The organism is Flavobacterium sp. CF108, from assembly GCF_900129795.1.
In the GTDB taxonomy this organism is placed as follows: Bacteria; Bacteroidota; Bacteroidia; order Flavobacteriales; family Flavobacteriaceae; genus Flavobacterium.
This window is the reverse complement of record NZ_FQWW01000004.1, coordinates 230417-345759: the sequence shown is the minus strand read 5'-3', so window position 1 is coordinate 345759 and position 115343 is coordinate 230417. Positions and strand designations below refer to the sequence as shown.

Below are 115343 nucleotides of genomic sequence, written 5' to 3'. Positions count from 1 at the left end.
GTTCCAATACAGTACGATTGAGTAGAAAAAGTGTAACTCAATGTTGCCGGTGCTTGATTTATTGTTATTACTGCATTACCAGTCATATTTGAACTACAAGTAGTGGTAGGGTTTGTAGCAACAACTGTATATGTACCCGCTACTGTTTTAAGGCCAAAATTAATTGGTGATCCTGTTGTTCCTGCAATAGCAGTTCCAGAATTGACACCGCCTATTTGCAACTGGTAGTTAACCCCCGTAGTAGAATTAGCCAAACCGACCAAAACTCCTGTGCCGCCAGAACAATATGATCCTCCCCCGGTAACAGCGTAAGCTGTTGGAGCAGCAATTACATTAACATATATAGTAGACGCACCGCTTGAACAACCGCCTGATGTGGTTGCAACAACTGTTGCTTCCTGAATCCCTGAACCAGTAAATGTTATCGTAGGGTTTTTAATATTAGTTGAAGAAAACACCGCTCCTGGAGATGTTGTTGTCCATGCATAAGTTACACCTGAAGCAGTAACGTTATCCACATCCAATTGAACAGGTACACCTGCGCAAGAGGTTAAGGTTTTAAAAACACCTTTAGGAACTGTTGTCGCAACTGGAGCCACTTGAGAAGTTGGAAGTAAAACTATATCATCAATAATAGTCCCAAGGGTCGATGATCCAGATAAGGAGTTATAAAATTCAATCCCTATTAAAGAACTCGTTGGTGTAAAGGTAAAAGTACCTGTTGTAGGAGTACTACTAGTAGCAAACAAAGTTGATGATGAAATAGGAACCGTACCACCGGTAATTTTAATATCTAAATTAGTTGTTGCAGGTGTACCAGCGGTTGGTCTTCGAGCATAAAGAAAACTTACTGTATAAGAAACACCGGGCACAACTGATATATTATTTTGTCTCAGCGATGCCTCTGCATCTAATTCTGCGGTAAAACCAATAGTATTACCAGTAGCAAAATAAGTATTCTCAAGCTGAGTTTCGACATAACTTCCCTTTGTTGTGGCAAATGTCCAATTTGCTGCCAAATTATTTCCTGCTGCACTATTAGTAAAATCACCATTACTAATTAAATTACTCACACAATTCGCAATAACAACCTGATCAGTAGATGTACCGCAACCATTACTTATTGTCCAATTTAATACATACGTCCCCGCAATTGCTCGATTAAATGTGGTTGTTGGATCTGTAAGGCTAACAAATTGACTTGTGGATGTACTTGGACCACTTGCTATTGACCAAGTTCCTGTACCAACAATTGGAGTATTGGCAGCCAATATAAAAGAAGAACTACTAGTTCCTGTTTGGTCTACTCCTGCATTTGATGTTGTTGGAGAAGCAGTTGCTACAGTAAAATTAGATGCACTTGTAGCTGTCCCATTTGTATTGGTAACAGTTACCGGACCTGTAGTACCAGTTCCAATTACAGCGATTATTTGAGTTCCCGTATTAGAAGTTATAGATGAAACTGCAGTACCTCCAATTTTCACGTTTGAAGCAGTTGCTCCAAATAAATTTGTTCCGTTTATCGTTATGTTACCACCTGCACAACCGCTTGTAGAACCTAAACTTGTAATTGTTGGAGGAGTTGATCTTGGTAAACTCATAGCCGACAAAGCAAAACGAAAATCATCCCCATTGGGAGTAATTGAGGATGTTGTAGCTAGCTCTCCTGTTATATTTGAACCAGGTATATTACGGTTTGACACTTGATTTTTCCAAGCAATATTACCGCCACTAGTAGAGGTTCCGGTATTAAAACCGCCACTATTCCAGTTAGCATTAACTGTATAAACGGGTATTGTCGTGCTATTATCATTATATATACTTGATATATAAACTGCTTGTTCGTTAGTATTCACAGCCATTCCAGCACTTAATTGTGCAGCGGCATTCGATCCTGAATTATTAAAACCATTTCCTGATGTATAAGACGCCGGTACCTGATCAACTCCTGCATACACACTATACCAAACCGTCATATTTGCCAATGTTGCACTAGTTACTGCTCCACCAGTTATATTAAGCGCACGAGAAGTAGCATTCATAACTGCATTGTCTTTTAGGTAATACAACCAAGTATGCATACGTCCAGTTGTGCCTCCATTACCCGCAGCCTTAGTTAAGGTAACACCACCATATGAAATAGTTGTCGGATCAACTTGAGTTCCAGAACCTGAACCAGTAAATGTTGTTGCAATGGCTACAACCAGAATACGATTAGAACCTGCAGCAATAGCAAAACTTGTACCTGTACCCGTTAATGATGTTTGATCATATGCCTTGGTCCAAGCTGTTGGCTGAGTTATTTGCCCAGAAACTGAATTTATAAAAATAGAAAATAATAGAATAAAAAGATATTTTATTCTCCCGTCCAAGACCGTTTTAGATCCCGTCAATTTATTTAACATCCAAACTTGAGAATCGTTATCAATTGAAGAAATAGGACTAAAAGGCCTTCCTTTAGAAGAATTAGAAAAATTTAAAAATAAAGAACGAACGAACAAAAGTAGTTTTCGAATCATAGTAGGCGTGGTATTAAATTTGTTTTGGCGTTAAATTCAAATAAAAAATTTCAAATTTCGTTATGAACGAAAGACTTAATTTTGAACTTAAATTCTTATTGATAACTGTTTAAAAAACAGGGCAGTTTAACAAACAGAATTTGTGGACAAAATTATTATAATTCTCCACATAAACAAGATTTTACAAAAAGAGTTTTGAGAAATAGTTAAAAAACATGTAAGAATTTAACGAATAAATGATTATTTTTGGCATTTATAGTTAAAAAGAAAGAAAATACTCATGAACCAAATTTATACACCAAAAGAAGCTTTACAGAAATTAGAACGCTTTTGTGGCTATCAAGAGCGCTGTCATGACGAAGTTGTTTTTAAACTTTACAGCTTAAAAATGACTTCTGATGAGATTGATTCTATTGTTGTTCAGTTAATTGAGAATAACTTTTTGAATGAAACACGTTTTGCCTGCAGTTTCGCAAGAGGCAAACACAGAATCAAAAATTGGGGAAAAATTAGGATTGCAAATGAACTTAAACTGCGAAATATTTCTTCAACAAATATAAATCTCGCCCTCAAGGAAATTTCTGCAGAGGAATATGCAGAAAGTTTTGAAAATTTGTCTGAAAGATCATGGAATAATATTCAAGAAAAAAACATTTTAAAAAAGCGAAAAAAATTTTGTGATTATATGCTTCGTAAAGGTTATGAAAGTAATCTCGTTTATGAAAAAGTTAAAGAATTAGAGCAAGAATAAATCATTCAAAATTGTATTTGAAACAATGAATTTTACTTCTATTTAATTAGCAAATTGTCATCTGGAAATATCTTAAATTCCTTACGGAATAAAAAACAACCTATAGTTGTAAAATATTGCTTTTCTGAGGATTTTTTACAAAACAAGACGTTTTTTCGAATATTATTTCAAAAAGGCACGCTTAAAACATCTAATATTAAAGATTTTTCTTATTTTTAACAAGTCCATTTTATAAGAAATTCCATAAAATCATCATTTTTACTATGCATTTCATCGATTATTCCATCGGTTTATCGATTATATGCCTATTCTAAAAACCGTCATAAAATCAAACGCGTAGATGTATATATCTTTGAGTAGGTGTAATGTATTATGCCAGCATAACAATCTGATAGAAAACATTTAACATGATGAAAACTCTACTTTTATTTTTGTTTTTACCTTTTTTTGGCATTGCACAAACCGTTGATTTAGCTTCTTGGGCTTTAACATCAGATGGCAATATTACAACCAAACAAAGTTATGTTCAGTCTGGTACTTTTACATCAGATCAAAACCCTATAGCGTACGGAAGTACGGGAGCATTAGTTACTGGCTGGAACAATCCTGATTTTGAACATTATAGATATATTGAGGTTTCAATTACACCTACAACAAACAATGTTATCTGGATTTCAAATTTAGTTTTTCAACAAGCCAGTATTCCAAACGGAGGTACACCCGGTCCATCTACTTATATTGCAAAATATTATGTTTCTCAAAACGGAACCGTTCCCGGTACTTATGACTTTTATAATGATGCCAGTAATTTAGTTACAGAAGAATCAATTTCAGGAAATCCTTCAAAGAGCATTAAGATCAACGAATCTTTAAATTCAAATCAAAAATTAATTATTCGCCTTTACACAAAAGGAACAGATTATAATAATATTAAATGGCAGATTTTAGCCAATACATTAAAGTTTACAGGTAAATTAATGGGACCTTTAGCTGGAACTTATACAATTGGAAGTGGTGCAGCAGCTGATTTCAGCACTCTTACATCTGCTATAAATACACTTAACAACGTTGGGGTTTCTGCTGCGGTAACATTTTTGTTGGATAATACAACTTATACCAGAGCTACAAACGAAGTTTTTCCATTAAATATAAATCCTTACTTCAACAATACGTTGTATAAAGTTACTTTTAAGCCAAATACTGGTAAGACAGTTTCTATTGAATCTACAAATTTACCAGCATCAACATCGACACCTGCAGTTTTTAAATTAAACGGTGTTGACAATGTTATTTTTGATGGAAGTAATAATGGGACAGCATCTAAAAACCTAACGATTTACAATAACAACCCAATAAATCCAAAGAAAAGCGTTATATGGATTGCGAGCGAAAATGGAACAAACGGAGCATTAAATAACGAAATTAAAAACTTGATTTTAAGACAAAACTATAGAGATGATGATTTGTCTGTTGGTGTATTTGGAGGAGGAACGAGTTCTGTTGGAAGTGATGCAGAGGCTGCTAATTCAAATAATTTAGTTCAAAATGTAACTTTTACAAAAGTTGGTCAAGCTGTTTATGTAGCCGGAAATGCAACAACTCTTTCAACTGGCTGGAAAGTTCAGAATAATATAATTGGAGGAACAACTGTAGCAGATAAACCATTTTTAGGAGTTTATTTAAATAATGCTAAAGATTATGAGATTTCAGGTAATACAATAAATGGAGTTCAAAAAAACACTAACAGTTACAGTCCAATGCATTCCGGTATAATTATATTAGGAACAAGTAACGGTCAGATTTTCAGCAATACCATCAGAGACGTAAGTAGTGGTGTTTCAAACGGTTATTGTGCAGGAATCTATATTGACAAAGGAATAAATACCATTTACAGTAACACGATAGCAACAATCGCAACAACAGCAAATAATGTTGAAACTAGTGGTATTTCTATAAATGGAGGAACGAATACTATTTATGCTAATGCAATTAGTGCTATATCAGCATCTAAAGATGTAAATGGTATAGCTTTAAACGCAGGGACCAGTCATGTTATTTATGGAAATACACTAAGTGCGATTAGTTCTGTTGATGAAAAAGCAAACGGATTGTATATCAACAATAACACTAATACAGTATATAATAACATAATTAGCGATGTCTACTCTAAAAAAGCGTCATCGAGTATTAATTATAACTCAGGTTCCGGAGGTAAAATTTATTACAATACATTGGTAATGAACTCAGTTTCTGCAGTAACAAATTCGGCTTGTTTAACGATTGCAGCCGGAAGTAGTATCGGAATTAAAAATAATATTTTCTATAATTCGCAAACTACAGGAACACAGTATTTAATAAATTCTAGTACAGATCATACAGCAATAACAGAGTTTAATAATAATAATTATTACTTAGCAAGTACAGGTGCCTTATCAAATAAATTATCATCAGGAACTTATACAACCCTTGCAGCCTGGAAAGCGGTTGCCGCAGCAAAAGAGCAAAGTTCTATTATAGTTGAACCAAAATTTATTTCTACTACTGATTTTCACTTAGTTCAAAATACAACTAACTCGGGGATTCATGAAAAAGGAACACCAATAACTGGTTTTACAACAGATATTGACAACGAAACAAGAAGTACAACGGCTCCAGATATGGGAGCTGATGAAATTATTATTTGCGGGCAGGGAGATCAGACAACATTTGGTGTGGATTCTTGGATAGGTTATGTTTATAAATGGACAAATGCTGCTCCAAATCTTGCCTTTAATGCGGCAGCGGCCAGTGCAACAAATGTTTTTATTGGAAACGTAACTGAACCAGCGATTTTTGATCGTAATATTGGAAATAGTACAGTAAGAGGAGTTGTAACAAACATATGCGGAACTGCTCCTGCAGATAACTATTTTGTTCGTTACAAAATGAGAACAACAACTGCAGCTGGAACTTATAATATTTCAATTGGAAGTGATGATGGAGTAAGATTATATATTGATGGTAATTTAGTTTTAAGCAGATGGAATGATCATAGCTTTATTGTAGACGCAGCTTTATATACGTTAACTGCGGGTTCTCACGAATTTATCTTAGAATATTATGAAAATATAGGTTCAGCGCGTACTGCTTTTTCATACGGTTTAATTAAAGGAGATAACGTTAACTTGCCATACGGAGATAATGTTTGGAATGTTTATGGTTTTACAAAAAACAATTTTGATTTGACTCAAACGGCTTATGCAGGAACATATGTTGATTCAAGTTTAAATATTAACACAACAACTTCATGGGCAGCTGATAGATCACCTTCTTCAGCAACTGCATGGCAAGGTGCACCAATTCCAGTGGATAACTTTACAGTAACTTACAAACGCCAAGGTTTTCCTTGTGGAAATTATCAACTTCAGGTTGTAAACTGCGATGATGATATGAGAATTTATGTTGATGAAGTTCTTGAATATACAGCAGGACAAAATATTGGAGCTCCGGTTTTAGTAAAAACAGGTCAAATTTACAGTTTAAATAAAAACTCAAAAATAGAAGTTCAATTAAGAGAAGATGCAGGAGATGCAAAAATGGCTTTAAATCTTATTGCTATACCAACCATTTATGATGGTTCGTCAACCCCTGCAAGCGGTTCAGCAATAACAGTTTCAGCTAATACAATGTTGAATTCAGATCTTGAAGTTTGTTCTTGTACTATTAGTCCGGGTGTTACATTAACAGTCCCAACAAATAGGACTTTAACGGTACAAGAAACTACAATTGTTGGTGCAGGTGGAAAACTTTTGATTAAAAATGGAGGCTCATTATTACAAAAAAGTACAGACGCAAATGCATATCAAGGAGCTGCAAATTCGTTTGAACTGGAAAGAACCACTGCACCTATTCGTCGTTATGATTTTACTTATTGGTCGACTCCGGTAACAACAACTCCGGGAGTAACGTTGCATGATTTATCACCAACAACACTGGCAGATAAATATTACAGCTATAATCCAACTACTGGATGGACAATAAATTATAACGGAACTTTAGTAATGACTCCGGGACAAGGATATATTGTTAGATCTCCACAGGAATATGATATAAACAGCACCGCAGTTTATCAGGCTTCTTTTAAAGGAGTACCAAATAATGGAAATATCACGGTTACACCAACAGCAACTAAATGGAACTTAATTGGAAACCCTTATCCGTCAGCGATAAGTGCTAATCAATTAATAAATGATACAGGAGTTGGTGCTTTGTACTTCTGGACGCATAATTCACCTCCAAACGGAACAGTAGCTGGTGATGCAAAATACAATTATACTGCTGCAGATTATGCTGTATATAGTTTAACAGGAAGCGTTGTAACAACAAGTGGTGCAGCTGCTCCAACAGGAAATATTGCTGCAGGACAGGGATTTTTCTTTAAAGCAACGACAGGTAACAATATTGTATTTACAAACAATATGAGAATTCCGGGCAATAATACTCAATTCTTTAAAACTTCAGCAAAAGCTGCAGTTGAAACAAACCGTATATGGTTGAATTTTACAAATGCAGAAGGTGCTTTTAAACAAGCTTTGATTGGATATATCGACGGAGCAACAAACAGCTGGGATCAAAGTTATGATGCAGCGACACTTAACGGAAACACGTATGCAGATTTTTACAGTATTAATGATGCTAAAAAATTAACGATTCAGGGTCGTGCAGTACCTTTTGAAGATACTGATGTAATTTCTCTTGGATATAAAACAGCAATTGCCGGAGAATTTACTATATCTATAGATCATGTTGACGGTTTATTTGAAGGTCAAAAGGTATATCTTGAAGATAAAGTAACTAATACAATCCAAGATTTAAAAGCAGGTATTTATACTTTTACTAGCGAAATAGGAACATTTACAGATCGTTTCCAATTACGATATACTAATAAAACTTTAGGAACAGGTGATTTTGAAAATGTAAAAGATGGACTTTTGGTTTCTGTAAAAGATAAAGCAATCAAAGCAACTTCTTCTAAAGAAAACATTAAAGAAGTAAACATATATGATATTACAGGGAAGCTTGTATATAGTAAAAACAAAATAGGAGTAACAGAATTATCAATTTCAAATCTGCAGTCTTCTGATCAGGTTTTACTGGTAAAGGTTACTCTTGAAAATGACTTTACAACAACGAGGAAAATTATTTTCAAATAATTTAAAAAAAAATCCGACAGTGAAAACTGCCGGATTTTTACATGTTATAACATTTATGAAATAAAAAAATGAAGCAAAAAATTCGATTTAAAACTTTTTAAGATAAATCATTTATTAACAGCCAAATAAATCAAAAACACAAAGTATATGCCCCAAAAATTATTTTTGTTTACCCGTTCTTTATTTAAAAAAACACTATTTATATTTTTATTGTTTTCTTTAAAAATGTCAGCTCAATTAACTTCAGTTTCAAGAATCTACACCGATTGGAACGGCTATTGGACTTCGAATTCGACTACAGCAGCCGGCAACCGCCCAGACAGAGAAAACAACTTATTAGCATTCTCTTGGAATGGTACTACCTACTCAACTGGAGTTGATAACACGGTACTTAATTCACATTCTGTAACATATAATGCACAAAAATTTAGAGCTTTAAAAATTCAATCTCTTGGTTCAACATCAAGCTCCTATTTTTTGCAAGGTTCTATGATAGACGGATCAGCAAGTACGGCAACTTTGATTCCTGCTTTAGCTGGTACAACTGCTACAGGTGCAGAACTTGCATCAAGATTAACTGATGGAGTAAGTGGCCTGTCAATTGGTACAGGTGTTGCTAATATAAAAGCCGGAACAGCTGAATTTAAAGTTGGTACCAATAACCTGAATCTTTCAGGTGTTGGTGACGGAATTCCTGATTTAATTGTAACTCAGGTTGCAGACCCAGGAGGAACACCGGATACTTTTAAATTTATTGATGCCTCTGGGAATACAGTCGGAACTGAATTATCTATAAAATTTGATGCTGTAACTGCAATCGGTACATATAGTCTTGATTTATTTAAAATGGATGGAACTATTGGATTTACTGCGGCGTCAACAAGAGACATTAGAATGCTTGCAATTGAAACCAGTCAATTTGGAATAACATCTGCAAACGCTGCACAGGTCGATCGTTTTGTGGTGACTTTTTCAGGTAGTTCAGATTGTGCTTTTATTGCTTTTAATACTAATTCATTAAAAATTGCTGAATTAAGTCTTATAAAAACAGCTTCGATGCCGTCATGTGGAAAAGCTGGAGATGTTATTAATTATAATTTTAATGTAAAAAATACAGGAGAAGTTCCCATTACAGATATTCATGTAACCGATCCAATGCCGGGAATCACTATAACAGGAAATCCAATTGCTAGTTTGGCGGCTGGGGCAACTGCTACATTAACCGGAACATATACTATTACTAGTGCTGATGTAATTGCAGGAAGAGTTGTTAATTCTGCAAAAGTTATAGGTACTGATCCATCGTTAAATGTCGTTGAAGACATTTCGGGACATACCTACACAGATAACATCTCAACATCCATAGATTTATTGTCACCCCCAACTATTGGTACAATAAGTGATGTTTCATGCGCTGCTTTAGGAAGTGTTACTTTAAATAATCTGCCTGCAACAGGAACTTGGACTATAGAAAGAAGTCCGGGATCTGCTACACATACCGGTACGGGAACGAGTACAACAATTTCTTCACTCGCCGCCAATACATATACTTTTAGAGTTACTAATAGTATCGGCTGTAAATCACCATCGAGTCTTGGAGCAACAGTTACAGATCACTCTTCCACAACATGGAACGGAACGGCTTGGTCTAATGGAACTCCAACTGCAACAAAAAGAGCTGTTTTTACTGGAGCGTTTACAATTTCAGCAGATTTAAATGCCTGTTCTTGTACAATAAATAATGGAGTTAACTTGACAGTTCCATCAGGAAGAACCTTAACCATTACAAATGCCTTAACCGTTAATACAGGTGGTTCTTTAACTTTTGATAACAATGCCAGTCTGGTTCAAACCACAAATGCAGTTAACTCAGGGAATATTACTTATAAGAGAAATACCGCACCAGTACGTCGTTATGACTATACCTATTGGTCAACACCAGTTACAGCAACACCTGGTTTAACACTTCATGATGTTTCACCTACAACTTTGGCAGATAAATATCAAAGCTTTAATCCATCAACAGGATGGGTAATTAGTTATAACGGAACATTAGTAATGGTTCCGGGACAAGGATATATCATTAGAGCACCACAGGAATTTGACATCAATACTACAGCTGTTTATCCAGCTTCTTTTACAGGAGTTCCAAACAATGGAGATATTACTTTTACGCCAACAGCAGCAAAATGGAATTTAATAGGAAATCCGTATCCATCAGCTATCAATGCCAATAAATTGATAAATGACACAGGAACAGGAGCTTTATATTTCTGGACACACAATTCACCTCCAAACGGAAGTGTAATTGGAGATGCAAAATACAATTACACAGCGGCAGATTATGCTGTTTATACTTTAACCGGAAGTACTGTAACAACAAGCGGTGCAGCTGCTCCAACAGGAAGTATTGCTGCAGGACAGGCATTTTTCTTTAAAGCCAGCACAGGAAGTAATATCGTATTTACAAACGGTATGAGGATTCCCGGTGATAACACCCAGTTCTTTAAAACTTCCCAAACAGCTGGTGAAACAAACCGTTTGTGGCTGAACTTTACAAATGCCGAAGGTGCTTTTAAACAAGCCTTAATTGGTTATATAGACGGAGCAACAAACAGCTGGGATCAAAATTATGATGCAGCTACCCTTAACGGAAATACTTATGTTGATTTCTACAGTATCAGCGATGCTAAAAAATTAACTGTTCAGGGACGTGCAGTGCCTTTTGAAGATACAGATTTAGTTGCTCTTGGGTACAAAACTGCCGTTGCAGGAGAATTTACAATCGCAATTGACCATACTGATGGATTATTGAACAATCAGGCAGTTTATCTTGAAGATAAAAAAGCAGGAGTTATTTACGACTTGAAAGCCGGAAATTACAAGTTTACTACCGCAATAGGAACTTTTACAGATCGTTTTGTATTACGTTATACGAATAAAACTTTAGGAACTGGTGATTTTGAAAATGTAAAAGACGGACTTTTAGTTTCTGTAAAAGACAAAGTAATCAAAGTAACTTCTTCAAAAGAGAACATCAAAGAAGTTTCTGTTTTTGATATTACAGGAAAACTTTTATACAATAAAAAGAAAGTTGGAACGACAGAATTGTCAATCTCAAATCTAGAGGCTGCAGAGCAGGTTTTACTGGTAAAAGTTACCCTTGAAAACAAAGCCGAAGTAACCAGAAAGATTATCTTTAAATAATAAAAACTTCTTCTAATAAAAAAATCCATTCCGTTTTTCGGAATGGATTTTTTGTTTTTAAAATAATTAGAAAATCACCAAAAGTGGGTATTGCAACATATTGTAAAGTAAATTAATTTCGGTTAATTCTTACAAATACTAATTTACTACTTTACGATTTTGATAAAAAATACTTTTCGCTCACTATTATTTATTTTTTTGCTTTCTGCAAACCTATTTGCTCAACAAGGAAAAGTTGATAACACTTTTAACACAATTGACGACGGTTCAAAAGGAGATGGATTTAATGCGACAGTCCGAACGCTGTTTTTGCAGCCAGATAATAACCTAATTGTTGGAGGTGAATATACAAGTCTACACGGAATTCCTTGTTCTTACTTAACCCGCTTAAAACCTGACGGAACAATAGATGAAAGTTTTGATACAGGAACTGGTTTTAATGGTAAAGTTTATTCTTCTAATGTTCAGCCCGATGGTAAAATACTTGTTGGAGGAAATTTCTCAGCTTATAACGGAAAGAGTGCGGGAGGGCTGATTCGCCTTAATAGCGACGGTTCATATGATTCATCTTTTAGCACAGTGGTTGCAGCTAGCTCAGGAGCAGGAATTATTCATGATATAGATTTACAGCCCGATGGGAAAATTATAATTGTGGGTACTTTTACAAAATATGGTAATACAGCAGTAAACAGGATTGCACGAATGCTGCCAAACGGTTTAATAGACGCATCATTTAAAATAGGTATAGGATCTGCTTTACAGATTTCAAAAGTTAGGGTTTTGCCTAATGGTAAAATTTTAGTTGTAGGCAATTTTACATCCTTTAATGAAGTAGATTCTAATCGAATTATCATGTTAAATTCGGATGGAAGTGTTGATCGAGATTTTAATATCGGGACTGGTTTTGATGGGAATGTAAGCGCTATTGAAGTGCAGCCAGACGGCAAGATACTTTTAGGAGGAAATTTTACATCATACAATGAAATTATTGCTAATAGAATTGTGCGTCTAAACGAGGATGGTACTCGCGATTTTAGTTTTCTTGGATCTGGTTTCAGTAATGGTGTGGTGCAAGTTATCAAAATAGATAGTGTAGGTAATATCATGGCAGGCGGATCTTTCACCGGCCGCTATGATGGAGTAACTGTTAACCATGTTGCTTTTTTAAACTCAGACGGAACTATAAAGCCTGATTTTGACATGGGTACAGGACCGACATCTACTGTTTGGACCCTCGCAAATGACTCAGATGGATCGTGGTTTATTGGAGGAACATTTTCTGTTTTCGACGGACAAAATCAAGGAAGATTGGCGAAAGTTAATTTTGAAGGAGAACAAGATACTGGTTATTTGGCGTCTGGAATTGGTTTTGATAATTCTGTTTTAAAAATAATTCCATTAGAGAATCAAAAAACAATAGTACTAGGAAACTTTACCAAATTCAATAATAATCCAGCTTTTAGGATTGCAAGACTGTTAGAAGACGGATCTTTTGATTCCGATTTTAATACAGGACAAACCGGAGCAAATAACTTAATAAAAGCAGCTATTCTTCAAAAAGACGGTAAAATTATATTGGGTGGAAACTTCACTAAGTATAATGATCAGCTTTATAATAGAATTGTTAGAATTTCTTCAGATGGGTCAATTGATAATTCATTCAATATTGGTTCAGGATTCAATAGCCAAATTTATGCTATGGCATTGCAATCCGATAATAAAATTATTGTAGCTGGAAACTTCGAACGCTACAACGGCAATTCTTCAATAATTAGAATGGTGAGGTTACTACCTGATGGTTCAAATGATCCAACTTTTAATGCAGGTTTTAGTGCCGATGCTATAATAGATGATATTCTGATTCAGCCAGACGGGAAAATTTTGGTTGGAGGAAGATTTACAACATTTAATAAACAGCCATACCAGCATTTTGTTCGATTAAATACAGATGGAAGTATTGATACGAGTTTCAATATTGGAGATGGTTTTGATAAAAATGTATACTCAATAGCATTACAATCAGATGGAAAAATAATTGTTGGCGGATCTTTTTTGATGTATAATAAAAGTTCGCAAAAACGCATTCTTCGTCTAAATTCTAATGGAACTTTAGATACAAGTTTTAATTCCGGAATTGGCTTTAATAAAGGAGATGTTCGCGCAATTTTTGTACAGCCCGATGATCGTATTTTAGTTGGTGGAACCTTTTCGGGAACTTATAAAAATTATGCTTCCTTGCGATTAATAAGGTTGCTAAAAACAGGAGATTTTGATAACACTTTCAATGCATCGGTTAACAACAAAATTTTTGCATTAAGCATTACATCTGATTTTAGGCTTTTAATAGGAGGAAATTTTAATTCAGTTTCAGGATTTTCCAAGCATAGAATTTCTCGGTTAAAACTTTGTCTGGAATCAACAGTTTGGGATGGCCATTCTTGGTCAAACGGCTATCCGTCTGGAGGAAAAGAAGTACTCTTTAAGGAAGATTTTTTGAATTTAAATTCTTCAAATATTTGCAGCTGCAGTATTGAAGCAGGAAAAAGAGTTGCACTTTTAAGTGGAAATACTTTAGGAATTGAATTTTCATATTCAGGATTAGGAACATTAGTTTTAGAAGATTCAGCCAGTTTATACCAATCAGATGACGATATGATAAATTCTGGAATTATGCAGATGAAAAGAAAAACAAATCCCGTTGTAAAATTTGATTATACCTATTGGTCTTCTCCAGTTGATAATCAAAAACTAATTGATCTTTCACCTCATACATTATTTGATAAATATCTGTCATACAATTCTGCATTGCCAGGCTGGAAAATTGAAGAACCGTCCAGCTATATGTCTTTAGGGAAAGGATATATAATAAGATCTCCTCAGGAATTTTCTCAGTTTGAACGATCAGTATACGAAGGAGCTTTTATGGGAGTGCCAAATAATGGAAAGGTTGAAATTGATTTACAAGAAAACAATAGGTTTTATTTAATTGGAAACCCATATCCATCAGCTATTGATGGAGATAGTTTTTTGAGTGGAAACGAATTTAAAACCAAAGGAGCACTTTACTTCTGGACACATAATACCCCAATAACAAATTTAGAATATACATCAGATGACTACGCTGTTTATAATTTAGTTGGCGGAGTGGGTACCAAAGCAATTTCAAATGGAATTAATGAAACAATTCCCGATGGTAAAATAGCTTCTGGGCAAGGATTTTTTGTTAAAAGCAATCAGTTAGGATTTTTGGAATTCAATAATAGCATGCGAATTTCCGGAACAAATAATAAGTTTTTTAAACCTGCAAAAAGAGAAATAGAAACAAAGAAAGAAACAGTTAAACATAGGTTATGGCTGAATCTTAAAAATGATAAAGGAGCTTTTAAACAGATTTTAATTGGATATGTACCAAACGCAACAAATTCTTATGATCTAAATTTTGATGCAGAAACCTTAAATGGAAATCAGTTTGTAGATTTTTATAGTATTAGTGAAAGCAAAAAATTAGTAATTCAGGGACGAGCTTTACCTTTTCAGGATTCTGATGAAATTAATTTAGGATATAAGACGGTAATCGCCGATACTTTTACAATCGCGATAGATCATTCTGATGGCAATTTGCTGGGTCAGGCAATTTATTTAGAAGATAAGCTAATGAATAGTATTTCCAATCTCACCTTAAAAGATTACACCTTTCATAGTGAAATAGGATCTTTTACAGACAGATTCATACTTCATTTTACTGATAAAAATTTAAGTGTTGATGATTTCCGGAATATTAAAAATGAAATTTTGGTTTCATCAAAAGATAAAATAATCAATATAAAATCGAAAAATCAAAAACTAAAAAACGTTCTGCTTTATGATATTACTGGAAAATTACTTTTCGAAAAAAGAAAATTAGACGACTTTGAATTAGTAATATCAAATTTAAGAATTGTTCATCAAATCATGTTAGTGAAAGTAATTTTAGAAGATGATTTTTCAAAGACAAAAAAGATTATTTTCTAAAATAGAATTTTTCCAATGTAGATAATCCGCCAGCATATATATGTAAGGCGGATTTTTATTTTTAAGTAGTTTTTAAAAGTTTAAATACTACTTAATCAGTATTTTGCGTGTATTTGTGTAACCTACACAATTTTTAAATTATCAGGTTAAAAGTGTTAAAGCTTAAATATTTAACATCATCCTTTTGTTTGACTTGTAAAAAAAATCGTATCTTGTTATGGTAGTTATTCGACGAACATAACATAAAAGCCGTTAATATGCACTTTCAAACGCCTTAAACAAAACATAACTTATTTTTTATCTGCCAAATACTATTTAATGCTTGTTTAAATACCACAAAAAGCAACATTTACTAATATTCTTTGCTTTTGGTTTCAAATCATTTTTTGAAGTATTTAAAAATTAAACTAAGCCAGACTTTCTCCGGTTAGCGAATCTTTTTCTTTTAATTAAAAAATAGTGCGATGAAAAAAAAATTACCAATCTTCCTAATCTTACCTCATTTTTTTATTCGTTGTTTTTCTTTAGCCAATGAATACCACGAGAATTTTTTATCAAAAAAAATTAAGCTCTCGCTCTTATTTTCTTTTTTTTGTTTTTCGTTATGGGCACAGCCCCCACATACATTAACATCTAATGGAACTATAGTAGTTCCCGCTGGTGTTACGGTAATGGACGTACAGGCTTGGGGCGGCGGCGGTGCCGGTGGAGGCGCCGGCGGCTCTGGTTTGTTTGAAGGACGAAGCGGAAGTGGAGGTGGAGGAGGTGCCTATGCCCGAAGTAATATCAATGTAACTGCCAGCAATACTTTAAATGTTGTAGTTGCTGGTACAACAGCAGGTACAACAACAAATGGTACTGCTGGCGGGCATTCTACTATTACCGGCTTTGAAACAACAATATATGCTGCAGGTGGAGCAGGAGGTTTGGCTAACAATGCAGGTGGTACACCTGCCGGAGGTGCTGGTGGATCTACAGCAGCTTCTTTTGGTACTACAAAAGCTGCTGGTGAAGCAGGAGGTGCTGGAGGAAATGTTTTAGCTGCACTTTTATTAAGTTCCGGAAAAGGAGGAAATGGAGCAAGTCCAGGAGGAGGGCTCGGAGGAGCATCGGTGCCAAGTTTAGTTCTGGGAACTGCAGTTGGAAACAGTGGTGCTGCCCCAGGAGGAGGAGGGAGTGGTTCAATGAGTTCTGCTCTTGCTGCCGCTCAGCCCGGAGGAGCAGGGGCAAATGGTCAGGTTATAGTAACCTATACTTGCCCTACTTATAGTATTACAGGGATTTCAGCAGTAAATGTTTGCAATGGCATTGAAACTACTTCAGTTGTAACATTGACATCATCTGCCGCGGCTTTACCAACAGGAACCTATACCGTGACATATAGTCGAAGCGTTCCAAGTGCGACAGGACTTACAGCAATAATGACTGTGACTACTGCAGGAACAGGAACATTTACAGCAGCAGGTTTAACCACCGTTGGAACAAGTAATATTACCGTTACTAATTTAACATCCGGAGTTTGTTCTTCAGCAATATCAGCTTCAAACGTTACAACAGTTACAATTTTTGCCCCATCAGCAGGAGGAACAGTTGCAGGCGGAACAACAATTTGTGCTGGTGCAACAAGTGCTGTTTTATCTTTAACAGGACAAACAGGTGCAATTCAAAAATGGCAATATTCAATAGCTCCATTTTCAACCTGGACAGATATTGCGAATACAACAAATAGTTATACTTCGGGACCACTCAGCGAAACAACTCAATTTAGAGCTGTTGTTCAAAATGGAGTTTGTACAGCTGCTAATTCTATAGCTACAACTGTAACGGTAAATCCACTGCCACAAGGAACATTATCAGGAAATGGTCCGTTTTGTGAAACTGGGCCAGGACAGCTTACTTTTACAGCAACGAGTGGAACAGGGCCATATACAGTAGTTTATAAAGAAAACGGAGGGGCAGACCAAACTGCAACGGGTGTTGTAAGCGGAACACCATTTGCTGTTGCTACAACCCCAGTTATCGCAACAACAACTTATACTTTAGTTTCGGTTACCGGAGCAAATACTTGTGCGAGAAGTTCTGGATTTACAGGAGGTTCGGCAACAATTACAATAAACCCACTGCCACAGGGAAGTTTGACAGCAAATGGTCCTTTTTGCACAACTGGTTTAGGGCTGTTAACTTTTACTGAAACAGCAGGAACAGGTCCATATACGGTTGTTTACAAAGAAAACGGAGGAGCAGACTGTACTGCATCAGGAGTTGTAAGCGGAACGCCTTTTGCCGCTTTTACTTCCACAGTTGCAACTACAACAACTTATACATTAGTTTCGGTGACTGGAGCAAATACCTGTGTTCGAAGTTCTGGCTTTACCGGAGGTTCAACAGCAATAACAATAAATCCAATTCCTACACCCACATTTACAACGCAGCCAGCAGCTTCTGTTTGTGTGAATACAGATGTTACGTATACAACTCAAAGCGGGCAATCAAATTATCTTTGGAATGTTCCGGGAGTCCTTAATACCGATTATATTATTACTTCAGGGGATATATCTGCTTTAAGTAATACCGTAACATTACAATGGCTGACAGCTGGAAGTAAAACGGTAACTGTTGGTTATTCTTCAATAGGATGTGCTTCAAATACAAACGCAAGCAATACTACAACGGTAACAAAAACAGAACGAGGAGCTGTACATGGAGGAAATCATATTTGTGCAGGAGACCCAAGTCCATTATTAACCTTGACAGATTACACTGGAACAATTGTAAGATGGGAATATGCAGAATCTATACCTTATGTATGGCAGCCTTTTGCGAATACATCAAATACGTATCAGCCAGGTGTATTAACAACAAGTACAAGCTACAGAGCCGTAGTTAAAAACGGAACTTGCCCGGAAGAATTTGCCATAGAAACAAGAATTGATGTTGAACCAAAACCATCTACACCAATATTGGCAATTATTACGCAGCCAACTTGTGTTAATCCAACGGGAAGTGTACACTTGAGCGGTTTATTAGCATCGCCAAATTGGACAATTACACAAAACGGAACAGTTTTTCAAACCTATACTTCATCAGGAACTAGTTATACAATAACAAATTTAACTCCTGGAAATTATACTTTTACGATACACGATATAAATATTTGCCCTTCTTTACCAACTATTAATCTGGAGATAAAAACTCCAGTTACAAATATTTGGAATGGTACAAGCTGGTCAACAGGAAGTCCGCCAATAGTTACAGATGCAGTTCGGTTTTCGGGCAATTATACTACAGCAGGTGATTTGAGCGGGTGCTCTTGTGTTGTTGATGCAGCTGCTAATGTTACAGTAAGTTCTGGTCATACCTTAACGATTACAAATTCGGTTAACAATAACGGAGGCTTATTGACTTTTGAAAATAATGCTAGTTTAATGCAGGTTAACAATGTCGCAAATACAGGAAATATTATATATAAACGGAATACAGCACCAGTTCGACGATATGATTTTACCTATTGGTCTTCACCAATTGTACGAACACCTGCGTATACATTGCACGACTTGTCACCAAACACTCTAGCAGATAAATATTATAACCATAATGCAATTACCGGATGGATAATAAATTATAACGGAACTATGGAAATGAGTCCGGGGTATGGTTATATTGTTAGAGCACCTCAGAATTTCGATCTGGCTACTCCTTCAGTTTATGATTCATTTTTAGAAGGAGTTCCTAATAATGGTACAATTACAGTTCCTTTATTAGCTGCAGAGAAATCTCATTTACTTGGTAATCCGTACCCTTCAGCGATATATGCAGACCAGTTTATTTTTGATAATTCTGCCAATTTATATGGGACATTATATTTTTGGACTCATAACTCCTTACCAAGCAGCTCTGTTCCCGGTGATGCTCAATACAATTATAATAGTGATGACTATGCTATTTATAATTTAACCGGAAGCACAAATGTTGGAAACCTGACTGGACAAGGAGCAGGAACACCCGGAAATCAAAATCCTCCTTTGGGATATATAGCAGCTGGTCAGGCTTTTTTCGTAAAAGCAAAAACTACCGGAAACGCTGTTTTTACAAATTCAATAAGAGTTCCCGGAAACAACAGCCAGTTTTTTAAAACAGCAGAAAGCAATAAAGAAGCGATTGAAAAACATAGAGTATGGCTTAATATGACAAATACTCAAGGGCTTTTTAAACAACTGTTAGTGGGATATGTAGAAGGAGCAACTAATACCTGGGATAATAATTATGATGGAGTTACTATAAACGGAAATATATATGTAGATTTTTACAGTATTAATGAAGGAAGAAAATTAACGGTACAGGGCCGGGCTATACCTTTTGTAGAGTCAGATGTTGTTCCTTTAGGTTATAGAGCTGGAATTGAAGGTGAATTTTCAATAGGAATAGATCATGCAGATGGTGATTTAGCAAATCATCCTATTTATTTAGAAGATAAATGGAACAATACAACACATAATCTGCAAACAGGTAAATACACTTTTAATACATCAATAGGAACTTTTCTAGACCGTTTTGTTTTGAAGTATGCTTCAACAGGTTTAGGAGTTGATGATTTTGAAAATCAGGGAAATAATCTTTTTGTTTCGGTTAAGAATAAAAATATTAAAGTAAATTCAACACGTGATTTTATAAAAGAAGTTTCTATTTTTGATATTTCAGGAAAATTGATTTACAACAATAAAAAGATTGAAAATACCGAATTACAGATTCCAAATCTGCAGTCAGGAGATCAGGTTTTGATTGTGAAAGTGACTTTAGAAAACGGAAAAACAGCAACCAGAAAAATTACGTTTCATTAAATTTATAAATTGAAAAAAGCCGGCTGTAAAATTAATTTTGCAGCCGGCTTTTTTTATTAAGCACTCTTTCGAAGGTTTTCATGCGTGTTTTGAATTGCTTTTTCGTTTTTATAGTCAATCCATTTCTGACCTTTAAATTTTCGCATCATAATATCAAAATGACGCATAATCAAAACATTGTATGCGGCTTTAGATAAATTCACGATATTTATAGGAAAAGCCCGCAGACTCATTGAAAATCCGGGAGTCAAATATTTCATATAATGCCAGTAACCTTCGGGCATATACAACATTTCTCCATGTTTAAGATTAGTGATGTATCCCTCAGCATTTTTAAGCGCAGGAAATTTTTCATAATCAGGATTATCAAAATCAATATCTTCCCTCGAAATCAAAGCATGCGGAACCTTGTACATATACTTTGACTGGTTTGGTGCAAAAATCATACATTGTTTTTCTCCATGAAAATGAAAATGCAGAATGTTCGAGTAATCAATATCATAATGCATAAATACTCTGGCATTTTCACCGCCAAAAAACAGCATCGGTAATTGCTTAACAAGTTTTAACCCAATATCCGGCCAAAAAAAATCATTTTTCAACAGTGGCACTTGTTTCATTAAGTTGTAAAGAAAAATGCGGTAATTGGTAGGTTTTGATTCTAAAAGATGAATGTAGTCGCTCATTTTCATTGTCATATGAGCTTCATTAAAACCTTCTTCATGGTTTACTGGCCGATCATCATATAAAGGAACCGTAATATCGCCGGCAATATCATTAATATAAGATAATTTCCATTTTTGATAAGCGGGCCAGTCTTCAGTTAGTTCTTCAACAACAACTGGAATTTGTTTTTTTACATATTGGGAAATAAAATCTTCCTTAGAGATTTTTTTAACCCTTTGGATTTGTTTTAACTTCATTTTTATAAATAAAAAAATTGCTTATAACTCTGTGTCATAAGCAATTTAAAAAATTTTATTGAAGTTTTTTAACTCATTTACCTAAATTTTTGATTTGATCGAAGCCTCAACGTTTCTTTCAATTGTATGTCCGGGTCTGGTCCATCTAGGTTTTTCTCCTAAAGAATTAAATTGAGAATCAGCGGCTTCTACAGTTTTTGGCTGCGAAACTTTTATAAAAGGCTTTTGCGGAACCAATCCTAACATTTCAAACATCTTCATGTCTTCATTAACATCAGGGTTTGGAGTAGTCAATAATTTATCTCCGGCAAAAATTGAATTTGCCCCTGCAAAAAAGCACATTGCCTGACCTTCACGAGTCATATTAGTCCTTCCGGCAGATAAACGAACCTGAGTTTCCGGCATTACAATTCTGGTTGTAGCAACCATACGGATCATTTCCCAGATTTCAACCGGTTTTTCTTCTTCCATTGGAGTTCCTTCAACAGCAACTAAAGCATTAATTGGAACAGATTCCGGCTGAGGGTTTAAAGTCGAAAGCGCAACAAGCATTCCGGCTCTGTCTTCAATGCTTTCTCCCATTCCAATGATTCCACCGCTGCAAACCGTAACATTTGTTTTGCGAACATTTTCGATAGTTTGTAAACGGTCTTCAAAACCGCGTGTAGAAATTACATCTTTATAATATTCTTCAGAAGTATCTAAATTATGGTTGTAAGCATATAAACCAGCTTCGGCTAAACGCTGTGCCTGATTTTCTGTAAGCATACCTAAAGTACAGCAAACTTCCATGTCAAGTTTATTGATTGTACGGACCATTTCTAAAACCTGATCAAACTCTTCGCCATCTTTTACATTTCTCCAGGCAGCTCCCATACAAACGCGGGAAGATCCGCTGGATTTAGCTCTTAAGGCTTGAGCCTTTACATGGCTCACTGTCATCAGGTCATTTCCTTCAACTCCGGTATTATACCTCGCAGCTTGTGGGCAATAACCACAATCTTCAGGACATCCACCTGTTTTTATTGATAATAAAGTAGAAACCTGAACGACGTTTGGATCGTGTTTTTGTCTGTGAATTGTTGCGGCTTCATAAAGCAAATCCATTAGTGGTTTATTATAGATTGCTATTATTTCGTCTTTTGTCCAATTGTGTTTTGTTATGCTCATGGATACAATTTTTTTTGAAGTTTTAAAAGTAATTAAATTGTAGTAACCAACAACACTGATTGTTGTAATTGAATATTTGACAAGTCTTTTAAAAAAGAAGCGCTCAAAAATCATAAAATTATAGGTTTTTATGATTTTTGAGCGCTTAAATGGTTGTTTTTATTTTGAATTATTAATCGGCAGCATATTTATTATTCCAATATAACATCATCATTAAGGTAACAATTACCGATGAAGCGAGTCCTTCAAAAAGTAGACAAATACAATAAGTTGGTACAGAAGGATTTCCTCCAAACATAAACGTTTCAGATAATGTCTGTACATAAGCGTCACCGCCTCGGGCATAACTATAAATCAATAATCCAAGAATGCTTAACGCGACGCCAACTACAGAAGTTGCTAATGCAGAAACTGCATTTGATACAAAACTCGTTTCCCCTTCATGAAGATTCATCACCATCGTTCTGTTTACGCCATAAAATATAAAAAATACATTAAACGTGCGCAGGTAAAACAAATCCGCTAAACCCAATACATTCATCAATAAAAAATAAATGCCAATTCCGAGGAATATTAAAAAACCGTTTGTTATTTCTTTAGGTAATTTCATAGTGGTTATTTTTAAAGAAGTTAATAGTAAATGTTTGGAAAACAGAGTCCTATATCAAATTTACTAAAAAAATAACTACGATGGTCTAAAATTGATAAAATGTTATGTGTCAGGAATAATGTCTTGAAATGTGTGAAGTCCTTACAGGACATTTAACAGGTGTGATATGTTTGCTGCCGATATTTAACTCCTAACGGAGTATATCTCGTAGAGATTTTATATCGGTAGAAAAATTATCGTAAGCCATTCCATTTTGTCCCGTAGGGACTATATTTTAATTACTGAAGTGCGGTATTTTTTTTGCTACCGATATTAAACTCCTAACGGAGTATGTCTCGAGAGGTTTATATATTGATAGAAACCAGATTTGTTATGTTTGCTACCGATATTTAACTCCTAACGGAGTATATTTCGAGAGGCTTATATATTGATAGAAACCAGATTTGTTATATTTGCTGCCGATATTTAACTCCTAACGAAAACATATCTCGTAGAGATTTTATATCGGTAGAAAAATTATCGTAAGCCATTTCATTTTGTCCCGTAGGGACTATATATCTAAAAGTAATTATTGAAGTTTGCTTACAAAATTTAAAGAATCTTGTTTGTCCTGATTTAATTGAGCTTTCAGCAAATCAATTGAACCAAACTTTTGTTCTCCGCGAAGATATTGCAATAATGAAACCTCAATTTTTTTGCCGTAAATATCAGCATCAAAGTCAAAAAGGTTTACTTCAATAGTTTGTTTTTGGCCATTTACAGTTGGATTAAAACCGATATTCATCATTCCGAAAATTTCTAAATCATCAATCAAAGCTTTTACAACATAAACGCCATTTTTTGGGATTAATTTGTATTCCTCTTCAATTTGAATATTTGCTGTTGGAAAACCAATTGTTCTTCCTAATTGTTTCCCTTTTACAACTTCACCACTCAAAAAATAGTCGTAGCCCAAATATTCATTGGCTAATTCCATGTTTCCTTCGTCTAAAGCTTTTCTGATTTTAGTAGAACTAACAGAAACATCTTGTATTTCTTCTGCAGAAATTTGTTCCACTTCAAAACCATATTCAGCACCAAAAGCAATTAAATTATCAATATTGGCCGTTCTGTTTCTTCCAAAACGATGATCGTGACCAATAATTATTTTTTGGATATGAAACTGATCAACCAAAATAGTGCTGACAAATTCTTCGGCAGTTAATCTTGAGAAACTTTCGTTAAACGGATGAATCACTAAATTTTCAATTCCGGTTGCTTTTAAAAGTTTTGTTTTTTCAGCAATCGTATTGAGCAGTTTTATTTCTGATTTTTCTTGTAAAACCATTCTCGGGTGCGGAAAAAATGTAAGTACTAAACTTTCGTATTTCCCATTTTCCGTGTTTTGAGTAATTCTTTCCAGAATTTTTTTATGACCAATATGTACGCCATCAAAAGTACCAAGAGTTAAAATTGTTTTCTTGGTCGAATGGAAATCGTTTATAGAATGAAAGAGCTTCAAAACAAATTATTTAAGATGCTGCAAATTTATACTATCTATTTTAAATTTTGTACTAAGCTCAATTGATTTTTTAGGAATATTATACTTCTTTTGTCGAAAAAATCACTGATTCGTCGACTAAAAAACGTTAAATGTCGTTTAGATGTAAGAATTTGATTTAATTCGACTAAATTTGATTTCATAAAAATATCATGTAGCATGAAGAAACAATTACTTTATTTTCTGATTATCTTTTCATTTGTAAAAATTCATGCCCAAAGTGATGATCTGTGGCAAAAGGTTAACTCGGTTTCAATTTCTGGAAAAAAAGCTTCAGTATCTGATTCTGAAAAACTGTATTATAAATTAAATACAGAATCCTTAACGGCAAAATTGGCCAAAACAACTCAAAAATCTTCGTTAAGTTCAAATGCCGAAATTACAATTCCTAATGCAAAAGGAGTTTTAGAAAGATTTCAGGTTTGGGAATCTTCTAATTTTGATCCTGAATTGCAGGTAAAATACCCAGAAATTAGAGCTTATGAAGGAAGCGGTTTAGACGACAAATCGGCAAAAATACATTTTAGTCTTTCGCCAAGAGGAATTCAAACAATGCTTTTTAGAGCTGATAATGCGACTGAGTTTATTGAGCAAAACCCAGATAATAAGACAGAATATGTTTTGTTTTCTTCAAAAGATGCAGCTTCAAAAGCAAAATTAGTATGTAAAACGATAGATGCGGTTATAAATAATAAAGAAGGAAAAACTGCTAAAACAACATCTAATAATAAAGTTTTTAAAACACTTCGTTTAGCATTGTCCTGTACAGCAGAATATACAGCCTATTTTGGCGGTACAAAAGCGCAAGCCTTAGCTGGGATGAATGCAACGTTAACAAGAGTGAATGGAGTTTTAAATAAAGACCTGGCATTGAAACTTGTTTTAATTGCCAATAATGATGCTGTAATTTATACCAATGTTGCGACACAGCCTTATTCTAATGCTTCAGACGGTGCAGATGGTGCATGGAATCAGGAAGTTCAAACTACGTTGACAAATGTTATAGGAAATAGTAATTATGATATTGGACATTTATTCGGAGCTTCTGGCGGAGGAGGAAATGCCGGCTGTATAGGTTGTATTTGTTCAAATCCAACAACGGGTGATCCTTTAGCAAAAGGGAGTGCTTTTACTTCTCCTTCAGACGGAAAACCAGAAGGAGACACTTTTGATATTGATTTTGTAATACATGAATTTGGACATCAATTGGGTGCAAATCATACTTTTTCGTATGACTCAGGTGAAAGAACTTCTGTGAATGTTGAGCCGGGAAGCGGTTCTACAATAATGGGATATGCCGGAGTTACTGGCGATTATGATATACAAAATAATTCGGATGACTACTTTGCTTATGCAAGTATTTTACAGATTCAGAATACGCTTGCAGGAAAAAGCTGTCCGGTTAGCACGAGTTTAACAAATAACCCGCCTGTAATTAGTGCAGGAAGTAATTATACGATCCCAATCAGTACACCATTTATTTTAAAAGGAACCGGTTCAGATCCAGAAGGTGATATTATTACTTACACTTGGGAAGAATATGATAATGCTACTACAACATCTGAAGCAAATAGTATTGCATATCCAACAAAACCAGACGGACCTTTATTTAGATCGTTTGCTCCAACAACTTCTGCAATTCGTTATATGCCAAGTTTTGATTCAGTACTTCAAAATAAATTGACTACAACCTGGGAATCTGTTTCATCTATCGCCAGAACATTAAATTTTACTTTAACAGGTAGAGATAATGCGGCTTTAGGTACAGCACAGACCAATACAAGTGCAATGGCTGTTAATGTGGTTGCAACAGCCGGACCTTTTGCCATAACATCGCATAATGGCGATAATGTGAGCTGGCAGCAAGGAGCAAGTCAAACTATTACCTGGAGCGTTAATAATACTAATAATCTGCAAGGTTCTTCGTTAGTAAATATCAAACTTTCTACAGATGGCGGATTAACTTTTCCAACAACTTTAGCGGCTAATACTGCAAATGATGGTTCAGAAGTTATTGCTCTGCCTGCTAGTATTCCTTCGTCTACAAATTGCAGACTTCTTATTGAGCCGACTGCAAATATTTATTATACTTTAAACAGCAAACCTTTTGCTATTGGGTATACAACAACAACTAGCTGTAACACGTATAGTTTTGGAAATCCTTTTAGTATTCCATATTCAACAAGTTATACAGCAAAAACAGTTAGTGTACCAAGTTCAACAGGAACAATTTCAGATGTAAATGTTTCGGTAAATGTTACGCATGAAAGGTTATCAGATCTTGAAATCCAAATCATAAGTCCGCAGGGGACAACGGTGCGTTTATTTAATAAATCATGCCCAAGTTTAAACTCGACCTTAATTTTTAATTTTGATGATTCCGGAAACGCTTTAGACTGTAGTAAAACAACAGAACAAATCGTTATTCCGGTTGATGAATTACGCGCATTTAATGGTCAGGCACAGGAAGGAACATGGACATTTAGAGTTCGCGATGCTGTTTCAGGAATGTTTGGAACAATAAATTCAGCTTCAGTAAACATCTGTACAAAAACATTTACTTTAGGAACAGATGATTTTGAAACTATTGACTTTGCACTTTATCCAAATCCAAATAAAGGAAGTTTTACAGTTCAATTTGCAAGTGAATCAAATAATGTTCAGGTTTATGTACACGATATTTTAGGAAAAAGTGTTTACACCAAAACTTTCGAAACATCTGGAGACTTTAATCAAAATATCCAGCTTCCAAATGTTTCGGCAGGAATTTATTTAGTAACTGTTATTGATGGAAACAGAAGAACAGTTAAGAAAATAATAGTCAACTAAAATTATTAAATCTCAATATTTTAAATTCCAAATTCCAAGTTTTAATTGGAATTTGGGATTTTTCTTTTTATTGGAATTTTCCCTTTTTAAGAGTTTGCCATCGCCATACAGACAATACTGATTTTTGCTCCGGGAATTTTTAATAATGCTCTGGAACACGCTTCGAGTGTTGCTCCGGTTGTCAATACATCATCGACAATTAAAAAATGTTTGTTATGATTTTCTTCGATTGAAATTACATCAAAGATATTTTCGATATTTTCAGATCTTCCTAAGAGATTCTTTTTTGATTGTGTTTTAGAATATTTCTTTCGATATAAAACCGAACTATTATAAGGGATTTTTAGACCTTCGGCTAAAGCCTTTCCAAAAGTGGTAACCTGATTGTAACCGCGTTCCTTAAATTTTCGTGGGTGTAAAGGAACCGGAATTACGGCATCAAAAGGCGTTTCAAGTTTCAGTTCTTTTAAATCCTCCACATACCAATTTCCTAAAACGGTTCCAATTTCTTCGTGACCTTTATATTTTAGGTTATGAATGAGTTCCTGAACAATTCCTTTTTTGATAAAATAAATAAAGGCAGAAACATGTTGAGTTTCTATTTTTCCATAAAACTTTTTGACGGCTTCGTTATTTGAATCTAAATGATATTGAGTTAAAGGTAGTTCATGACGGCAATTCGTGCATAAAACAGTTTCGTTTGTCATTAAAACGGCACGACAGCCAGAGCAAACTTTAGGGAAAAAGAGATCAATTATAAAATTAAACACAAATAGAAAGAATTTAGTTACAAAATTAATTAAATTTAAACTTCAATCTTTTTTATTTTTCTTTTTTTTATAAGTACTTTTTATATTTTTGCATTACTATGGCAAAACAAGAAGATTTATTTAAGAATGTGGTTTCGCACGCAAAAGAGTACGGATTTATTTTTCCGTCAAGCGAAGTTTACGATGGATTGAGTGCAGTGTATGATTATGCACAAAATGGCGTCGAATTAAAAAAGAATATCCGTGAATATTGGTGGAAATCAATGGTTCAGATGAACGAGAATATTGTCGGCCTTGATGCTGCAATATTGATGCACCCAACAACCTGGAAAGCTTCAGGCCACGTTGATGCCTTCAATGATCCGTTAATTGATAATAAAGATTCTAAAAAAAGATATAGAGCTGACGTTTTAGTAGAAGAGTATGCTGAAAAGATAAATATAAAAGCTCAAAAAGAAATTGAAAAAGCAAAAGCTCGTTTTGGTGATGCTTTTAATGAAGAAGAATTTATTACAACAAATGCACGCGTTGTAGAATATCTTTCAAAATATAAAGAGATTTTATCAAGGCTTGCAAAAGGAATGACTGATGATCTTCAGGATGTAAAAGCTTTAATCGAAGAATTAGAAATTGCTGATCCTGAAACGGGTTCTAAAAACTGGACAGATGTTAAGCAATTCAACTTAATGTTCGGAACTAAACTTGGTGCATCTGCAGAATCTGCAATGGATTTATATTTACGTCCGGAAACAGCACAGGGTATTTTTGTGAACTTTTTAAATGTTCAGAAATCAGGTCGTATGAAAGTTCCTTTTGGAATTGCTCAAACTGGTAAAGCTTTTAGAAATGAAATCGTTGCAAGACAATTCATTTTCCGTATGCGTGAATTCGAACAAATGGAAATGCAGTTTTTCGTGCGTCCGGGAGAAGAAATGCAATGGTACCATCATTGGAAAGAAACACGTTTAAAATGGCATTTATCTTTAGGATTAGGAAAAGAGAATTACCGTTTTCATGATCACGAAAAATTAGCACATTATGCAAATGCAGCGGCAGATATTGAATTTAATTTTCCTTTTGGTTTCAAAGAATTAGAAGGTATTCACTCTCGTACCGATTTTGACTTAAAAGCACACGAACAATATTCAGGAAGAAAACTGCAGTATTTTGATCCTGAACTAAATGAAAACTACGTGCCATACGTAGTAGAAACGTCTGTAGGTCTGGATCGTATGTTTTTAGCGGTTTTTGCAACATCGTTGCAAGAAGAAACTTTAGAAGATGGTTCAACAAGAACAGTACTAAAATTGCCAGCAGTTTTAGCGCCTACAAAAGCAGCGGTATTGCCTTTAGTTAAAAAAGATGGCTTACCGGAAATTTCTAAAAAAATCATCGAAGATTTAAAATGGGATTTCAATGTGGCTTATGATGAGAAAGATGCAGTAGGTCGTCGTTACAGAAGACAAGATGCATTAGGAACACCATTTTGTATTACAGTAGATCATCAAACTCTTGAAGACGAAACAGTAACAATTCGTCATAGAGATACAATGAAACAAGATCGCGTTAAGATATCTGAATTAAGAGGTATTATTGAAAACGAGGTTTCGATGAAAAACTGGTTGATGAAAATGTAATTTTTTTAATTAACATGATATAAATATCCCAAATTCCTCTGTGGAGTTTGGGATTTTTTTAATTTTAAATCCTGCGTTTCAGCGACTATTTTAGCATTTCATCCTTATGTATTAACATAATCGATTAATCTATCAACAATAAAATGTTTAGATAATTGAAATGCTTAAATTTAATTGGGCATTTTCTATACCTAAAAATATTTTTTTTAAAGCATTGAAGAAACGCTGTCAGGAAGTTATGAAAAATCAATAAAAGTTAAAGTTGAAGAAGTATTCGTATATTATTGTTGACAATGACGCTGAAAGTGTTTTGAAAACCAGAATCGTTGCAGAAGGTTTTTCAGAATTAACTTTTATAGCTTCAGCTACGAATTACCATCAGGGGCTTAATTTGGTTTTAGAACATCGTCCGTCCTTTGTGTTTTTAGAAATTGATCCTCAGGATTCACCAAGCCATTTATCACTTTCGTTTATTGGCGAATTATATCGGTATTTATCAATTATTCCAAAAATCATTGTAACCACAACCAAAAAAGATTTGGCTTTTGAAGCCATTCAATACAGCGTTTTTGATTACATCATAAAACCTTTAACTCATATAGATTTGTTAAAAACGCTTTTAAAGTTCGAAAAGACCCTTTTAGAGCCCAAAGAGACCCGATCTATAGAAACCAGACCTGAGATTAGTACTGCCAATGAAATTCCTGTTGTAAAGACAGAAAATATTCCTGTAGTAATTCCGGATCAAAAGACAAATCAAGAACTGAATAAGAATAAACCACTTGTAATTTGTATTAAATCGTACGGTGATCATCGTTATATAAATGCAGATGATATTTGTTATTTTCAAGCCGATAATAATTCGACTGATATCTATTTGAATTCAGGCGATATGGTAACTGCCTTTAAAACGCTGAAACATTTTGAACAGGTTTTAGGCTATCCTTTTATTCGAATTCACAACAGTTACATTATTAATCGCAGCTACATTGCAAGAATTCATAACGGAAACTCAGTTTGTTATATAAAAAACTCCACGAAAAAGATTCCTTTTTCAAAAACCTACAAAGCAAATGTAGACTCAATCATTACAGATTTTTCTAATGATAATTATCTAGAGATCTAGTAATTAGCTGGTTACATAAATTTGATGTCCATTGACTATCAATTGGGTGTGTTTTACCACGAAGCTATTTTTTCGTATAGATTTTTTTGGGTTATGGTGTTAGTTTTACACTCAGGTTCGCTCACAAAAGCAAGCCAAAACCCCAAACAAAAAAATCAAATTAAACACATTAAGAGTTATGAAAAAGACAGCTTTAACATTCGGATTATTTTCTTTAGCATTAGTAGCAACTTCATTTGCAAACCCAACAACTGCTATATCAAATGAAAATTTAAATATTAATTCGCCAATTGATGGATCGACTGGGGGCGGAAGAAAACAAGATACTCGTATGTCAAAAAATGAGTTGGTAATGAAAAATAATGATTTAGGTTTTTCGAATATTAACCAATCTGTAGGTTCAAATAAAAAAGTAGATTAAGTTTGAAATAAAATAACTGCAAAAAAATATTTAAGCTGTCAAATTTTTGGCAGCTTTTTTTGTGTTTATAGTTTTAGTATTTTTGGTAAAATTCAAAACCTATATTGAAAAGATATTACCAAATATTATTGTTTCTTTTTGTGATTTTTCTTGGCTGTAATAAGAAAAATCATCTGGATAAAAATGTCATTTCCCAAGCGGACAGCCTTCCCGTTTATTTATCCCTCGCAAATGATATCAATTTAAGCTATGACTTTAAGCAAAAGTATGCTCAGAAAGCATTTTCAATAATCATTAACGATAAAAATGATTCTCTTAACAGAGCCAGCCTATTTAAAGTAGCGAACCGATATTATAATATGAATGATTTAAAGTCATATAAAACAATATCACAGCTTATTTTAGAACGATCAATAAGCACAAAAGATTCTTCGAGCATTGCAAAGGCTTATACCTATTTAGGAGATTATTATGGTTCACAATTTGTTTCAGACAGCGCTTTTAGATATTATTTTAAAGCACAAAAAATTTATTTACAGATCCATGATAAATATAATTTATCTAAAACATTATTGAGTAAAGCCAGTTTACAATATAATGAAGGAGATTTTTTTGAAAGCGAAATATCTGTTTTTAAAGCGCTTAGTATATTAAAAGAACAAAAAAATGTAAATGACCTGCTTTATGAATGTTATAATCTTCTGGGAATTTTAAACAACGAAAAAGAGGAATATAGTAAAGCGTTAGAGTTTCAAAATAAAGCTCTAAATACTCTTACCGATAAGTCGATACCATTAGACCTGCAGTTAAAAGCTACATCATTTAATAATATAGGCTTTGTTTATATGCGTATGAGAAACTACAAACAGGCCATATCTTATTTTGAAAAAGGACTGCAGGAAAAAAACCTATTTGAGGAAAAGACAATATTATATGCCATGCTGCTGGATAATTTAGCGTATTCTAAATTGAAATTCAGAAGTATGGACAAACTTCCGGATTTGTTTTACAGATCTATGAAAATAAGGGATAGTTTAGGAATAAAAATGGCTAAAATATCCAATCAAATCCATTTATCTGAATATTATGCTTTTAAAAAAGATACTTTTAAAGCTATTACCTTTTCAAAGCAAGCTTTACTTCTTTCGCGTTCTTCAGATAAATTGACGAATACTTTACTGGCACTTAAACAAATTGCAGTTGTCGATCCTAAAAATGCGGCAAAATATTCCCGAGAGTACATCCATCTTAATGATAAAATGCTTAAAGCGGAAAGAAATATGGGAGAAAAATTCTCTCGTATAGAATACGAAACAAATGAAATAAAAGATCAAAACTCAAATTTACAGGAAAAGAATAAAACACTGGTTTATGTTTTTAGTATTTGTACTTTGATGGGCTTGTTCTTTTACGTTTATAAAACACAGCAGGCTAAAAACCGGGAATTACTTTTTAAACAACAGCAGCAAATTGCAAATGAAGACATTTATAATTTGATGATTTCTCAGCAAAATGAAATTGAAACAACCCGAATAAAAGAAAAGAAAAAAGTAGCCCAGGAATTACACGACGGCGTTTTAGGCCGAATGTTTGGTATTCGCATAAGCTTGGATAGTCTGGATAAAATGGATGAAGAACAAGCGGCTGCGAAACGAAAAAAATATTTGGCAGAACTAAAACATATAGAAGAAGATATCAGGGAAATTTCGCATGACCTAAATAGAGAAAAATCTGAATTAATAAATAACTTTGTCGTAATATTAAAAAAACTATTTGAGAGCCAGAGAAATACATATCCGTCAAAATTGATAACATCCTTTGATTCGCATATAAAATGGGGGCTTGTAAACAATATGGTCAAAATTAATTTGTACCGAATTGTTCAGGAAGCACTTCAAAATTGTAATAAATACGCAAAGGCAGATACGATTAAGGTGGAGTTTAAAAGCGAAATTGATCATCTGGTTTTGTCAATTATGGATAACGGAGTTGGATTCAACACCAAACGCACCAAAAATGGTATTGGATTGCATAATATTGAATATCGAGCGGCAGAATGTAAAGGTACCGTTGCCATAAAATCTGCCAAAGGAGAAGGAACACTCTTGGTTGTAAAAGTTCCAATTGATCAAAAAATAAACCTACAGACAAATGACACTTAATTTCAAAGCCCCAAATTCGGAATTAATTCAGCCTAACATTTTAATTGTTGATGATCACCCTTTTATCATCGAAGGGTATAAAAATGCAATAACGCGGTATAATCCAAAAGAATATGAATTTATAATTGCGCAGGCACACGACTGTAAATCGGCTTATGATATATTAGAAGGTGAAAATACGCCTCAGTTTGACATCGCTTTTTTAGATATCAGTATGCCGGCTTACGAAGAAAAAAATCTTTTTTCTGGCGAAGACCTGGCAAAAATAATCCTGAAGAAAATGCCGTACTGCAAGATTGTTTTATTGACAATGTATACAGAACTGCTTAAAATTAAAACCATTATAAGAACAATTAATCCAAACGGATTAATTATTAAAAACGATTTGACTTTTGATGAATTGCTTTTTGCATTTGATAAAGTAATGAAAAGCGAGAAATATTACAGTCAGTCTGTAGTTAAAATGCTTAATCAATCGCCTCACAATTCCATAGAAATTGACGAGTTTGATAAACAGATTTTATTTCACTTATCAAAAGGAACCGAAGTTGAAGAAATGCCGCAATACATTCCTATTTCGATAACCGAAATTGAAAAACGAAGAAGCAGCCTGAAAGAACTACTTAAAATAAGATCAGGTTCTGATGACGATTTAGTAAAAGACGCAAAAAGCAAGGGACTCTTTTAGAATTTTAGATTTTAGAGTGCAGATTTCAGATTAAAAAAATATTGAAAATAAAAAAATCCTAATAGGTTTTAAAGTCTATTAGGATAATTGATATGGATCTCAACTGAGAACTGAAAACCGAGACTGAGAACTATTCACTCAAAGCATCCCAGCCTCGAGCTTTTAAAGCAATTTTAGTATTGGCACGAGTTACTAAATGAACTCCTTCACTTTCATCGGCCATATGTCCAATTATTGAAAAGTTTGGATTTCCTTTAATTTTATCAAAATCATTAATATCAATTGTAAAAAGAAGTTCGTAATCTTCTCCGCCATTAATAGCAACTGTTGTACTGTCGATATTAAACTCTTCGCAAGTCGAAATAAATTGCGGATCTAAAGGCAGTTTATCTTCATATAAGTTACAACCCACTTTTGACTGTTTACACAAATGAATAATCTCTGAAGATAATCCGTCAGAAATGTCAATCATCGAAGTTGGTTTAATTTCAAGAGCATGCAAAAGCGTACGAACATCGGTTCTGGCTTCTGGTTTTAATTGTCTTTCGACCAAATACGTATACGGATCTAAATCTGGCTGACTGTTTGGATTTACCTGAAAAACCTGTTTTTCACGTTCCAAAACCTGTAATCCCATATAAGCAGCGCCAATATCTCCGGTTACAACCAATAAATCAGTTTGTTTTGCACCGTTTCTGTAAACGATTTCATTTTCATCTGCTTCACCAATTGCCGTAATACTGATAATTAGTCCTTTTTGAGATGAGGTTGTATCGCCGCCAATAACATCAACTTTATATTCTTTTGCAGCGTGTGTAATTCCTTCAAACAATTCTTCTAATGCTTCTAAAGGAAAACGATTAGAAACCGCAACAGAAACCGTAATTTGAGTTGGTTTCGCATTCATCGCGCAAATATCAGACAGGTTTACCACAACCGATTTGTAACCCAAATGTTTCAACGGCATATAAGCCAAATCAAAATGTACGCCTTCAATTAGTAAATCTGTAGAAATAACTGCTTTTTTATCCTTAAAATCAAGAACAGCGGCATCGTCGCCAATACTTTTTAAAGTAGATTCTTGTGTAACATCAAAATTTCGGGTTAAGTGGTCAATTAAGCCAAACTCGCCTAATTGTGCTAAACTGGTACGCTGCGGATTTTTATCTTCGATCATTTTTTTTGAGTTCCAAAGTTTGTGAGGGGCAAAGGTACAAAGGTTTTTTTTAAAGATGCTAAGATTCTGAGATTCTAAGTTGTTTTTAAACGCCCTATTTATCCGTAGAGACGCACAGCAGTGCGTCTAAGATCCAGTAACCACAATTTGCTCTCAATACTATTTATTGCTCTCTTTTTCTATAAAATAAATTGGGGTTACGTTGCGTGAGACGCACTGCTGTGCGCCTCTACAATGCGTTTCTACTGTGCATTTCTGAAGCAGGAAAAAAATATTTTAAATTATTTTTTTCCTGCTGACAAACTGTTGTCACCAGCCCATTTTACTTTTGATGTATAGAAATTTAAAAACTTTAAAATCATGAAAACATTAGAAGCACAAGTAATTACATCAGAAGATTTATTGAAACACTGGCAAGGTCATCGTGCACTTACACGTCGTTTAATTGAATTGTTTCCAGAGAAAGATTTCTTCGAATTTTCAATTGGCGGTATGCGTCCTTTTGCAAAACTAGTTGATGAACTTTTAGCAATTGCGGTTCCAGGTTTGAAAGGAATTGTAACTAAAGAAACCGCACCATTCTCAGAAGGAGCAGAAAAACTGATTTTTAAAGCGCAGTATCTTGAAAAATGGGACGAAGCGACAGCAGAAATCAATAAATATTGGGAACAATTGTCTGTTGAAGATTTCAGCGAAACCTTTAATCTTTTTGGACAATATGAGTTTCCTGTTATTCAAAACATCTTGTATTTTATTGATAATGAAGTTCATCACCGTGGGCAGGCTTATGTATATTTAAGAGCTTTAAATATCGAACCACCATTTTTTTGGGAAAGATAATCTGATAAAATTGTAACTTTATTGAATAAATCTAAAAATTAAATGGCTATGAGTTTAAAAAAGATAATGTCCAATTATGCAGATTATAATTTATGGGTAAACCAGCAATTCGTGAATTGGCTTTCGCCGAAATCTGATGAACTGCTTTATGCAGAAGTACCTTCGAGTTTTTCAACTATTGTAAAAACGCTCGACCATATTTGGTCTACAGAAGAATATTGGTTTTCTGTTATTGCTGAAACTGATATGTCAGAAAAGAAACCAGAAACCGAATTGTCTAAAGAAGAAATCTTTGCAGGCTTATTAAATTCATCGACAAAATTGAAACATCTTATCAATTCATTGTCAGAAGAAGATTTAGTTAAAGAAGTTAAAATCGTTAATCCGTGGTTTGAATGCGAACAGCCAATTGCTGATTATTTAATCCAGGTTATTAATCACGGAACGTATCACCGAGGTCAGATTGTAACAATGGGACGAAACATTGGAATTACAGATGCCTCAAATACAGATTATAATTTTTATAATGTTGTAAAACAGAAATAAAATAAAAAACTCCCGAAAGATAATCTCTCGGGAGTTTTTTTATAAAAGCCTTTGTCTGTTAATTTCCAGTAATTCTAAAGTTCGTGTTTTTAAACTTTCCGGTTCTAAGATTGTGGCGTGATCTCCAAACATTAAAAACCAACGCGGAAAACCGCTGTCAATATCGCGGCACATAAACGTCATTTCTATTTTTCCGTCGATTTCTTTTTCAGAAATAAAGCCGTGATATTTTTTCTCGGTTGACAGATATCTTGCAATTTTCTTATCAATTAAGATGCGGACTTTTGTTGTTGGACAAGTTTCTGTTTTAGTCAAATAAGTTTCTAAAGCATCATGTTCGATTGTAAAATCGCAATCTGTTTTTCGAATGCCCTGAATTCTGTCTGTTCTAAACTGACGATAATCTTGTCGTAAATGACAATATCCTAAAAAATACCAATTGTTATTATCGTGAAAAACGCCCACAGGCTCTATGTTTCTTTGTGTAATTGCATCTGTTTCATACGTTTTGTACGAAAGTAAAATTTGTTTCTTTTCGGCAATACCTTCAAAAAGAAGTGCCAAAGTATTTGGCGAATTATCGTTAAACATGGGTTCAGCCGTCTGCATAACAACACGAGATTCTATATTCGAAACCCAGTCTTTATCTGTACTTCGCAAAACCGATTTCAGTTTATACATCGCCGACGCATAATGACTTCCTAAAGAAGGATCGGTAAATTTCTGCATCAGTTTTTCGGCAGCAATAAAACTGCTTACTTCTTCGCGCGTAAACATTACAGGCGGAAGTCGGTAACCTTCCATTAAAGCATAACCAACTCCGGCTTCACTATAAATAGGAACTCCCGAAGCTTCAAGAGTTCGAATATCCCGATAAATAGTTCGCAGACTGCAATCAAAACGATCTGCCAATTCCTGTGCTTTTACAATTTTTTTAGATTGTAATTGGATAAGAATGGCAACAATTCGGTCAAATCGTTTTGGGCTTTCGTCGAGCATTTTTTTTGGAGTTGCTAAGTTTTTTCAGTTGAAAAGATTCAAAGATACGAAGGTTTTGATTTTCTCTTTTATGAAATTTTGAGATATTTTATGTCAAGAAATAGATATAAGAAAATATATTTTCACAACGTATATCTGTAGAGACGCACTGCAGTGCGTCTACGCCATCAAAATCCATATTTTATTCCGTTTGGTTTTTGCTGTTGTCGACATACTTTGCGTAGACGCACTGCAGTGCGTCTCTACAATTCTGTGTGGGCAAATTGGTTGTAATAGAAGAAATATATTTTCACAAAGCATATCCGTAGAGACGCACTGCAGTGCGTCTCTACAATTCTGTGCGGGAAAATCGAACGTGATAGAAATATTTTTCACAAAGTATATCCGTAGAGACGCACAGCAGTGCGTCTACGTCCAGTAAATCGACAAAGAAATGATTCCCTTTACATCTACTCAATCTAAATCCATAACGTAAAAAAATAAAAAACCCGATAACGTAAATTATCGGGTTTAAATCTATATTCTATTCTCTTTATTTTTTCTTCTAAAAAAAAAATTAATCGTTAAGTTTCAATACAGCCATAAACGCCTCTTGCGGAATCTCAACGTTTCCTACCTGACGCATACGTTTTTTACCTTTTTTCTGTTTTTCAAGAAGTTTACGCTTACGCGAAATATCTCCACCGTAACATTTTGCGGTAACGTCTTTACGAAGTGCTTTAATAGTTTCACGAGCAATAATTTTTGCTCCAATTGCAGCCTGAATCGGAATGTCGAATTGCTGTCTTGGAATTAATTCACGTAATTTCTCAGTCATTTTTTTACCGATGTTATACGCGTTATCTTCGTGGATTAATGCAGAAAGCGCATCAACTGTTTGAGCATTTAAAAGAACGTCAAGTTTTACTAATTTCGAAGTTCTCATTCCGATAGGAGAGTAATCAAAAGAAGCATAACCTTTAGAAACTGTTTTTAAACGATCGTAAAAATCGAATACAATTTCGGCCAAAGGCATATCAAAATTCAACTCAACTCTTTCAGTAGTTAAATACGTTTGGTTCGTAATTAAACCGCGTTTTTCAATACATAAACTCATTACGTTTCCAACAAAGTCAGATTTTGTAATAATTGTAGCTTTAATATAAGGTTCTTCAACTCTGTCCAGCTTTGAAGGTTCTGGCAAATCAGAAGGATTGTTTACAATTAATGCTTTTTCAGGCTCTTTTTTAGTATAAGCCAAATACGAAACGTTAGGAACCGTAGTAATTACAGTCATATCGAACTCACGCTCTAAACGTTCCTGAATAATTTCCATGTGAAGCATTCCCAAGAATCCACAACGGAAACCAAATCCCAACGCAGCAGAACTCTCAGGAGTAAATACTAACGAAGCATCGTTTAACTGTAATTTCTCCATTGAAGAACGTAAATCTTCGTAATCTTCTGTATCAACAGGATAAATTCCGGCAAATACCATTGGTTTTACGTCCTCAAAACCAGTAATCATATTTGTTGTCGGAACTTTTGCATCCGTAATTGTATCACCAACTTTTACTTCGCGCGCTTCCTTAATTCCAGAAATCAAATAACCAACATCTCCGGCAGAAACTACACTTTTAGGAACCTGATTTAATTTTAAAGTTCCAATTTCGTCAGCAAAATATTCATTGTCCGTAGCCATGAATTTAATTTTCTGACCTTTTTTAATTTCACCATTTACAACTCTAAAGATTACCTCGATTCCACGAAACGGATTATACACCGAGTCAAAAATCAAAGCCTGTAATGGCTCTTCAGGATTTCCTTTTGGAGCAGGAATTTTTTCGATAATAGCTGCCAAAATATTTTCAACACCAAAGCCTGTTTTTCCAGAAGCGTGAATAATATCTTCTAATTTACATCCTAATAAATCAATAATATCGTCGCTAACTTCTTCCGGATTTGCACTTGGTAAATCAACTTTATTTAAAACCGGAATAATTTCCAAATCGTTCTCTAAAGCCAAATACAAGTTAGAAATAGTCTGCGCCTGAATACTTTGTGCCGCGTCAACAATCAAAAGCGCACCTTCGCAGGCAGCAATCGATCTAGAAACTTCGTATGAAAAGTCAACGTGTCCCGGAGTATCGATTAAGTTTAAGATATATTCTTCACCTTTATATGTATATTCCATTTGTATGGCGTGACTTTTTATGGTAATACCGCGCTCGCGCTCCAAGTCCATGTTGTCAAGCAATTGTGCTTTTTCCTCACGAGCTGTAACAGTTTGAGTAGCGCCCAATAATCGGTCTGCCAGTGTACTTTTACCGTGGTCAATGTGTGCAATAATGCAAAAGTTACGTATCTTCTTCATTTTAATATATCAGTTCTCTAATCGAGTTTAAGTATTTTTTCGGATGCAAATTGCGCTATAACAATTGTTTTAACGTCTCTTATTAAGGGGCAAAGATAGCGCAAAGTTTTGGATTCTGGAATGATGTGTGTCCGATAGTTAAAAGGTGAAATTCAATTTTTTATTTAAAACTCAAAATTAAAACCTTTTTCAGTTAGTTTCTTGTAGATTTCGGCATCAAACTTATAGAGTTTTGCCGCTCTGTGCGATACATCCTGCTGTTTTTCATCGAGTGCGAAAAGTAGTTTCATGTGAAGAATTTTTCGACGGAAATTAGACTTGTCCAATTCAATTCCCAGGATTTCTTCATAAAGATGCATTAATTGCAGTAAAGTAAATTTTTCAGGCAGAAGATTAAAACCAATTGGCGCCTGACGAACGCGGTTTCTAAGCTGAAGTAGGCTAAAATTTAAAATCTCATTATGATCAAAAATCAAATTGGGAACCTCATTTATCTTACACCATTTTGCTTCACGAACTGCTATACTTGCCCTAACATTATAATCTTCTTGATTTACAAGCGTATAATATCCAATAGTTACAATGCGGCGATCGTGAACACGAGCCGGATTTGTAAAAGCTTTTAACTGCTCCAGATAAATATTGTCCAGACTTGTAAGTTCGTATAAAATTCGCTGTGCAGCATCATCGGCACTTTCTTCCCTTTTCAGCCAGCCTCCTAACACTCCCCAGCTTCCTTCACTTTCTCCGCCGGCATGCTGAACTAAAAGTACTTCAAGACTTTCTTTTTTAAAACCAAAAATGACACAATCAATTGAAATTCCGTCAATTGCTGTCGCATTATTTGAAGCAGATTTGCTTTCGGTTATAGAAGTTTTTTTAGAAGATATTGTTGCCATTTTAGCTTTTATGCTTATTTTTTAAAATTCAAAATTGAAACCCTTTTCAGTCAGTTTTTTATAAATGTCTGGATCAAATTTATAAAGTTTAGCAGCACGATGCGAAACGTCTTGTTGTTTTTCATCTAAAGCAACCAATAATTTCATGTGCAGAATTTTTCGACGGAAATTAGATTTATCCATTTCAATCCCCAGAATTTCTTCATAAAGATGCATCAACTGCAGCAAAGTAAATTTTTCCGGTAAAAGATTAAATCCAATAGGCGCCTGACGAACGCGGTTGCGAAGATTTCGGATACTATAAGATAAAATTTCGTTGTGATCGTAAATCAAATCAGGAATACTGTTGATTTTATACCATTTAGCATCAGAAGCTGTAAAACCGGCTTTAATATTATAATCTTCTCTTTTTACAAGAGCATAATAACCAATAGTGATAACACGTCGAAGCGGGAAACGATCTGGGTCTCCAAAGGCTTTTAACTGCTCCAGATAAATATTATCAAGACCTGTAAGTTCGTTCAATAAACGATGTGCCGCATCATCAGTGCTTTCTTTTTTATAAATCCATCCGCCGGGAAGGCCCCATTTCCCTTTGCTAATACCTTCTGCGTGCTGGATTAAAAGTACTTCCAAACTTCCTTCATCAAAACCAAAAACAACGCAGTCAATCGTGATTGCGTTCATTGCATTTTGTTCGTTTTTTGCTACAGAGTCGGCATCTACTTTTTTATCCATGTGCGAAATAAATTTTGACAAATTAAATAAATAAAATGCATAACTGCCTTTTTTGATTACTTAATATTTTTTTAACAAAGCAAAAAATTGATAGTCAGTTGTTTGAAATTATGATGAAAAACCAATTTCAGAACAAAAATATTTTAAACTATTGATTGTCAAAATGCTGCAACATGATTTTTTCAATATTTTTTCTCTCACTTTTAGCTTTGTTCTTGTTAGATTAATAAAAATAAATCCCTATAAATCAGAATTGAAAAAAAATAACCTTAATATTTTGCTAAAATAGAAAAAAAGTTTTACACTTGTAGTCAAATTTACCATAAGATAAGTTCAATATGACTATAAGTTTTAAAAAACTAACTTTTGAATTAGAATGAGAAGGTAAATTATAGAGAAAAAGAACTTACACTTTGATCACAATAAACGTAACTAACTTAATTTAAACCAACTCTTATTTACTATGAAAAGCAAATATTGTATTAAAACAACAATGCTCTCGTTTTGCACGACGCTGTTGTTTAGCTTATTTATGATGCAGTCGGCTTTTGCTCAGGCACAATCCCGATCTGTGAATGGAATTGTAACATCGGCTGTTGACGGAATGGGCGTTCCCGGAGCGTCTGTCTCTGTAGAAGGAACTAAAATTAGCGCCGCAACCGATTTTGATGGAAATTATAAAATAGAAGCAAAAACCGGAGACGTTCTTGTTTTTACTTTTATCGGATTTAAAACACAGAAAGTAACAGTAGGAACTCAAAAAACTATCAATGTTACGATGCAGGAAGAAACTGCAGAACTGAAAGAAATTGTAGTTATCGGTTACGGTACACAAAAGAAAAAGGTAAATACTGCCGCAACTTCATTAGTTTCAGGAAAAGACATTCAGCAGGTAGCAACCTTAGATGTTACAAATGCTTTACAAGGTCAGGCTGCGGGTGTAAATGTTACTTCAACTTCAGGACAGCCGGGAGCGGGAATGGCAGTAAACATTCGTGGAGTTGGAACAGCAGGAAATAATACACCTCTTTATGTAGTGGATGGAGTTGTTGTAGATAACGGAATTGGATATCTTGATCCTTCTTCTATAGAAAGGGTTGACGTTCTAAAAGATGCTTCTGCAGGATCTATCTATGGAGCCAGAGCGGCAAATGGGGTTATTTTGGTAACAACAAAAAAAGGAAAAGATGGTAAAATGAATGTGTCTTTTAATTCTTATACAGGTTTTCAGCAAGTAGCTAAAAAACTGGATTTATTGAATACGCAGGAATATACTACTATCATGAATGAGGCACGTGTAAATTCTGGTTTAACGCCATTGTACACGCAGGCACAAATCGCTGCTTTTCCAAATCATGACTGGCAGGACGATTTGTTTAACGAAGGTGCAATAAAACAAAACCATTCGCTTACTATTAGCGGTGGTGATAAAAAATCTACAATTGCAACCGGATTGTCTTATTACGGACAAGAAGGTATGATTGGCGGTTCAACAAATCAATCACAATATGATCGTATTACATTCAATGTAAACTCAACTTCAGAAGTAATTGAAAATTATTTAAAAATTGGAGAAAACTTCTCTTTTGCCAATATTAAAAGTTCAGGAGTTGCAGATCAGGGAATTTACAGTAACGCAATCAGAAGCTTTTTGAATGCAGCGCCAATTGATTCAGCCTATGATGCAAATGGAGGTTTTGCTCATTCTTCTATTTCAGCAGATATTAGTAATCCGCTAGGATCATTGTATTATAATAACTTCAATGAAACAAAATCAAACCGTTACGTAGGAAACATTTTTGCAGAATTAAAATTCTTTAAAAATTTCACCTACAGAACAAGTTTTGGTGTTGATATGACAGATAGTAATTACCGTTCTTTCAAGCCGGTTTATTCTCTTTCTTCAAATGATAATAATACGGTTTCCAGCGTTACTCAAAACGCAACTAAATCTTTAGGATGGATTTTTGAAAACACGGTTCAATACAAAGGAACTTTAAACGGAGTTCACAATTTTGATGTATTAGTTGGTACTTCTGCCAAAAAAAATACTTCAGATTTCATGGAAGCAACGGGTAAAAACTTAACTTTTGATGATTTTGCTCATGCTTATTTAAGTAATGCTACAGACCAGACATCAAATACAGTAAAAGGAAATCGTAGCGATTACGGAATTCAGTCTTATTTCGGACGTTTATTGTATGATTTCAACAACAGATATTTATTTACAGCAACTTTAAGAAGAGACGGTTCATCAAACTTTGCAGCTTCAAACAGATATGGATATTTCCCATCCGTTTCGGCAGGTTGGAATGTCGATAAAGAGGCTTTCTTTCAAGAAAATAAAGTTTTAAATTCATTGAAAATCAGAGCAAGCTGGGGACAAAATGGTAACGATCAAATTCCTGCTTTTTCTTATATGTCAACTATTAGTTCGTACAATAAAAACTATCATTTTGGGACAGGAACAGAAACATTACAAACAGGTGCAAGCCCGGATCAGCTTTCAAATCCTGACTTAAAATGGGAAACGTCAGAGCAATTAGATCTTGGATTTGATGCTGTTTTGTTTAAAAACTTCTCATTAACATTTGATTACTACGATAAAAAAACAAAAGACTGGCTGGTTTTAGCATCGATTCCAGTTTATGCAGGTGCTACAGCTCCTTATATTAATGGAGGAGATATTCAAAATAAAGGATTTGAAATTGCTTTAGCCTATCATACTAAGTTTAATGAAAATTGGAATTTTGCCGTAAACGCCAATCTTTCACACAATGAAAACAAAGTACTTAGAGTTGCAAACAGCGAAGGTATTATTCACGGAGATCCAAATTTATTATTTCAGGGAACAGATGAGTTGAACCGTGTTGAGGTTGGGCAGCCAATAGGTTATTTCTACGGATTAAAAACAGCTGGAATTTTTCAGAATGCGGCAGAAGTTGCAGCAAGCGCACAACCGGGTGCAGCGCCTGGAGATGTTCGTTTTGTAGATTTAAATGGAGATGGAAAAATCGATGCTAATGATAAAACGAAAGTTGGAGATCCAAACCCTGATTTTACTTATGGTTTTAATTTTGACTTATCATACAAAGCATTTGACTTAACGGTTAATACTTATGGAGTTGCAGGAAACCAAAATGTTTTCGGCATTCACGACCCAACACGCGGTTACACAAACTATACTACAGATGTTTTAAACAGATGGACTACAGAAGGAAGTTCTAACAGAGTTCCAAGAGTTACTTACGGAACAGATTCAAATGGAAATTACACGAAGTTTTCTGATTTATATGTTCAAAATGCTGATTTCTTCAGAATTAAGAATGCAACTTTTGGTTGTGATTTAACAAAACTGACAAACAAATTGAACTTCTTCAGCAAATTCAGATTGTATGTTGCAGCTAATAACCTATTCACTTTTACAAAATATAAAGGAATGGATCCTGAAATTGGATTTGGGAATACTGCAAGAGACAGCAACGGTAACTTAACACAACCGTGGGCGAAAGGAATTGATGTTGGATATTACCCACAGCCACGTACGTACATGATGGGTCTAAATGTTAACTTTTAAATTATGAAAACGATGAAAAAATATATAAAATTATTAGCTGTCTCAAGCTTGTTCGTTTTAGGAGCTTGTTCAGATGATTTTCTAGATACAGAACCTTCTACGACCAAAGTTGAAGAGAATTTTTATAGAACTCCAGCCGATGCCTATTCAGGATTGATTGCTGTTTATGATGTATTACAACGCGAAGCTTACGGCGGACCTTTATTGATAAGTGAACAGGCTTCTGATGATTGTTTTGGAGGATATGGGATTGCCGATGCGCAGACAGATATAGAATGGGATAGATTTTTATTTGTTTCGAATAAAGAAATGAATGCTGATGTATGGAAATATGCCTATTTAGGAATTTACAGAGCCAACATTTTATTAGAAAATCTGGATAGAGTAAACTGGGGATCTGATACAGCTCTAAAAACAAGATACGAAGCAGAAGCTCGTTTTTTAAGAGCGCATTTCCACTTTATGGCAGCTAAAATGTTTGGAGATATTGTACCATTAGATCATACTATTTCGGCAAGCGAATTTTTATTGCCAAGACAACCGGCTGAGTTAACCTACGCTTTGATAGCAAATGATTTAAAATTCGCTTCAGATAATTTAAACAATGATAATTATTCTCAAGCAGGAAATGCAAATTATGGGCGTATTACAAAATGGGCTGCAGAAGCTTATTTAGCAAGAACCTTTTTATTCTACACTGATTATTATAAAAAAACGGACTTAGCAGGAGTTATAACTAAAGCACAAGCCGTTACTTATATTAATGATGTAGTGAATAATAGCGGCCACGGATTGGTTGCTGATTTTGCTAATCTTTGGTTAGCAGCATCTTTCGACAAATTTGCCGGAGAAGACAACACAGAAATGGTTTGGGCTGTTCGTTTTAATGGTTCAGGAAAAGGAGACTGGAATTTAAATGAAGGAAACCGTTTTCAGGTTAATATTGCACCTCGAGGCGGCGCAATTGGTCCTTATGCAACAGGATGGGGCGGTGCAACTGTTACTCCTAAATTGTATAATGCTTACGAACCGGGAGATACCCGCAGAGACGCAACAATCATTGATTATAAAAATGAAAGTTATAAAGGAAACCCTTTAAATTTTGATCCGGTAGCAAGAGAGCAGCGTCAATACACAGGATACTCATGGAAAAAATACTGCCCAATTAACAATGATGCAGGAACAAGTATTGTAGAAGCAAACGGAGGAAATTTCCAAATTGATAACTATCAGGATTTTGCTGTTATTCGTTTTTCGGATGTATTGTTAATGGCTGCCGAATTAAATTTAGAAACTAATAGTGCTTTGGCATTGGCAGATATAAACAGAGTTCGTGACAGAGCGTTTAAAGATACAAATCACAGATTAACAGTGGCTAATTTTAATAAAGCTGCCATCATGAAAGAACGCCAATTAGAATTAGCTCTGGAAGGATTACGTTATTTCGATTTAATCAGACAAGGAGTAGCTGTAGCTAAAGCTGAAATTGACAATACAAATGTTGATTCTCAATTTAATGTAACATTTAGAACAGAAACGCAAGGCTGGTTTCCATTACCGCAATCTCAAATAGTTCTTTCTAACGGTACTATTTCACAAAATCCAGGTTGGTAATTAACTAAAAACAAACTATTATGAAACGTATATTATATATTTTAATAGCTGCAATAACCCTAAGCTCACTACTGTTTTCATGCGAGCCGGTAGAAGATCGCGAGAGTTTGCCAGCAATAACTTTAACACCGTCAACACTTAAGTTTTCGGTAACACAGAATGCTGCAAATAAGAATATAGTAACCTTAAAAAATCAAGATTCTGATGTAATTCCATACTGGAGATATGTAGACGGAAATGGCAATGAATTAGGACATTCTAATAAAGGCGAAGATCAAATTACATTTCCTTTTGCAGGAAAGTATACGGTTTATTTTACCGCTTACACAAGAGGAGGTTCTGTAGATGCAGCCCCGGTAGAAGTAAATGTTGAAGAAAATGACGAAACATATTTCAGCGATCCAAAATGGGCAATGCTGACTAATGGCGTAGCAGGTAAAACTTGGGTTCTGGATTTTATTGATCCGGTTGGCTGGGCAGGTTTAGATTATCCAGCAGCCTCTGGAGACAACTGGAACTGGTTTCCGGATTATGCAAGTAATTCATGGATCATGCCAAGCAAAGACTGGGGAGAAATGTATTTTGATTTGAACGGAGGTTACAATACTACCGTAAAACAAACGGCAATTAGCAGTAATGTGCAGACAACTAAAAAAGGAACTTATAGTTTTGAAATCGCCAATAATAAATTAATTTTTAATGGAGGCGTAGAGATGTTGTATGGTGGAGATTATTATGCAGATTGTGCTATTTGGTACAGTGTAAAAGTGGTTGAACTTAAAGATAATTCATTGCGTCTGGCCGTTATTCGTAACCAAAGCAGAAAAGGTGAAGGCGTTTGTTTAATCGTTTTTCACTACAAGCCTAAACCATAATACATTATAAAAAAGAAAACTACCGGTAGGGGATCGATACAGACACCTATCGGTATGTTTATATTTGTTATACAAACCACAAAAACTACTATCTATGAAAACCACATTTAAATATCTAAGCAGACTTTCAGTTTTGATTTTTTCTGCGATGTTTTTATTAAGCTCCTGCAGTAAAAAAGAAGATGCTTTTTCAAACCGAAAAATCTCTTTTAATGCAGACTGGAGTTTTCATTTAAATGATAGTATAATAGATAAAGATACAATTGGAGCTTCAACCAAATGGAGAACCTTAGATGTTCCGCATGATTGGAGCATTGAAGGAAAATTTGATGAAAAAAGTCCGGCAGGATATGGTGGCGGATCATTAAGCGGAGGCTTAGGGTGGTATAAAAAAACTTTTAAAATCCCATCTGAAGATATAAATAAAACAATATCAATAGCCTTCGATGGCGTTTACAAAAACAGCGAAGTATGGATAAACGGACATTATTTAGGAAAACGTCCAAACGGATATATTGGCTTTCAATATGACCTTTCGCCATACCTAAATTATGGAGAAAAAACCAACGAAATAATTGTAAAGGTTGACAATTCAAAACAACCAAATTCACGATGGTATTCAGGATCAGGAATTTTTAGAAATGTCTGGTTAGAAACTACAGATAAATTGCATGTTGAACATTGGGGAACTTATGTTACAACTCCAAAAGTTACTGCCGAAAAAGCTTCTGTAAATATTGAAACTAGAATTCAGAACGATTATTCAGAATCAAAAAAGTTAACATTAATAACTACCATTTATAAGGAAGATAAAAAAGTTACATCAGGCTCCACTACATATATAACGCTTACTCCAAAAAGCGGCACATTGCTAAATGTAAAAGCAGAAGTAGAATCGCCAGTTTTATGGTCAGTTGAAAAACCAGAATTGTATACAGTTGTTACGGAGATTTCTGTTGATGATAAAATCGTTGATCAATACAAAACCAATTTCGGAATCAGGGATTTTAAGTTTGATTTGAACAAAGGTTTTATTTTAAACGGAAATCAAGTCAAAATAAAAGGAGTCTGCATGCATCACGATTTAGGCCCGTTAGGTTCTGCAATCAACACGCGTGCAATCGAACGTCAGTTAGAAATTCTGAAAGAAATGGGCGTAAACGGAATCAGAACTTCTCATAATCCACCTGCCCCGGAACTTTTAGATTTATGTGATAAAATGGGTTTCATTGTAATGGATGAAGCTTTTGATATGTGGAAACAAAACAAAACCAAATACGATTACGCAAATGATTGGGACAAATGGCATAGAAAAGATTTAGTTGATCAATTGCGCCGTGACCGAAATCACCCAAGTATTTTTATATGGAGTATTGGAAACGAAATTCCGGAACAATGGAATGAAACAGGTGTTGAAATTGCAAAAGAATTGGCAGAAATCGTTCGAATAAATGACAAAACCCGTCCGCTTACAGCAGCAATGAACCCGCCGGTAAATATGAATATTGATGCCGTAACATTACAATTCGAAAAAAAGAATGTTCAGTTTAACGCTATTGCAAAATCTGGTATTTTAGACTTAATCGGATATAATTATGCACATCAAACCTATCAATATCATCAAAAGAATTTCCCTGGAATTCCTTTCATCGCAACCGAAACTACTTCGGCTTTAGAAACTCGCGGTTATTACGATGCCGTTTCTGATTCGATTAAAAAATGGCCGGTAAGATGGGACCTTAAATTTACAGATGGAAATCCGGGTAATACCGTTTCAGCTTACGATCAGGTACAGGCACCTTGGGGCTCAACGCACGAAGCAACCTGGAAAGTGATTAAAAAATACGATTTCCTTTCGGGAATGTATATCTGGACAGGTTTTGATTATATCGGAGAACCAACCCCATATGAATGGCCGTCAGTAAGTTCCTATTTCGGAATTGTAGATTTAGCCGGTTTCCCAAAAGATGTTTATTATATGTACCAAAGTGAATGGACAGACAAAACCGTACTTCACATTTTTCCGCATTGGAACTGGAAAGCCGGACAAACTGTCGACGTTTGGGCCTACTATAATAATGCCGATGAAGTGGAACTTTTCGTAAACGGAAAATCAGTTGGAAAAAGAAGCAAAAAAGGAGATGATTTACACGTAATTTGGGAAGTCCCTTTTCAGCCGGGAACTCTAAAAGTAATTTCTCGTAAAAACGGAAAAGTTGTTTTAGAAAAAGAAATCAAAACAGCCGGAAATCCTTCGCAATTAAAACTAACAGCGGACAGAAGTACTATTAAAGCAGACAAAAATGATTTGTCATTTGTAACCGTAGATATTTTAGATGGTAAAGAAACTTTGGTTCCAAACGCCAATAACGAAATCAACTTTTCATTAACAGGAAACGGAAAAATCGTAGGCGTTTGCAGCGGAGATCCCGTAAGTCACGAATCGTATAAAGGTTCAAAACATACCGCTTTAAATGGAAAATGTTTAGTAATCGTTCAATCTGGAGATAAATCAGGAAGACTGGAACTAACCGCAAAGGCAAACGGATTAAAACCCGCAACAATAGTAATTACAACAGAATAATAATATAACGTCAACGTTCCTGCAAGGTTTTTCAAACCTTGTAGGTATAATGAGATTTTAAATAGAGGAAAAAATATAAACCTACAAGGTTTCGAAAACCTTGCAGGATGAATAAAATGTATAATTAGATTTTAAATAGAAGAAAAAATTAAACCTGGAAGGTTTGAAAAAACCTTCCAGGAGGAACTAACAAATAGAATAAATTAACTAATGAAAAACGCACAACTAACCACTTTGTTTTCAATCTGTATTTTTGGATTGCTGCTTACGCCAAAAGCATCGGCGCAAATCCAAAATGCAGATGTATTAAACGCACCAATTGATATCAGTAAAGATTTTCAGAATTACCTGAACACTTTTTATTTTGCAGATGAATTGGCTTCTTTTGATCCTGCAACCGGAAAAGGAACCATAAAATATCTGAGATACAATTACAAAACACGTCAGGCTTTCAACAATATGATGATGAAACCAGATGTAGAAAAAGCAAACGAATTTCCAACAACAGAATATGAAGAATCTCCTGTTTTACCATTCGAAATTCAGTTTGTTTCAGACAGAACCATCAGAATAAAAACAACTTCAGGTCCGCAATTTCATCCACAAAAAGAATCCTTGATGCTGGTTGACGGTGTTGCGCCAAATCATCCTGAATTATGGAAATATTCTAAAATCGAGGGCGGTCACAGTTATACAAGTAAACACGGAAGAGTTGAAATTTTGACAAAACCGTGGCACGTAAAAATTTACGATGAAAACGGAAAATTGCTGACAAGCACACTTCATGATACCGATTTTAAAAACACCTATACACCAACACTTCCGTTCTCGTACGTTCGCAGAAACAGCGATTATTCAAGAAGTATGGGCGCAGCTTTTAGCTTAGAACCAGACGAAAAAATATTTGGCTGCGGAGAATCTTTCACACAGTTCAATAAACGTGGTCAAAAAGTTGTTTTATGGACAGATGATGCAAACGGAATCCAAAATGAAACGATGTACAAACCAATTCCGTTTTACATGAGCAGCCGCGGCTACGGAGTTTTTATGCATCATTCTACACCAATAACCGTTGACTTTGGAAGATATTTTGGAAGTGCCAACGAAATGTACATTGGCGATGATGAAGCCGATTTGTTTTTCTTCATTGGAGAGCCAAAAGACGTTTTAGATCAATACACCAATTTAACCGGAAAAGCTGCAATGCCGCCGCTTTGGTCATTCGGTTTCTGGATGAGCCGTATTACTTATTTCTCAGAAAAAGAAGGAAGAGAAGTAGCAAAAGATTTACGCAAATACAAAATCCCAACAGATGTTATTCACTTTGATACAGGTTGGTTTGATGTAGATTGGAGAAACAATTATGAGTTTGCAAAAGCTCGTTTTCCTGATGCAACAAAAATGATGTCAGATTTAAAAGAAGATGGTTTTCATGTGTGTTTATGGCAATTACCATATTTCACACCAAAGAATACTTTGTTCCCTGAAATCATGGACAAAAACTTAGCCGTAAGAGACAGAAAAGGAAATCTTCCTTATGAAGATGCTGTTTTAGATTTCTCAAATCCAGAAACAGTAACATGGTATCAGGCAAAATTGAAAAAATTATTTGATGAAGGAGTTTCAGTTTTCAAAGTTGATTTTGGAGAAGCTGCACCGCCAGACGGAATTTACCATTCAGGAAGAACAGGATTTTATGAACACAATTTATACCCATTAAGATATAATAAGGCTGTCGCCGAAATTACACAAAAAGAAAAAGGATACACTTTAATCTGGGCAAGAAGTACATGGGCTGGATCTCAGCGTTATCCTCTACATTGGGGAGGAGATGCCGAAACTTCAAATGGAGCAATGTCGGCAGAATTACGCGGCGGACTTTCATTAGGCTTAAGTGGATTCAGTTTCTGGAGTCATGATGTTGGAGGATTTGCTACAAAATCTCCGGAGAATTTATACAGAAGATGGGCACCATTCGGGATGTTTACTTCACATGTAAGAAGCCACGGCGAACCTCCGCGTGAGCCTTGGTTATACAGCAAAGATTTCCTTGAAGGATTTAGAAAAGCCGATAATATGCGTTACGAATTAATGCCGTATATCTACGCTCAGGCAAAAGAAAGTTCTCAAAAAGGATTGCCAATGATGCGTGCTTTATTTGTAGAATATCCAAACGATCCGGGAGCTTGGTTAGTCGATAATGAATATTTATTCGGATCAAGTATTTTGGTTGCACCGCTTTTTGAAGAAGTAACAGAAAGAGATGTTTATCTTCCGGAAGGAACTTGGATCGATTACCAAACTAAAAAAGTGTATCAATCTGGCTGGCATAAAATTAAAGCTGGCGAAGTGCCAATCGTAGTTTTGGTAAAAGACGGAACAGCATTGCCTCACATTGGTTTAGCACAATCTACAAAAGACATGGATTGGAGTAAATTAACTTTAAAAGTATATGCAAGTGATAAAACAACTTCGGCGACAGCCAAAGTATTTTTGCCAAATGACACTACAGTTCAGGAAATAAAATTGACCAAAAACGGAAACAATTTTGAAGTAACTGCAAACCCATTAAACGGAAAAACCACTTTTAAAACAGAGTGGATAAAATAAAGATAAATGCCACAGATTACACAGATTAAAAGGATTAAAAATTGAGAATTATAAATCTGCAGAATCTGCGTGAAAAAATAAACACAAAGAATTTAAAAAAATCATTTTAATCTGTGTAATCTGCGGCAAAAAATAAACACATAGAAATAATGCAATTATGCCGATTGTGTTTTATCCCGTAGGGATTTTATATCGGTAGAAAAAAATATTTCGCATTATAATTTTGTCCCGTTAGGGACTAAACAAATTTTGAAAAACATATAGTCCCTAACGGGACACTGGAAACGGATTTATCTTTTTTTTCTACCGATATAAAATCTTTACGAGATAAGGTAGATGTGAAAGTCTAATATTCAAATCCAGCTATGTTTGTTTAAACAAGTGAAACGCCTTTTGTAAGTTTAGTAAATCTATGTCTCTATGTGTTTAAAAATCACATACAGCATTAAAAATAAGTTTTTGTTGAGTTTCTAAATCGGGCGAAAGCCCTGCCAACGCCCGATTTATTAAAAATGAATTAAGAAAAATATCATGAAAAATTACCTCATTCTTCCCGCTTTATTACTTTCAGTTTCGATTGGATACAGTCAGAAAAATAAAAATGCGTACGAACTAGTGTCGCCAAACGGGCAAAATAAAATCAAATTTGAGCTTGTAAAAAATGCTCCTAAATATGCCGTTTCACACGGAAAAACCGAAGTAATTACACCATCGGATTTAGGATTTTTACTGAAAGGAAATGAAGATTTCAGTACCAACTTCGAAATCAAAAATGTCAAAAACTCCACTTTTGATGAAACCTGGGAACAAGTTTGGGGAGAAAAGAAAAACATTAGAAACCATTACAATCAGTTATCTGTAGAATTACAGCAAAAAACAGGAAACAAACGTAAATTGGAAATTCAGTTTAGGGCTTTCGATGACGGAGTTGCCTTTCGATATGTATATCCAAAACAAAATGTAAAAGACAGTATTTTCATTATGGATGAAAAAACGACTTTTAATTTAAAAGAAGATGGAAAAGCATGGTGGATTCCGGCCAACAGAGAAAACCGAGACGAATATTTATTTGAAGCCGCGCCGGTTAGTAAACTGGACACCGTTTTAACTCCATTAACTATAGAAAGTAAAAGCGGATTAGCCTTGAGCTTTCATGAAGCAAATCTAATTGATTACGCCAGCACAACTTTGGTAAACAATGTTGGAACACAATTAAAAACCGATCTTGTACCTTGGTCAGACGGCGTAAAAGTTCGTGTAAAAGATACGTTCACTTCATCTTGGAGAACCATTCAAATAGGCGAAAAACCAGCAGATTTAATTATGTCTTATTTGATTTTAAATCTAAACGAACCAAACAAATTAAAAAACACAAACAGCTATTTCAAACCCTATAAATATTTAGGAATTTGGTGGGGAATGCACATTGGAAAATATACTTTTTGGGAAAGCGACAAACAAGGTGCAACCACAAAACACGCCGAAGAATATATGGATTTTACGGCTAAAGAAGGTTTTAATCATTTATTGATCGAAGGCTGGAACAAAGGCTGGACACCGGGTTGGTATGAAAACCGTATGCACATGTTCAGTTTTACTCAAAATGCAGACAATTTTGACTTAGAAAAAGTAGTCGAGTACGGAAAGAAAAAGAATATCGAATTAATCGGATATCACGAAACAGGTTCAAACTTGATTAATTATTTAAAACAAGTTGACGAAGGTTTTGCCTTATACAAAAAACTTGGAATTCATACCGTAAAAATTGGTCATGTAGGTTCTAAATTAAATATGAAACAAATGCATTTTGGGCAATTTGGAGTAAATTATTTCAGATACATTTTAGAAAAGGCGGCACAATATGATTTAGCCGTTTTATACCACGAATCGATAAAAGATACTGGAGAACGTAGAACTTTTCCGAACATGGTTTCGAGAGAAGCAGCGCGCGGACAAGAATACAATGCTTGGAGCGAAGGAAATCCGCCGAATCATTTAAGCATAATTCCGTTTACAAGATTACTTTCTGGACCGATGGATTTTACACCGGGAATTTTTGATGTTGAGGTAAAACAAGGTTATCCGGGAAAAAGAATTCAGGGAACAGTTGGGCAGCAATTGGCGATTTATGTAACGACTTATTCTCCAATTCAAATGCTTGCCGATCTTCCTGAAAACTACGAAGGAAAACCAGCATTGCAATTCTTAAAAGATGTTCCGACAGATTGGGAAGACACAAAAGTATTAAACGGAGAAATTGGTCAATATATCACAACGGCTCGTAAAGACAGAAACAGCGCCGATTGGTTTTTAGGAAGCATCACAAATGAAAATCCAAGAGATCTTGAAATTTCATTATCATTCTTAGATAAAAATGCAACTTACGAAGCACAAATTTATGCCGATGCAGAAGGAACAGATCAAAAACACAATCCTGAAGCAGTAGCAATTTCAAAGAAAACAGTAAAAGCTTCAGATTCGCTAAAATTAAAATTAGGCGGAGCGGGCGGAACAGCAATTAGATTTAAAAAACTGTAATTATGAAAATATTCAAACCCGACAGGTTTTAAAACCCTGTCGGGTTTACTAGCATAACTGTCAAAAATTAATAAACCACAATCAATGAAAAACAAATTTATATACTTCTCGGCAGCGCTGACACTAATGTTTTTTGTTTCATGTAAAAATGAAGCACAGAATTCTGGTTCTGAAGCAGCTCAGAAAGAATATCAGGGAAAAGAAATTGGTTCAGAACATGATGCCGAAATAGATAAATTAATTTCTCAAATGACACTTGAGGAAAAAATCGGAATGCTGCACGGAAACAGCATGTTCGCCAATGCAGGTGTAAAACGTTTAGGAATTCCGGAATTAAAAATGGCCGACGGACCGCTTGGAGTCCGTGAAGAAATTTCACGTGATAATTGGGCTCCGGCTGGATGGACAAACGATTTTGCAACCTATTATCCGGCAGGCGGCGCTTTAGCAGCAACGTGGAATGCAGAAATGGCGCATACTTTTGGAACTAGTTTAGGAGAAGAATTACGCGCAAGAGATAAAGACATGTTACTTTCGCCGGCAATCAATATGGTAAGAACGCCGCTTGGAGGAAGAACTTACGAATACATGTCTGAAGATCCGTTTTTGAATAAAAAAATCGCTGTGCCATTGATTGTTGGTTTACAGGAAAAAGATGTAATGGCTTGTGTAAAACATTATGCCGCAAACAATCAGGAGACGAATCGTGATTATGTCGATGTACAAATTGACGAACGTACACTTCGTGAAATTTATCTTCCGGCTTTTGAAGCTTCAGTAAAAGAAGCAAAAGCATACAGTATAATGGGAGCTTACAATAAATTTAGAGGAGAATATTTATGTGAAAACGATTATATGCTCAATAAAATTCTTCGTGATGAATGGGGATTTAAAGGAATTGTTGTTTCAGATTGGGCTGCGGTGCATTCTACAGCAAAAACGTTGAAAAATGGTTTAGATATTGAAATGGGAACACCAAAACCTTTCAATGAATTTTTCCTTGCTGATAAATTGATTGCTGCGGTTAAATCTGGTGAAGTTTCAGAAAAAGAAATTGATCTGCACGTAAAACGTATTTTGCGAGTTTTATTTCAAGTTAAAGCAATGGGCGGTGGCGAGCGTACAAAAGGAAGCATCGCAACCGAAGCACATTACAAGGATGCCTATAAAATTGCTGCAGAAGCGGTTGTTTTATTGAAAAATGAAAACAATGCATTGCCATTAAAATTAGATGGAGTTAAATCTATCGCCATAATTGGAAATAACGCGACAAAGAAAAACGCTCTTGGCGGATTTGGTGCCGGAGTAAAAACCAAAAGAGAAATTACACCGCTTGAAGGTTTAAAAAACAGACTTCCATCTTCAATAAAAATCAATTATGCCGAAGGATATTTAGAACGTTACGACGAAAAAAATAAAGGAAATTTAGGAAACATAACTTCAAACGGCCCGGTAACAATCGATAAGTTAGATCCGGCAAAAGTTCAGGAAGCAGTTGAAGCAGCAAAAAAATCTGATGTTGCAATCATCTTTGCAGGTTCAAACCGTGATTATGAAACAGAAGCTTCTGACCGTAGAGATTTGCATTTGCCTTTTGGACAAGAAGAATTAATTCAAAAAGTATTAGCTGTAAACCCAAAAACGATTGTTGTTTTTGTTGCAGGCGCGCCTTTTGAAATTGAAAATATCAGCAAAAAAAGCCCAGCCGTAGTTTGGTCTTGGTTTAATGGTTCTGAAGGAGGAAATGCCTTAGCCGATGTATTATTAGGAAAAGTAAATCCGTCAGGAAAACTACCTTGGACAATGCCTAAAGATATTATGGATTCTCCGGCGCACGCCACAAACAGTTTCCCCGGAGGAAAAACAGTAAATTATGCCGAAGGAATTTTGATAGGATACCGTTGGTTTGACACTAAAAATATCGCGCCTTTATATCCTTTTGGTTACGGATTATCATACACTACTTTTGCTTTTGAAAATGCTAAAGCAGATAAAACTGATTATGCTCAAAATGAAACAATTTCTGTTTCTGTTGAAGTAAAAAACACAGGAAAAGTTGATGGAAAAGAAGTCGTTCAATTATATGCTTCAAAATCAAATTCTAAAGTAATCCGTGCAGCTCAGGAACTAAAAGGATTTTCGAAAGTATTAGTTAAAGCCGGATCTTCACAAACCGTTATCATTAAAGTTCCGGTAAAAGAACTGGCTTATTATGATGTTGCTGCCAAAAAATGGACAGTTGAACCAGGAAAATACACTTTAAAAGTGGGGAATTCTTCAAGAGATATTAAAAAAGAAATCGCTATAACAACCAAATAAGATGAAAAACACAATTAAAATTTACTTATTGAGCAGCATTTTATGCTTCTCTTTTTTAAGCCTTTGGGCTTGCAGTTCTGATAAAGAAGAAGAAAAAGCAGTGACAAAAACACTTACAGTAGATACCAATAAAATTGATTTTGTAAGCAAAGGCAGTGAAGCCAGCATAAAGATCAATACAAATGTTACAGCATGGACAATTAGTAATCCAAATTCAAGCTGGATTCAGATAAGTCAGGCAGGAGGAACTTCTGGAACTATTACCGTTAAAATAACAGCTCTGGAAAATACAAGTACAGAAGCAAGAACGGCAACTATTACAATTAACTCAGGTGAAACTTCATCTGTACAAATTGCAGTTACTCAGGCAGGTGCAGCAGTAGTTGCTGGTTTATACCCAAATTATAATACAAACCCAATTGCGGCAGATCAATCCGGAATGTCAAGTACTGCAGTACAATTAGCAGGAAAAATAAAATTAGGCTGGAACATTGGTAATACAATGGAAGCAATTGGCGGAGAAACCGCATGGGGAAATCCAAAAGTTACAAAAGCACTAATTGATGCTGTAAAAGCAAATGGATTTAATGCAATAAGAATTCCTTGTTCATGGAATCAATATGTAGAAAATTCGGCTACAGCCAAAATCAAAACTGAATGGCTTGACAGAGTAAAAGAAGTGGTGCAGTATTGTGTGGATAATGATATGTATGTTCTCGTAAATATTCACTGGGACGGCGGCTGGTTGGAAAATAATATTACCGAAGCTAAAAAAGTAGAAAACAATGCCAAACAAAAAGCATTCTGGGAACAAATCGCAACACATTTGCGTGGATTCGACGAGCATTTGCTTTTTGCAAGTGCGAATGAACCAGCGGTTGAAGATGCTGCGCAAATGGCAGTTTTAACTTCGTATCATCAAACATTTATTAATGCAGTTCGCTCTACCGGTGGAAAAAATGCTTATCGTACTTTAGTGGTTCAGGGGCCAACAACAGATATTGAAAAAACAAACAAATTAATGACTGCTTTGCCAACAGATTCAGCTGCCAACAGAATGATGGTTGAAGTTCATTATTATAGTCCTTGGAATTTTGCAGGTTTAACTAAAGATGAAACCTGGGGAAAAATGTTCTATTACTGGGGAGCAAATTATCACTCAACAACAGATACAGAACGAAATGCAACTTATGGGGAAGAAGCAGATTTAGAGAAAAATTTCAAATTAATGAAAACGCAATTTGTCGATAAAGGAATTCCGGTTTTGTTAGGAGAATTTGGAGCAATCCGCAGAACGACTTTAACCGGAGATGCTTTAACTTTACATTTAGCTTCGAGAGCCTATTATTTAAAAATGGTCGTAAAAACTGCAAAAGCAAATGGATTATTACCTTTTTATTGGGATGAAGGCAGCCTTGGAAATAACGGTTTTGGAATTTTTAAAAGAAGTGATAATACCGTTTTCGACACTCAGGCTTTAACAGCTTTGAAGGAAGGATTACAGTAAAAAAGTTTTTATAAACCATATAAGTGATATAAGATAATTTAAGTTTAGGATTAATTAAAAACTTAATTTTACTTATATCACTTATATGGTTTAAACAATTTTAATTTAGAAGAAATGAAAAAAAATATCTTATTTATTTTTTTGATAATAAATGTTTTAGCTAACGCAAATGTCAAAATGCCTTTGCTGTTTTCTGACGGAATGGTGTTGCAGCGCGACAAAAAAATCCCGGTTTGGGGTTTTGCCGATGCAGATGAAAAAATAGAGGTTCATTTTAACAAACAAATACAAAAAACAACTGCCGATAAAAACGGAAAATGGACTTTAAATCTAAATTCTGAAAAAGCCGGCGGACCTTTCGAATTAATAATTATCGGAAAAAATAAAATTACAATCAAAAATGTTTTGGTTGGTGAAGTATGGATTTGCAGTGGACAATCGAATATGGAATTTCAGGTTTCTAAAACGATAAATGCCGAAAAAGAAATTGCAAATTCTGATTGCCCTATGATTCGTCATTTTGGAGTTGCACAAGATTTAAGCGGAAAACCAAAAGACGATTTAAAAGCCGGAAAATGGGAACAAGCAAATAAAGAAACGGTTGGCAATTTTACAGCAGTTGGATATTATTTCGCCAGAAAATTATATGCTGAATTAAAAATTCCAGTCGGAATTATTAATACTTCTTGGGGCGGAACGAATGTTGAAACATGGACAAGTCGTGAAGCATTTCAAAAAAGCAATGATTTTAAAACCATGATTGCTGATGTTCCAACACTTAATGTAGATTCTATCTCAAAATTGTACGCAAAACATATGAAAGAAAGAATCGAAAAAATTCAGGGAACTCCGGTAAGTACAGATAATGAAAATACTTTTAAGGATTCAGAATTCAACGATTCATCTTGGGGAGAATTAAATACGCCGAGTTTATGGGAAAATCAGTCTTTAGGCGATTTAGACGGCGTGGTTTGGATGCGAAAAACCATTACACTTTCTGCAGAAGATATTAAAAAGAAAGCAACACTTTATCTTTCAAAAATCGACGATGAAGACATTACATATGTAAACGGAATTGAAGTTGGAAGAAATACACAATATGATTTAAAACGTGTTTATGAAATCCCATCAAATATTTTAAAAGAAGGAAAAAATGTTATCGCAGTTAGAATCGTTGACAACAGTGGCGGCGGGGGAATCTACGGCGACGCTGCCGATTTAAAACTAAGTTTAGGCAGTAAAAATATTCCGCTTGACGGGAGATGGAAATTTAAAGTTATTGTTGTAAAAACATCTTTGTCACCAAACAGTTATCCGTCGTTATTATATAATGCCATGGTAAACCCGTTGGTTCCGTATGCAATTGAAGGTGTTTTATGGTATCAGGGCGAGGCGAATGTTTGGAGAGCAAATCAGTATAAAAAGGCATTTCCCTTAATGATTACAGATTGGCGAACAAAATTTAAGCAAGGCGATTTTCCTTTCTATTTTGTTCAATTGTCAACTTTCAATGAGCAAAATGGCAATAGTAAAGTAGGAAGCCGCTGGGCAGAACTTCGCGAAGCACAATCTGAAACGCTAAAATTACCAAATACAGGTATGGCGGTTACGACTGATATCGGAAATGCAAAAGACATTCATCCAACTAACAAACAAGACATTGGTTTACGTTTGGCAGCAGTTGCCTTAAACAATGTTTATGGAAAAAAACAAGTTCATAGCGGACCAACTTATAAATCGCAGGAAATAAAAGGAAATCAAATTATTTTGACTTTTGAGAATATTGGTTCGGGTTTGACTTCTTCAGATAATTCAGAAAACCTAAAAGGATTCGAAATCGCCGGAGCAGACAAAGTTTTTCATTCCGCGAAAGCGATAATAAAAGACAACAAAGTAATTGTATCAAGCAATCAGGTTCAAAATCCCGTTGCCATCCATTACGGTTGGGCAGATGACGATACCGAAATCAATCTTTTTAATAAAGAAAAATTTCCGGCATCACCATTTAGAACTGATAATTGGGAAATGATTACGGCGAATGAAGTTTATAAAGTGAGTAAGTAGTTTTTAGTTCTTAGTGATTAGTAAATAGTAATTAGTCCTTAGTAAGAAGTAATTAGTCCTTAGTAAGAAGTAAAAAGTCTTTTCGAACGGCTTTTTTTGAAACCTGTTAGAATAAAAGATATCATAAAAATGTTCCGTTAGGAACAATTCATCGGTAGCAACGGATGAAATCCGTTGACCCAAAAAATCAACATTACAATAATGTTCCGTAGGAACATCTGAACGGTAATATTTAAAACGCAGCAAAATGAACTCAAACCTCATAAAAACATTTCTCATTTTACTTTTCACATCTTACTACACAAACATTTCAGCGCAGTCGAAACATGTTTTATGGTACGATAAGCCAGCAGATTTCTTTGAAGAAAGTTTAGTTTTAGGAAATGGAAAAATGGGCGCGACAGTTTTTGGAGGCGTAAATTCAGATAAAATTTATTTGAATGATATTACACTTTGGTCGGGAGAACCTGTTCATGCCAATATGAATACCTTTGCCTATCAAAATCTGAAGTCAATTCGAGAGGCTTTAAATAAAGAAGATTATAAACTTGCAGAGGAATTAAATAAAAACTTGCAAGGTAAAAACTCCGAGTCATATGCGCCGCTTGGGACTTTAGAAATAACACATTCAAATAATGGAAAAGCTTCTAATTATTATCGAGAATTGGATATTTCAAATGCCGTTTCAAGAGTGACTTATGAAATTGACGGCGTAAAATATACAAGAGAATATTTCGTTTCGGCGCCTGATCAAATCATGATTATCAAATTAACAAGCAGTCAAAAAGGCGCTTTAAATTTTGAAATTAATCCAAGCAGTTTATTAGCATCAACTTTTGAAGTAAAAAATAATGTTTTGGCAATGAATGGTGTTGCACCGATTCATGAAAATCCTGGATATTTTAAATCGGCATATCTCCCAGCGTTTCCAACAGACGCACAAAAGGCAGAGATGGAAAAAGAAGCTTTAAAAGAAAAAAATATTATAAGAGGCACGAGGTTCGCTTCTTTATTAAAAATTAAAAATACTGACGGAACTGTAACTTCAACCAATAAAACAATAGGAGTAAAAAATGCAACCGAAGCTGTAATTTATGTTTCAATTGCTACTAGTTTTAAAGGTTTTAAAGAAAATCCTTCTATTGATGGAGTTGCAGATGCAATTGCAAAAAAGAATCTAAACAACGCATTTTCAAAATCATTCGATGAAATAAAAAAAGCACATCTTGCTGATTACCAAAAATTCTATAATCGTGTAAATTTAGATTTAGGCAAAACCACGGCACCAGATTTACCAACAGACGAACGTTTATTACGTTATGCTGACGGAAAAGAAGATAAAAACCTCGAAGTTTTGTATTTTAATTACGGTCGATATTTATTGATTAGTTCTTCAAGAACATTGGGTGTTCCGGCAAATTTGCAGGGAATTTGGAATCCGTATTTGAATCCGCCTTGGAGCAGTAATTACACTATGAATATTAATCTGGAGGAAAATTACTGGCTGGCAGAAAACACCAATCTTTCAGAAATGCATTTGCCGCTTTTGAGTTTTATAAAGAATCTTTCGGTAACTGGAAAAGTAACAGCAAAGACTTTTTATGGTGTAAATGAAGGCTGGGCGGCGGCACACAATTCTGATATTTGGGCTATGACAAATCCCGTGGGACAATTCGGAAAAGAAGAACCCATGTGGGCATGCTGGCCAATGGGGGGAGCGTGGCTGAGTACACATATTTGGGAGCATTATATTTTTACTCAAGATGAGGCTTATTTAAAGAAAGAAGGATATGCTTTGATGAAAGGCGCAGCTCAATTTTGTCGCGGCTGGCTGGTGGAAGATAAAAACGGAAATTTGATTACAGGACCGTCTACATCACCAGAAAATCAATATAAACTGGAAAATGGCTTTGTTGGTGCAACTATGTATGGCGGAACGGCTGATTTAGCGATGATTCGTGAATGTTTTGATAAAACGATAAAAGCTTCAAAAATTTTAAATATTGATGCTGATTTCAGAGCGGAATTAGAAGCCGATTTAGCGAAATTACATCCGTATCAAATTGGAAAAAAAGGAAACCTGCAGGAATGGTATTTTGATTGGGAAGATAATGATCCGAAACACCGCCATCAATCGCAGTTATTCGGACTTTTTCCGGGAGATCATATTACGCCATTAAAAACTCCAGATTTAGCCGAAGCTTCGAGAAAAACACTCGAAATAAAAGGCGATGAAACAACGGGCTGGTCAAAAGGATGGAGAATTAATCTTTGGGCAAGACTTTGGGACGGAAACCGTGCTTATAAAATGTTCCGTGAATTACTTCGTTATGTTGATCCCGATGGAAAGAAAACAGAAAAGCCAAGAAGAGGCGGAGGAACGTACCCAAATTTATTCGACGCGCATCCTCCATTTCAAATTGATGGTAATTTTGGAGGAGCCGCTGCAGTTGCCGAAATGTTAGTGCAGTCTGATGAAAACGAAATTAGATTACTTCCGGCTTTACCAGATGCATGGGAACAAGGTTCTGTAAAAGGAATCTGCGCAAGAGGGGGATTTGAAATCGAAATGACTTGGAGTAATAAGAAACCCGAAAAAGTAATTGTTTCTTCAAAAAAAGGAGGAAAAACAACTTTAATTTTCGGAGATAAAAAACAAGATATTACTTTAAAGAAAGGTGAGAAAACAGAAATAAATTTCTAAATATTATTTTGAAAACTATTGTCATCCTGAGCGAAGTCGAAGGCTCGATTAACATAAAAGGGCTTCGACTTCGCTCAGCCTGACAAACAGATGAATTGCCTCCAGTTTTAACTGGAGGTTTTTTAGTTTCAACAACCAAATGGCTTTAGCCTAAATGCATTATTTTGACTAAAGCCTTGTATGTATATCTATTCTCAAACCTCCAGTTAAAACTGGAGGCTATTAATCTCTCTTGAAAAAAACCTTTATAATAGTTTTAAACTTTTATAAAGGTTTTTTCTAATTAATAAATATGATTAAACCCGACAGGTTTTTAAAACCTGTCGGGTTTACTTTGTAAATAATATTATTCTTTTTTAGAAGTATCTTTTCCTTCTTCAGGTTTCTCAGCCTGTTTTTCTTTAAAAGTTTCGTACCATTTTTCAATAGAAGGATAAACAAAAGCCGCGACTTTTTTCACCGGATTATAGAAAATAGATTTATCTAAAGTTTCTTTTTTAGCAAAAGTATTATTGAAATTGATTTTCTCGAATAAAGCAATAAAAATACTTAAGATCAGGATTGTTTTTAAGATTCTGAAAAAGCCTCCGCCTAACTTATTCATCCAGCCCAGCATTGCAAAATCAGCAATTCCGGTTAATATTTTAGCAAGGAAATAAACACCAATTACAACCAGAATAAAAGTTAGTATAAAAGCCGTAATTTGAATATTAGTGGGATTCCACGAAACATGTTTTGAAATCATGCCAGCTATTAAAGAAGAAAATTTAATCGCAAGATAAATCCCTAATAGCAGCGAAATAAAAGAAGCAACTTCTACAAAAAGACCGTTTTTAATTCCTTTATAAAGACTATAAATTAAAAGCGCGGCAACGATAATATCAAAAAAACTCATGGTAAGGTTATGAAATGAATTATATTTCTATTTTTGTAAAAAATACCACAATGAGAAAAAACCTGTTAATCAAAATTTTAGCTGTTATATTATTTACATCTTGTTCAAACGACAACGGAGACAAAGATAATACAGTTGATCCAAAATCAATTCTGATAAAAAAAATAACTGAAACCATTTATTTTTCGAACGATTCTGAAACCCAAACATTAAATTTTTCATACGAAAATAATGTTTTAAAAAGCGTTACTTCGGGTAAAAACAGATCTGAATTTGTATATAATGGAGATAAAATCAGTAAGGTAAATTATTTTAAAAATGATATTGCAAATGGTTCTACAACATTTTATTATGATGGAGATCTTTTAGAATATACTTTATCAGGAGCAAATCAAGATGAGAGAACTGAGTATTGGTATAAAAATGGAATTCTTAATTTGCAAAAATCAGGTTACTTAACAGGTGGAAATTTTGTAGTTCAGGAACAATCAATATATTCTTTTGATCAGAATAAAAATGCGACTGAAATTACAGAGAAATCCTCTTTATTTGGTCCTGAAACAGTTTCTAAAAACAAATATTTTTATGATAATAAAAACAACCCGATGAAATTTATGAATAAATATTATCGACTTGTTTTTGAGACAGAAGGCTTTGACGGAATATCTAATAATAATGTTACTTCAAGAGAGTATTATAGTCCTGTTACAACTGAAACTCCTGTTTATTATAATTTTGAAATAACGTATAATGCTGATGAGTTTCCAGTAGAAATAAAAAAGATCGCAAAATCGAATAATTTTGTGATTTCAAAAACGGTTATTGAATATCAATAAACAAGCAGACTTTCGGTAATATTATTTTAAAATCCTATATTTTTTATTTTTGGTATGATTGAAATTTGAACTGCGTATCTTTGCAGCTCTAATTTAAGACTTCAGATTGCAGATTTTAGATTTTAAATCAGCAATCTAAAATCTAAAATCATAAATAAAAATGTCTAGAGATACACAACTAAAAGAGCGCTGGGAAAAGCTCGTCGATATACTTTCAAATCAATTTTCGCAAGGAGAAGATTTAGATTTGGATGCCATAATTTACCTAATTGGAGTTCAGGAACTTGGAAAAGTGCACCGTGAATTCAAAAAAGATGAAAAATTAAACTTAATGCATATTGCAATCTGCAGACTGCTTGAACCTTATGGGTTTTATGAATTTGATTTTTTTGATGCTGAAGGCTGGCCGCATTACAAAGTAAAAGAACAATTGCCTCCGCTAAAAGCCGGAGAACAATCTGTTTTAATGAAAGAAGCAATTGTAAATTATTTTTTAGAAAGAAAACTTATTGAGTAAATAATTTTAGATTTTAGAGTGTAGATTTTAGATTTTGGATTGAAAATATTAGTAGAGTTTGGAAATACTTCTTGCGTCTAACCCATAACATCTCACTTTTTTACTTAAATTTGTACTCTCAATTATCGAAGGAAAATGATAGATAAGATCAAACAACATATAGAGGAAGCTAAAGCCTTTAATGAGAAAAATAAAGAATCGTTAGAACAATTCCGTATTAAATATTTAGGAAGTAAAGGTTTATTGAAAGAACTTTTTACTGAATTTAAAAATATTCCAAACGATCAGAAAAAAGACTTTGGACAAGTAATAAATACTTTAAAAGCTGTTGCTGAAGAAAAAGTAAGAGTTATTCAGGAAGAACTTGAAAGCAAAGAAGAAACAAAAGGAATTTTTGGCGATTTAACACGTGCTGCAGAACCGGTAATTATTGGTTCTCGTCATCCTATTTCTATCGTAAAAAATCAGATTATAGATATTTTTGCCAATATTGGATTCAACGTTTCTGAAGGTCCGGAAATCGAAGACGACTGGCATAACTTTACTGCATTAAACCTTCCGGAATATCATCCGGCAAGAGATATGCAGGATACATTTTTCATTCAGACCAATCCTGACGTGTTATTGCGTACGCATACATCATCTGTTCAGGTGCGTTATATGGAAAATCATAAACCGCCAATTCGTACTATTTCTCCGGGACGTGTTTTCCGTAATGAAGCTATTTCATCGCGTTCACACTGTATTTTTCATCAGGTTGAAGGATTGTATATTGATAAAGATGTTTCTTTTGCAGATTTGAAACAGACGTTGCTTTATTTTACTAAAGAAATGTTCGGAAAATCTAAAATCCGTCTTCGTCCGTCGTATTTCCCTTTTACAGAGCCAAGTGCTGAAATTGATATTTATTGGGGACTAAAAACTGAAACAGATTACCGTATTACAAAAGGAACGGGCTGGTTAGAAATTGGTGGCTGCGGAATGGTTGATCCAAACGTTTTGAAAAACTGCGATATTAATCCAGACGAATATAACGGTTTTGCTTTTGGAATGGGAGTAGAGCGTATTGCGATGCTTTTATACCAAATTGGCGATATACGTATGTTCTATGAAAATGATGTTCGTTTCTTAGAGCAATTTAAAGCAAATATTTAATTTAAGTCGAAAGTCAAAAGTCGAAAGTCTCAAAGTATGGGACTTTCGACTTTTGACTTTATAACTTTTGACTCATATGAAAAAAGATATAACAATTCCAGAAGTTGAAAATGTGTTTCTTGCTGCGGTGCAGGAATGGAGCGATGATTTTATGGAAAAAGTATGGTACGCTTATCTTGTAAACGACAACGACTTTAATTTAGACAGTGTTATGGTGGTATCAAAAGCATTTGGAACTATTGATGGTGAAATGAAAAAAACATCTGTTTTGCGTCACGCTTTTGTTGAAGTTCCGGCTGTTTCTGTAGTAAAGATTGAAATGATAGAGAAAAGCCTTTTAGTTTTGAATAATGAATTTATGGTAACATTCTTCATTGGGAGTACTTTGTACGATAAGAAATTCATATTCAAATCGAATTTAATTAACGAAAATAATACAGAAGAAGTGCCTATTTTGTTTGTTGAAGGAATAATGGTGAAATAGCATTTCTCCTGCAAGGTTTTTAAAACCTTGTAGGTTTAGAATTTAACACACCTATAATAAATACCTACAAGGTTTTAAAAACCTTGCAGGAAAAGAAAAAGAGTCAAGACGAAATTAAATAAGTCCTGACTCTTTTTTATTCTCAAAGTATAAGTCTATTTTCTATACTCTATATTCTTCAAAAAAAACTAATCCAAAGACTCCGTCAATTTCTTAAATACAGACTTCGCATCTTTTCCATCATATAAAACAGCATAAACAGCGTCTATAATAGGCGTTTTTGCTCCGTAACCCTGATTTAGTTTATAAGCACTTTTTGTTGCGTAATAACCTTCGGCAACCATGCTCATTTCCATCATAGCACTTTTTACTGTATATCCTTTTCCAATCATATTTCCAAACATTCTGTTTCTGGAGAAAACCGAATATCCTGTAACCAATAAATCTCCTAAATAAGCAGAATCATTAATGTTACGTTTCATTTTATGAACTTTACGGATGAATTTTTTCATTTCGCGAATTCCGTTACTCATCATAACTGATTGGAAATTATCTCCATAACCTAAACCATGAGCAATTCCGGCAGCGATCGCATAAATGTTTTTAAGCATTGCAGCATATTCGGTACCAATGATATCATCAGAAATTTTAGCTTTAATGTAATTTCCCGACAGCGATTTTGCAACTGTACGGGCTTTTTCGGGATCTCCGCAGGCAATTGTTAAATACGAAAGCCTTTCAAGAGCAACTTCCTCAGCGTGGCAAGGGCCAGTAATAACACCAATATTATAATATGGAATATCGTATTGAATGTGAAAGTGTTCACCAACGATTAAACTTGTTTCTGGAACAATTCCTTTAATGGCTGAAAAAATGATTTTATCAGCTAATGAAACCGTCATGTTTTTTAATTCGGCATCTAAAAAAGCAGATGGGATCGCAAAAATGATATAATCAGCAAATTCAATTGCTTCGTTTATATTGCTTGTTAATTTAAGTTTGCTGGTGTCAAATTCAACAGAACTTAAATAGTTTGGATTGTGTTTGTATTTTTGGATATGTTCGATTGCAGATTCATTACGCATGTACCAGGCAATTTCTGAAAGATTCACACATAACATCTTTGTAATTGCCGTTGCCCAGCTTCCTCCTCCAATTACTGCAAATTTTAATTTTCCGCTCATTATTTTAATAATTTAAGACAAAAGTACTTAATAATGTAGTAATAATACAAAATCTGATTTAAGAAATTTGATGAATGTCTTTAATTTCAATGGTTTTCAGCATGTTTGGATAAAATAAAAAATATTTTTAACAGGTATGCAATAAAGGATAAAAACGTGCGTTGTAACTAATTGTAAATTAGAATTTAATGAATTTATCAAGAATTGAGTTAGTTAGTTTTGTTTTAGTATTTTGAAAAGGCGTTCCTAAACTTGTTAAGAACGCCTTTTTTAGTTAAATACAAATTCCAATTTTAGAAATTCCAAATTCCAAGTTGTTGATATTATAATGAGATTTATATTTTAAATAAAAAATTCCAAATTCCAATAATTAAGTATGCTATTGGAATTTGGAATTTTTAAATTTTGGAATTTATCTAGTAACTAAGCTCTACAATAGATTTTACTTTATCTAAAGTTACCAATTGATTTTCGCCTAAACCTTTCCAGCCTCTTTCATCGAAACGATTTACGATAAAATCTGCAGTTTTGGTATAATCATCTGTGTATTGAGAAAGTTTTGTGTCCATTCCCATTGTATGGAAAAACTCAACTGTTTTATTGATAGCTTCTTTTGCCACTTCGTCATCAGAACCAGAAAGGTTGAAAATACGTCTTCCGTATTGCGCTAATTTTCCTTTTTTAGTTTCAAACATTACGTTGTATAAACTTGGGCCGATAATTGCCAAAGTTCTCGCATGGTCAATTCCGTAAAGAGCCGTTAATTCGTGACCAATCATATGCGTTGCCCAATCACTTGGAACACCTTTTTGAATTAATCCGTTTAATGCCATTGTACAGCTCCACATAAAGTTCGAAGCCAAAGCATAATCATTTGGATTTTCAACCACTTTTGGACCAACCTCAATTAAAGTCTGCAAAATTCCTTCGGCGATTCTGTCTTGAAGAAAACCTTCGTGCGGATACGTTAAATATTGCTCCATTACGTGCGTGAAAGCATCTACAACACCATTTTGAATTTGTCTTTTTGGTAAAGATTCAATTACTGTTGGATCGCAGATAGAAAATTTTGGAAATAAAGCGCTTCCGCCAAAAGCCAGTTTTTCTTGTGTAGCTTCGATTGTAACCACAGATCCTGAATTCATTTCACTTCCCGTTGCAGGAAGCGTTAAAACAGTTCCAAATGGTACAGCGTTTTCTTTAATCAGAATTCTTTTTTGTAAAATGTCAATTGGATTTCCTTCGAAATTAACGGCTGCCGAAATAAATTTCACACCATCAATTACAGATCCTCCGCCCACGGCAAGGATAAAATTAATTTTCTCTGCTTTGATAACTTCAACAGCTTTCATTAAAGTTTCAAAATGCGGATTTGGTTCAATTCCTCCAAATTCAACAATTTCAAAACCTTTTAAGTTTGCGATTACCTGATCGTAAACACCATTTTTAAAAATACTTCCACCGCCATAAGCCAAAAGGATTTTAGCATCTTTTGGAATTAAAGTCGAAAGTTTTTCAATTTGTCCTTTTCCGAAAATTAAATTTGTCGGATTGTATAATTCAAAGTTTAGCATGATTTTTTTTGAGTTTCTAAGATGCTAAGTTTCTAAGGGGCTAAGTTTTTTTTCAAACTTAATATCTTAGTATTTAGCATCTCTTTAGTTATTTATTCTTTTAATTAAGCTTTAAACGATAAGTTGCTAAAATCTTAGAACCTTAGCAACTTAGTATCTTAGCACCTTAGTTTAATTTTTCTAACAATTTTCCAGCTACTAATTTTGATGATGCCGGATTTTGGCCTGTAATTAAAAGACCATCTTCAACAGCATACGGCTGCCAGTTTGCTCCTTTAGAAAAAATTGCTCCGTTTGATGCTAAAGCATCTTCTAATAAAAACGGAACAACTTTAGTTAATCCAACCGCTTCTTCTTCTGCATTTGTAAATCCGGTAACTTTTTTACCTTTTACTAAATATTCACCTTTTACTTTCACATTTTTTAAAACAGCCGGAGCGTGACATACAAAAGCTATAGGTTTTTTATGTGTATAGAAATCTTCGATTAAAGCAATTGAGTTTTTGTCTTGAACTAAATCCCAAAGCGGACCGTGCCCACCAGGATAAAAAACAGCGTCGTAATCTTTTTGATTAACAGTTGATAGCTTTAGCGTGTTTTTTAATTTTTCCTGTAAAGCTTTATCAGCGTCAAAACGTTTTGTGTCTTCTGTTGCCGATGAAGGATCTGCACTTTTTGGATCAATTGGCGGCTGCCCTCCAAGCGGAGAAGCAATTGTAATTTCAATTCCCTTATCTAATAATTCATAATAAGGAGCAGCAAATTCTTCAGACCAGAATCCTGTCTTTTCTCCGGTATTGCCCAGCTTATCGTTGCTGGTAACAACAAATAATACTTTTTTCATCCCTTTTTTATTTGATTTTTGTGCGACAGCAGAAACACCTGCAGCGGCAAATGCAATTATTGCGAATAATGTTATTTTTTTCATGTGATTAAAATTTTTAACAAATTTACGCGGAAAGTGATATTAGTAAAAATAAAATAAACTATGTTTGCTATAAACAAATTTATATCATGGTTAATCTAGAATGGTACAGAACTTTTAAAGCAGTTTACAAAAACGGCAATTTTTCAGTTGCCGCAAAAGAATTATTTATGAGCCAGCCTGCAGTAAGTCAGCAGATTTCTATGCTCGAGGCTCATGTAGGGAATAAATTGTTTAATCGGAAATCAAAAGGAGTTGAGCCAACCGAATACGCTAAGTTACTGAATAATTTAATTATAGATGCACTCGACAGACTTGAAAGTGTTGAAACAGGTTTTAGAGCTAAAGCTGAAGATGCCAACCGATTAATTTCTGTTGGAGTTTCAAAAAATCTTTTCGATTGTATTGGTAATCTTTTAATTTCTAAGTTTGATTTAATCGATTTTACTTTTGCAGAAAACGACGAACTTTTTGAATTGGTTAATTCGAAAAAACTTGATTTTGCCATTACTACAAAAAGGTTTGATACGTTTGATACTACTTATGAAATTGTTGGAAAAATTAAACTGATAATGGTTGCGCCGACAAGTTTAGACATAACTGAATTCCGCCAAAGATTAAAAGCCGATAATTTTACGGAAATTGAACAATGGCTGAATGCACAAAAATGGTATAGTCATGATGCGCGAATTCCGCACATAAAATTATTCTGGCTGCATGCCTTTAATAAAAAAAGACCATCAATGGTTCCTAATTATATTATTCCTTCAGAATCTGAAATGCTTAAACTTTTGGCTGAAAATGAAGGAATCGCAGTGACCTGGAATTGCAATGCAAGAAATTATATTAAGCAAAATAAGCTGCAATTAGTTTGGAACAGTTTTCATGTTCCTGAGGAATTTGTATATCTGCTGACGCCAAAAAACAATAATTTGAATTCGTTTTTCGAAATTATTTCTAAAGAACTAAAATTGTTTTATGGTAATAGAATGTAAAAACTAACTTCTCTCTTTTATGTTTTTATGGGAAAAAGATTTGTTTTTGTGTCATAACAAATACAAAATCAATGACTTATGTAAAAAATTAAAAGAATTTTTGCAGTTGTTATTATAGCTTTTTTGAGTTTTTCTTGCAGTAAGCATGATGACGAGGAAATAGTAGATTGTTTTGGAGAATCGATTCTTGTAGAATTGAAACATACAGTCGATGCGGGTAATTCAAAGAAAATAAATTATTCAATTCAATATGCCGGAAGTAAGACGATATCTAAAGTAAAGTGGACTTTTGGTGATGGAAGCCCAGCGGTAACCGAAACGGGATTAACGACTTCACATACTTACAGCGCAGCGGGAACTTTTGAAGTTAAGGCAGATGTTACGATTGAAAGCTGTACCGTGAGTCCAAAGAAAGATATTGTGGTTAACTAAAAAATAAACGTTTATACTTATTGAGAGTCAATTTTATAATTTATGCTTGTGCATTAGATTATAAAATTGGCTCTCATTCGTTATATTTGTTTGATATGATTTAGGATTATGGAAAATTTACAAAATATTAGAATTGCTGTCGATGCAATTGTTTTTGGATACAAAAACAATGATTTATATGTGTTATTGATTGAACAACAATTTGGAACTTCAGAAAAATATTGGGCTTTACCAGGCGGTTTGGTTCAAAATTCTGAATCTTTGAGCGATGCCGTTATTCGGGAACTGCACGAAGAAACAAACGTACAGTTGACTTTTATGGAACAATTATACACTTTTGGGGACGATATTTACAGGGACTCCAGAAATCGTGTAATTTCTGTTGCTTATTATGCTTTGGTCGACGCTTCAAATTTAGACATCAAAGCGAGTACCGATGCCGAAAAAGTACAATGGTGCAAAATAGATGAAATTCCGGCTTTGGCTTTTGATCATAATTTAATACTCGAAAAAGCAATTTCCAGATTAAAATCAAAATTAACTTACGAACCAATCGGTTTTGATTTACTTCCCGAAGAATTCTTATTTTCAGATCTTGAAAACCTTTACTGCACTATTTTAGAAAAAGAAATTGACCGGCGAAACTTCAGAAAAAAAATCCTCAGCTATGGTTTTTTAGAAGAAACAGAAAAATTTTCACCAATTAAAACAGGCCGCCCGGCTAAACTTTTTAAGTTTAATAAGTTGAAATATAACGAATTAATCACGAAAGGGTTTCACTTCGAAATAAAGTTTGCGTAATTTTTACACAAAATAAATTGTTTATTTAAAATTTAATTTTACATTTGCGTATAATTAACGCAAACTAAAAACCATGATACTAAATCTCGACCCAAAATTCGCTCCTTTCCAAAATCAGGAAGAAATCAAATTTCAAAGTTTTACATTTTCTGGAGGAGAACCACATATAAAAATTAATCCCGATTTTGACAGCAATCAAAAAATAACAATTACACACAGATTAAACTCTTTCAACGATTTAGGTTTGTTGTGTATTACAGTTGATGCTTTACGCAGAATGGACGTTAAAATCATCGATTTGTTTATTCCGTATTTCCCGGCTGCAAGACAAGATCGTGTTATGATTCCCGGCGAACCATTATCTGTAAAAGTGTATGCTGATATTATAAACGGACTTCAGTTGAACAAAGTTTTTGTTTTTGATGCACATTCTGAAGTTACTCCGGCTTTGGTAAACAATTGTACTGTAATTCCGAACCATACCTTTATTCAGCAGATTTTAAAAATCATTGGTGAAAACGTAAAATTAATTTCTCCAGATGGAGGAGCTTTAAAGAAAATCTACAAAGTTTCTGAATTTTTAGGCGGAATTGATGTGGTAGAATGCAGTAAAAGCCGAGACGTAAAAACAGGTAAATTATCTGGTTTTAAAGTTTATGAAGATGATTTAAATGGAATTGACTGTTTAATTGTAGATGACATTTGCGACGGCGGCGGAACTTTTGTTGGACTTGCCGAAGAATTAAAAAAGAAAAATGCCGGAAAATTATACTTAGCGGTAAGCCACGGAATTTTCAATAAAGGTTTTGAAGTTTTGGATTGCTTTGATAAAATCTTCACCACTAACTCTTTCAAAGATTTTGATGATGAAAGAGTTTTCCAAATCAAATTAGATCAATTAATATGAAATACAATATTCAAGATATAGTTCCAGAAAGTAAGTTTTTATTTTTCTGGGGACATCAGGCTAATAAAGACGGAAAAATTACCAAAACCTGTTTCAGTCAATGGTGGTTAAGTTCTTTTAAAGTTGAAAAAGTGACCTATAAAACAGCCGAACACTGGATGATGGCAAAAAAAGCAGAATTGTTTCAGGATGAAGAAATCTTAGAAAAAATTCTAGCAGCAGATTCTCCAGCCGAAGCCAAAAAGTTAGGGAGAGAAGTTAAAAATTATGATGACAAACTTTGGTTAGAAAACCGATACGAGATTGTAAAGCAAGGAAATTATCATAAGTTCAGTCAGAATCGGGATTTAAAAACATTTTTATTAAATACAAAAGATCGGGTTTTAGTTGAAGCAAGTCCGGTTGATCCCATTTGGGGAATCGGAATGGCAAGTGATCATACAAATGCTTCAAATCCTGAAAAATGGCAGGGATTGAATCTTTTGGGTTTTGCTTTGACGGAAGTTAGGGATGAATTGAAATAGGTTTAAATTATGGAATATCAAAGATGTTCCATAGGAACATTTCATCGGTAGAATAAAATATTGCCCAATTGTATTTACGTTCCGTAGGAACGTTTGATTAAAATAGATATAAAATGAAAGATATTCAATATATAAAAGGAGATGCAACATCGCCGCAAACATTAGGAAACAAAATAATTGTACACGTTTGCAATGATATTGGCGGATGGGGAAAAGGGTTTGTAATGGCAATTTCAAAAAGATGGAAAGAACCAGAAAACCAATATAGAGAATGGTTTAAATCTAAAGATGAATTTGAATTGGGAAAAGTTCAGTTTGTTCAGGTAGAAGAAGATTTATGGGTAGCGAATTTAATTGGTCAGCATAAAATCAATAAAGATGAAAACGGAGGGGCTCCAATTCGATATAATGCTATCAAAAATGGATTAGAAAGTATCTCACTTTTTGCAAAAGAGAATAATGCAAGTATTCACATGCCAAGAATTGGTTGTGGATTAGCAGGTGGAAAATGGGAAATGATTGAACCAATTATTCTCAAAACTCTTTCGAGTAATGATGTTGAAGTCGTTGTATATGACTTTTAAATCATAAAATAATTAAGAATAAAAACACACAATATTAGATTGTGTATTTAAAAAATGAAAATAGAATTAAAAAAATATAACGAGCAAATAAAAGAATGGCCAAAATCAGGTTATCATATAATGGCTCAATACGATGATAAAGAAATAATTGTATATCAGTCGTACAGAAAAGAAATAGGCGAATTTGCCGCAAAGAATCAGTTTTTTGGAGGAGCATTCAGTCTGGAAAGAATGACATGGATTAAACCAAATTTCCTTTGGATGATGTATCGAAACGGTTGGGGAACTAAAGAAGGACAAGAAGTAGTTTTAGCAATTCATCTTAAAATAGGTGCATTTCAAAAATATTTGCAAAATGCAGTTTATTCTACCCACGATTCGTCACTTGGGAAAAGTTATGAAGAATGGCAGACAGAAGTAAAAACATCTTCGGTAAGATTGCAATGGGATCCAGATCATGATCCTTACGGAGGAAAATTAGAAAGAAGAGCAATACAAATTGGTTTAAGAGACGATTTTATTAAATCTTTTACCAAAGAAGATATTCTGTTAATTGAAGATATTTCAGGTTTTGTACAAGAACAATATGAGTTTGTTCAGAAAAAGCAATTGGAAAATCTGTTGATTCCTGCCGAGAAGCCTTTGGTTTTTCAAGATGAGGAATTGAATAAAAAATTAAAAATTTCTGGAAATCATGAATGAACAAACAGCAAAAACAGTAAGTAAATTTCTAAGTTTAGTACTTAGACATTCACCGGAAAAAATCGGATTAAAACTAGATGAAAATGGCTGGGCAGATGTAGAAGAATTAATTTTGAAATGTTCTCAAAAGGGAAATAGGTTAGATAAAGTTCTTTTAGATTATGTTGTAGAAAACAATGATAAAAAACGCTTTGCTTATAACGAAGATGAAACCAAAATCCGTGCAAGTCAGGGACATTCCATTTCAGTTGAATTGAATTTAGCCGAAACAGAACCTTCAGAATATTTATATCACGGAACCGTTGGAAAGTTTATGGAAAACATCCAGAAAGAAGGTTTAAAAAAAATGAGTCGTCAGTATGTACATCTTTCCAAAGACAAAGAAACGGCAATAAAAGTAGGAAGCAGACGCGGAGTCCCTCAAATTTTAACCGTTAGAAGCGGTGAAATGCACAGAGACGGATTTAAATTTTATTTGTCTGAAAATAACGTTTGGCTTACAGATGAAGTCCCGGCAAAGTATATCGAATTCAAATCATGAAAAGAACTTTAGTTTTTGGAGATATTCACGGCGGATTAAAAGCCTTAATTCAGTTATTAGAAAGAATTAATTATTCCCAAAATGATAGATTTATTTTTCTGGGGGATTATGTCGATGGCTGGAGCGAATCAAAACAATTAATTGATTTTCTTATAGATTTATCCCAAAAGCAAGAATGCATTTTTATAAAAGGAAATCATGATGCCTGGTGTCAGGAATGGTTAGAAAAAGATATCATAAACGATATTTGGTTTTTGCACGGAGGAAAATCGACTATAGAAAGTTATGCCGATATTGAGTTTTTAGAAAAAGAAAAGCACAGCCATTTTTTCAATGCTATGAAAGATTACTTTGTAGATGAAAATAATAATTTGTTTATTCACGCTGGTTTTTCATCCATGCACGGACCAGAAAAAGAACATTACAAAACAAACTATTCTTGGGACAGAACACTTTGGGAAATGGCTTTGACAATGGACAAGAGAATCCAGAAAGATTCGCTTTCGTACCCAAAAAGATTATTACTTTATAATGAAATTTATATTGGTCATACACCAACACTTCATTATAATGTTGAAGTGCCAATGCAAGGCTGTAATGTGTGGAATATTGATACCGGAGTAGGTTTTTATGGAAAATTAACTTGTATTGATGTTGAAACAAAGGAGTTTTGGCAGAGTGATGTTGTACAAACGTTTTATCCAGCTGAAAAAGGAAGAAATAAATAGCCATGAAGAAAATTTATAAAGCACCAGAAGAAATTCCTTTGCAAATTGATTTAAAAACCGTTTTCTTAGCAGGTTCTATAGAGATGGATAAAGCTATTAACTGGCAGAAAAGATGTGAAGAATTGCTGCAAGATCAATTCGTTATTTTTAATCCAAGAAGAAACGAGTGGGACAGCAGCTGGTCGCAAACCATAGAAAATATTCATTTTAAAGAACAGGTAAGCTGGGAACTTCAGGCCCTTGAAAGAGCAGATATTATTATCATGTATTTTGCAGGAGATACAATGTCACCAATATCATTACTGGAGTTTGGACTTTATGCACAATCGCATAAAATGAAAGTAGTTGTCGAAGAAAATTTCTGGCGTAAAGGAAATATTGATATTGTATGCGAAAGATATTCGGTAGAACAATTTAAAACTTTAGAAGAGTTAATTCAAAATTTATTAAATTAAAATATATGAACCCATTATTATTAACCGACGGTTACAAAGTTGACCACAGAAGACAATACCCAGATAATACCACTTTAGTTTATTCTAACTGGACGCCTCGTAAATCAAGAATTGAAGATCTTGATGAAGTTGTGTTTTTTGGATTGCAGTATTTCATCAAAAAATATATCATTCACGATTTTGAACAATATTTCTTCAAACAGCCAAAAGAAGAAGTAGTTAAGAAATATTCTAGAAGAATCAATAACTATTTAGGCGAAAACCAAGTTGGAACAAAACATATCGAAGATTTACATGATTTAGGATATATTCCGATGGTTTTTAAAGCTTTGCCAGAAGGGGCAAGTGTTCCATTGCGAGTTCCAATGTTTACTATGTACAATACAATTCCGGAATTTTTCTGGCTTACGAATTATTTCGAAACATTACTTTCAGCAGTAATCTGGCTTCCTTGTAACTCTGCAACAATTGCAAAAGAATATAGAAAAGTATTGGATAAATATGCAGATGAAACTTCTTCTGTTCCTGAATTTGTAGATTGGCAGGCGCACGATTTCTCTATGCGCGGAATGGGCGGAATCGAAGCAGCAGTAACTTCTGCAGCCGGACATTTATTAAGTTTTACAGGATCAGATACAATTCCGGCAATTGATTTTTTAGAAGAATATTACAAAGCCAATTCTGATTCAGAATTAGTTGCAGGCTCAGTAGCCGCTACAGAACATTCTGTAATGTGTATGGGAACTACCGAAGGCGAATATGAAACTTTCAAAAGATTAATTACAGAAGTGTATCCAAAAGGAATTGTTTCTATCGTTTCTGATACTTGGGATTTATGGAAGGTTTTAACCGATTATTTACCGCGTTTAAGAGAAGATATTGTTTCTAGAGAAGGCAAAGTAGTAATTCGTCCAGATAGTGGTGATCCGGTTGATATTATCTGCGGAAATCCAAACGGAAAAACAGAACAGGAAAAGAAAGGTGTTGTCGAATTGCTTTGGGATGTTTTTGGCGGATCTGTAAACAACAAAGGATTTAAAGAATTGGTTCCTCAAATTGGAGCAATTTATGGCGACAGTATTACCGTAGCAAGAGCGACACAAATTTGCGAAAGATTAAAAGAAAAAGGATTTGCATCTACAAACGTAGTTTTAGGAATTGGTTCTTTTACGTATCAATATAACACAAGAGATACTTTCGGATTTGCAATGAAAGCAACTTACGGAGAAGTAAAAGGCGAGGGAAGAGCCATCTTCAAAGATCCGATTACAGATGACGGAACTAAAAAATCGGCTAAAGGATTGATGAAAATTGATTTAATCGACGGGAAGTATCATTTAACTGATAATGTTTCTTGGGAAGAAGAAAAACAAGGCGAATTGAAAGAGGTTTTCAGAGATGGAAAACTTTTAGTTGATCAATCGCTAAGTGAGATTCGAAACCGAGTAAAAACTGAAGTTAACGTTGAAGCATAAAAACAAGAAAGCCTGAATGTAAGTTCAGGTTTTTTTTATTGTGTTCTATTTGTCATTGCGAGGAACGAAGCAATCTCACTGCAATAGACTAATTGACGTAGCAAGCGAGATTGCTTCGTTCCTCGCAATGACAGTATTATTTCTTATAAAAATTATTATGATCAATATATTCCCAAACTTTTGGCGGCAGCAAAGGCTGAATATTTTTGCCTTCTTTAATGCTGTTTCGAATAAAAGTCGAAGAGATTTCTACAATTGGCGCATCGATTACATGAATTTTTGGGTGCGATTTTAATTCTGTATTTTCAGGTTCATCAGAAATTCTCGGATAAACATAAATATCATGATTTTCAAGAATTACCTCGTAGTTTCTCCATTTATGAAACGTTTTCAAGTTGTCTTCTCCCATAATTAAAGAGAATTCATGATTTGGATGTTTTTCCTGTAAATGAGCTAAAGTAATTACGGTATAATTCGGCTGCGGTAATTTAAACTCAATATCCGAAGGTTTGATTTTCGGATAATCCTCAGTTGCCAGATAAACCATTTGTAAACGATGATGATCATCAAGCAAAGTTGCTTTCTTTTTTAACGGATTATGAGGCGTAACGACCATCCAAATCTGATCTAAATCTGCAAACTCGGCCATATGATTGGCAATGATCAAATGACCAATATGAATAGGATTGTATGTTCCGAAATAAAGACCTATTTTCATTTTTTAGAGTTTCTCAGAGATTCGCTAAGATAACACAAAGATTCGCAAAGTTTAATTAGAACTCTGCGAATCTCTGTGATTTTTTCTTTGTGAATCTCTGCGGAATAAAATTACTTAGAGACAAAATCTTTAACCAATTGATGCGCTTCTTCTAAAGCAACTGGTAAATCATAGTTTTTGATAATCACGTCAAATTGTGGCGCAGTGGCTAATTCTACAGACGCTTTTGCAATACGCATATTGATTTTATCGTCGCTTTCTGTAGAACGCTCTTTTAAGCGGCGTTTAAGTTCGTCCACACTTGGCGGTTTTACAAAAACAGCTAAAGTTTGTTCCGGAAATTTATGTTTAATACGTAAACCACCTGCAACATCAATGTCAAAAATTACATTTTTCCCTAAAGCCCAGATTCTTTCAATTTCAGATTTTAAAGTACCGTAAAAGTTATCGCGGTAAACTTCTTCCCATTCCAGAAAATCTTCAGCTTTAATATGTTTTTTGAATTCTTCTAACGAAATAAAATAATAATCTTTTCCGTGGACTTCTTCTCCGCGCGGGTCACGTGAAGCTGCAGAGATCGAAAATTCAAGATTTAAATCTTCTTGACCTAATAAGTGTTTTACGATAGTTGTTTTTCCTGATCCAGAAGGTGCCGAAAAAACAATTAATTTTCCTTTGTTCATTATGTATGCTTTAGGCTTTAGGCAATATGCTTTAAGCTTTTATTTATGCTTTAAGCTTTAGGCAGTACGCTTTAAGCTTTTAGTTTGATGTTTTTATTTTGCTTTAGCCTAATGCTTAAAGCTTATTGCTTACAGCAATTACAAAACATTCAAAACCTGTTCTTTAATTTTCTCCAATTCATCCTTCATCATCACAACCAATTTCTGCATTTGTGCATGATTTGATTTTGAACCCATTGTATTAATTTCACGACCCATTTCTTGGGTAATAAAACCTAATTTTCGACCATTTGCTTCGCTTCCTCCTAAGGTTTCGATGAAATAATCTAAATGATTCGTTAAACGAACTTTTTCTTCTGTAATATCTAATTTTTCAAGATAATAGATCAATTCCTGTTCAAAGCGATTTTCATCAACATTAACCTGTAATTCTGAAATTGCTGTCTGCAAACGATCTTTAATAGCCTGAACGCGTTCCGGATCAAGAGCTAAAGCATCATTCATATATTGGCGGATGTTTCCAATTCGAAGATTAAATTCTTTTTCAAGAGATTCACCTTCGTCTTTTCTAAAACTTAAAATGTTTTGTAAAGCCTCGTCAATAATAACCTGAATTTGCTCCCAGTCATTTTCATCGATTTCTTCACGTTCTGTTTTTAATGTGTCTGGCATACGAACTGCCATTTTCATTAATTCCGTTTCATCAGCATCAGCATAAACCTCTCTCAATTGTGCTATATAATTTTTCACAACAGGCACATTTACTTTTGTCGAAGTTTGCTCTGCAGTACTTTCAATGTAAATTGCAAAATCAATTTTTCCCCTTTCAAGTCTTGTTGAGATTTGGGTTCTTAAACCTAATTCCATTTCACGGTAAACCGACGGCATTCTTACGTTTAAATCTAAACCTTTACTGTTTAAGGATTTTACTTCGACTGTGATTTTTTTTGTAGGCAATTGCAAAGAAGCTTTGCCAAACCCTGTCATAGATTGTATCATATAATTGAGTATAAAGGCGCAAAGATAAATAAAAGTTTGCAGTGTTATGATGTAAAATGCTATTCTGTAAGGGATATCAGTATTTAAAGTTTTTTGGCCACGAATTTCACTAATTTCCACAAATTAATTTCACAGTTTGTAGACTTAATAAGCTTAAATGAAATTCGTGGAAATTCGTGAAATTCGCGGCAGAAAAAAAACTAGCTCAAAGCCTGAATAACTTCAGCTACATTTTTCTGACTGTTGCCAATGTAAATTTTGCCATCAATAATAAAAACCGGACGGCTTAAAAAAGTATAATGCTCCAGAATATATTTTTTAAAATCAGCTTCGGTCAGCGATTTGTTTTTTAAATCCATTGATTTGTATAACTGTGCTTTTCTGCTGAATAAAGCTTCGTAACTTCCTGAAAGTTTATACATTTCTTCTAATTCTGCTTCGGTAATTGGGTCTTGTTTGATATCATGAAAAACCAAATTGTTTTTAGGAAGACTTTTAATGATTTTACGGCAAGTGTCGCAAGAGGCTAAATAATATATTTTGTTCATGTTTTTTCGAATTTGTTAGAGTGCAAAGAAAATTCATTTGAAACTTAAAATTGTCTAATTTTAGAAAAAAAAATAAAATTATGAGTTCAGTTTTTGAAACACAAAAGACTATTAGGGAAATCCTTGTAAAAATTTTAGACCATCATTCATTGGAACAATTAAATAAAATCCCGGACGGATTTAAAAATAATTTGATTTGGAACATCGGACATTGTATCGCTTCGCAGCAAATTTTAGTCTATAAATTATCAGGTCTGCCTTTGCAGGTTTCGGATGAACTTATTGCCAAATATTCAAAAGGAACAAAACCGGAAGCAGATGTTTCGCAGGAAGAAGTGAATGAAATTAGAGATTTGCTTACCAAAACTTTACTTCAAACAGAAAAGGATTATAATGATAATGTTTTTAAAAATTATAATCAATACACAACCAGTATGGGTTTTGATCTCAAAAATGTTCAGGACGCATTAGATTTTGTGAGTTATCACGAAGGAATTCATACCGGAATCATAATGGGTATTAAGAAATTTATCTAAAAAAGAAAATCCCGTTCTGAAATTTCAGAACGGGATTTTTTTATTCTATTATTCTTTCGATAGTTACTTTCATAGCTCCGGCACCTTTGTGCTTTGTGATTTCCATAAAAGCTCGTTTTGAAAGATCTATTTCACGGGTTTTTACAAATGGGCCACGATCCGTTATTTTTACAATTACAAATTTTCCGTTTGCTTCATTCGTTACTTTAACTCTTGTACCAAAAGGAAGTTTTTTGTGTGCGGCGGTGTATTTGTTGTTGTTAAATCTGCTGCCGTCAGCTGTTTTTCTACCATTAAAACGGTCTGCATAGTAGGAAGCATGTGCCGTTTTTTTGTATAGTTTTAATTTTAAACCGTTGTCTGTAAATACAGAATCAGTTGGGATTGCAATAATGTTTGGTCTGGCATTTTTTACAGTGTCCTGAGGGGTTTTCGGCTCAATTACTGGCTTTGTTTGACTTATTACGTAGGTAAAACAACTCAAAAAAGTTATTGCAAATGCGGTAAGTATAAAGTTTTTTTTACTCATGGTTTATTTTTTTTCAGACTTGGGGAGTTTGTACAAATAATATGCCGAGATAAAAAAAGCCCTTTTTTGGAGGGCTTTAATTGGTATTTTCTAGAACCAAAGGTTCCACGGAATTCTACTTAAAATAAGGATTAATCCTAATCCGTAATAAATAGCAAAGGTTTTGTGTTTAGCTTCACTATTAATTAGTTTTTTATGCTTTGACCATCCAATAGTTATTAAAACTATAGCAATTAAATTAATAAGCGGATGTTCTAATGATGTTAATCTTAATGCGGCATTAGACATTTGGCCAAAAGAATCTTTTCCTAATGGAGATACAAAATAAAGGATTAATCCAATCAATAATTGAGTATGCGTTCCAATTAAGGCAAATAAAGATATTTTGCGGTCTTTTGCTGTAAATTCTTTTTTCGAAGTCAAGCCAATAACAGCGTTTATTACTGCAAACAATAAAAGCAGTAACGCTAGATATGCCCAGCCAGAGTGTAGTTGTTTTAGAAAAGGGTACATAAACTGTGTTTTTTTGTTACAAACAAATATAGCAAAATTGGTCAAAAAAAAGCGGCATTAAACTTAAAAGTCAATGCCGCTTTAGATATTTATTTAGATTCTAAATATTAGAAATCGTAACGTAGTGCAAAGTTCCAAGTTCTTCCAAAACCGAAGTAGACTTGGTTTGTAGTAGCAATACCTTTGTATGTTGGAACAGTAGGAACATCAGCTGCAAATATATTTGTTTTAGCTTCAGCAATGTAAGTGTAATCAAAAACGTTGTTAACGTTTAATCTGAAACCTACTGAGTTGTCTTTGTTTTTACCAACTAACCATTTGTAAGATAATCCAGCGTCAGCTGTACCATAAGAAGGTAATTGTAATGACCCTCTGTTAGTTGCAGAAGTAAAGTTTCCTGGAGAAATTGCAGCATATAACTTATCATTGTAGAAATAGTTTGCATCAACAGTAAAACGAGGTAGGATTTCGTAAATTGCTCCTAACGCTGCAGTTGTTTGAGCAGCATCTCCAACTCTTACACCGTCAAGGTATAATGTTATAGGAGTTCCTCCGCCAATAGGATTGTTTCCTGAATCGTAACGGTTACTTGTACTTGTTCCGTCATATTTCCAATCTCCAATAGAAAACATTCCAGTAAGAGTAAGTTTGTCAATAATTTTTGCAGTAGCGTCAAACTCGATACCTGAGTGAATTTCTGTAATTCCAGCGAAATCAAAGTAACCTCCAGGGTTGTCAGCAGCTCCGTCATTTTGTCTTTGGTATCTGTCTTTCCATGAAGTACGGTAAAAGTTTAAGTTTGCAGTAAACATTTGTGTACGTAAACCATAACCAGCTTCAATACCGAAGATTTTCTCATTTGTTAAGTTACCATTTACTAATGAAGCGTTGTTTGGGTAAACAGCATTAAAGAATGGCTGTTTTGAATAGTATCCTGAATTAACAAATACATTATGGTGCTCGTTGATGTTGTAGTTAATACCACCTTTTACGTTACCACCTAAGATGTTCTCGTAATCTGTACTTGCTAACGGAGTTCCAGCCGCATATTTGAAATAATCAACTCTTTTGAAACCTTGTTGAGAAAGCGCACCTTGAACAAATGCAGTAAATTTATCAGTAGAATACTCTAATTGAGTAAATCCACCATACCATCTTACATCACCATCATTGTTGAAGTTGATTTTTTCTTCTTTGTCAGTATCTTTAAATACGTTCCAAGCGGCGTATGTAGAATACGTACCGTATAAAGTTCTATTTGGGTTGTTAACATCAAAATTATCGATATATGCATCTGCTCCTAAAAGGTTATTTACGTTTTGGTAGTGAAGACCTTTGTATCCTCTTACGTCAACTCCTAAATCCCAAGTTAATTGATCAGAGAATTTTTTGTTGAAATTAATAATAGCTCCATACCAGTTGTGTGAGTTAACAGAAGATATTTGAGAAATACCAGAAGTATTGTTGAAAACATATGGAGAAGTTGCTGTTCCTGATCCAGTTCTTCCTGTATTAGAACTATTCTGGAATTGACCAGTTGTACCATTTGTTGCACGAACATTATCTGTATTGTTGAATCTGATAACTTGTTGCCCTGTATTCCAACGAACGATTTTATCATAATCAACTAAACCATCTGCTGTTCTAAATGTAGCACTAGTATAATTATTGTTTCCAGCACCACCTGCTCCTCTAGATCCTCCTCCACGTCCGAAAGAAACGTAAGCAACAGTTGATAATTTTGAAGTTTCATTGATTTGGAAATCATAGTTTAATGAAACAACTGGTTTGTGGTAGTAGTTTCTTACCATGTTAAATTCTTGTCCATCTTTATAACCCCAATCAGAGTTATATTTAATGTTTGGATCAGTAGCTGTACCATATTGTTGGTATTGAGCTATAGTAATAAATGTAGATCTTTGATCGTGCCATTGTGGAGCACCAGTAACCGTAAATTGGAAATCGTGCTTGTTATTTTTTGTAGTATAACCAAGAGCTATATAGTAGTTATCTCCGTTAAATTTAGTTCCATCAACGTATCCATCACCTTGTGTGTGGCTATATAAAACAGAAGCAGAGAATCCGCTGTCTAATTTTCCTGTATTGTAAGAAACGTTAGATTTGAAGAAATTATCGTTACCAAAAGAAGTACCAACAGTACCGCCTTGTTTCAAATCTGAAGCTTTGGTTACGTAGTTCATAGTACCCCCAACAGAAGCAATAGCTAATTTTGAAGATCCTAAACCTCTTTGTACTTGAATGAAAGAAGTAACGTCAGATAAACCTGCCCAGTTACTCCAGTATACAGCTCCGTTTTCCATATCGTTAACTGGCATACCGTTTACCATTACGGCAACGTTATTTTGGCTAAATCCACGAACTGTAATTCTTGAATCTCCAAAACCACCACCAGATTTAGTTACGTAAACAGATGGAGTGCTTTTTAACATTTCAGGAATCTCTTGATTTCCTAATTTCGCCTGAATTTCAGCGGCTTTAATTGTAGAAACTGCAACAGGTGTTTTTCTGTCTTTCGCAATATCTACAGTAGTACTTTTGACAACAATTTCTGATAATTCGTTAGAATTTGAAGCTAAAACGATTGTTCCTAAATTTGTAGAACCATTTACTGTAAATTTTACAGTTTGGCTTTGATAACCTAAGTAAGAGATAACGATTTCTCCTGTACTTGTTGCAGATTCGATACTAAATTTACCATCAAAATCTGTTGAAGTGGCAGCGCTAGATCCTTTGATCAAAACGTTAGCCCCTGGTAATGAACCAGTACCATCTGTAACAGTACCAGTAATTTTTCCTTGAGAAAATACGGTTGAAACTATCATAAAAAATAGTCCAGTAAGTAACCAATTTTTCATTTTCTTCATTTGTTCTTGAGTTTATTGTTTTTGGCAAAATTATAACAATTAAATCAGATAATGTTATCAAAATGTTAAGAAAAATAAGTTTTACGGTTTGTGCTGCACATTAAAATGAAATTTTCTTTTTTCTTTAAATAAAACAACCTTTTGTTGAATTTAAATACCTGTATTTTGTTAAAATAATAATATTTCAAGTGGTGCTGTAGCGCTATACTTGCAATTATTCGCAAAAAACAGACCATATAGGGTTTATTTATACGAAAAAACGCCTTAATTTTTACAAATCAAAGCGTTACAAATTGTTAGGAAAAATGCTCTTAATTATTCTTATTTATTCTTCAAAAAGTGGTTTAGCAAAAATGAAGTTGAGCTATCGTGATTTTTAACAGTTTTAGAGTTAATCTCTTCTAAAATTGAATTTGCTAATTGTTTTCCCAATTCAACTCCCCATTGATCAAAACTAAAAATGTTCCAGATAACGCCCTGAACAAAAATCTTGTGTTCATATAAAGCAATCAATGAACCTAAAGATTTAGGGGTTAATTTTTGAATCAAGATTGTATTGGTTGGTTTGTTTCCGGTGAAAACTTTAAATGGTCGTAAATAAGAAGCTTTGTCTGCAGATAAACCTTGTTTATCAAATTCAGCCTGAACTTGTGCTTCGGTTTTACCATTTAATAAAGCTTCGGTCTGAGCAAAAAAGTTTGACATCAATTTGTTATGGTGATCTTCGTTTCCGTAAAGTGGTTTTACAAATCCAATAAAATCTGTTGGGATTATTTTTGTTCCCTGATGAATTAATTGGAAGAATGCGTGTTGCGAATTTGTTCCCGGCTCTCCCCAAATAATTGTTCCAGTTTGGTAATTAACCGGTTTTCCGTCGCGGCCAACACTTTTTCCGTTACTTTCCATAGTTGCCTGCTGCAAATACGGAGCTAATTTTGATAAATATTGTGTGTAAGGAATCAAAGCTTCACTTTCGGCACCAAAGAAATTGTTATACCAAACGCTTAATAATGCTAAAATTACTGGAATGTTTTGGTCAAATTCTGCCGATTTAAAATGCTCATCTGTTTCATTTGCTCCTACTAATAATTGGTTGTAATTATCAAAACCAATTGCCAAGGCTATGCTTAAACCAACAGCACTCCATAAAGAAAATCTTCCTCCAACCCAGTCCCACATTGGGAAAACGTTGTCTGGATTAATTCCAAATTCAGTTACTTTTTGAATGTTAGTTGAAACCGCCACAAAATGTTTTGCAACATCTTCCTGAGAAGCTGATTTCAAGAACCATTCTCTAATAGTTTCAGAATTTGATAAAGTTTCCTGAGTTGTAAAAGTTTTAGAAACAATTAAAAATAAAGTTGTTTCAGGATTCAGTTTTTTAATAATCTCGTTTACATGGTCACCATCAACATTCGAAACGAAATGTGTGTTCAGGTGATTTTTGTAAAATTGTAAAGCTTCAACCGCCATAACCGGACCAAGGTCAGAACCACCAATTCCAATATTTACAATATCTGTAAAAGCTTTTCCTGTAAAACCTTTTCTTTCTCCCGAAATAACTTCGTTTGTAAAGTTTTTGATTTTATTTTTTACTTCATAAACTTCTGGAATTACGTTTTCTCCATCAACTTTAATAACTGCCGATTCCGGAGCACGCAAAGCGGTATGTAAAACGGCTCTGTTTTCAGTTTGATTGATTAATTCTCCTCCAAAATATTGAGAGATTGCATCTTTTAATCCAATTGAATTTGCTAATTCTAATAAAAGAGAAAGCGTTTCTGGCGTAATATTGTTTTTAGAATAATCAACTAAAAAATCATTCCATTGTAAGTTGAATTTTTCAGCACGAGCATTATCCTGCTGAAATAATTCTTGTATCGTAGTTTCGTGAATTGCGTTATAGTGGTTTTGCAGATTTTTCCACGCTTCAGTCCCGGTTGGGTTTGTTGTGTTTAAAGCCATTTTTATTTTATTATTGAGATTGTTTTTTTTAGAAACACAAAAATACTGAAATAACTTTTAAAAGGGTAACGCTTCATGATTATATAACAATTAGTTGCGAAAACGTTTTATGAATCTGCATCATAATTTTTTCCAGACCACTTCTGCCGTGACTAATTTTCCTCCTTGCGTTGTATTGGTTACAACATATTTAAGTTCGTTATTTATCAAAGTATAAGATCGCTTTTGAGTCGTTCCTTCCCAGTTTGGAAACGAAGCGGTTTTTATTTTGAAAGTAATAATGTTATTGGCTTCGTCAATTTCATATTCTCCAAAGTGCGAATTACTTCCTTGTACAATTGCCGCATTTTCTTCGGGAGTACATTTGTTTTTATCGCCCGAAATTATTTTAGACCTTTCATTTTTATATATCTGAATGGCATAATTTCCTTTTTCATCAAAAAATAAAGCACCTCTAGGATTTACATCATACGGAAGGGTTTTTGTTCCGTCAGAATTTTTGTTTTCAACCGAAACCAAAGTCCACGAACCTAAAAAGTCAGATTTCGTTTTTTGCGCAAAAGCCGAATTTAAAATGAATAGTAATAATAGGAAAGTTGTGTTTTTCATCTTTAAAATTTTAATAGTTTACTTTAATAATTTCTCCATTTATATTTTCTTTAATACTTTTTGTATAAGCATTTATTAAATCTTCTGCCGGAATGTCTGAAACCTTTGCCGGACTTATTGCATTTATTCTAATTCCTCTTTTTAATTCCAGCGAAGCCGAAAGCACAAAACTGTTAATTCCGCCATTTACAATTGCTTTACTAATATTATTCTTCACTGGTTTATCGCCCATTTTTCCCGAAGTCAATATAAATGATCCGTTATCGTTTAAATATTTTTGCCCAATTAAAACCAGATTTATCTGCCCAAGCAATTTGTTTTTAATACCAATATTTAATTTTTCTTCGTCAAGCGAATGCAAATCTCCTGTATAACAATCGCCGGCAACACAAATACACGAATCAATATTTTTGACTTCGCCGAATAATTTTTCTATCGATTTTGAATTTGATAAATCGATTTTAAAATCACCGCTGTTTCTTCCTGCTGAAATAATTTCATGATTCTTTGCCAGAGCCGGATTTAGTATTTTGCCAATTGTCCCGTTTGCTCCAATTAAAAGTATTCTCATTTTTTATAGATTTTAATTTGTTATCTGAAACAAAATTAAGAGGTTAGCTTTCGTCTAAAATTGTACTAATTGGTACTAAAATTGTATTTTAGCCTAATGACAAACAAGAATTTATATCTTCCTTTTGAAGTTGATTTTAAAGAATTGGAACAGTTCCCGAAAACTATTCGGAAAAACAATTTCTTTGAATTGATTTATGTGGTTGACGGAACGGGAATTCAGGTTATTAATGATAATAAATTCCAATATCGAAAGGGAAATCTGTTTCTTGTAACGCCGCAAGATGTTCATTCGTTTGAAATTACAACACAAACAAAATTCTTTTTTCTTCGGTTTAATGAATATTATATCAAGGCAAATTCTCAAAACGGACAAAGTGAAACTGTTTTGCGAATGGAATATATTCTTCAAAATGCAAGTCATCGTCCCGGCTGTATTCTAAAAAACACAATTGATAAACCTTTAATTGCTTCGCTGATTGAAAGTATAATTCAGGAACTAAATAATCAGCAGATTTATCATCAAAAAATTATTGAACAAATTGTAAATACTATAATTACAATTGTAGCGAGAAATATTGCTTTAAAACTTCCGAAGAATATTAAAGAAACTACGGGAGAAATGGTTTTGGAAATACTGCATTATATTCAGGAAAACATTTACGATCCCAAACAATTAAAAGCAGAAAGAGTAAGCGAGCATTTTAATATTTCGCTGAATTATTTAGGGAAATATTTTAAGAAACAAACTGGTGAAACGCTACAGGAATATATTGTAAACTATAAATTAAGATTGATTGAAGCCAGACTTTTAAACAGCGATATGCGTATTAACGAAATTGCCGACGAATTAAATTTTTCCGACGAAAGTCATTTGAATAAAGTTTTTAGAAAACATAAAGGAATGAATCCTACGGAGTTTAGAAAGAAGTTTTGTAAATGATTCGATTGGTTTTAATTACCAAATCTTCCACCAAGGTTTTTTATTAACTTCAATAGTTTTCTTTTCGATATTGATTTCGATTCTTTTTGGGGATTCAACTTTAATCTTCGAATCATCAAAAAATAATTCTCCGTTATCATTCATTCCGAGAGGGGATTTTGTTCTTTCTTTCCAGCTTTCGGTTTGTAATTCCGGGATTAAAGCTAAATGAATTTTAGATTCAAATTTTTTTCTTGCTTTTTCTATAATCTCATCTTCCAGATTTGACGATGAATTTTTTAAAAGCAAAATGGAATTGTCTGGAATGTTTAACAAAAAAACTTGTGTTTTGTTACCGATTTTCTGAATATCCAGTACTTTAAAATAAGCAATCGTGTCTAATAGAAAATGGCCAATTTTTGCCGAGTCTGGATTGAATTTCGATAAATCTTTGGCATGAGCGCTGGCAATTAAATATCTGAAATTGCCTGAAAGTCCGCCGCCAATAGAAGTCATATCTGTAAAACCTTTTTCCTGAATTATTTGCCCAATTTTATAATTTGAAATTAAATTCTCAGGTAAATCAGTATCTCTGTAATATAGTTTTAAGCCTGAAAAAGTATCATTGTAAATTGTTTTAAGACGTGAATTTTTCATTCGGCTTTTAATTTACAAATTCCCAATACTATCTAACTCTCTTTTCAAAGGTTCGATTTGTTTAAAGAAGCGTGTTTTATCATTTCCGGTTAAAGATTCTCCGGTTGGTAAGTTCAATCGAAGCGCATCTACCTGAACACCATTTTTCCAGAAACGGTAACAAACGTGAGGACCGGAAGCTAAACCTGTACTTCCAACTAAACCAATTGTTTGCCCTTGTGTAACGCGTTGTCCGCGGCGAACCAGAATTCTGGACATGTGTAAATATTGAGTAGAGTAAGTTCCGTTGTGTTTTACTTTGACAAAGTTTCCGTTTCCTGCCGTATATCCTGTTGCTTCAACAACTCCAGATGCAGTTGTTGAAATTGGCGTTCCGGTTGGAGCCGCATAATCAGTTCCTTTGTGCGCTTTCCAGGTATGCTGAACAGGATGAAACCTATTCATAGTAAATCTAGAAGTGATTCGGCTGAATTTAATTGGCGTTTTTAAGAAAAAGTTTTTCAACGTTTTTCCTTCATCATCATAATATTCGATTTTTCCGGAAAGAGTATCTTTTTCGAAAGGGAATGCATAAACAATTTTTCCTTTATATTCAAAAAAAGCAGCTTCAAGATCTTCAACACCATCGTAGGTTTTTCCGTTTATAAAACGTTCTGTAAAAATTAAACCGTAACGATCTCCTTTTTTAAGTTTGAAGAAGTCAATTGACCAAGAAAATACTTTTGTAATTCTGCTTGCAAGTGCAGTTTCTACATCTTCATCTCCTAAAGTTTCGGATAATGAAGTTTTTAAAACGCCGCCAATAATTTTTCTTTTTAAAGTAACCGGTTTTATTTTTTTATAGGCTTTTGCAATGCTGTCTCTTAAATCGATAACATAATAAGTTAAAGCATCTGGCTGATAAATAAAAACCTGAAGATTATTTGTTTTGTTTTTTGAGCGAAGTAATGTAAAAGGTTTGTTGTAACGAATAGTTCTTACGTCAAAAGTATCTTTGATTTGTTCGACAATGTCATATATTTTTTTGTCGCCAATGTTTTGACTCTGAATGATAGACCCAAAAGAATCTCCTTTGGAAATCGTATCGTTAACAACATTAAAATCAGCGTAATTAAAACCAAACTCTACTTTTTTGGTTTTTGGTTTTGTAATTTTAATTTCAACTTTTTCTTCTGTTTTAGTACACGAAAATATTGAAAATAATACTATTATAATTACGAATGCTTTTTTCAAACTCTTAATTTTTTTGCAGGAAATTAAAGTAGATCTTCATTTCCCCAATTGGACAATTCTTCTTCGGTCCACAATTTAGGAAAAAAGATGCGTCTTTGGTATTTTGGATGCATATATTTTTGCCAGTCACTTCCACCGGTTGCTTCGCCGTTACCTTTTCCGCTTTCTAAGATGTATTTTCTTGCAGTATTAAGGTGCTGCATAACCCAGGTAATGTTCACCGTTTTGTCGTAATGACGCATTGCGTGAATTAATTCTTGGTTTTGCTGGTCTTCGATAGGTAGTTGTGTGAATTTCTGCCAAATGTTTTTAGTCTTAAACGTAGACATTTGTCTCAAAAACTGAACTTTATATTTGTTTTCGAATTCCTGAAGTAAATATGATTTTTCGCCAGTATGATAATCTTTTCCGGCTGCTTGCCAGTAAAGGTGTTCAAAAGTAGTTTCTAGATCCGTATTTTCGTCAAAGTTAGCTTTGTATCTGCGATCAGTTAGATTGATAACATCTGTAGAAGCAAATTCAATTAATCTGTATTGAGCACTTTGAAATCCGCTTGCAGGAGTAAGTGTATTTCTGAATTTCATGTATTGATCGACTTCCATTCCGTTTTCCATAATACTGAACGAATTTGTCAGCATATCAAAATAGCGGGTAATTCTGGAAAGTCTTTCGCTGAAAAAATCAACCTGAATATTTTGTGTATCTGCGATTTGATCGATTTCCCACAAAATCATTTTAAAAATCAGTTCATTAACTTGATGGTACATAATAAATACCATTTCGTCAGGAAGTGTTGTGCGTTGTATTTGTAAATTTAAAAGAGCGTCTGTTTGAATGTAGTCCCAATATGTAATTGGTTTTGACCAAAGTAATCCTTCTAACTGAACATCAGTTTTTTGGTTTATTGCTTGAAATTTAAGGTCAATTTCTTTTAAAATTGATTCTGAATGATCAGTAGGGTTCATTATTTTTTAACTTTAAACGGATTTTTCAATCCTTTATATTCATCAAGATCTGCTTTTAGAGATCCAACAGCCAAATCCGCTTTAATTCTAATCGGAACTTTGTTGTCATCATCTGTAATCCAGAGCGTTAAACTTTCTTTTTCTTTAAAAACTCTTCCTGTTTGTACAAGTGGTTTAAAAACCATTGTAGAAACTGTCCCAAATTTAGTTGTAATATCTTGACGGCCTACATATTTTAACTTAAATTTTGTGATTTCATCATCAAAAAACATATCAATTGTAATCGATTCGCCAGATTTTAATTTATCAATATTTGGATGGTTTCTTAAGAAGTAAAAAGACGATACGATATCTTGCACATTATCAGTAATTACAATCGTTTTTTCGGTCTTTCGTTTGTAATCTTTTACCAGAACTCTATTCTCACTTTGGTCAAAAAAACCTTCCTGATTTTTAGTGTAACCACCTTCGTCAATTTTTCTGACAAAGCGATAAGGATTTCCATTTTCCTTGTCAAAATAACTTTCGTATAAATCTTCAACTTTGAAGAAAAATTTTGACATTCCGGTTGTATATCCTTTACCAACAGCGTGATGAACTTTTTTATTATTTATAGTGGCATCTTTAACTTCAAGAGTTGCATAACCGGCGTTTACGATTCCATAATGAATTCTAAATTTGAAATACTCCCCAGTATCAAAAGCATTTTCTTTTTGGGTATCGAAAGCTAAAGTAGAGAGGATGAATATAGCGAGAATGAACTTTTTCATAGTACAATTTTTACATTTCATTATAAAGGTAGATAAATGCAAATTCTATTCCAAATGTACCAAAACAAAAAAACTCAGTCAAGGATGACTGAGTTTTTATGCTATTAACTAACCAAAAAACTATAAATTATGAAATTTATATCAATTCAGAAGGAAACCACCCCTTCTTGATTTGCGAGTGCAAAGATATACAGAAAGTTCAAAAAAGAAATAGCAAAAGGCAAGTTTAACATAACATTTGCATAAAAACCAACGTTTTACAGAGAATTTTTCTGCATAATGCAAAAATAATGCGTTTTTATAATGTACCTCTCAATTCCTGTTCTCTCTCAATCGACTCAAAAAGGGCTTTAAAGTTACCTGCACCAAATCCTTTTGCACCCATTCTTTGAATAATTTCGAAAAAAAGCGTCGGTCTGTCCTGAACCGGCTTAGTAAATATTTGTAAAAGGTAACCATCTTCATCGGCATCGACCATGATAGCTAATTTTTCAATTTCGTTAATATCTTCTTTCATCATATCCATATGAACCCCTAATCTTTCAGGAATTGCTTGATAATAGGTATGTGGAGGGGCTGATAAAAATTCAACACCGCGTGCTCTCAATTGTGATACTGTTTTAATAATATCATCTGTAGCAATAGCGATATGCTGAATTCCAGGTCCGCCGTAAAAATCTAAATATTCTTCAATCTGCGATTTTTTCTTTCCTTCTGCTGGTTCGTTGATTGGGAATTTAATTCTTCCGTTTCCGTTTGACATTACTTTACTCATTAATGCAGAATATTCTGTAGTAATTTGTTTGTCATCAAAAGAAAGGAAATTTACAAATCCCATTACGTCTTCGTAAAATTTTACCCAAGTATTCATTTCATTCCAACCCACATTTCCAACCATGTGATCAATATATTTTAATCCTGTTGGTTCTGGATTGTAATCTGATTTCCATTCTTTATATCCAGGTAAGAAAACACCGTTGTAGTTTTTTCTTTCGACAAAAATGTGAACTGTTTCTCCATAAGTGTAAATTCCCGAACGAATAACTTGACCAAATTCATCTTCCTCAACAGTTGGTTCCATGAAAGAACGTGCGCCGCGTTTCATAGTTTCTTCGTAAGATTTTGCAGCATCTTCAACCCAAAGTGCTGCAACTTTTACACCGTCACCATGTTTTTTTAAGTGTTCGTTAATTGGAGAATCTGCTGTTAATGGAGTAGTTAAAACAATTCTGATTTTGTCTTGTTTCAAAACATACGATGCTCTGTCTTTTACTCCGGTTTCTAACCCAGCGTAAGCTAATGACTGATATCCGAAAGCAGTTTTATAATAATGTGCAGATTGTTTTGCATTGCCTACATAAAACTCTACATAATCTGTTCCTAATAACGGAAGGAAATCTTGTGCTCCTTCAAAGATTTTTTCTAATCCGTATTCTACTGATTTTACTTCTTTTGACATGATGTTTATTTGTTTAATCGGTTAATCGTTTAATTGATTTTTCCGAAATGTTGTTTTTAGATTGTTTTTTTTATCGCAAAGAGCGCAAAGATTTTTTATTACTGAGATTTTAAAAATTGCAAAGAACGCAAAGCTTTGTGATCTTGTCTAACTAAAAACGCCATTAAAATTTTTGTGAACTTTGCGAAAAATCCTTTGCGAACTTTGCGTTAGAAATGCGTTACAAAACTAAAACTATTCAGTCCAGGATTTATAATATTGTCCATCATCAAGATCCATAGCTTCTTCCGTAACCATAAGTGGTCTGAAAGTATCAACCATAACAGCTAATTCCTGAGTTTCTTTATGACCAATACTGCGTTCCATTGCACCTGGCGCTGGACCGTGCGGAATTCCTTTTGGATGTAAAGTGATATGGCCCTGCTCAATATTATTACGACTCATAAAATCACCATCTACATAATACAGAACTTCGTCAGAATCTATATTGCTGTGATTGTATGGCGCCGGAATGGCTTTTGGGTGATAATCGTAAAGTCTAGGGCAGAATGAACAAACGACAAAAGTGGCCGTTTCAAAAGTTTGGTGTACCGGAGGCGGTTGGTGAACGCGTCCCGTTATAGGTTCAAAATTGTGAATCGAGAATCCGTATGGGAAATTATATCCGTCCCAGCCCACAACATCAAAAGGATGCGTAGCATAAACCACTTCGTGAATCATGCCTTCTTTTTTAATTTTAATTAAAAAATCACCTTTTTCGTCGTGTGTTTCCAATTCACTTGGCAAAATAAAATCACGCTCACAAAACGGAGAATGTTCTAAATGCTGACCAGATTGGTTTTTATATCGTTTTGGAGTATAAAATGGAGAATACGATTCTACATAAAATAGTCTGTTTTCTTCTGTTTCGAATTCGATTTGGTAAATAATGCCACGGGGAATAATTAAATAATCGCCATATTCAAACGGAATATTTCCTAACATGGTTCTTAATTTTCCTTTTCCTTTATGGATGAAAAGCATTTCATCGGCATCGGCATTTTTGTAGAAATAATTTCGAAGCGATTCTTTTGGAGCGGCCAAACCAATAATACAGTCTTTATTGACTAACATGGCTTTTCGGCTGTCAAGAAAATCATTTTCCGGTTTTAATTCAAAACCTTTAAAAAGAAGCGACTTTATGTTTTTTCCGATTGCAATTTTTGGTTCAACCGAATAAGAGTTTAAAATTTCTTTAACCTGCGTTGGTCTGTGAACATGATAAGACAGAGACGAATGTCCGTGAAAACCTTCTGTTCCAAATAACTGTTCGTAGTAAAATCCGCCGTTTGGTTTTTCGAATTGGGTGTGTCTTTTTTGAGGGAAATCCCCAAGTTTATGATATAGAGGCATGGCTTTTTCAATTAGATAATTTGTAAATTAGATAATTCGAAAATTTGAATTGCATAGTAAATAATCAGTTCAATTTTTTCAATTGACTAATTATCTCAATTCGATAGAGGCGTTACTCAGGATTTCTCTTGATAAGAAATTGAAGATACTCTAATAAACCTGTCCAATTTGTTTTCATTATGACAAATGTCGTAATTTTTATTGATCAAAATTACATATTATATTATTTATAACATAAAATATTTCTAAAAAATCAGGATTAAAACATAAATCCGATACTGAACCAAGTAAAGCTTTTTGACATTTCCGGAGACCAGGATTGTTTAACTTCGATTGGGCCAATAATAGTTTCCAATCCATAACCTACAGCATAACCAGAATATTTAGGCATTGAAATCCAATCGACTGTAGTAAAAATATCATTGCCAAGATTGGCAAAATTTGCCGAAAAATTCACGTGGTTCTTTTTAAAAATTTCATAATCTAAAGTAATATCCGTTTTTATAAAGCTATTTCCGGCAATACTTAAAAAATCATAACCATAAAAATAATTGAAATTATTGATCTTGTTATATCCAAAACCGCCTAATATAAAATCGAAAAAAGGAACGCTGTCGCTGCCTATATTAAATCCGGCATCTGCTCCAATTTTAACCGTAGCTTTTTTGAATACCGTTTTGGCAAAAGCAACTTCTGCCTTTGCAATTGAGAACGGCGTAAATTTATTCGTATAATCTGAAGAGGCCAGATACGTTTGAAGATCTGTAGAAAAATACAATCCGGAGCGCGGGAAATTTTTGCTGTCAAATGAGTCGTATTTTAGATAAGCAAACGCACTAATGTAACTGCTTTTATCAATTATATTTTCTGTATTTGAAAGTGTTGGCGAATTTATTTTCAGGTATTTATATTCTAAACCTCCGCCCATTAAAAACTTTTGTACAAAAATGGTTTGAAAATACGCCTGATTACTCAAATCTAAGAAATCAACATTGATCAAATTAATATTTGGGTTTTCTGCAACCAGTCCGCTCAAACTTGTTGTTACATTTCGGTTAAACTGATTTAATCTAGAGCGGAAACCAAAGCTGATATTAAAACCATTTTCGACATAATAGTTTAAATCATATCTAAAATTATCTCCCAAAATAATGTCCAGCGAAGTAACATCATTTTTTAAAAATGTCTTTTTGTGAGTAAGATTCAATAAAACAGCACTTTTGTAAAGTCCGTCATAGTGAAGACCAAGCTTTAAAAAAGTCTGCGTTGGATTTTCTTTTAATACCAAATCTAAATCATCCTGATTGCCGTCTGGCTGTAAACAATACGAAATCGTACTAAAGTTTTGAGTCGCATTCAAATTGTTTATTCCGGTTTTCAAATCATCATATGTAATAGTGCTTCCTGGTTTAAAACGAAGTTTACCACGAATGTATTCTTTGGTATAATTATCTAATTGGTCGCTGTTTATTTTCTTGATTTCAAGAGTATCTGAAGCGATTTTTAATTTCGGTTTTTTATAAAAGTTGTCTTCGTTTACTAACGATTTAATTTTTTCGTAAACAGCAAAAGCAGCTTCTTCCCCTTTTCTGATAATTTCTTCCCCTCTGTCAAATGAAATTACACCAAAATCACGAATGTCCGGTTTTATGTAAACATCGGTATCCTTTATTTTGCTTTTCATTTTCTCTATAGATTGCAAATTGGTAATCTGAACCAAAATTCTGGTAGCGTTTTTTAAGTTTTTTCGCTTCATTAAATCGTCCTGAACATCAACACCAATAATAATATCGGCACCAAGGTTACGAACTTCTTTAATAGGATAATTGTTTACCACGCCGCCATCGACCAATAAATTTCCGTCGATTTCTACCGGAGTAAATAGGGAAGGGAAAGCGGCACTCGCCATCATGGCCTGAACCAGATTTCCTTTATTTAAAAGTACTTCTTCACCAGTTTCAATATTGGTTCCAATACATAAAAACGGAGTTGGCAATTTATTGAAATCACGAACATGGCGAACGTTTCTCGTTAAACTGCTCAACAAATTATAATTGTACATTCCTTTTGAAAGTGCTTCGGGAATGCCCACTCTGAAATTACTAAACGGTAAAACGATCGCATATAATTCGTCATTTTTTTTACCATAAAAGTTTTTTGAGGAACGCGGAATATAATCGTTTATTAATTCGTCGAAATTGGTTCTTTTGAAAATTGAATCAATTTGCGAAGCATTATAGCCAGAAGCATATAATCCACCAATTACAGAACCCATACTGGTTCCTCCAATATAATCGATTTTGATTCCGGCTTCTTCTAAAACTTTTAAAACACCAATATGTGCAAAACCTTTGGCACCGCCGCCGCTTAAAACCAAACCAATTTTAGGTCTTTTTACGCTGTCTTGTTTTACTTCTTGCGAAAATGAATTTTCAGGAAGAAATAAAAAGAAAAAAAATAACAATGCCGCACCCCAAATGGTTCCGATAGTTCTCGGAACAGGAGAAAATCCTATTGATTGGGTCTTTGAAATTAACAGCTTGCTTAGGCGCATAAAAAATAAGTAATTGGTTTTGTAAAAGTCGGCAATTTTTTCGGCTTTATACTAGATTTATCTTAATATGATTGTGTTTTTGAAAGTATTAATTTTTTGTTTTTATCGTATTTCCAAACATCCGAATGATTTCTTGCACCGCCCCTGCAGCTTGAGGTAAGCGTCTTTTTGATTTTATCAATTTTTACATCACAAAACATATCGCATTTAGGACTAAAGTTTGACGGAAAATTTAAACTGTCAAATTGTTTTGTCTTCGGATTAAAAATAAAAATCTCATAAATTGTATACACTCCCATACCATCATCCGTATGAAAAGAAGCAAAATCTGTAAACCCGTCAAAATTAAAATCATTTACTTCTAACCTGGATTGTTTTCCTGTTATTGAAGCTTCGAGATTGTTTATGACTTGAACTTGCCCTGTTTTAGAATTTTTTATTTTTAATGTTTCAAAATCATCTTCAAAACTTACTTTAAATTCACTTTTATCTTTTTGTATAACCGAAACTTCATTTTGGCTATATGAAATAGAAAAAACGAATAGTAAACAAATATGTAAAAAGAGCTTTTTCAAAATGAATTAATTTTCTTTTGGATGATAAAATTCGACAATTTTTTTGGCTTTTGATACACCGACAATATCAGATATATCTTTTTCAGAGGCTAATTTCAATCTCTTAACACTCTTGAAATGTTGTATTAACGTGAGCATTGTTTTTTCGCCAATTCCCGGAATACTTTCTACCGAAGAATTAAGTGCTGCTTTGCTTCGTTTGTCACGGTGAAATGTAATTCCGAATCGGTGCGCTTCGTTTCGTAACTGCTGAATTACTTTTAAAGTTTCTGATTTTTTATCGAGATATAACGGAATCGAATCGCCCGGATAAAAAAGTTCTTCAAGACGTTTCGCAATTCCAATAATTGCAATTTTACCACGTAAACCTAATTCATCAATACTTTTTAAAGCTGCAGACAATTGTCCTTTTCCTCCGTCAATAATTATTAATTGTGGTAAAGGTTCATTTTCATCTAATAATCTTTTGTAACGTCGGTATACGATTTCGGTCATCGAAGCAAAATCGTCAGGGCCTTCAACCGTTTTTACATTAAAATGTCGGTAATCTTTTTTGCTGGCTTTTCCGTCTTTAAAAACGACACAGGCCGCAACAGGATTTGTTCCCTGAATATTTGAGTTATCAAAACATTCAATATGTCGAGGCTCAACCGGAAGACGTAAATCTTTCTGCATCTGCGCCATAATTCTATTAACATGACGATCAGGATCTACAATTTGTAATTGTTTCAATTGTTCAATTCGGTAGAATTTTGCATTTCGAATCGATAAATCCAGAATCTGTTTTTTATCACCAAGCTGCGGAACGGTTACTTTTATTTTTTCGCCCAAATCAATTTCAAACGGAACAATAATTTCTTTTGATAATAATTGAAAACGTTCCCTAAGTTCGATAATCGCCAGTTCTAATAATTCTTCGTCGCTTTCGTCTAGTTTTTTCTTGATTTCTAAAGTGTGCGAACGAATAATCGAACCGTGAGAAATTTGTAAAAAGTTGATATAAGCCGCGCTTTCATCTGAAACAATCGAAAAAACATCAACATTCGTAATCTTAGGGTTTACAATCGTTGATCTTGATTGGTAATTCTCCAGAACGTCTATTTTTTCTTTGATTTTTTGTGCTTCTTCAAACTGTAAATTCTGCGCATATTGATTCATTAAACGCTTAAAATCTTTCAAGCTTTCTTTAAAATTTCCTTTTAGGATTTCGCGAATCGCATCGATTTGTCTTTGATAATCTTCCAGAGATTCTAAACCTTCGCACGGACCTTTGCAATTGCCAATATGATATTCCAGACAAACTTTAAATTTTCCTGAATCGATATTCGATTTGCTTAAGTCGTAATTGCACGTTCTTAATGGATACAGTTCTTTAATTAAATCGAGAATGGTATGAACCATTTTGAAATTAGTGTAAGGACCAAAATATTCAGACCCGTCTTTGACCATTCTTCGGGTTAAAAATATTCTCGAAAAAGGTTCTTTTTTAATGCAAATCCAGGGATAACTTTTATCATCGCGCAGTAAAACATTATATCTTGGCTGTAATGTTTTGATTAAATTGTTTTCTAATAAAAGCGCATCGGTTTCTGTGGGAACTACAATGTGTTTTATAGTCACGATTTTTCGAACCAAGACATTTGTTTTGGCCGTATCATGAATTTTATTGAAATAGGAGGAAACCCTTTTTTTTAAATTTTTGGCTTTGCCTACATATAAAATTTTCCCGTCTTTATCGTAATATTGATACACACCGGGATTGTCCGGCAAGGTGAGAATTTGTAGATCTAAGGACGGTTTTGACATTCTGTTTTGTTTCTGAAGATAGGTGAAAAGCGATTTCAAAAACCATTCTGGTTCTTGAAAAAAGCTTAACAGTGATTTAGTTTCAAATTTACGAAATCAAAAGAATAATTTCTATATTTAGCTTTTATAATTCCACATGAAAAATAGTAAGCCCCTTGTTATTTTTGGTGAATCAATTTTGCCGGGAGAACACAAAACTATAAACGTCGAAATAGCGCGATTACATACTACAACAAAACTTAATATTCCTGTAATTGTCCGTCGTTCCAAGCATGAAGGCCCGGTTGTTTTATTTTCGGCAGGAATTCACGGCGATGAAATTAACGGGGTAGAAGTGGTTCGACAAATCATCAGCAAAAAAATAAACCGTCCGGAAAGAGGAACTATAATTTGTATTCCCATTATCAATATGTACGGTTTTGTGAATAAATCTCGTGAGTTTCCTGATGGAAGAGATTTAAACCGCGTTTTTCCGGGAAGTAAAAAAGGTTCTTTAGCAAGCCGATTTGCCTATCATATCGTAGAGCAGATTTTGCCCATTATTGATTTTGCCGTCGATTTTCATGCCGGAGGTGCAAGCCGATTTAATGCTCCGCAAATTAGAATCACAGAAAATAATCCGGAATTAAAAGTTCTTGCCGATGTTTTTAATGCGCCGTTTACTTTATATTCTAAAAATATTGGTGGTTCTTTTAGAAATACCTGCGAAAAAGCCAATGTAAAAATGCTGCTTTTTGAAGGTGGAAAATCACTCGATATAAATGATGCTATTGCCAATGAAGGAATTATGGGCGTGAAGCGTTTATTGTATTATTTGAATATGCTCGACCCAAAACATGTTGTTGAGGAAGCCGAAGAACCTTCGATTTATATTAAATATTCAGTTTGGCTTCGTGCAAAATGCTCCGGTTTGCTTCATGATTATAACATGGTGGGAAGATTTGTAACCAAAGGAACTATCTTAGCGATTATTACAGATCCGTTTGGAAAGTTTGAGCAAAAAGTAAAAGCACCTCACGACGGATTTGTAATTAATGCCAATCATTCGCCAATTGTTTACGAAGGCGATGCGATTTATCATATATCTAAAAATTCTCCTGTAAATGTCGACGAGTAAAAAAGAATTAAGACTTGAGTATAAAAATCTCCGAAAAAAACTTTCTGAAAGTGATATCGAAGAAAAAAGTCTGGCTATAGCCAATAATTTAATTCAGCTGCCAATTTGGGATAAAACGTATTATCATGTTTTTTTGCCAATTGTGGAACAAAAAGAAATTGATACGGAGTTTATCCTGCATTTACTTTCGGGAAAAGATAAAGAAATCGTGATCTCAAAAAGCGATTTTGAAACCAGAGAAATGTCTCATTTTTTATTGACGGATAATACCAAAATCAAAAAAAATGAATATAATATTCCTGAACCCGTAAACGGACTTCCGGTTCCGACGCAAAATATCGAGGTTGTTTTTGTACCGCTTTTGGTTTTTGATGTTTTTGGAAATCGTATTGGTTACGGAAAAGGTTTTTACGATAAATTTCTTACTGGTTGTAAACCCGAAACCATAAAAGTTGGTCTTTCATTCTTTGAATCCGTAAATCAAATCGATGACGTTTTTGAATCTGATATAAAATTAGATTATTGTGTTACACCTGAGAAGGTTTATAATTTCCATTAAATTTTCCAATATATATTTCACAATCAAAATCGACCCGGCATGTTGTAGAGACGCGCAGCAGTGCGTCTACGCAACGTTTGTCGATATGCTGGACGTAGACGCACTGCTGTGCGTCTCTACGATATGCAGGGGTGGATAATCTGTTGTGCTATAAATAAGAATATCAATCAACCACAAACAAACTTAAATTTTCTTATATCACTTACATGGTGAAATTCTGCCAAAAAGAAAATCCCAAACTCAAATTGTTATGTTGGAATTTGGGATTTTTTATTTGAATTTTTATGCGATTTATCCTGTAGAGGCTCACAGTTTGCGTAGCGTTTGTCGATATGCTGGACGTAGACGCACTGCTGTGCGTCTCTACGATTTTGATTGTGGAAATATTCTTGTGTAAAAAAATATTTAGAATCATTTCTATGTAATCTATATCCATCCCAGCATATTGTAGAGACGCACAGCAGTGCGTCTACGCAACGTTGATCGACAAATATTTTGATTGTGGAAATATTCTTGTGTAAAAAAATATTTAGAATCGTTTCTATGTAATCTATATCCATCCCAGCATATTGTAGAGACGCGCAGCAGTGCGTCTACGCAACGTTGATCGACAAATATTTTGATTGTGGAAATATTCTTGTGTAAAAAAATATTTAGAATCGTTTCTATGTAATCTATATCCATCCCAGCATATTGTAGAGACGCGCAGCAGTGCGTCTACGCAACGTTGATCGACAAATATTTTGATTGTGGAAATATTCTTGTGTAAAAAAATATTTAGAATCGTTTCTATGTAATCTATATCCATCCCAGCATATTGTAGAGACGCACAGCAGTGCGTCTTACGCAAAGTTTGTCGACAAAGAATTTTAAAATGTGAAATTCCAACAAAAGAAAATCCCAAATTCCAATTGTAATCTTGGAATTTGGGATTTTTATATTTTAAATAGTTGAAATTTTTATTTTACTTCTTTAATTGTTGAGGCATCAATCCAGCCTTCAGTTCCGTCTGTTAATTCGATTTTTTTCCATTTTCCAACTGTTTCCATAACATAAACTTTTGCACCTTCATGAAGCAGAATAATAGCTGAACCCGCTTTTTGCGGTTCGCTTCTAACTTCGCTTAATTCAGCAAAAACAATTGCCGGACGATCGTTGTCAAAATGATCTTTTTCAGACATTCCTGCAAAAACACTTAAAATCAAAGCGACCAAAAGAATAAACATTCCAATGAAATAAATTCTTTTTGTAATCGTAAGCTGTGAAAAATAATAACCAATAAAACTCAACAAAAACACAAAACCAATAGCAACAGAAATCTTAGCCCATTGATTATAATCAAAAATGCCTGTAAAGTTCTGGATTAGTTTTGCAAAACCAACTTTTGGAACTTCTTTGATTTCATCAATTGTTAGTTTTTTTGCAAATTTTAAGTTGTTTAAAGTCTCAGGATCGTTTGGTTTTAATACCAAAGCTTTTTCATAATTGTAAATAGAAGGTGCAACTTTATTCAGTTTATAATAACTGTTTGCCAAGTTAAAATATAACTCTGCCGACTGCTGTTTGTTTTCTTTAATAATATCTTCATAAACCTGAACAGCTTCCTGATATTCTCCCTTTTGGTACAAAACGTTTCCTTTTTCAAAGCTGCTTTGAGCAAAGAAAACCTGTGAGATTAGTAAAAAGAGATATAATATATTTTTCATTATTAATTTTTTAAAACCTGTCGGGTTTGAATTTAAGTTAAAAATTAAACGATCTGTTTTTCTAATTCTGAAATAATCAAAACAGCTTTGTCATAATCCTGCTGAATCGAAGCGCTTGATGCCGGAGCATAACGAGCAAATTCACAGTTTTCGGTCAGATTAATGAAATTCTGAACCGTTTCAGGATTTGAATTTCTTGATAAAAGCAGTTCCTGAATATTGTCTTTACTCATTTCTGAAGTTTCAATATGCAGTTTTGCTTTTAAGAAATTGTGCATTGCTTTTTCAAGAGCAATATAAAACGCCTCTTTGTTGTTAAGCTGTTTTTTCGCCTGCGATAAATATTTCTTCGCAAGTTTATTGTTCATTCTAATTCTGTTTCCGGTTACATCACTGTCAATTGCTTCTTTTTTCTTCTTAACCAAAATTATAATTGGAATAATGGCAAAAGGGAAAAACAATAAAGCATAATACAAATCTGAACCGTAAAAATCATCTTTAGCAACTGCTGCTAAAGTCGTTTTTAACTTAATATATTTGAATTGTTCTGTTTTAGTAATTACATTTTTAGACGCTGTCGAAGGATTTGCTTCAGCTAAAGTTGGGCCATCTAAAACATCCACCATAATTTCAGTAGAAGTAATTGTTTTATACGAACCTGTACTCAAATCAAAATAAGAGAACGTCATTGGTTTGATCGCATATTTTCCTTTGTACTGCGGAATAATAGTGTATTTATCTGAAATTTTTCCAGACATTCCAGATAATGAAGTGGTTACTTTTTCATCGTGAACCGGATCATACATTTCTAATGCATTTGGTACAACAGGTTTTGGAAGCGTAAACAATTTCATATTTCCTGTTCCGGAAGCACTCACAAGCAAATCTAAACCTTCACCGCTTTTCAGCGTTGTTCTTGATGGTACAACTTTAAAACTAAAGTTACCAACTGCTCCGGTAAAGCCTTCTGGTTTACCAGATTCAGGAAGTGGTCTTACACTTATAGTTCTGGCTCCAGTTGTTACCACTTTATTATCTTCAGCAATAATCATCTGGCCAAACATATCGCGGCGATTTGTTGGCAATTGCACGCCAATATCTAATGAGAATGGTTCAATTGTTAATCTTCCTGATTTTTGCGGATATAAAATGGCTTTCTTCAATACAACATAGTGACATCTTTGCCCTTGGTAACTTCCTTCTTCCATCACCAATTGTTTGACATCAATGTTTTGATTCCAGAAATCATTGTATTTTGGTTTAGCAATTTCTCTAAACCCGGTAACACCAATCTCATTAAAATATAGTTTGTAAACAACCGTTATAGGTTCATTTACATAAGGAGTTGTTTTAGAAACCTCTGCAACTAATTGTAATAATTCATTTCCAGAGCCTCCGCCTTGTTGTCTAGGATCATTTGGATCTCTTTCCTGTGCAACAGCATTAGTAACGGTAACTTTTATTGGAGCTGTTTTATAAACCTGTCCATTATATTCTATTGCGGCCTGTTTGATAATAACAGTTCCTTTTTTCTCAGGCTGTAAAATATAAGAGTATATTTTTTGAAAAGAGCTTCGACCGTTTACCCAAGACTGGCTTATCTGCTGGCTTGGTCCGGCTACAAGTTTAAATCCTTCAAATGCAGGCTGGTCAAAATTATCGCCATCGACATTCATGATAAAGTCAATGCGGAGTCTTTCGTTAAGTCCAAGCGTATTTTTGCTTACTCTGGCTTCAAATTGAACTTGAGCCATAAGCCCTTGAAAAGTGAGCAGTAATAGAATTAAATATCTTTTCATTTAACCGTTTAGTCGTTTATTTGTTTAACCGTTTAATCGTTTAACTATGTATTTGTTTTAAAAATGGAATCAATTAAACAAATAAACGGTTAAACGACTAAAATTATTTTACCAGTCTTTTTCTGGTTTTTTAGGATTTGCTTTTATTTTTTGTGCGTTTACTTTATCTTGGATTTTCTTTTCTTCGTTGTTTACAGCATCTAATAAATTCTGAACACGTTCTTTTGAAATCCCTCCAGGCTGTGGTTTCGGTTCTCCTTTGTTGTCAGACTTGTCGTCTTTCTTCGGATCATTTTTACCGTCATTTTTATCTTTGTCCTTATCGCCTTTGTCGTCTTTTTTATCCTTGTCCTTATCTTGGTTTTTATCCTTGTTCTTGTCTTTATCTTTATTTTTATCCTTGTCTTTGTCCTTATCCTTATTTTTGTCTTTGTTTTTATCGTTTTTAGGAGGATTTTCTTTTAGCTTTTGTTTAGCATACGCATAATTGTAACGCGTCTCTTCGTCAGTAGGATCGTTTCGCAAAGCTTCTTTATACGCTTCAACAGCCTGCGTATAATCTTTCTCTTTCATAAAAACGTTACCAAGATTATGAAAAGCTTTGTGTTTTTCAGGTCTTGTTTTGGCAATCTTTATGGCATTCGCGTAAGCATATTTTGCTTCAGAAGCCTGATTTTGTCTGTAAATTGAGTTTCCTAAATTGTAAGAGCCAGCTGCGCGTTTTGAAAATTTTGATGCCGAAATTCTGTAATTAGCTTCAGCATCAGTAAATTTATTCTGCTTATATTCTTCATTGGCATCAGGCAATGTCTTGTCTTTTTCCTGAGCAGAAACTGCAAAAGGAAGCGTTAGTAAAATATAAAGAAGTAAATTTTTCATTCTAATTTTTTTATTTTTTGTTCCGAATTTCGAGCGGAATCTTTATTTCTTTTCGTTGAATAAATTCAACTCTTTAATCCAGTTTGTTTTTCTTTCTAAAAGGAAAATGTCTACAAATAACAGCAAGAGTCCAAAACCAATAAACCATTGAAACTGCGATTGAAAATCGGCCATTTGTGTCGATTCAAATTCAGTTTTCTGAATATTGTTTAAAGCATTTTTAATGTATTCTAAAACCTCTTTGGTATTTCCGCCATACACATAACCGCCTTTTGTAGCTTTTGCAATAGTTTTTAATCCTTCCTGATTCAGTTTTGTAATAACAGTTTGTCCGTTTTGATCTTTTTGATAACTTTTAACGATGCCATTTTCTCTTAACGGGATTGTTCCTCCCCTTTCAGTTCCAACACCAATCGTAATGATTTTTATTCCAAGTTTATTGGCTTCTTCTGCCGCCGCCGAAGCGCCTTCAGAATGATCTTCACCATCAGAAATTAAGATTATAAGTTTACTTGTTTTGCTTTTTTCATCAAAATATTTAGCTGATAATCGAATCGCTTCATCAAGAGAAGTTCCTTGCGATGAAACCATATCAGGATTCATGCTTTGAAGGAACATTTTTGCAACACTATAATCAGACGTAATTGGTAATACCGGAAAAGCACTTCCAGCATACGCCACAATACCAATTCGGTCACTTCCTAATGAGTTTATAATCTGCGAAACTAACTGTTTACTTTTCTCTAAACGACTTGGCGCCACATCTTCGGCAAGCATACTTTTAGATACGTCGACAGCAAAAACGATATCAATTCCTTCACGTTTTACCGTTTCCATTTTTGTTCCAATTTTCGGATTTACTAAACCGATAATTAAACACACCAATGCCAAAAGCAAAACCGATAATTTTAATACTGGTTTAAAAACAGATCTGTCCGGACTCAGTTTTTTTACCATGTCTATATCTCCAAATTCACGTTGTTTTTTTCTTTTCCAATACATATTGAAAAAGAAAACACAAACCACAATTGGGAGTAATAGTAAGAGATATAAATATTTTTTTTCGTCTAATTCCATAAATATTTTAAAATTCCAAAAATCTAAATTCCAAATTCCAATTTCTGTTGTTTGTCTAAAAAGCTGATTTTAAAATTCCAAATTCCAATTTGTTATTTGGAATTTTATTATTGGAATTTTTTGATTTTTCAAATCAAATAAAGCTTCTGTAAACTGTATTTCTTAAACCAACTTCAAGTAGTAATAAAAACGCTGCGAGTAAAACAAAAACTCTGTATTTTTCATCGTAATCGTAGAATTTTAATTCCTGTATTTCTGTTGTTTCTAATTTATTAATTGCACTGTATATTTCAGCTAATCTATCGTTGCTTGTTGCTCTAAAGTACGTTCCGTCTGTTTTGCGGGCAATATTTTTCATTAACTGCTCATCAATTTCAACTTTCTGCATTTTGAATAAAAAACCGCCGTTTGGTGCATAAGCGTATGGAGATTCTGCCATTCCGTTTGTACCAAGACCAATTGTATATACTTTTATTCCGTATTGTTTTGCAATGTCAGCAGCCGTTTCAGGTTCAATAAATCCGGCATTATTAACACCGTCTGTCATTAAAATAACTACTCGGCTTTTTGCTTTACTGTCTTTAAGACGGTTTACTGCCGTTGCTAAACCCATTCCAATTCCGGTACCATCTTGTAAAACCGTATCATATTTAATTCCTTTTATAGCTTCCAGAATAATTGGTTTGTCGCTTGTAACAGGTGTTTTTGTATAAGCTTCAGATGCGTATAAAACTAAACCAACCCTGTCATTTGGTCTTTCTTCAACGAAATCAGCAGCAACTCTTTTTAAAGCTTCCATACGGTTTGGCTTTAAATCTTTTGCGAGCATACTTCCAGAAACGTCAATTGCTATTACAATATCAATTCCTTTTGTTGTTTTAGTCTGATTGCTAATGTCGACTGTTCTTGGTCTTGCTAAAGCAATAATCAGCGAACTTAAAGCAATAATCCTGAAAACATATAAACAAGGTTTTAATTTGGTCAATAGCGATTCGCTGTTTTTGAAACCTGCTGTCGAACTCATTTTTAATGTAGCCGACTGCTGATTTCTTTTCCAAAAAAACCAGCCAATAGCGATTGGAATTAATAGAAATAACCAAAAGAATTCCGGATTTAAAAAAGTGATCTGATTATTCATTAGTTACTTGCTTTTTTAAGTTCAACAGAATTTAAAATTCGGGTTGTGATGTCGTTTGCATACGTATCGCCTTCTTCATGGAAAATGATGATTTGCTGTAATCCCTGATCTTGTTTAAATAGCAGGATTTCATAATAACCCTTTACACTCGTTTTATTTGCTGGATTTAAAACAGTCATTGTTCCATAACCTTTTATACCCTGAATACCTTGATTGGTTTGAAAATCTTCTTGCTTAACGATGATGTTTTGACCGCCTTGAAGCTCGATTACTTTTAAAGCGCCTTCTAAAGCTTTAGATAAATCGATATCAGCAGGAGTTTTAAATTTAGCGGTTGAAACTGCCACATAAAAATTGTCAATCATACTTCCGTATGCAAAAAGCTGCATTTCCTTAATCAACGCCATTGTTTCTTTTGGAAGTGCTTTTAGTACATCCATTCGTTTTAAAACTTTTGGAGTTTCAATGATAACGCCTGGATTTCCGTATTCACTTTTTACCCATTCTCCTTCTAATAATTCTTTAGTAGGATGCCCGATAATATTGTCTTTTACATAAGTAAAACCTTTTGTTGCAATAAAGAAAGTTATAGTGGCTAATAATAAAAACACAACAGAACCAACCGTAATGGCAATTCGTTTGTTTCTTTGTTTTTTTAATTGAAGCTGAATTTGTTTTTGCTTTTGCGCTTCGTTTAGCAATTGATCTTCTTCTTCAGCCGGAACTTCTGTCGGGATTGCATTGTCAAGCGTTAAAATTACTTTCTGAATTTTATTTCTATCATCCGTAATTTCAAATTCAAGCGGTTTAGATTTTGCAAATTTTACTAAATCGGCCTGACGTAAAACGCGTTCCAGATTTTCAACAGTTTCTGGCGTTAAGGTCATTTTCTTCTTGGTCGAAGCTGTTCTAATCGCCTCAATTAATTCAGAAGTTGTGCTTTCCATTGCAGGAATATGAATTGCTTCTTCAATATAATTACGCGCAATATCGGTCAGTTCACTATAGTATTCTTTAATTTCTCCTTTTTGAACAAGTTCTTTTGACTCCAAATTGTTTAGTAAACTAGTCGCTTTTTCAATAGGTGTTTTATAAACTTCTTCTTCGATTTTCTTTTTCTGATGTTTTTTAACATACCAATAAATTCCTGCGCCAATTGCTAAAATAATAACTAAAGTCAAGATATATTTCCACCAATCGCCAGTAACGCTCTCTGCAGCGGTAACATCTTTAATGTCATACATTTTTTGCTGTAAAGTATCCACTTTTACATTAGCAACTTCTACACGAATAGAATCTGAGAAATAAGGTTTTTTATCAATTAAAATTTGAACACTCGGAATTACATATCTTCCTGAATCAAATTGTGTTAATCCATATTTTTTGATTAATTCGTACGTATCGTTTTTCTTAACGGTATCAACCGGATACGATTGAATAACTTCTAAAGGACCAAATCTTTTTAGTTTAGGGAAAACAACTTTTGAATTAGCATTTACAACCGTTTTCAGCGTCAGTTTAAATTCGGCGCCAATTTTATTTTTGGTGGTATCAATGCTGGTTTCGACTTGTTTTTGAGCAAAAACAGCCGTAGAAAGCAAAAATAAAAATATGTAAAACTTTAATTTCATTTGATTTGTGATTTCAGATTTTAGTCTAAAATGAATACTTAAAATTGGAACACGAATGACACAGATTTAAGCGGATTTTTTTATTTGAATATTTAGAGCAGATAAAAATTCTAAAATCTAATATCTGCAATCTAAAATTATATTTATCGTGACTTGAAATATCCAAGCAATTTGGTGACATAATTTTCGTCGACTCTTGTGTTTACAACACCGGCTCCGGATTTACTAAAAATATCTTTGAAATAATTTACGCGTTCCTGATAATGTTTTTCGTAATTCATTCTCACTGTTTTTGAGCCTGTATTTACCAATTGAATTTTTCCCGTTTCGGCGTCAAGCATGGTTACCATTCCTAAATTTGGGATTTTTTCTTCACGGATATCATATACGCGAACACCTGTAATATCGTGTTTTTTAGAAGCGATTTTTAAAGTCTGCTCGTAATCCTGAGACATGAAATCAGAAATTACGAAAACGATCGCTTTCTTTTTCTGTGTTCCCGATAAAAATTTTAAGGCTTGTGAGATATCTGTTTTGTGGCTTTTTGGTTCAAATTCGATTAATTCACGAATAATTCGCAAAACGTGTGAACGGCCTTTTTTTGGCGGAATGTATAATTCGACATTATCAGAAAATAAGATTAATCCAATCTTGTCATTATTTTGTGTAGCCGAAAAAGCCATCGTTGCAGCAATTTCTGTTACGATGTCTTTTTTAAACTGACTTTTTGAACCAAAACCTTCAGAACCCGAAATATCAACCATTAAAACCATGGTTAATTCTCTTTCTTCTTCAAAAACTTTTACGTGGGCTTCGTTGTAGCGTGCGGTTACATTCCAATCGATGTTACGAATATCATCGCCATATTGGTATTGGCGCACCTCGCTGAAAGTCATCCCGCGCCCTTTAAATGAAGAATGGTATTCTCCCGAAAAGATATGATTGCTCAGTCTTTTGGTTTTGATTTCTATTTTCCGTACTTTTTTTAAAAGCTCTTTTGTATCCATTTTTCGGATTGCAGATTTTAGATATTAGATTTTAGATTATTTTTAGACTGCAGATTTAAATCTAAATTCTGCAATCTAAAATCTAAAATTTTTTTAAGGTACTTCAATCTCGTTTACGATTTTGTTGATAATGTCTACAGAAGTAATGTTTTCGGCTTCAGCCTCATATGTGATTCCAACTCTGTGACGTAATACATCATGCACAACAGCACGAACATCTTCTGGAATTACATAACCACGACGTTTGATGAAAGCGTAACATTTAGCAGCGTTTGCTAAGTTGATACTTCCACGTGGAGATGCTCCAAAACTGATAAGTGGTTTTAAGTCGGCTAATTTGTATTTTTCTGGGTAACGAGTAGCAAAAATGATATCCAGAATATATTTTTCGATTTTTTCATCCATATAAACTTCACGAACTGCTTCTTGCGCACGTAAAATTTGTTCTACAGAAACTACAGCATTTACTTTTTCGTAGCTTCCTTTTAAGTTTTGACGAATTACAAAACGTTCTTCATCAATTTTTGGATAATCAATTACGGTTTTCAACATGAAACGGTCAACTTGTGCTTCAGGAAGCTGGTATGTTCCTTCTTGTTCAACAGGGTTTTGAGTTGCCAAAACTAAAAACGGACGATCTAACTTGAAAGTGGTATCGCCAATTGTAACTTGTTTTTCCTGCATCGCCTCTAAAAGCGCAGACTGAACCTTTGCCGGAGCACGGTTAATCTCATCGGCAAGTACGAAGTTGGCAAAAATTGGCCCTTTTTTAATAGAGAATTCGTTTGCTTTAATGTTGTAAATCATGGTTCCGATAACATCGGCAGGAAGTAAATCCGGCGTAAACTGGATACGGCTGAAAGAACCCTGAACCGCTTGTGACAACGTATTAATGGCCAAAGTTTTTGCTAAACCAGGAACTCCTTCAAGTAAAATATGCCCCTGACCCAAAAGACCAATTAACAGACGCTCGACCATATGTTTCTGGCCCACAATAACTTTGTTCATTTCCATTGTAAGAAGGTCTATAAAAGCACTTTCTTTCTCAATTTTTTCATTTATCGCTCTAATGTCTAAAGTCGTTGTATTTTCTTCCATATAAATATTTTTAAAACCTTGATTTTTACGCCTAATTTTTGAGAGTGCAAATTGAATATTTTTTAAGAAGTAAGATGTTAAAGAATGGTTAAAACTTCGACCAATCACCTAATTTTAAGGACGAATTGTGAATCTATTTTTATATTTTTAAGAACTTTGGTGATTATGTTTTACAAAAGCATATTTATTAGCAAAAATAACTCAATATAACCATGAGCAAAACAGCATTATCGCCTATAATTTCGGGCACTATGAATTGGGGTGTTTGGGATAAAAACCTTTCACCAAAAGAAATGGAAAACATGATACAAATTTGTATCGAAAACAAAATCACAACTTTTGATCACGCCGATATTTACGGAGATTATACCACCGAAGCCGATTTTGGTAAA

85 protein-coding genes (2 of these 85 running past the window's edge) are annotated in these 115343 nt (G+C 34.1%); 43 read left to right on the top strand and 42 right to left on the bottom strand.

What is annotated here, in order from left to right:
- Positions 1-2519: the 5' portion of a T9SS sorting signal type C domain-containing protein gene (locus tag BUE10_RS13175; RefSeq protein WP_073485752.1), read on the bottom strand. The gene continues 2107 nt to the left of window position 1, outside the view; the window shows 2519 of its 4626 coding nt (coding positions 1-2519); the start codon lies at positions 2517-2519; the stop codon falls past the left edge of the window.
- Positions 2520-2799: 280 nt separating this feature from the next.
- Between BUE10_RS13175 and BUE10_RS13170 the strand changes: the two genes are divergently transcribed.
- The 5 genes from BUE10_RS13170 (at position 2800) to BUE10_RS23645 (ending at position 20518) form a co-directional block, all read left to right on the top strand.
- Positions 2800-3270, top strand: coding sequence for a regulatory protein RecX (locus tag BUE10_RS13170; protein WP_073485750.1), 471 nt, complete (start codon positions 2800-2802; stop codon positions 3268-3270).
- 407 nt (positions 3271-3677) lie between these two features.
- A complete protein-coding gene (locus tag BUE10_RS13165; protein ID WP_083598083.1) occupies positions 3678-8462 on the top strand; it encodes a T9SS sorting signal type C domain-containing protein in 4785 nt (1594 codons plus the stop codon).
- Between the two features lie 225 nt (positions 8463-8687).
- Positions 8688-11669, top strand: coding sequence for a DUF7507 domain-containing protein (locus BUE10_RS23650; protein ID WP_159439061.1), 2982 nt, complete (start codon positions 8688-8690; stop codon positions 11667-11669).
- 198 nt (positions 11670-11867) lie between these two features.
- Positions 11868-15680, top strand: coding sequence for a T9SS sorting signal type C domain-containing protein (locus tag BUE10_RS13150; protein ID WP_234984744.1), 3813 nt, complete (start codon positions 11868-11870; stop codon positions 15678-15680).
- A 464-nt stretch (positions 15681-16144) separates the two neighbouring features.
- Positions 16145-20518, top strand: coding sequence for a T9SS sorting signal type C domain-containing protein (locus tag BUE10_RS23645; protein ID WP_083598079.1), 4374 nt, complete (start codon positions 16145-16147; stop codon positions 20516-20518).
- Between the two features lie 56 nt (positions 20519-20574).
- On the opposite strand, the gene BUE10_RS13140 is transcribed toward BUE10_RS23645, so the two are convergent.
- The 4 genes from BUE10_RS13140 to BUE10_RS13125 all read right to left on the bottom strand — a co-directional run bounded on the left by BUE10_RS13140 (position 20575) and on the right by BUE10_RS13125 (position 24722).
- Complete coding sequence (locus BUE10_RS13140; protein ID WP_073485744.1) at positions 20575-21441, bottom strand: cupin-like domain-containing protein; 867 nt, start codon at positions 21439-21441, stop codon at positions 20575-20577.
- Positions 21442-21522: 81 nt separating this feature from the next.
- Positions 21523-22611 (bottom strand): biotin synthase BioB, encoded by a 1089-nt coding sequence (gene bioB / locus BUE10_RS13135; RefSeq protein ID WP_073486131.1) that lies wholly within the window; start codon positions 22609-22611, stop codon positions 21523-21525.
- 172 nt (positions 22612-22783) lie between these two features.
- Positions 22784-23221 carry a hypothetical protein gene (locus tag BUE10_RS13130; RefSeq protein WP_073485742.1) on the bottom strand — a complete coding sequence of 146 codons (438 nt, stop codon included), beginning with the start codon at positions 23219-23221 and terminating at the stop codon, positions 22784-22786.
- A gap of 568 nt (positions 23222-23789) precedes the next feature.
- Positions 23790-24722: a bifunctional riboflavin kinase/FAD synthetase gene (locus BUE10_RS13125; RefSeq protein ID WP_073485740.1), complete on the bottom strand. Its 933-nt coding sequence runs from the start codon at positions 24720-24722 to the stop codon at positions 23790-23792.
- Positions 24723-24920: 198 nt separating this feature from the next.
- Here BUE10_RS13125 and BUE10_RS13120 point away from each other — a divergent pair, with 198 nt between their 5' ends.
- Positions 24921-27590, top strand: coding sequence for a zinc-dependent metalloprotease (locus tag BUE10_RS13120; RefSeq protein WP_073485738.1), 2670 nt, complete (start codon positions 24921-24923; stop codon positions 27588-27590).
- Between the two features lie 86 nt (positions 27591-27676).
- Here BUE10_RS13120 and BUE10_RS13115 read toward each other — a convergent pair whose 3' ends face one another.
- Complete coding sequence (locus BUE10_RS13115; RefSeq protein ID WP_073485736.1) at positions 27677-28297, bottom strand: ComF family protein; 621 nt, start codon at positions 28295-28297, stop codon at positions 27677-27679.
- 161 nt (positions 28298-28458) lie between these two features.
- Here BUE10_RS13115 and BUE10_RS13110 point away from each other — a divergent pair, with 161 nt between their 5' ends.
- From BUE10_RS13110 to BUE10_RS13090, 5 genes are all read left to right on the top strand, one after another.
- Entirely contained in the window at positions 28459-29997 is a 1539-nt protein-coding gene (locus BUE10_RS13110; RefSeq protein ID WP_073485734.1) for a glycine--tRNA ligase, read from the top strand.
- 262 nt (positions 29998-30259) lie between these two features.
- On the top strand, positions 30260-31123 hold the full coding sequence (locus BUE10_RS13105) for a LytR/AlgR family response regulator transcription factor (protein WP_073485732.1): 864 nt from the start codon (positions 30260-30262) through the stop codon (positions 31121-31123).
- Positions 31124-31301: 178 nt separating this feature from the next.
- Positions 31302-31544, top strand: coding sequence for a hypothetical protein (locus BUE10_RS13100; protein WP_073485730.1), 243 nt, complete (start codon positions 31302-31304; stop codon positions 31542-31544).
- A 104-nt stretch (positions 31545-31648) separates the two neighbouring features.
- On the top strand, positions 31649-33706 hold the full coding sequence (locus tag BUE10_RS13095) for a tetratricopeptide repeat-containing sensor histidine kinase (RefSeq protein WP_073485728.1): 2058 nt from the start codon (positions 31649-31651) through the stop codon (positions 33704-33706).
- A complete protein-coding gene (locus tag BUE10_RS13090; RefSeq protein ID WP_073485726.1) occupies positions 33696-34394 on the top strand; it encodes a response regulator in 699 nt (232 codons plus the stop codon). The genes BUE10_RS13095 and BUE10_RS13090 overlap by 11 nt, the downstream gene beginning before the upstream one ends.
- Before the next feature lie 130 nt (positions 34395-34524).
- On the opposite strand, the gene thiL is transcribed toward BUE10_RS13090, so the two are convergent.
- Positions 34525-35571 (bottom strand): thiamine-phosphate kinase, encoded by a 1047-nt coding sequence (thiL, locus tag BUE10_RS13085; protein WP_073485724.1) that lies wholly within the window; start codon positions 35569-35571, stop codon positions 34525-34527.
- Between the two features lie 360 nt (positions 35572-35931).
- Here thiL and BUE10_RS13080 point away from each other — a divergent pair, with 360 nt between their 5' ends.
- Positions 35932-36411: a DinB family protein gene (locus BUE10_RS13080; protein WP_073485722.1), complete on the top strand. Its 480-nt coding sequence runs from the start codon at positions 35932-35934 to the stop codon at positions 36409-36411.
- Between the two features lie 48 nt (positions 36412-36459).
- Positions 36460-36957 (top strand): DinB family protein, encoded by a 498-nt coding sequence (locus BUE10_RS13075; RefSeq protein WP_073486129.1) that lies wholly within the window; start codon positions 36460-36462, stop codon positions 36955-36957.
- A gap of 39 nt (positions 36958-36996) precedes the next feature.
- On the opposite strand, the gene BUE10_RS13070 is transcribed toward BUE10_RS13075, so the two are convergent.
- From BUE10_RS13070 to BUE10_RS13055, 4 genes are all read right to left on the bottom strand, one after another.
- Positions 36997-37956, bottom strand: a complete 960-nt coding sequence (locus BUE10_RS13070) for a helix-turn-helix transcriptional regulator (RefSeq protein ID WP_073485721.1) — start codon at positions 37954-37956, stop codon at positions 36997-36999.
- A gap of 556 nt (positions 37957-38512) precedes the next feature.
- Positions 38513-40309 (bottom strand): translation elongation factor 4, encoded by a 1797-nt coding sequence (gene lepA, locus BUE10_RS13065; RefSeq protein WP_073485719.1) that lies wholly within the window; start codon positions 40307-40309, stop codon positions 38513-38515.
- A gap of 164 nt (positions 40310-40473) precedes the next feature.
- Complete coding sequence (locus BUE10_RS13060) at positions 40474-41208, bottom strand: NUDIX hydrolase (protein WP_073485717.1); 735 nt, start codon at positions 41206-41208, stop codon at positions 40474-40476.
- A 21-nt stretch (positions 41209-41229) separates the two neighbouring features.
- Positions 41230-41946 carry an NUDIX hydrolase gene (locus tag BUE10_RS13055; protein ID WP_073485715.1) on the bottom strand — a complete coding sequence of 239 codons (717 nt, stop codon included), beginning with the start codon at positions 41944-41946 and terminating at the stop codon, positions 41230-41232.
- A gap of 463 nt (positions 41947-42409) precedes the next feature.
- Here BUE10_RS13055 and BUE10_RS13050 point away from each other — a divergent pair, with 463 nt between their 5' ends.
- The 10 genes from BUE10_RS13050 (at position 42410) to BUE10_RS13005 (ending at position 64338) form a co-directional block, all read left to right on the top strand.
- Entirely contained in the window at positions 42410-45523 is a 3114-nt protein-coding gene (locus BUE10_RS13050) for a SusC/RagA family TonB-linked outer membrane protein (protein WP_073485713.1), read from the top strand.
- A gap of 12 nt (positions 45524-45535) precedes the next feature.
- Positions 45536-47137 (top strand): RagB/SusD family nutrient uptake outer membrane protein, encoded by a 1602-nt coding sequence (locus BUE10_RS13045; protein ID WP_073486127.1) that lies wholly within the window; start codon positions 45536-45538, stop codon positions 47135-47137.
- 20 nt (positions 47138-47157) lie between these two features.
- Positions 47158-48012, top strand: a complete 855-nt coding sequence (locus tag BUE10_RS13040) for a hypothetical protein (RefSeq protein ID WP_073485711.1) — start codon at positions 47158-47160, stop codon at positions 48010-48012.
- Between the two features lie 94 nt (positions 48013-48106).
- Entirely contained in the window at positions 48107-50596 is a 2490-nt protein-coding gene (gene galB / locus BUE10_RS13035) for a beta-galactosidase GalB (protein WP_073485709.1), read from the top strand.
- A 210-nt stretch (positions 50597-50806) separates the two neighbouring features.
- A complete protein-coding gene (locus tag BUE10_RS13030; RefSeq protein WP_073485707.1) occupies positions 50807-53206 on the top strand; it encodes a glycoside hydrolase family 31 protein in 2400 nt (799 codons plus the stop codon).
- A 531-nt stretch (positions 53207-53737) separates the two neighbouring features.
- A complete protein-coding gene (locus BUE10_RS13025) occupies positions 53738-55744 on the top strand; it encodes a glycoside hydrolase family 97 protein (RefSeq protein WP_073485705.1) in 2007 nt (668 codons plus the stop codon).
- 84 nt (positions 55745-55828) lie between these two features.
- Complete coding sequence (locus BUE10_RS13020) at positions 55829-58063, top strand: glycoside hydrolase family 3 C-terminal domain-containing protein (RefSeq protein ID WP_083598077.1); 2235 nt, start codon at positions 55829-55831, stop codon at positions 58061-58063.
- 1 nt (position 58064) lies between these two features.
- Positions 58065-59570, top strand: a complete 1506-nt coding sequence (locus BUE10_RS13015) for a cellulase family glycosylhydrolase (RefSeq protein ID WP_073485701.1) — start codon at positions 58065-58067, stop codon at positions 59568-59570.
- 114 nt (positions 59571-59684) lie between these two features.
- Positions 59685-61634, top strand: coding sequence for a sialate O-acetylesterase (locus tag BUE10_RS13010; RefSeq protein WP_073485699.1), 1950 nt, complete (start codon positions 59685-59687; stop codon positions 61632-61634).
- Positions 61635-61881: 247 nt separating this feature from the next.
- Positions 61882-64338: a glycoside hydrolase family 95 protein gene (locus BUE10_RS13005; protein ID WP_073485697.1), complete on the top strand. Its 2457-nt coding sequence runs from the start codon at positions 61882-61884 to the stop codon at positions 64336-64338.
- Between the two features lie 346 nt (positions 64339-64684).
- Here the strand turns inward: BUE10_RS13005 and BUE10_RS13000 are convergent, their stop codons facing one another.
- Positions 64685-65233, bottom strand: coding sequence for a CvpA family protein (locus BUE10_RS13000; RefSeq protein ID WP_073485695.1), 549 nt, complete (start codon positions 65231-65233; stop codon positions 64685-64687).
- A 50-nt stretch (positions 65234-65283) separates the two neighbouring features.
- Between BUE10_RS13000 and BUE10_RS12995 the strand changes: the two genes are divergently transcribed.
- From BUE10_RS12995 to BUE10_RS12980, 4 genes are all read left to right on the top strand, one after another.
- Positions 65284-66069, top strand: coding sequence for a hypothetical protein (locus BUE10_RS12995; RefSeq protein WP_073485693.1), 786 nt, complete (start codon positions 65284-65286; stop codon positions 66067-66069).
- 160 nt (positions 66070-66229) lie between these two features.
- A complete protein-coding gene (locus BUE10_RS12990) occupies positions 66230-66586 on the top strand; it encodes a hypothetical protein (protein WP_073485692.1) in 357 nt (118 codons plus the stop codon).
- Between the two features lie 135 nt (positions 66587-66721).
- Entirely contained in the window at positions 66722-67741 is a 1020-nt protein-coding gene (gene pheS / locus BUE10_RS12985) for a phenylalanine--tRNA ligase subunit alpha (protein ID WP_053473415.1), read from the top strand.
- 76 nt (positions 67742-67817) lie between these two features.
- On the top strand, positions 67818-68225 hold the full coding sequence (locus BUE10_RS12980; RefSeq protein ID WP_073485690.1) for a hypothetical protein: 408 nt from the start codon (positions 67818-67820) through the stop codon (positions 68223-68225).
- Positions 68226-68413: 188 nt separating this feature from the next.
- Here the strand turns inward: BUE10_RS12980 and BUE10_RS12975 are convergent, their stop codons facing one another.
- From BUE10_RS12975 to BUE10_RS12965, 3 genes are all read right to left on the bottom strand, one after another.
- Entirely contained in the window at positions 68414-69409 is a 996-nt protein-coding gene (locus tag BUE10_RS12975; protein ID WP_073485688.1) for an NAD(P)H-dependent glycerol-3-phosphate dehydrogenase, read from the bottom strand.
- 416 nt (positions 69410-69825) lie between these two features.
- Entirely contained in the window at positions 69826-70983 is a 1158-nt protein-coding gene (locus BUE10_RS12970; protein WP_073485687.1) for an iron-containing alcohol dehydrogenase, read from the bottom strand.
- A gap of 166 nt (positions 70984-71149) precedes the next feature.
- Positions 71150-71911 carry a type 1 glutamine amidotransferase domain-containing protein gene (locus BUE10_RS12965; protein WP_073485685.1) on the bottom strand — a complete coding sequence of 254 codons (762 nt, stop codon included), beginning with the start codon at positions 71909-71911 and terminating at the stop codon, positions 71150-71152.
- Between the two features lie 86 nt (positions 71912-71997).
- Here BUE10_RS12965 and BUE10_RS12960 point away from each other — a divergent pair, with 86 nt between their 5' ends.
- The 11 genes from BUE10_RS12960 (at position 71998) to BUE10_RS12910 (ending at position 80052) form a co-directional block, all read left to right on the top strand.
- Positions 71998-72903: a LysR family transcriptional regulator gene (locus BUE10_RS12960; protein WP_056208856.1), complete on the top strand. Its 906-nt coding sequence runs from the start codon at positions 71998-72000 to the stop codon at positions 72901-72903.
- Between the two features lie 123 nt (positions 72904-73026).
- Complete coding sequence (locus BUE10_RS12955) at positions 73027-73335, top strand: PKD domain-containing protein (protein ID WP_073485683.1); 309 nt, start codon at positions 73027-73029, stop codon at positions 73333-73335.
- A 108-nt stretch (positions 73336-73443) separates the two neighbouring features.
- On the top strand, positions 73444-74136 hold the full coding sequence (locus tag BUE10_RS12950; protein WP_073485682.1) for an NUDIX hydrolase: 693 nt from the start codon (positions 73444-73446) through the stop codon (positions 74134-74136).
- A 73-nt stretch (positions 74137-74209) separates the two neighbouring features.
- A complete protein-coding gene (gene prs / locus BUE10_RS12945) occupies positions 74210-75043 on the top strand; it encodes a ribose-phosphate diphosphokinase (RefSeq protein WP_073485680.1) in 834 nt (277 codons plus the stop codon).
- Entirely contained in the window at positions 75040-75567 is a 528-nt protein-coding gene (locus BUE10_RS12940) for an NADAR family protein (RefSeq protein WP_073485678.1), read from the top strand. The genes prs and BUE10_RS12940 overlap by 4 nt, the downstream gene beginning before the upstream one ends.
- 113 nt (positions 75568-75680) lie before the next feature.
- Complete coding sequence (locus tag BUE10_RS12935; protein WP_073485676.1) at positions 75681-76151, top strand: macro domain-containing protein; 471 nt, start codon at positions 75681-75683, stop codon at positions 76149-76151.
- A gap of 54 nt (positions 76152-76205) precedes the next feature.
- On the top strand, positions 76206-76853 hold the full coding sequence (locus BUE10_RS12930; protein ID WP_073485675.1) for a DUF4291 domain-containing protein: 648 nt from the start codon (positions 76206-76208) through the stop codon (positions 76851-76853).
- Positions 76846-77394, top strand: a complete 549-nt coding sequence (locus tag BUE10_RS12925) for an RNA 2'-phosphotransferase (protein WP_073485673.1) — start codon at positions 76846-76848, stop codon at positions 77392-77394. The genes BUE10_RS12930 and BUE10_RS12925 overlap by 8 nt, the downstream gene beginning before the upstream one ends.
- Positions 77391-78122: a metallophosphoesterase family protein gene (locus BUE10_RS12920; protein WP_073485672.1), complete on the top strand. Its 732-nt coding sequence runs from the start codon at positions 77391-77393 to the stop codon at positions 78120-78122. Before BUE10_RS12925 ends, BUE10_RS12920 begins: the two co-directional genes overlap by 4 nt.
- Before the next feature lie 2 nt (positions 78123-78124).
- Complete coding sequence (locus BUE10_RS12915) at positions 78125-78577, top strand: nucleoside 2-deoxyribosyltransferase domain-containing protein (protein WP_073485670.1); 453 nt, start codon at positions 78125-78127, stop codon at positions 78575-78577.
- Positions 78578-78582: 5 nt separating this feature from the next.
- The gene (locus BUE10_RS12910; protein WP_073485668.1) at positions 78583-80052 is read left to right on the top strand and encodes a nicotinate phosphoribosyltransferase; all 1470 of its coding nucleotides are present in this window, start codon (positions 78583-78585) and stop codon (positions 80050-80052) included.
- Between the two features lie 136 nt (positions 80053-80188).
- Here BUE10_RS12910 and nadD read toward each other — a convergent pair whose 3' ends face one another.
- The 4 genes from nadD to BUE10_RS12890 all read right to left on the bottom strand — a co-directional run bounded on the left by nadD (position 80189) and on the right by BUE10_RS12890 (position 83000).
- Entirely contained in the window at positions 80189-80770 is a 582-nt protein-coding gene (gene nadD / locus BUE10_RS12905) for a nicotinate (nicotinamide) nucleotide adenylyltransferase (protein WP_073485667.1), read from the bottom strand.
- A 110-nt stretch (positions 80771-80880) separates the two neighbouring features.
- Entirely contained in the window at positions 80881-81453 is a 573-nt protein-coding gene (gmk, locus tag BUE10_RS12900; RefSeq protein ID WP_056208811.1) for a guanylate kinase, read from the bottom strand.
- Positions 81454-81591: 138 nt separating this feature from the next.
- Positions 81592-82452, bottom strand: coding sequence for a YicC/YloC family endoribonuclease (locus BUE10_RS12895; RefSeq protein WP_073485665.1), 861 nt, complete (start codon positions 82450-82452; stop codon positions 81592-81594).
- A 200-nt stretch (positions 82453-82652) separates the two neighbouring features.
- Positions 82653-83000, bottom strand: coding sequence for an arsenate reductase family protein (locus BUE10_RS12890; RefSeq protein ID WP_053473396.1), 348 nt, complete (start codon positions 82998-83000; stop codon positions 82653-82655).
- Between the two features lie 80 nt (positions 83001-83080).
- Here BUE10_RS12890 and BUE10_RS12885 point away from each other — a divergent pair, with 80 nt between their 5' ends.
- Entirely contained in the window at positions 83081-83536 is a 456-nt protein-coding gene (locus tag BUE10_RS12885; RefSeq protein WP_073486125.1) for a DinB family protein, read from the top strand.
- Positions 83537-83576: 40 nt separating this feature from the next.
- On the opposite strand, the gene BUE10_RS12880 is transcribed toward BUE10_RS12885, so the two are convergent.
- The 6 genes from BUE10_RS12880 to BUE10_RS12855 form a co-directional block, all read right to left on the bottom strand.
- Positions 83577-84065, bottom strand: coding sequence for a septal ring lytic transglycosylase RlpA family protein (locus tag BUE10_RS12880; RefSeq protein ID WP_056208801.1), 489 nt, complete (start codon positions 84063-84065; stop codon positions 83577-83579).
- 90 nt (positions 84066-84155) lie between these two features.
- On the bottom strand, positions 84156-84578 hold the full coding sequence (locus BUE10_RS12875; protein WP_073485663.1) for a hypothetical protein: 423 nt from the start codon (positions 84576-84578) through the stop codon (positions 84156-84158).
- Between the two features lie 107 nt (positions 84579-84685).
- Positions 84686-87463, bottom strand: a complete 2778-nt coding sequence (locus tag BUE10_RS12870) for a TonB-dependent receptor (protein ID WP_073485661.1) — start codon at positions 87461-87463, stop codon at positions 84686-84688.
- A 321-nt stretch (positions 87464-87784) separates the two neighbouring features.
- Positions 87785-89428 carry a glucose-6-phosphate isomerase gene (gene pgi / locus BUE10_RS12865; RefSeq protein ID WP_073485659.1) on the bottom strand — a complete coding sequence of 548 codons (1644 nt, stop codon included), beginning with the start codon at positions 89426-89428 and terminating at the stop codon, positions 87785-87787.
- Positions 89429-89548: 120 nt separating this feature from the next.
- Positions 89549-90037 carry a lipocalin-like domain-containing protein gene (locus BUE10_RS12860; protein ID WP_073485657.1) on the bottom strand — a complete coding sequence of 163 codons (489 nt, stop codon included), beginning with the start codon at positions 90035-90037 and terminating at the stop codon, positions 89549-89551.
- A gap of 10 nt (positions 90038-90047) precedes the next feature.
- Positions 90048-90608 carry a short chain dehydrogenase gene (locus BUE10_RS12855; protein WP_073485656.1) on the bottom strand — a complete coding sequence of 187 codons (561 nt, stop codon included), beginning with the start codon at positions 90606-90608 and terminating at the stop codon, positions 90048-90050.
- Between the two features lie 96 nt (positions 90609-90704).
- Between BUE10_RS12855 and BUE10_RS12850 the strand changes: the two genes are divergently transcribed.
- A complete protein-coding gene (locus BUE10_RS12850) occupies positions 90705-91550 on the top strand; it encodes an AraC family transcriptional regulator (protein WP_073485654.1) in 846 nt (281 codons plus the stop codon).
- A 15-nt stretch (positions 91551-91565) separates the two neighbouring features.
- Here BUE10_RS12850 and BUE10_RS12845 read toward each other — a convergent pair whose 3' ends face one another.
- The 9 genes from BUE10_RS12845 to uvrC form a co-directional block, all read right to left on the bottom strand.
- The gene (locus BUE10_RS12845; protein WP_073485652.1) at positions 91566-92186 is read right to left on the bottom strand and encodes a hypothetical protein; all 621 of its coding nucleotides are present in this window, start codon (positions 92184-92186) and stop codon (positions 91566-91568) included.
- Positions 92187-92198: 12 nt separating this feature from the next.
- Entirely contained in the window at positions 92199-93419 is a 1221-nt protein-coding gene (locus BUE10_RS12840) for a M23 family metallopeptidase (protein WP_073485650.1), read from the bottom strand.
- Positions 93420-93442: 23 nt separating this feature from the next.
- Positions 93443-94384 (bottom strand): tryptophan 2,3-dioxygenase family protein, encoded by a 942-nt coding sequence (locus tag BUE10_RS12835; RefSeq protein WP_053473384.1) that lies wholly within the window; start codon positions 94382-94384, stop codon positions 93443-93445.
- Positions 94384-95154: a DUF3108 domain-containing protein gene (locus tag BUE10_RS12830; RefSeq protein ID WP_073485648.1), complete on the bottom strand. Its 771-nt coding sequence runs from the start codon at positions 95152-95154 to the stop codon at positions 94384-94386. The genes BUE10_RS12835 and BUE10_RS12830 overlap by 1 nt, the downstream gene beginning before the upstream one ends.
- Positions 95155-95452: 298 nt before the next feature.
- Complete coding sequence (hppD, locus tag BUE10_RS12825) at positions 95453-96613, bottom strand: 4-hydroxyphenylpyruvate dioxygenase (protein ID WP_073485646.1); 1161 nt, start codon at positions 96611-96613, stop codon at positions 95453-95455.
- A gap of 234 nt (positions 96614-96847) precedes the next feature.
- A complete protein-coding gene (locus BUE10_RS12820; RefSeq protein ID WP_073485645.1) occupies positions 96848-98005 on the bottom strand; it encodes a homogentisate 1,2-dioxygenase in 1158 nt (385 codons plus the stop codon).
- A gap of 259 nt (positions 98006-98264) precedes the next feature.
- The gene (locus tag BUE10_RS12815) at positions 98265-100559 is read right to left on the bottom strand and encodes a patatin-like phospholipase family protein (protein ID WP_073485643.1); all 2295 of its coding nucleotides are present in this window, start codon (positions 100557-100559) and stop codon (positions 98265-98267) included.
- 62 nt (positions 100560-100621) lie between these two features.
- Positions 100622-101134, bottom strand: a complete 513-nt coding sequence (locus tag BUE10_RS12810) for an XAC2610-related protein (RefSeq protein ID WP_073485641.1) — start codon at positions 101132-101134, stop codon at positions 100622-100624.
- 6 nt (positions 101135-101140) lie between these two features.
- A complete protein-coding gene (uvrC, locus tag BUE10_RS12805) occupies positions 101141-102940 on the bottom strand; it encodes an excinuclease ABC subunit UvrC (protein WP_073485639.1) in 1800 nt (599 codons plus the stop codon).
- Positions 102941-103076: 136 nt separating this feature from the next.
- On the opposite strand from uvrC, the gene BUE10_RS12800 reads away from it, so the two are divergent.
- Both BUE10_RS12800 and BUE10_RS12795 read left to right on the top strand, forming a co-directional pair.
- A complete protein-coding gene (locus tag BUE10_RS12800) occupies positions 103077-104057 on the top strand; it encodes a succinylglutamate desuccinylase/aspartoacylase family protein (protein WP_073485637.1) in 981 nt (326 codons plus the stop codon).
- Complete coding sequence (locus tag BUE10_RS12795) at positions 104044-104616, top strand: 5-formyltetrahydrofolate cyclo-ligase (RefSeq protein WP_073485635.1); 573 nt, start codon at positions 104044-104046, stop codon at positions 104614-104616. The genes BUE10_RS12800 and BUE10_RS12795 overlap by 14 nt, the downstream gene beginning before the upstream one ends.
- Positions 104617-105575: 959 nt before the next feature.
- Here BUE10_RS12795 and BUE10_RS12790 read toward each other — a convergent pair.
- The 8 genes from BUE10_RS12790 to BUE10_RS12755 all read right to left on the bottom strand — a co-directional run bounded on the left by BUE10_RS12790 (position 105576) and on the right by BUE10_RS12755 (position 114951).
- The gene (locus BUE10_RS12790) at positions 105576-106322 is read right to left on the bottom strand and encodes a tetratricopeptide repeat protein (protein WP_073485633.1); all 747 of its coding nucleotides are present in this window, start codon (positions 106320-106322) and stop codon (positions 105576-105578) included.
- Between the two features lie 44 nt (positions 106323-106366).
- On the bottom strand, positions 106367-108121 hold the full coding sequence (locus BUE10_RS12785) for a BatD family protein (protein WP_073485631.1): 1755 nt from the start codon (positions 108119-108121) through the stop codon (positions 106367-106369).
- 108 nt (positions 108122-108229) lie between these two features.
- The gene (locus tag BUE10_RS12780; protein ID WP_073485629.1) at positions 108230-109000 is read right to left on the bottom strand and encodes a tetratricopeptide repeat protein; all 771 of its coding nucleotides are present in this window, start codon (positions 108998-109000) and stop codon (positions 108230-108232) included.
- Between the two features lie 42 nt (positions 109001-109042).
- A complete protein-coding gene (locus tag BUE10_RS12775) occupies positions 109043-110077 on the bottom strand; it encodes a VWA domain-containing protein (RefSeq protein WP_073485627.1) in 1035 nt (344 codons plus the stop codon).
- A 133-nt stretch (positions 110078-110210) separates the two neighbouring features.
- Positions 110211-111215, bottom strand: coding sequence for a vWA domain-containing protein (locus BUE10_RS12770; RefSeq protein ID WP_073485626.1), 1005 nt, complete (start codon positions 111213-111215; stop codon positions 110211-110213).
- Positions 111215-112846, bottom strand: coding sequence for a hypothetical protein (locus tag BUE10_RS12765; RefSeq protein ID WP_073485624.1), 1632 nt, complete (start codon positions 112844-112846; stop codon positions 111215-111217). Before BUE10_RS12765 ends, BUE10_RS12770 begins: the two co-directional genes overlap by 1 nt.
- 143 nt (positions 112847-112989) lie before the next feature.
- Positions 112990-113853 carry a DUF58 domain-containing protein gene (locus BUE10_RS12760; RefSeq protein WP_073485623.1) on the bottom strand — a complete coding sequence of 288 codons (864 nt, stop codon included), beginning with the start codon at positions 113851-113853 and terminating at the stop codon, positions 112990-112992.
- 93 nt (positions 113854-113946) lie between these two features.
- On the bottom strand, positions 113947-114951 hold the full coding sequence (locus BUE10_RS12755) for an AAA family ATPase (RefSeq protein WP_073485621.1): 1005 nt from the start codon (positions 114949-114951) through the stop codon (positions 113947-113949).
- A gap of 212 nt (positions 114952-115163) precedes the next feature.
- Here BUE10_RS12755 and BUE10_RS12750 point away from each other — a divergent pair, with 212 nt between their 5' ends.
- Positions 115164-115343: the 5' end (the start) of an aldo/keto reductase gene (locus BUE10_RS12750; RefSeq protein ID WP_073485619.1), read on the top strand. It continues 693 nt past the right edge of the window; the window shows 180 of its 873 coding nt (coding positions 1-180); the start codon lies at positions 115164-115166; the stop codon falls past the right edge of the window.

What these genes read in the sequence shown, in the direction of transcription:
- BUE10_RS12960 (WP_056208856.1), top strand. Translation starts at nt 71,998, where the DNA reads ATGGTTAATCTAGAATGGTACAGAACTTTTAAAGCAGTTTACAAAAAC.
- BUE10_RS12760 (WP_073485623.1), bottom strand. Translation starts at nt 113,853, where the DNA reads ATGGATACAAAAGAGCTTTTAAAAAAAGTACGGAAAATAGAAATCAAA.
- BUE10_RS12755 (WP_073485621.1), bottom strand. Translation starts at nt 114,951, where the DNA reads ATGGAAGAAAATACAACGACTTTAGACATTAGAGCGATAAATGAAAAA.
- BUE10_RS12935 (WP_073485676.1), top strand. Translation starts at nt 75,681, where the DNA reads ATGAAAGATATTCAATATATAAAAGGAGATGCAACATCGCCGCAAACA.
- BUE10_RS12800 (WP_073485637.1), top strand. Translation starts at nt 103,077, where the DNA reads ATGAAAAATAGTAAGCCCCTTGTTATTTTTGGTGAATCAATTTTGCCG.
- BUE10_RS13005 (WP_073485697.1), top strand. Translation starts at nt 61,882, where the DNA reads ATGAACTCAAACCTCATAAAAACATTTCTCATTTTACTTTTCACATCT.
- lepA (WP_073485719.1), bottom strand. Translation starts at nt 40,309, where the DNA reads ATGAAGAAGATACGTAACTTTTGCATTATTGCACACATTGACCACGGT.
- BUE10_RS13025 (WP_073485705.1), top strand. Translation starts at nt 53,738, where the DNA reads ATGAAAAATTACCTCATTCTTCCCGCTTTATTACTTTCAGTTTCGATT.
- BUE10_RS13120 (WP_073485738.1), top strand. Translation starts at nt 24,921, where the DNA reads ATGAAGAAACAATTACTTTATTTTCTGATTATCTTTTCATTTGTAAAA.
- nadD (WP_073485667.1), bottom strand. Translation starts at nt 80,770, where the DNA reads ATGAAAATAGGTCTTTATTTCGGAACATACAATCCTATTCATATTGGT.
- BUE10_RS13045 (WP_073486127.1), top strand. Translation starts at nt 45,536, where the DNA reads ATGAAAAAATATATAAAATTATTAGCTGTCTCAAGCTTGTTCGTTTTA.
- BUE10_RS12885 (WP_073486125.1), top strand. Translation starts at nt 83,081, where the DNA reads ATGAGTTCAGTTTTTGAAACACAAAAGACTATTAGGGAAATCCTTGTA.
- BUE10_RS12910 (WP_073485668.1), top strand. Translation starts at nt 78,583, where the DNA reads ATGAACCCATTATTATTAACCGACGGTTACAAAGTTGACCACAGAAGA.
- BUE10_RS12795 (WP_073485635.1), top strand. Translation starts at nt 104,044, where the DNA reads ATGTCGACGAGTAAAAAAGAATTAAGACTTGAGTATAAAAATCTCCGA.
- BUE10_RS12890 (WP_053473396.1), bottom strand. Translation starts at nt 83,000, where the DNA reads ATGAACAAAATATATTATTTAGCCTCTTGCGACACTTGCCGTAAAATC.
- BUE10_RS12980 (WP_073485690.1), top strand. Translation starts at nt 67,818, where the DNA reads ATGAAAAAAGATATAACAATTCCAGAAGTTGAAAATGTGTTTCTTGCT.
- BUE10_RS13060 (WP_073485717.1), bottom strand. Translation starts at nt 41,208, where the DNA reads ATGGCAACAATATCTTCTAAAAAAACTTCTATAACCGAAAGCAAATCT.
- BUE10_RS12785 (WP_073485631.1), bottom strand. Translation starts at nt 108,121, where the DNA reads ATGAAAAGATATTTAATTCTATTACTGCTCACTTTTCAAGGGCTTATG.
- bioB (WP_073486131.1), bottom strand. Translation starts at nt 22,611, where the DNA reads ATGAGCATAACAAAACACAATTGGACAAAAGACGAAATAATAGCAATC.
- BUE10_RS13015 (WP_073485701.1), top strand. Translation starts at nt 58,065, where the DNA reads ATGAAAAACACAATTAAAATTTACTTATTGAGCAGCATTTTATGCTTC.
- BUE10_RS12875 (WP_073485663.1), bottom strand. Translation starts at nt 84,578, where the DNA reads ATGTACCCTTTTCTAAAACAACTACACTCTGGCTGGGCATATCTAGCG.
- BUE10_RS12850 (WP_073485654.1), top strand. Translation starts at nt 90,705, where the DNA reads ATGACAAACAAGAATTTATATCTTCCTTTTGAAGTTGATTTTAAAGAA.
- BUE10_RS12880 (WP_056208801.1), bottom strand. Translation starts at nt 84,065, where the DNA reads ATGAGTAAAAAAAACTTTATACTTACCGCATTTGCAATAACTTTTTTG.
- BUE10_RS13130 (WP_073485742.1), bottom strand. Translation starts at nt 23,221, where the DNA reads ATGAAATTACCTAAAGAAATAACAAACGGTTTTTTAATATTCCTCGGA.
- BUE10_RS12965 (WP_073485685.1), bottom strand. Translation starts at nt 71,911, where the DNA reads ATGAAAAAAATAACATTATTCGCAATAATTGCATTTGCCGCTGCAGGT.
- BUE10_RS12870 (WP_073485661.1), bottom strand. Translation starts at nt 87,463, where the DNA reads ATGAAGAAAATGAAAAATTGGTTACTTACTGGACTATTTTTTATGATA.
- prs (WP_073485680.1), top strand. Translation starts at nt 74,210, where the DNA reads ATGATACTAAATCTCGACCCAAAATTCGCTCCTTTCCAAAATCAGGAA.
- BUE10_RS13115 (WP_073485736.1), bottom strand. Translation starts at nt 28,297, where the DNA reads ATGACAAACGAAACTGTTTTATGCACGAATTGCCGTCATGAACTACCT.
- BUE10_RS12830 (WP_073485648.1), bottom strand. Translation starts at nt 95,154, where the DNA reads ATGAAAAAGTTCATTCTCGCTATATTCATCCTCTCTACTTTAGCTTTC.
- BUE10_RS12920 (WP_073485672.1), top strand. Translation starts at nt 77,391, where the DNA reads ATGAAAAGAACTTTAGTTTTTGGAGATATTCACGGCGGATTAAAAGCC.
- BUE10_RS23650 (WP_159439061.1), top strand. Translation starts at nt 8,688, where the DNA reads ATGTCAGCTCAATTAACTTCAGTTTCAAGAATCTACACCGATTGGAAC.
- pheS (WP_053473415.1), top strand. Translation starts at nt 66,722, where the DNA reads ATGATAGATAAGATCAAACAACATATAGAGGAAGCTAAAGCCTTTAAT.
- BUE10_RS13055 (WP_073485715.1), bottom strand. Translation starts at nt 41,946, where the DNA reads ATGGATAAAAAAGTAGATGCCGACTCTGTAGCAAAAAACGAACAAAAT.
- pgi (WP_073485659.1), bottom strand. Translation starts at nt 89,428, where the DNA reads ATGGCTTTAAACACAACAAACCCAACCGGGACTGAAGCGTGGAAAAAT.
- BUE10_RS13165 (WP_083598083.1), top strand. Translation starts at nt 3,678, where the DNA reads ATGATGAAAACTCTACTTTTATTTTTGTTTTTACCTTTTTTTGGCATT.
- BUE10_RS12990 (WP_073485692.1), top strand. Translation starts at nt 66,230, where the DNA reads ATGTCTAGAGATACACAACTAAAAGAGCGCTGGGAAAAGCTCGTCGAT.
- BUE10_RS12975 (WP_073485688.1), bottom strand. Translation starts at nt 69,409, where the DNA reads ATGAGCGGAAAATTAAAATTTGCAGTAATTGGAGGAGGAAGCTGGGCA.
- BUE10_RS13140 (WP_073485744.1), bottom strand. Translation starts at nt 21,441, where the DNA reads ATGAAGTTAAAACAAATCCAAAGGGTTAAAAAAATCTCTAAGGAAGAT.
- BUE10_RS12930 (WP_073485675.1), top strand. Translation starts at nt 76,206, where the DNA reads ATGAAAATAGAATTAAAAAAATATAACGAGCAAATAAAAGAATGGCCA.
- BUE10_RS12820 (WP_073485645.1), bottom strand. Translation starts at nt 98,005, where the DNA reads ATGCCTCTATATCATAAACTTGGGGATTTCCCTCAAAAAAGACACACC.
- BUE10_RS12835 (WP_053473384.1), bottom strand. Translation starts at nt 94,384, where the DNA reads ATGAACCCTACTGATCATTCAGAATCAATTTTAAAAGAAATTGACCTT.
- BUE10_RS12855 (WP_073485656.1), bottom strand. Translation starts at nt 90,608, where the DNA reads ATGAGAATACTTTTAATTGGAGCAAACGGGACAATTGGCAAAATACTA.
- BUE10_RS13090 (WP_073485726.1), top strand. Translation starts at nt 33,696, where the DNA reads ATGACACTTAATTTCAAAGCCCCAAATTCGGAATTAATTCAGCCTAAC.
- BUE10_RS12765 (WP_073485624.1), bottom strand. Translation starts at nt 112,846, where the DNA reads ATGAAATTAAAGTTTTACATATTTTTATTTTTGCTTTCTACGGCTGTT.
- BUE10_RS12895 (WP_073485665.1), bottom strand. Translation starts at nt 82,452, where the DNA reads ATGATACAATCTATGACAGGGTTTGGCAAAGCTTCTTTGCAATTGCCT.
- BUE10_RS12860 (WP_073485657.1), bottom strand. Translation starts at nt 90,037, where the DNA reads ATGAAAAACACAACTTTCCTATTATTACTATTCATTTTAAATTCGGCT.
- BUE10_RS12780 (WP_073485629.1), bottom strand. Translation starts at nt 109,000, where the DNA reads ATGAAAAATTTACTTCTTTATATTTTACTAACGCTTCCTTTTGCAGTT.
- thiL (WP_073485724.1), bottom strand. Translation starts at nt 35,571, where the DNA reads ATGATCGAAGATAAAAATCCGCAGCGTACCAGTTTAGCACAATTAGGC.
- BUE10_RS12790 (WP_073485633.1), bottom strand. Translation starts at nt 106,322, where the DNA reads ATGAAAAATATATTATATCTCTTTTTACTAATCTCACAGGTTTTCTTT.
- BUE10_RS13050 (WP_073485713.1), top strand. Translation starts at nt 42,410, where the DNA reads ATGAAAAGCAAATATTGTATTAAAACAACAATGCTCTCGTTTTGCACG.
- BUE10_RS13020 (WP_083598077.1), top strand. Translation starts at nt 55,829, where the DNA reads ATGAAAAACAAATTTATATACTTCTCGGCAGCGCTGACACTAATGTTT.
- BUE10_RS13075 (WP_073486129.1), top strand. Translation starts at nt 36,460, where the DNA reads ATGAGTTTAAAAAAGATAATGTCCAATTATGCAGATTATAATTTATGG.
- BUE10_RS13080 (WP_073485722.1), top strand. Translation starts at nt 35,932, where the DNA reads ATGAAAACATTAGAAGCACAAGTAATTACATCAGAAGATTTATTGAAA.
- BUE10_RS12845 (WP_073485652.1), bottom strand. Translation starts at nt 92,186, where the DNA reads ATGAAAAATTCACGTCTTAAAACAATTTACAATGATACTTTTTCAGGC.
- BUE10_RS12775 (WP_073485627.1), bottom strand. Translation starts at nt 110,077, where the DNA reads ATGGAATTAGACGAAAAAAAATATTTATATCTCTTACTATTACTCCCA.
- BUE10_RS13000 (WP_073485695.1), bottom strand. Translation starts at nt 65,233, where the DNA reads ATGAGTTTTTTTGATATTATCGTTGCCGCGCTTTTAATTTATAGTCTT.
- BUE10_RS13110 (WP_073485734.1), top strand. Translation starts at nt 28,459, where the DNA reads ATGGCAAAACAAGAAGATTTATTTAAGAATGTGGTTTCGCACGCAAAA.
- BUE10_RS13010 (WP_073485699.1), top strand. Translation starts at nt 59,685, where the DNA reads ATGAAAAAAAATATCTTATTTATTTTTTTGATAATAAATGTTTTAGCT.
- BUE10_RS12940 (WP_073485678.1), top strand. Translation starts at nt 75,040, where the DNA reads ATGAAATACAATATTCAAGATATAGTTCCAGAAAGTAAGTTTTTATTT.
- BUE10_RS13170 (WP_073485750.1), top strand. Translation starts at nt 2,800, where the DNA reads ATGAACCAAATTTATACACCAAAAGAAGCTTTACAGAAATTAGAACGC.
- BUE10_RS23645 (WP_083598079.1), top strand. Translation starts at nt 16,145, where the DNA reads ATGAAAAAAAAATTACCAATCTTCCTAATCTTACCTCATTTTTTTATT.
- BUE10_RS12815 (WP_073485643.1), bottom strand. Translation starts at nt 100,559, where the DNA reads ATGCGCCTAAGCAAGCTGTTAATTTCAAAGACCCAATCAATAGGATTT.
- galB (WP_073485709.1), top strand. Translation starts at nt 48,107, where the DNA reads ATGAAAACCACATTTAAATATCTAAGCAGACTTTCAGTTTTGATTTTT.
- BUE10_RS13100 (WP_073485730.1), top strand. Translation starts at nt 31,302, where the DNA reads ATGAAAAAGACAGCTTTAACATTCGGATTATTTTCTTTAGCATTAGTA.
- BUE10_RS12950 (WP_073485682.1), top strand. Translation starts at nt 73,444, where the DNA reads ATGGAAAATTTACAAAATATTAGAATTGCTGTCGATGCAATTGTTTTT.
- BUE10_RS12925 (WP_073485673.1), top strand. Translation starts at nt 76,846, where the DNA reads ATGAATGAACAAACAGCAAAAACAGTAAGTAAATTTCTAAGTTTAGTA.
- BUE10_RS12970 (WP_073485687.1), bottom strand. Translation starts at nt 70,983, where the DNA reads ATGCTAAACTTTGAATTATACAATCCGACAAATTTAATTTTCGGAAAA.
- BUE10_RS13040 (WP_073485711.1), top strand. Translation starts at nt 47,158, where the DNA reads ATGAAACGTATATTATATATTTTAATAGCTGCAATAACCCTAAGCTCA.
- BUE10_RS12995 (WP_073485693.1), top strand. Translation starts at nt 65,284, where the DNA reads ATGAGAAAAAACCTGTTAATCAAAATTTTAGCTGTTATATTATTTACA.
- uvrC (WP_073485639.1), bottom strand. Translation starts at nt 102,940, where the DNA reads ATGTCAAAACCGTCCTTAGATCTACAAATTCTCACCTTGCCGGACAAT.
- BUE10_RS13030 (WP_073485707.1), top strand. Translation starts at nt 50,807, where the DNA reads ATGAAAAACGCACAACTAACCACTTTGTTTTCAATCTGTATTTTTGGA.
- gmk (WP_056208811.1), bottom strand. Translation starts at nt 81,453, where the DNA reads ATGAACAAAGGAAAATTAATTGTTTTTTCGGCACCTTCTGGATCAGGA.
- BUE10_RS12915 (WP_073485670.1), top strand. Translation starts at nt 78,125, where the DNA reads ATGAAGAAAATTTATAAAGCACCAGAAGAAATTCCTTTGCAAATTGAT.
- hppD (WP_073485646.1), bottom strand. Translation starts at nt 96,613, where the DNA reads ATGTCAAAAGAAGTAAAATCAGTAGAATACGGATTAGAAAAAATCTTT.
- BUE10_RS13070 (WP_073485721.1), bottom strand. Translation starts at nt 37,956, where the DNA reads ATGCTCGACGAAAGCCCAAAACGATTTGACCGAATTGTTGCCATTCTT.
- BUE10_RS12770 (WP_073485626.1), bottom strand. Translation starts at nt 111,215, where the DNA reads ATGAATAATCAGATCACTTTTTTAAATCCGGAATTCTTTTGGTTATTT.